Source organism: Pseudomonas sp. MF6747 (assembly GCF_963890955.1).
Classification (GTDB): Bacteria; Pseudomonadota; Gammaproteobacteria; order Pseudomonadales; family Pseudomonadaceae; genus Aquipseudomonas.
In genome coordinates this window covers 56,925-172,267 of the sequence record NZ_CAWPSZ010000006.1, presented here as the reverse complement: position 1 = coordinate 172,267, position 115,343 = coordinate 56,925, and the positions used below count along the sequence as shown (strand labels likewise).

Annotated in this window: 89 protein-coding genes and 7 pseudogenes (2 of these 96 cut by a window edge); 48 read left to right on the top strand and 48 right to left on the bottom strand. The window is 60.0% G+C overall.

Annotation, left to right across the window (positions count from 1 at the left end; all coding sequences use genetic code 11):
* From AACW30_RS08215 to AACW30_RS08190, 7 genes and pseudogenes are all read left to right on the top strand, one after another.
* Positions 1–2,479: the 3' portion of an SDR family oxidoreductase gene (locus tag AACW30_RS08215; RefSeq protein WP_200624710.1), read on the top strand. It extends 1,598 nt beyond the left edge of the window; the window shows 2,479 of its 4,077 coding nt (coding positions 1,599–4,077); its start codon lies off the left edge, out of view; it ends in the stop codon at positions 2,477–2,479.
* Positions 2,404–2,886, top strand: a pseudogene (locus AACW30_RS31500) (alcohol dehydrogenase catalytic domain-containing protein); the annotation flags it as partial. The gene AACW30_RS08215 and the pseudogene AACW30_RS31500, both read left to right, overlap by 76 nt.
* 60 nt (positions 2,887–2,946) lie before the next feature.
* Entirely contained in the window at positions 2,947–3,483 is a 537-nt protein-coding gene (locus tag AACW30_RS08210; RefSeq protein WP_237266721.1) for a zinc-binding dehydrogenase, read from the top strand.
* A gap of 27 nt (positions 3,484–3,510) precedes the next feature.
* On the top strand, positions 3,511–4,143 hold the full coding sequence (cysC, locus tag AACW30_RS08205; RefSeq protein WP_256680509.1) for an adenylyl-sulfate kinase: 633 nt from the start codon (positions 3,511–3,513) through the stop codon (positions 4,141–4,143).
* 28 nt (positions 4,144–4,171) lie between these two features.
* Positions 4,172–5,632, top strand: coding sequence for an FAD/NAD(P)-binding protein (locus AACW30_RS08200; RefSeq protein ID WP_200624709.1), 1,461 nt, complete (start codon positions 4,172–4,174; stop codon positions 5,630–5,632).
* A gap of 363 nt (positions 5,633–5,995) precedes the next feature.
* A pseudogene (locus AACW30_RS08195) lies at positions 5,996–6,436 on the top strand (Arm DNA-binding domain-containing protein); the annotation flags it as partial.
* Positions 6,437–6,660: 224 nt separating this feature from the next.
* Positions 6,661–7,437, top strand: coding sequence for a hypothetical protein (locus AACW30_RS08190; RefSeq protein ID WP_234452641.1), 777 nt, complete (start codon positions 6,661–6,663; stop codon positions 7,435–7,437).
* Positions 7,438–7,489: 52 nt separating this feature from the next.
* Here the strand turns inward: AACW30_RS08190 and AACW30_RS08185 are convergent, their stop codons facing one another.
* From AACW30_RS08185 to AACW30_RS08055, 27 genes are all read right to left on the bottom strand, one after another.
* A complete protein-coding gene (locus AACW30_RS08185; protein ID WP_200624707.1) occupies positions 7,490–8,194 on the bottom strand; it encodes a sigma-70 family RNA polymerase sigma factor in 705 nt (234 codons plus the stop codon).
* 18 nt (positions 8,195–8,212) lie between these two features.
* On the bottom strand, positions 8,213–8,938 hold the full coding sequence (gene fliP, locus AACW30_RS08180) for a flagellar type III secretion system pore protein FliP (RefSeq protein WP_442793521.1): 726 nt from the start codon (positions 8,936–8,938) through the stop codon (positions 8,213–8,215).
* Complete coding sequence (locus AACW30_RS08175; RefSeq protein WP_325167571.1) at positions 8,935–9,276, bottom strand: hypothetical protein; 342 nt, start codon at positions 9,274–9,276, stop codon at positions 8,935–8,937. The genes fliP and AACW30_RS08175 overlap by 4 nt, the downstream gene beginning before the upstream one ends.
* The gene (locus AACW30_RS08170) at positions 9,273–9,578 is read right to left on the bottom strand and encodes a FliM/FliN family flagellar motor switch protein (RefSeq protein ID WP_200624706.1); all 306 of its coding nucleotides are present in this window, start codon (positions 9,576–9,578) and stop codon (positions 9,273–9,275) included. The genes AACW30_RS08175 and AACW30_RS08170 overlap by 4 nt, the downstream gene beginning before the upstream one ends.
* A gap of 16 nt (positions 9,579–9,594) precedes the next feature.
* Positions 9,595–10,335, bottom strand: coding sequence for a FliM/FliN family flagellar motor switch protein (locus AACW30_RS08165; RefSeq protein ID WP_200624705.1), 741 nt, complete (start codon positions 10,333–10,335; stop codon positions 9,595–9,597).
* A gap of 3 nt (positions 10,336–10,338) precedes the next feature.
* Complete coding sequence (gene flgF, locus AACW30_RS08160; protein WP_200624704.1) at positions 10,339–11,520, bottom strand: flagellar basal-body rod protein FlgF; 1,182 nt, start codon at positions 11,518–11,520, stop codon at positions 10,339–10,341.
* A complete protein-coding gene (locus tag AACW30_RS08155) occupies positions 11,517–11,939 on the bottom strand; it encodes a flagellar hook assembly protein FlgD (protein WP_200624703.1) in 423 nt (140 codons plus the stop codon). The genes flgF and AACW30_RS08155 overlap by 4 nt, the downstream gene beginning before the upstream one ends.
* Entirely contained in the window at positions 11,929–12,660 is a 732-nt protein-coding gene (locus AACW30_RS08150) for a hypothetical protein (RefSeq protein WP_200624702.1), read from the bottom strand. Before AACW30_RS08150 ends, AACW30_RS08155 begins: the two co-directional genes overlap by 11 nt.
* Complete coding sequence (locus AACW30_RS08145) at positions 12,650–13,111, bottom strand: hypothetical protein (protein WP_200624701.1); 462 nt, start codon at positions 13,109–13,111, stop codon at positions 12,650–12,652. The genes AACW30_RS08150 and AACW30_RS08145 overlap by 11 nt, the downstream gene beginning before the upstream one ends.
* A 5-nt stretch (positions 13,112–13,116) precedes the next feature.
* Entirely contained in the window at positions 13,117–14,463 is a 1,347-nt protein-coding gene (locus tag AACW30_RS08140) for a FliI/YscN family ATPase (RefSeq protein WP_200624700.1), read from the bottom strand.
* Positions 14,447–15,157, bottom strand: a complete 711-nt coding sequence (locus tag AACW30_RS08135) for a FliH/SctL family protein (protein ID WP_200624699.1) — start codon at positions 15,155–15,157, stop codon at positions 14,447–14,449. Before AACW30_RS08135 ends, AACW30_RS08140 begins: the two co-directional genes overlap by 17 nt.
* A complete protein-coding gene (locus AACW30_RS08130; protein WP_200624698.1) occupies positions 15,147–15,593 on the bottom strand; it encodes a hypothetical protein in 447 nt (148 codons plus the stop codon). Before AACW30_RS08130 ends, AACW30_RS08135 begins: the two co-directional genes overlap by 11 nt.
* Before the next feature lie 3 nt (positions 15,594–15,596).
* Positions 15,597–16,973 carry a flagellar basal-body MS-ring/collar protein FliF gene (fliF, locus tag AACW30_RS08125; protein ID WP_200624697.1) on the bottom strand — a complete coding sequence of 459 codons (1,377 nt, stop codon included), beginning with the start codon at positions 16,971–16,973 and terminating at the stop codon, positions 15,597–15,599.
* A 3-nt stretch (positions 16,974–16,976) separates the two neighbouring features.
* Positions 16,977–17,282, bottom strand: a complete 306-nt coding sequence (gene fliE, locus AACW30_RS08120) for a flagellar hook-basal body complex protein FliE (protein ID WP_200624696.1) — start codon at positions 17,280–17,282, stop codon at positions 16,977–16,979.
* 1 nt (position 17,283) lies between these two features.
* Positions 17,284–17,679, bottom strand: a complete 396-nt coding sequence (locus AACW30_RS08115) for a flagellar basal body rod protein FlgC (protein WP_200624695.1) — start codon at positions 17,677–17,679, stop codon at positions 17,284–17,286.
* Positions 17,680–17,681: 2 nt separating this feature from the next.
* Positions 17,682–18,059: a hypothetical protein gene (locus AACW30_RS08110; RefSeq protein ID WP_200624694.1), complete on the bottom strand. Its 378-nt coding sequence runs from the start codon at positions 18,057–18,059 to the stop codon at positions 17,682–17,684.
* 9 nt (positions 18,060–18,068) lie between these two features.
* On the bottom strand, positions 18,069–19,178 hold the full coding sequence (locus AACW30_RS08105) for a flagellar basal body P-ring protein FlgI (protein WP_234452640.1): 1,110 nt from the start codon (positions 19,176–19,178) through the stop codon (positions 18,069–18,071).
* Positions 19,175–19,744: a flagellar basal body L-ring protein FlgH gene (locus tag AACW30_RS08100; RefSeq protein ID WP_200624692.1), complete on the bottom strand. Its 570-nt coding sequence runs from the start codon at positions 19,742–19,744 to the stop codon at positions 19,175–19,177. The genes AACW30_RS08105 and AACW30_RS08100 overlap by 4 nt, the downstream gene beginning before the upstream one ends.
* On the bottom strand, positions 19,731–20,429 hold the full coding sequence (gene flgA / locus AACW30_RS08095; RefSeq protein WP_200624691.1) for a flagellar basal body P-ring formation chaperone FlgA: 699 nt from the start codon (positions 20,427–20,429) through the stop codon (positions 19,731–19,733). The genes AACW30_RS08100 and flgA overlap by 14 nt, the downstream gene beginning before the upstream one ends.
* Positions 20,429–21,202, bottom strand: coding sequence for a flagellar hook-basal body protein (locus AACW30_RS08090; RefSeq protein ID WP_200624690.1), 774 nt, complete (start codon positions 21,200–21,202; stop codon positions 20,429–20,431). The genes flgA and AACW30_RS08090 overlap by 1 nt, the downstream gene beginning before the upstream one ends.
* A gap of 15 nt (positions 21,203–21,217) precedes the next feature.
* Positions 21,218–21,928, bottom strand: a complete 711-nt coding sequence (locus AACW30_RS08085) for a flagellar hook-basal body protein (protein WP_200624689.1) — start codon at positions 21,926–21,928, stop codon at positions 21,218–21,220.
* Positions 21,925–24,006 (bottom strand): flagellar biosynthesis protein FlhA, encoded by a 2,082-nt coding sequence (locus AACW30_RS08080; protein ID WP_200624688.1) that lies wholly within the window; start codon positions 24,004–24,006, stop codon positions 21,925–21,927. Before AACW30_RS08080 ends, AACW30_RS08085 begins: the two co-directional genes overlap by 4 nt.
* A complete protein-coding gene (locus AACW30_RS08075; protein WP_200624687.1) occupies positions 24,003–25,076 on the bottom strand; it encodes an EscU/YscU/HrcU family type III secretion system export apparatus switch protein in 1,074 nt (357 codons plus the stop codon). Before AACW30_RS08075 ends, AACW30_RS08080 begins: the two co-directional genes overlap by 4 nt.
* Positions 25,073–25,816 (bottom strand): flagellar biosynthetic protein FliR, encoded by a 744-nt coding sequence (locus AACW30_RS08070; protein ID WP_200624686.1) that lies wholly within the window; start codon positions 25,814–25,816, stop codon positions 25,073–25,075. The genes AACW30_RS08075 and AACW30_RS08070 overlap by 4 nt, the downstream gene beginning before the upstream one ends.
* A gap of 2 nt (positions 25,817–25,818) precedes the next feature.
* Positions 25,819–26,082, bottom strand: a complete 264-nt coding sequence (locus AACW30_RS08065) for a flagellar biosynthetic protein FliQ (protein ID WP_200624685.1) — start codon at positions 26,080–26,082, stop codon at positions 25,819–25,821.
* A gap of 298 nt (positions 26,083–26,380) precedes the next feature.
* Positions 26,381–26,815 (bottom strand): tetratricopeptide repeat protein, encoded by a 435-nt coding sequence (locus tag AACW30_RS08060; protein WP_200624684.1) that lies wholly within the window; start codon positions 26,813–26,815, stop codon positions 26,381–26,383.
* A 5-nt stretch (positions 26,816–26,820) separates the two neighbouring features.
* Entirely contained in the window at positions 26,821–37,803 is a 10,983-nt protein-coding gene (locus tag AACW30_RS08055) for a LysM peptidoglycan-binding domain-containing protein (protein WP_200624683.1), read from the bottom strand.
* Positions 37,804–38,041: 238 nt separating this feature from the next.
* Between AACW30_RS08055 and AACW30_RS08050 the strand changes: the two genes are divergently transcribed.
* Genes AACW30_RS08050 through AACW30_RS08040 form a run of 3 tightly spaced genes read left to right on the top strand, consistent with a single transcriptional unit; the run spans position 38,042 to position 40,172 of the window.
* Positions 38,042–39,226 carry a tetratricopeptide repeat protein gene (locus AACW30_RS08050; protein WP_200624682.1) on the top strand — a complete coding sequence of 395 codons (1,185 nt, stop codon included), beginning with the start codon at positions 38,042–38,044 and terminating at the stop codon, positions 39,224–39,226.
* Between the two features lie 26 nt (positions 39,227–39,252).
* Positions 39,253–39,798 carry a tetratricopeptide repeat protein gene (locus tag AACW30_RS08045; protein WP_200624681.1) on the top strand — a complete coding sequence of 182 codons (546 nt, stop codon included), beginning with the start codon at positions 39,253–39,255 and terminating at the stop codon, positions 39,796–39,798.
* A gap of 2 nt (positions 39,799–39,800) precedes the next feature.
* Positions 39,801–40,172, top strand: a complete 372-nt coding sequence (locus AACW30_RS08040) for a hypothetical protein (protein WP_200624680.1) — start codon at positions 39,801–39,803, stop codon at positions 40,170–40,172.
* 22 nt (positions 40,173–40,194) lie between these two features.
* Here AACW30_RS08040 and AACW30_RS08035 read toward each other — a convergent pair.
* Positions 40,195–40,305 (bottom strand): annotated as a pseudogene (locus AACW30_RS08035) (DUF4113 domain-containing protein); the annotation flags it as partial.
* A 34-nt stretch (positions 40,306–40,339) separates the two neighbouring features.
* Between AACW30_RS08035 and AACW30_RS08030 the strand changes: the two are divergent.
* Together AACW30_RS08030 and AACW30_RS08025 are read left to right on the top strand one after the other, a co-directional pair.
* Positions 40,340–40,915, top strand: a pseudogene (locus tag AACW30_RS08030) (aminotransferase class I/II-fold pyridoxal phosphate-dependent enzyme); the annotation flags it as partial.
* A 929-nt stretch (positions 40,916–41,844) separates the two neighbouring features.
* Positions 41,845–42,095, top strand: a pseudogene (locus AACW30_RS08025) (transposase); the annotation flags it as partial.
* Positions 42,096–42,187: 92 nt separating this feature from the next.
* Here the strand turns inward: AACW30_RS08025 and AACW30_RS08020 are convergent.
* The 5 genes from AACW30_RS08020 to AACW30_RS08000 are packed head-to-tail and all read right to left on the bottom strand — an operon-like array spanning position 42,188 to position 54,293.
* Positions 42,188–43,630 carry a multidrug DMT transporter permease gene (locus AACW30_RS08020; protein ID WP_234452639.1) on the bottom strand — a complete coding sequence of 481 codons (1,443 nt, stop codon included), beginning with the start codon at positions 43,628–43,630 and terminating at the stop codon, positions 42,188–42,190.
* Positions 43,630–48,123, bottom strand: a complete 4,494-nt coding sequence (locus AACW30_RS08015; RefSeq protein WP_200624679.1) for an ATP-binding protein — start codon at positions 48,121–48,123, stop codon at positions 43,630–43,632. Before AACW30_RS08015 ends, AACW30_RS08020 begins: the two co-directional genes overlap by 1 nt.
* Positions 48,116–51,316, bottom strand: a complete 3,201-nt coding sequence (locus AACW30_RS08010; RefSeq protein WP_200624678.1) for a helicase-related protein — start codon at positions 51,314–51,316, stop codon at positions 48,116–48,118. The genes AACW30_RS08015 and AACW30_RS08010 overlap by 8 nt, the downstream gene beginning before the upstream one ends.
* Positions 51,313–53,088, bottom strand: a complete 1,776-nt coding sequence (locus AACW30_RS08005; RefSeq protein ID WP_120448541.1) for a phospholipase D family protein — start codon at positions 53,086–53,088, stop codon at positions 51,313–51,315. The genes AACW30_RS08010 and AACW30_RS08005 overlap by 4 nt, the downstream gene beginning before the upstream one ends.
* A complete protein-coding gene (locus AACW30_RS08000; protein WP_200624677.1) occupies positions 53,082–54,293 on the bottom strand; it encodes a DUF6361 family protein in 1,212 nt (403 codons plus the stop codon). The genes AACW30_RS08005 and AACW30_RS08000 overlap by 7 nt, the downstream gene beginning before the upstream one ends.
* 186 nt (positions 54,294–54,479) lie before the next feature.
* Between AACW30_RS08000 and AACW30_RS07995 the strand changes: the two genes are divergently transcribed.
* Together AACW30_RS07995 and AACW30_RS07990 are read left to right on the top strand one after the other, a co-directional pair.
* Positions 54,480–54,872 (top strand): hypothetical protein, encoded by a 393-nt coding sequence (locus AACW30_RS07995; protein ID WP_200624676.1) that lies wholly within the window; start codon positions 54,480–54,482, stop codon positions 54,870–54,872.
* 338 nt (positions 54,873–55,210) lie between these two features.
* Positions 55,211–55,731, top strand: a pseudogene (locus AACW30_RS07990) (IS630 family transposase); the annotation flags it as partial.
* A 38-nt stretch (positions 55,732–55,769) separates the two neighbouring features.
* Here the strand turns inward: AACW30_RS07990 and AACW30_RS07985 are convergent.
* A complete protein-coding gene (locus AACW30_RS07985; protein ID WP_200624675.1) occupies positions 55,770–56,546 on the bottom strand; it encodes a hypothetical protein in 777 nt (258 codons plus the stop codon).
* A 224-nt stretch (positions 56,547–56,770) separates the two neighbouring features.
* Here AACW30_RS07985 and AACW30_RS07980 point away from each other — a divergent pair.
* A protein-coding gene (locus AACW30_RS07980; RefSeq protein WP_200624674.1) for an IS5 family transposase occupies positions 56,771–57,621 on the top strand; the annotation gives its coding sequence in 2 pieces (ribosomal slippage) (positions 56,771–57,109 and positions 57,112–57,621; 849 coding nt in all).
* A gap of 238 nt (positions 57,622–57,859) precedes the next feature.
* Here the strand turns inward: AACW30_RS07980 and AACW30_RS07975 are convergent.
* Positions 57,860–59,578 carry a hydrogenase maturation protein gene (locus tag AACW30_RS07975; protein ID WP_200624673.1) on the bottom strand — a complete coding sequence of 573 codons (1,719 nt, stop codon included), beginning with the start codon at positions 59,576–59,578 and terminating at the stop codon, positions 57,860–57,862.
* Between the two features lie 161 nt (positions 59,579–59,739).
* Positions 59,740–60,651: a LysR family transcriptional regulator gene (locus AACW30_RS07970; RefSeq protein WP_200624672.1), complete on the bottom strand. Its 912-nt coding sequence runs from the start codon at positions 60,649–60,651 to the stop codon at positions 59,740–59,742.
* 141 nt (positions 60,652–60,792) lie between these two features.
* Here AACW30_RS07970 and AACW30_RS07965 point away from each other — a divergent pair, with 141 nt between their 5' ends.
* The 3 genes from AACW30_RS07965 (at position 60,793) to AACW30_RS07955 (ending at position 63,576) form a co-directional block, all read left to right on the top strand.
* Positions 60,793–61,998 carry an MFS transporter gene (locus AACW30_RS07965; RefSeq protein WP_200624671.1) on the top strand — a complete coding sequence of 402 codons (1,206 nt, stop codon included), beginning with the start codon at positions 60,793–60,795 and terminating at the stop codon, positions 61,996–61,998.
* A gap of 101 nt (positions 61,999–62,099) precedes the next feature.
* Positions 62,100–62,738 (top strand): YbhB/YbcL family Raf kinase inhibitor-like protein, encoded by a 639-nt coding sequence (locus AACW30_RS07960; RefSeq protein ID WP_169366639.1) that lies wholly within the window; start codon positions 62,100–62,102, stop codon positions 62,736–62,738.
* Positions 62,731–63,576, top strand: coding sequence for a helix-turn-helix transcriptional regulator (locus AACW30_RS07955; RefSeq protein WP_119740636.1), 846 nt, complete (start codon positions 62,731–62,733; stop codon positions 63,574–63,576). Before AACW30_RS07960 ends, AACW30_RS07955 begins: the two co-directional genes overlap by 8 nt.
* A gap of 23 nt (positions 63,577–63,599) precedes the next feature.
* Here the strand turns inward: AACW30_RS07955 and AACW30_RS07950 are convergent, their stop codons facing one another.
* Positions 63,600–63,776, bottom strand: a complete 177-nt coding sequence (locus tag AACW30_RS07950) for a hypothetical protein (protein WP_178125283.1) — start codon at positions 63,774–63,776, stop codon at positions 63,600–63,602.
* A 40-nt stretch (positions 63,777–63,816) separates the two neighbouring features.
* Here AACW30_RS07950 and AACW30_RS31495 point away from each other — a divergent pair.
* The 16 genes and pseudogenes from AACW30_RS31495 to AACW30_RS07875 form a co-directional block, all read left to right on the top strand.
* A pseudogene (locus AACW30_RS31495) lies at positions 63,817–63,921 on the top strand (hypothetical protein); the annotation flags it as partial.
* Between the two features lie 84 nt (positions 63,922–64,005).
* Entirely contained in the window at positions 64,006–64,734 is a 729-nt protein-coding gene (locus AACW30_RS07945; protein ID WP_200624670.1) for a helix-turn-helix domain-containing protein, read from the top strand.
* A 182-nt stretch (positions 64,735–64,916) separates the two neighbouring features.
* A complete protein-coding gene (locus AACW30_RS07940) occupies positions 64,917–65,981 on the top strand; it encodes an SDR family oxidoreductase (RefSeq protein WP_200624669.1) in 1,065 nt (354 codons plus the stop codon).
* Positions 65,978–67,243, top strand: a complete 1,266-nt coding sequence (locus tag AACW30_RS07935) for an aspartate aminotransferase family protein (protein WP_200624668.1) — start codon at positions 65,978–65,980, stop codon at positions 67,241–67,243. Before AACW30_RS07940 ends, AACW30_RS07935 begins: the two co-directional genes overlap by 4 nt.
* Positions 67,244–67,259: 16 nt before the next feature.
* Complete coding sequence (locus AACW30_RS07930; protein ID WP_145160499.1) at positions 67,260–67,703, top strand: type II toxin-antitoxin system RatA family toxin; 444 nt, start codon at positions 67,260–67,262, stop codon at positions 67,701–67,703.
* A gap of 3 nt (positions 67,704–67,706) precedes the next feature.
* Positions 67,707–68,849 carry an acyl-CoA dehydrogenase gene (locus AACW30_RS07925; RefSeq protein WP_200624667.1) on the top strand — a complete coding sequence of 381 codons (1,143 nt, stop codon included), beginning with the start codon at positions 67,707–67,709 and terminating at the stop codon, positions 68,847–68,849.
* Entirely contained in the window at positions 68,846–69,673 is an 828-nt protein-coding gene (locus AACW30_RS07920) for an SDR family NAD(P)-dependent oxidoreductase (RefSeq protein ID WP_200624666.1), read from the top strand. The genes AACW30_RS07925 and AACW30_RS07920 overlap by 4 nt, the downstream gene beginning before the upstream one ends.
* 10 nt (positions 69,674–69,683) lie before the next feature.
* Complete coding sequence (locus AACW30_RS07915; protein WP_124417398.1) at positions 69,684–70,634, top strand: fatty acid desaturase family protein; 951 nt, start codon at positions 69,684–69,686, stop codon at positions 70,632–70,634.
* 61 nt (positions 70,635–70,695) lie between these two features.
* A complete protein-coding gene (locus AACW30_RS07910; RefSeq protein WP_124417397.1) occupies positions 70,696–71,502 on the top strand; it encodes a DUF3050 domain-containing protein in 807 nt (268 codons plus the stop codon).
* A gap of 27 nt (positions 71,503–71,529) precedes the next feature.
* Positions 71,530–72,597 (top strand): HlyD family secretion protein, encoded by a 1,068-nt coding sequence (locus AACW30_RS07905; RefSeq protein ID WP_200624665.1) that lies wholly within the window; start codon positions 71,530–71,532, stop codon positions 72,595–72,597.
* Entirely contained in the window at positions 72,594–74,111 is a 1,518-nt protein-coding gene (locus AACW30_RS07900; RefSeq protein WP_200624664.1) for a DHA2 family efflux MFS transporter permease subunit, read from the top strand. The genes AACW30_RS07905 and AACW30_RS07900 overlap by 4 nt, the downstream gene beginning before the upstream one ends.
* Positions 74,112–74,132: 21 nt before the next feature.
* Entirely contained in the window at positions 74,133–75,476 is a 1,344-nt protein-coding gene (locus AACW30_RS07895; protein ID WP_169366631.1) for a TolC family outer membrane protein, read from the top strand.
* 207 nt (positions 75,477–75,683) lie between these two features.
* Positions 75,684–76,925: a multidrug efflux RND transporter periplasmic adaptor subunit MexE gene (gene mexE, locus AACW30_RS07890; RefSeq protein WP_106578163.1), complete on the top strand. Its 1,242-nt coding sequence runs from the start codon at positions 75,684–75,686 to the stop codon at positions 76,923–76,925.
* Positions 76,926–76,940: 15 nt separating this feature from the next.
* Entirely contained in the window at positions 76,941–80,120 is a 3,180-nt protein-coding gene (locus tag AACW30_RS07885) for an efflux RND transporter permease subunit (RefSeq protein WP_106578074.1), read from the top strand.
* Positions 80,117–81,532: an efflux transporter outer membrane subunit gene (locus AACW30_RS07880; protein WP_200624663.1), complete on the top strand. Its 1,416-nt coding sequence runs from the start codon at positions 80,117–80,119 to the stop codon at positions 81,530–81,532. The genes AACW30_RS07885 and AACW30_RS07880 overlap by 4 nt, the downstream gene beginning before the upstream one ends.
* Before the next feature lie 369 nt (positions 81,533–81,901).
* Positions 81,902–83,161, top strand: coding sequence for a hypothetical protein (locus tag AACW30_RS07875; protein WP_200624662.1), 1,260 nt, complete (start codon positions 81,902–81,904; stop codon positions 83,159–83,161).
* A 104-nt stretch (positions 83,162–83,265) separates the two neighbouring features.
* On the opposite strand, the gene AACW30_RS07870 is transcribed toward AACW30_RS07875, so the two are convergent.
* Positions 83,266–84,276, bottom strand: a complete 1,011-nt coding sequence (locus AACW30_RS07870; protein WP_200624661.1) for an AraC family transcriptional regulator — start codon at positions 84,274–84,276, stop codon at positions 83,266–83,268.
* A 168-nt stretch (positions 84,277–84,444) separates the two neighbouring features.
* Between AACW30_RS07870 and efeU the strand changes: the two genes are divergently transcribed.
* From efeU to efeO (AACW30_RS07850), 4 genes are read left to right on the top strand one after another with little or no spacing between them, the layout of a single operon-like run.
* Entirely contained in the window at positions 84,445–85,290 is an 846-nt protein-coding gene (gene efeU, locus AACW30_RS07865; RefSeq protein WP_106578070.1) for an iron uptake transporter permease EfeU, read from the top strand.
* A 10-nt stretch (positions 85,291–85,300) separates the two neighbouring features.
* The gene (gene efeO, locus AACW30_RS07860) at positions 85,301–86,503 is read left to right on the top strand and encodes an iron uptake system protein EfeO (protein WP_200624660.1); all 1,203 of its coding nucleotides are present in this window, start codon (positions 85,301–85,303) and stop codon (positions 86,501–86,503) included.
* Positions 86,504–86,517: 14 nt separating this feature from the next.
* Positions 86,518–87,825 carry an iron uptake transporter deferrochelatase/peroxidase subunit gene (gene efeB / locus AACW30_RS07855; protein WP_200624659.1) on the top strand — a complete coding sequence of 436 codons (1,308 nt, stop codon included), beginning with the start codon at positions 86,518–86,520 and terminating at the stop codon, positions 87,823–87,825.
* Between the two features lie 26 nt (positions 87,826–87,851).
* Positions 87,852–88,670 carry an iron uptake system protein EfeO gene (efeO, locus tag AACW30_RS07850; protein ID WP_106578068.1) on the top strand — a complete coding sequence of 273 codons (819 nt, stop codon included), beginning with the start codon at positions 87,852–87,854 and terminating at the stop codon, positions 88,668–88,670.
* An 84-nt stretch (positions 88,671–88,754) separates the two neighbouring features.
* Here efeO (AACW30_RS07850) and AACW30_RS07845 read toward each other — a convergent pair whose 3' ends face one another.
* On the bottom strand, positions 88,755–93,509 hold the full coding sequence (locus AACW30_RS07845; RefSeq protein ID WP_200624658.1) for a hypothetical protein: 4,755 nt from the start codon (positions 93,507–93,509) through the stop codon (positions 88,755–88,757).
* Between the two features lie 335 nt (positions 93,510–93,844).
* Complete coding sequence (gene pssA, locus AACW30_RS07840) at positions 93,845–95,188, bottom strand: CDP-diacylglycerol--serine O-phosphatidyltransferase (protein WP_106578066.1); 1,344 nt, start codon at positions 95,186–95,188, stop codon at positions 93,845–93,847.
* A gap of 125 nt (positions 95,189–95,313) precedes the next feature.
* Here pssA and AACW30_RS07835 point away from each other — a divergent pair, with 125 nt between their 5' ends.
* Both AACW30_RS07835 and AACW30_RS07830 read left to right on the top strand, forming a co-directional pair.
* Positions 95,314–95,877, top strand: coding sequence for a TetR/AcrR family transcriptional regulator (locus tag AACW30_RS07835; protein ID WP_119740671.1), 564 nt, complete (start codon positions 95,314–95,316; stop codon positions 95,875–95,877).
* 52 nt (positions 95,878–95,929) lie between these two features.
* On the top strand, positions 95,930–96,424 hold the full coding sequence (locus AACW30_RS07830; RefSeq protein ID WP_200624657.1) for a nuclear transport factor 2 family protein: 495 nt from the start codon (positions 95,930–95,932) through the stop codon (positions 96,422–96,424).
* A 47-nt stretch (positions 96,425–96,471) separates the two neighbouring features.
* Here AACW30_RS07830 and AACW30_RS07825 read toward each other — a convergent pair whose 3' ends face one another.
* Together AACW30_RS07825 and AACW30_RS07820 are read right to left on the bottom strand one after the other, a co-directional pair.
* Complete coding sequence (locus AACW30_RS07825; RefSeq protein ID WP_106578063.1) at positions 96,472–97,629, bottom strand: PQQ-dependent sugar dehydrogenase; 1,158 nt, start codon at positions 97,627–97,629, stop codon at positions 96,472–96,474.
* Positions 97,630–97,641: 12 nt separating this feature from the next.
* Positions 97,642–97,956, bottom strand: coding sequence for a hypothetical protein (locus AACW30_RS07820; RefSeq protein WP_200624656.1), 315 nt, complete (start codon positions 97,954–97,956; stop codon positions 97,642–97,644).
* Positions 97,957–98,140: 184 nt separating this feature from the next.
* On the opposite strand from AACW30_RS07820, the gene ku reads away from it, so the two are divergent.
* A complete protein-coding gene (gene ku, locus AACW30_RS07815) occupies positions 98,141–98,992 on the top strand; it encodes a non-homologous end joining protein Ku (RefSeq protein ID WP_119740677.1) in 852 nt (283 codons plus the stop codon).
* A gap of 24 nt (positions 98,993–99,016) precedes the next feature.
* Positions 99,017–101,527 carry a DNA ligase D gene (ligD, locus tag AACW30_RS07810; RefSeq protein WP_200624655.1) on the top strand — a complete coding sequence of 837 codons (2,511 nt, stop codon included), beginning with the start codon at positions 99,017–99,019 and terminating at the stop codon, positions 101,525–101,527.
* 18 nt (positions 101,528–101,545) lie between these two features.
* Here ligD and lpxO read toward each other — a convergent pair whose 3' ends face one another.
* Positions 101,546–102,445: a lipid A hydroxylase LpxO gene (gene lpxO, locus AACW30_RS07805; protein ID WP_106578059.1), complete on the bottom strand. Its 900-nt coding sequence runs from the start codon at positions 102,443–102,445 to the stop codon at positions 101,546–101,548.
* Positions 102,446–102,700: 255 nt separating this feature from the next.
* The gene (locus tag AACW30_RS07800) at positions 102,701–104,044 is read right to left on the bottom strand and encodes an LPS O-antigen chain length determinant protein WzzB (protein ID WP_200624654.1); all 1,344 of its coding nucleotides are present in this window, start codon (positions 104,042–104,044) and stop codon (positions 102,701–102,703) included.
* A gap of 367 nt (positions 104,045–104,411) precedes the next feature.
* Here AACW30_RS07800 and AACW30_RS07795 point away from each other — a divergent pair, with 367 nt between their 5' ends.
* Positions 104,412–104,798 (top strand): TIGR03067 domain-containing protein, encoded by a 387-nt coding sequence (locus AACW30_RS07795; protein ID WP_106578057.1) that lies wholly within the window; start codon positions 104,412–104,414, stop codon positions 104,796–104,798.
* Between the two features lie 137 nt (positions 104,799–104,935).
* Here AACW30_RS07795 and AACW30_RS07790 read toward each other — a convergent pair whose 3' ends face one another.
* Positions 104,936–105,748, bottom strand: coding sequence for a class I SAM-dependent methyltransferase (locus AACW30_RS07790; RefSeq protein WP_200624653.1), 813 nt, complete (start codon positions 105,746–105,748; stop codon positions 104,936–104,938).
* Between the two features lie 155 nt (positions 105,749–105,903).
* Here AACW30_RS07790 and AACW30_RS07785 point away from each other — a divergent pair, with 155 nt between their 5' ends.
* The 3 genes from AACW30_RS07785 (at position 105,904) to AACW30_RS07775 (ending at position 110,340) form a co-directional block, all read left to right on the top strand.
* Entirely contained in the window at positions 105,904–107,142 is a 1,239-nt protein-coding gene (locus AACW30_RS07785) for an MFS transporter (RefSeq protein WP_200624755.1), read from the top strand.
* A gap of 142 nt (positions 107,143–107,284) precedes the next feature.
* On the top strand, positions 107,285–108,871 hold the full coding sequence (locus AACW30_RS07780) for an ABC-F family ATPase (protein WP_106577981.1): 1,587 nt from the start codon (positions 107,285–107,287) through the stop codon (positions 108,869–108,871).
* Positions 108,872–109,164: 293 nt separating this feature from the next.
* Positions 109,165–110,340: an MFS transporter gene (locus tag AACW30_RS07775; RefSeq protein ID WP_119739643.1), complete on the top strand. Its 1,176-nt coding sequence runs from the start codon at positions 109,165–109,167 to the stop codon at positions 110,338–110,340.
* Here AACW30_RS07775 and AACW30_RS07770 read toward each other — a convergent pair.
* Together AACW30_RS07770 and AACW30_RS07765 are read right to left on the bottom strand one after the other, a co-directional pair.
* Positions 110,334–111,371 (bottom strand): alpha/beta hydrolase family protein, encoded by a 1,038-nt coding sequence (locus AACW30_RS07770; protein ID WP_200624652.1) that lies wholly within the window; start codon positions 111,369–111,371, stop codon positions 110,334–110,336. The genes AACW30_RS07775 and AACW30_RS07770 overlap by 7 nt on opposite strands.
* A gap of 241 nt (positions 111,372–111,612) precedes the next feature.
* Entirely contained in the window at positions 111,613–112,224 is a 612-nt protein-coding gene (locus tag AACW30_RS07765; protein ID WP_200624651.1) for an FMN-dependent NADH-azoreductase, read from the bottom strand.
* Positions 112,225–112,457: 233 nt separating this feature from the next.
* On the opposite strand from AACW30_RS07765, the gene AACW30_RS07760 reads away from it, so the two are divergent.
* The gene (locus tag AACW30_RS07760) at positions 112,458–113,648 is read left to right on the top strand and encodes an MFS transporter (RefSeq protein ID WP_200624650.1); all 1,191 of its coding nucleotides are present in this window, start codon (positions 112,458–112,460) and stop codon (positions 113,646–113,648) included.
* Here AACW30_RS07760 and AACW30_RS07755 read toward each other — a convergent pair.
* Positions 113,614–114,540: an AraC family transcriptional regulator gene (locus AACW30_RS07755; protein WP_169366618.1), complete on the bottom strand. Its 927-nt coding sequence runs from the start codon at positions 114,538–114,540 to the stop codon at positions 113,614–113,616. The two genes, AACW30_RS07760 and AACW30_RS07755, sit on opposite strands and share 35 nt — an antisense overlap.
* 158 nt (positions 114,541–114,698) lie before the next feature.
* On the opposite strand from AACW30_RS07755, the gene AACW30_RS07750 reads away from it, so the two are divergent.
* Positions 114,699–115,343 carry the 5' end (the start) of an NAD-dependent succinate-semialdehyde dehydrogenase gene (locus AACW30_RS07750; RefSeq protein ID WP_200624649.1) on the top strand. It continues 735 nt past the right edge of the window, so only the first 645 of its 1,380 coding nucleotides appear in the window; it begins with the start codon at positions 114,699–114,701; its stop codon lies off the right edge, out of view.

Genomic DNA, 115,343 nt, shown 5'->3' with positions numbered 1-115,343 from the left:
AGGTCGTTATCGCACGCTGCTGCTGGACCACCTGCCGGAGCGCTGCGACGCTGTACCAGAGCTTCGGCCGCAGCCATTCGGTGATGTGGCCTATGGCTTGCTGACCTCGGGTACGACGGGTATGGCAAAGGTCGTCACAATTGGCGAACACGGTCGCCTCGATTCACTCGCCTTCTGGCGTCAGCATATCCGCCGCGGTGATCGCATCGGCCTCAATGCCTGGATGACCGGCTATGTCTACTACCCCATCTTCAGCGGCGCGGTGGCCTGCTTGATTCCGGACGCCATGGTGCTGGATCCCCACGCCCTCACAAGTTTTATCCAGGACAGTCGTCTCTCTCAATTGATGATCACCCCTAGTCTGGTGGCAGGCCTGCTGCAAAACGAACAGGCATTCCAGCAGGCGTTTGCGAACGTGCATACCCTGTGGCTGAGCGGCGAGCCGCTACCTGACGCAATTCGCGAACAGCTCAGGCATTGCCTGCCCGACTGCCAGGTGCTCGATCTGTATGGCTCAAACGAAGCCGGGGACGTTGCCCTGGTCGGCCCGGAAGGCCGCCTGCACTTCACCCCCGGCACCGAAGCCTTCGTGCTGGACTCGACACTACAGTGCGTTCGCCTGGGCAGCCCTGGCGAACTCTACGTGTACACCCAGGGACTCACGCCGGGTTATCTGAAGGACGATACGGCCGACCAGTCGGCCTTCGTATCCAACCCGCTGGCGCCGACACGGTCGGACCTGGCCCCGCAGCTGCTGCGCACCGGTGATAGGGTGCGACTCAGCGAAAGCGGAAATATCCACCTGCTGGGCCGCAGCAGCACGCATCTAAAATTGCGCGGGTTCAAGGTATTCAGCACCGATGTGGAACGCATCCTGGTTGCTCATCCCGAAGTACACATGGCCTTAGTCACCACGCGCGGCCGCGGGCTGGACCTGCAACTGGTAGCCTTTGTCGCTCCAGCGGATGCCGAGCACCCACCCCATGCCAACACGCTGCGGCAATGGGCGAGTCAGCACTTGCCGGCCTTCAGCGTTCCGGTGGCCTATTTCCTGACCCCATCGATCCCGGCCGGCGCCAGTCAGAAGCGCCTGAGTGCGAACATACTGCTGCAACTGCCTCTGGTTCCTCTGCCGGATGACGAACCGCCACTCACGCCCCTGCAATCTCGGGTCGCAGCCTTATGGGGCGATTGCCTGAACCTTCAGGGTGTGACTCTGGGCCCCGACAGTGACTTCCTCGACATGGGCGGCAGCCTGTTGCTGTTGGAATTGATAAACCTGATCAACCGGACTTTCCGTTTCGAGCTATCCGTTGCCGATGTCACCCGCGACGCTACCCTGGCGGGCATTACGCAGCTGATCGCGCTTGAACTTCAAGGCGAGCCCGTCCTGGAGGTCCCCTTCTCTGTCGAAACCGAAACCGAGCGTTACCTGTCCAGGCTGCAAGCGCCTGTTTCGCATGTGCCTCCACGCGAGGCACGGCGGACAATACTGGTTACAGGGGCCACGGGGTACCTGGGACGGATGATCGTGCGTCAGCTGCAACAGGCCGCGGGGGTGGAACGCATTCTGTGCCTGGTGCGGGCCGAAGACACGGCCCACGCACAGCAACGGGTTGCGGATCTTGGACCAGTGGAGGCTGTGGTTGCGAACCTGAGCCAGCCCGGGCTAGGCCTGTCGCCCGAGGATTACCGTCGCTTGTCTTCGGAGGTCGACTGCATCATTCATTGCGGTGCCGAGGTCAACTGGCTCAAGCGTTATGAACGCCTGGCCGAGACTAACGTAGGCGGAGTCCTGGAAGTGCTGCGTCTGGCTGCCATGGGCGGTGCTGGCGTTGTCATCGCCTCGACCTTGCCTGAAAAGGTCCCGACCACCGGCTACAACCGTGCCAAGCTGGTTGCCGAAAGCGTGGCGACAAGGTTCCGTGAGCAGACCGGCATAGATCTGGACATCCTGAGATGCGGGGACATCAGCGCCCCCATCCGGGCCAATGCCTGCGACCGCATCAACCCCGACGACTATGTCGGACTGATGATTCGTAGCTGTCTTGCCCTCAAGGCCTGGCCGGCGGAAAGCGACTGGTCGCTGAATCTCACGCCGGTGGATCATGTCGCACGGATCTTCGTGCACTGTGCCCTCGGCGAATCGACGACCCACTCGACGTCAATCCACCACCTTTACAACCCAGAGAGCACCCGCTGGGAACAGATCTGCAGTTGGGTCCAGACACTCTTGGGGACGGACCGGTTCACCGCACTCCCCCTCGCACAATGGCGCGTCAGACTCGAAGCCCAGGCACCCGGCAACGCAGTGCTGCAACGCACGTTGCTGATCCTTCCAATGATCATCGAAGACTTCAAACACTTCAGTCATCCGGCCCCGTTGCAAATCGCGCAGCTGAAATGCCCGGTGATCGATGCCGAATGGACGCAGCAGTACCTCACGGCACTCAACCTGCACACAGGAGAGACCCCATGACACAGACTACCACCGGATGGGCGGCCCATAGCCCAGGCTCGCCATTGGAGCCCTTTACGTACCCCCGCCCGGATCCGGGCCCCAATGAAGTCGAGATCCGGGTCACCCATTGCGGCGCCTGCACGAGCGACCTGCATTTGATCGAAGGAAACTGGGGAGAAGCCTCTCAATACCCGCAGGTGTGTGGTCATGAGGTGGTCGGAAAAGTAGTCCGCAGCGGGGCCTCGGTAACGGGGCTCGTCCCGGGGCAACGGGTTGGTGTCGGCTGGTACAAGGGGGCATGCCTCGCATGCGAGTGGTGCCTAAAGGGTGAAGAGCAGCATTGCCCAAAGGTGGTGCCTACCTGCAGCGATGGGCACCGAGGAGGTTTCGCGGACTTTTTGACCTGCGACGCACGGTTCGTATTCCCCATCCCCGATGCCATGCCCTCGGCCATGGCGGCACCATTGTTTTGCGCGGGACAGACGGTGTTCACCGCACTGCTGCGTGGCACTCGTCCGGACATGCAGGTCGGCGTGCTGGGCATCGGGGGGCTGGGTCACCTGGCCATTCAGTTCGCCGCCAAGTTCGGGTGCACCGTGACCGCGCTGTCTAGCTCCGAAGACAAGAAATCCCAAGCCATGGAATTGGGCGCTAGCCACTTCTACACCCTGGATCCGGACACGCTGAAAGCCCAGGCAAACACCTTGGACTTCCTGTTGGTGACGGCTTCCAACGATCAGGACTGGGAGAGCGCCATCGCCTTGCTGCGCCCGCGCGGCACCCTGTGCTTTGCAGGCATGCCCAACCCCGTCACCCTAGATATCGCGGCGATGACCTACAAAACTCTGACGGTCTCCACCGCCAACGTTGGCGGGCGCCACGACATGCTGCAGATGCTGGCGTTTGCCAGCGTGCACCGTGTCTGGCCCCTGGTCGAAACATTCCCGGCGACAGGAATCAACCAGGCCCTGGATGCACTGCGCAACAACCAAGTGCGTTATCGCGCCGTCGTCGAGTTCTGACCCACACAAGCTCCACGGAGATACCTCATGCCTTCTTCGCTGGCACTACCGCCAACCGTCCCGGTGCATTCGGACCTGGTCTCCCACCCCTTCGAGATCGGGCGTCAGGAGCATTCCGATTTGAAGGGCCACCGTTCGCTCCTGTTGTGGTTCACCGGCATGTCCGGCGCAGGCAAGTCGTGCATCGCAAACCGGGTCCAGGCCAACCTGCACGAGCGTCAACTGCATACGTGCCTGTTAGACGGTGACCGGCTTCGTCAGGGCCTGACCGCCGACCTGGGCTTTGCCGATGAAGATCGCAAGGAAAACATCAGGCGCACCGCTGAGGTGGGCAGACTGATGGTGGATGGGGGCGTGATCACCTTGGTGTGCCTGATCTCACCGTTCGAACAAGAGCGTCGCATGGCCAGAGCGCTCTTCGCCCCCGACGATTTCATCGAAATATTCATTGATGCGCCGCTGGCAGTCCTGGAGCGACGCGACCCCAAAGGGTTGTATGCCAAGGCGCGTAAGGGCCTGATCAAGAATTTCACCGGTATCGACTCCCCCTATGAACGGCCTCTATCCCCCGACATCTTGATCGATAGCGCAACGACCTCTGTCGAGCAGGCCGCGCACACCATCGAAGCATTCCTGCACAACCGTCGGTTCTGGAATTGACCGTTACGTTCATCACGGGGCAACCATTATGAAGACGCTGGTTATCGTTGGTGCTGGCTTCAGCGGTGTGGCCACTGCGGCACAGATTCTGCGCAGCGCAGGTACCAAACTGCGCATAATATTGGTCAATCGCACGCGGGCCATGGCGCGAGGGCTGGCCTACGGCACCAACAGCCCTCTCCACCTATTGAACGCCAACGTTGGAAAAATGAGTGCGCTGGATGATGATTCCGAAGACTTTTTGAGGTTCTGCAAAAGCCGGCATCTCAACGTCGAGTCTACCTCGTACGTCAGTCGCAGCCTGTATGGCAACTACTTGAACGATGTCCTCAACCGCGCTGAACGATTAAATCCTGGCGTGCAGTTGTCACGGATTGTCGCGGAGGTCATACAGGTGCAACCCTGCGGCGACGGCGCCCGGCTCAAGCTGTCGGATGGGTGTACCCTCGAGGCGGATCATGTGGTCCTCGCCTTTGGCAACTTCCCTCCCGCCGACTGCTGCAACTTGAACAAGACCCTACGTCCGCAGACCTACGCGCATGATCCCTGGAATCCTCCCCTATGTCTGGCGTCCGATCCAGACACCGCGGTGCTGTTGATCGGCTCCGGCTTGACAGCGGTCGACATGGCGCTGCAGCTGGTTCAAAAAGGCCATAGCGGCCCAATCCATTTACTCTCTCGGCGCGGGCTCTTGCCCCTGGGCCACTCACCGGAGGCCATTGCCCCCCTTAGCGCCCCTGTGCACCTGGGACGAGGCTCACCTCGACAGCTGATGGCGACACTGCGCAAGCGGGTCAAGGAACACCAGCGCAGAGGAGGCGATTGGCGAGCCGTGGTCGACAGCTTGCGTCCGTGGGTACAAAAACTCTGGTGCGCGATGGATACCCCGCAGCAGCGACAATTTCTACGACATGTCCAACCTTGGTGGGACGTCCACCGTCATCGTTTGGCACCCGCCACTTTCGAACATTTTCAACGTCTTCTGGAAAGTGGACAACTGGCCGTTCATGCCGGCAGGTTGAGCAATGTGGCGCTGCTGGGCAAAAGCTTGATTGTGGACTTTAAACGGCGCAGCGGTCAGGCAACTGAATCGCTCAAGGTCAGCAGCATCATCAATTGCACCGGCCCCAACCTTGACATCCGGCGAGTCGATACCCCCTTGGTCAACAACTTGCTGGAGCAAGGGCTTCTTAGCGCCGCCCCGTGTGGCTTCGGGATACTTGTGGACGAGCAATTGCGCGTGTTGGATCAGCTGCATCAACCGATACCTTGGCTTAGCTATGTGGGGCCCATGCTCAAGGCGCAGTATTGGGAAGCCACCGCCGTCCCTGAGCTTCGGCGCTTTTCGTTCAAATTAGCCACGCGCATGGCCACCCTGCTGACAGATTTACCGGTTAGCAGTGGGCAAGATTCCCGGTTGCGCGTGACGCCTCAAGGTGGACCCGGCGTTGCCACTGACCTAAAAAGCACTCCGCATGCTGGAGGGTGAACGTAGCCCTGTCGGCAACTGCCGTAGAGGCAGTCCGGCTACCGGCCATCCCCGCGCGAAAGTACATTGAAGACCACCCCGTACGGCCTCGATATCGTCAGCGCGTCATTCGTGAACGCTCATATACGCCACACGAATTGGGGCAAAACCGGGGGCATATCTGAAATTTTGCTGCTTGAAAGCAGTGCTCTAGAGCCAAGTCAAAATGTTTTTTGGCGACCCCGATAGCTTGTAACTGAATTCCACAACGGTCCAAAAAACTTTTATTAACAGTTGGTTACCACGAGCTTTAGTCCACTGCCATCCGTCTAAATCCAATGGATTCCAGGGTGCTTGGGGGGAAAATTTTGGTTTTAAAAAATTATGCCCCCACCGATCGCAACCGCTAGTGCTGCTGTTTTCGGACGAAAACTCAGCGATGCTTTCATCCGCACCTTGGCCGAACCCGGTAAGCACGCCGACGGCGAAGTCCCTGGCCTCTACTTGGAGGTAAGGGCGTCGAGCAAGGCCGGCAAATCCCCTTCAAAGGTTTGGCGATTGAAGTACCGGCTGCATGGCAAGGAAAATCGATTTTCCATCGGCGCTTACCCCCACATTGGTCTCAAGGAGGCGCGCGACATTGCCCGCGGTGCACGCCGCGACGTGGCTAACCACACCGCTCCGCTCAAGGCCAAGACCGCCAAGATCGAGGCGCAGTTGCTCAATGAAGAGCGCACCTTCGCGTACGTAGCCGAGCAATGGTTGGCATTTAAGTCTGCCGAATTGGTGACCAAATCCATCTCGGGCTTTATCGGAGCGCTGAACATCAAACCTGAATCTCCAGCAGCCCCTCGAAAAAAGAGTGACGACAAACCACGAACACTGTATATACATACAGTCACTACCTGTAATGGCCGCTGAAGTCGCATTCGATCCGAATCAAATGAAGCGACGTTACGCTGTAGTGAAGTGGCTGTATGACGGCAGTCATATGCCTAGGGTTATTTCGACCCGCACTCAAGCACGAATTTTACTTAAGGATGAGTATTATGAACGATGATTTGAAGCACTCAGGATCTACCACAACTTCGCAACCCACCACCTCACTGGAGCAGGTCAAAACAGGACGGGTCCTGGATTTCTCTTGGTTACCCAACCTCAACACCACGAGCACCGTCGTCTCGGCAGATTTTGTCGATTACAAGGTCGATACGTCGCTGGCCAATCCGACAGGTGACAGCCACTCAATTGCACGGTTTACCTATGCACAGGGCAAAGGTGGAGGTCAGATCAGTGCGCTGTTTCTGGAAGAGATGCGTGCAGGTGTACGCGACAACACCCAGATCGGGCTGATGATCGGACGCAAATGGGTACTGGATCCTGGCTCTGAAGTCTCCGGTAGCGTCGGTACCTTCGTGGTGGAGCAATTCGATGACATGCGCACCAGTGTCAACTATGTCGCCGCTTTCGCCCGTGTCTTCGCCGACCCCAGGATGGTCACTTACCACGCCGGCGGTCATGTGCACACCAATGTGTCGATCACGGCCAGCAGGCCCTTGACCATGGCGGATTCAGGTAAGTCGATTCTCGTCATCAGCAACACTGACGTCACACTTACGCTGGGTGACGATGTGGTTGAGGGTTTCAAGGTCACTCTGATCCAGGCAGCCGCCGGCAGGATCAACATCGCAACATCGAGCAGCCATACGATCTACAGCAACGCTGGAGGCCGGACGCGCACGCTTAACCCGCTGGATGAGCTGGAAGTCAGCACCTTCCCGGCCGGTCCGGTGTTCCTGGCCTTCCGGGTCAGACCTACCGCCTGACGATGTACAGCGCGCTGGCCAGGGAGGCTCTCAAGGCCAGCGCCATTTATGCCTACCACCGGACACCGCTCATGAAATGCTCATGATTTTGCCGCACACGTTTCAGCGCTTGAGCATGCAACTGTGAAATCCTTCCTTTTGAAAGGCCCATCAGCTCACTGATCTCCGTGAAGCTCAAGTGTTGATAGTAATGAGCAACGATTACCCGCTGTTCGTTGGGCGGCAGCTGTTTCACGCATTCATTCAGGTGGTCATGGTTTTGCTCCGCCTCATACACATTCAAAGGGTTACTGGCCTCAGGCTCATGATCAATGATGCCTGACTCCAAGAACAGTCCAAACGCCAATCCTATCGCTACGTTGGCAACGCGCTCCAGATCGCTCGCGTCTTCGTCCTCACTACCAGACAGGCTCACAAGACGGTCCTGGTACATTTTTCGGCTATCACGTACGTAACACGCCAGGCCTTTGAGTACGCTGCCTTTCACATAGGGTTCGGCATAGGCCTGAAAGCGGGTCTTCAATATCGGGTTAAATCGGTCGATGGCTTGCAGCAAGCCGATAGACGCCAGATTAACGTAGTCGTGCCATTCGGCGAGCGGGTGGGGATATCGCACGTAAAGCAAGCGCGTAATCATGCGCAACCACTGCCCGTAAAAGAAAAACAGATGGCTGCGGGCATCGCTGGATTTTTCGCTCAGCCAAGCCTGCCAGAGCGAAAGTTCATCGGTTTTGTCAGCATCTTTTTCCGGTTCCATGGAGTGGGTCGACTCTGGCTAACCCAAACCACGCATCAACGTCTGGGCGATCAATCCCCAACCATCGATGAGCAGGAACAACATGATTTTCAGCGGCAGTGAAATGGTGATAGGCGGCACCATGATCATGCCAAGGGACATCAGGATGGACGCCACCACCAAGTCAATGATCAGAAAAGGCAGAAAAATCATGAAGCCAATCTGAAAGGCCACCTTCAGCTCGCTGAGCATGAAGGCCGGCACCAGTTTGACTGGAGACAGGCCATCCGGGCTTGTGGGCAGCGGCGCCTTGGCCAGCTCGTAGACCAGCCGCAGATCCGATTCTTGGGTCTGGCGCACCATAAAATCACGAATCGGCACCCAGCCCTGCTGCGCGGCGCCCTCCAACCCCAGCTTGCTGGCCAGAAACGGACGCACACCCACGTCGTAGGTTTTTTCCAGGGTCGGCGCCATGGCAAACAAAGTCAGAAACATCGACAGCACGATCAACACAATGTTGGGTGGTGTTTGCTGCAGGCCAAGCGCCTGGCGCGTCAGTGACAGCACCACGATATTTCGCGTGAAGGTCGTGAGGGCAATCACCATAAAGGGCACAAACGAGAGTGCCGTCAGCAGTACCACAATACTGGTCGGCGACTGGATCTGATTGATGTGCAGGCTGCCCCACTCAGAAAAGTCATCGACAGCCAGCGCCTTCAGAGGCAATAACCCCAGAAGCACGAGCGCCAGGCCGCGGCCCTTCACGATTGAACATCCGCAGCGGGTGCAGAGGCCGATTGGCCAAGCACGGTCACTGTTGCCCCGTTGGAGGACTCCGTGACCAATACCTGGGCGCCCTCGGCGCTCAGCAGGTAGACCTTGGTTTTGCTCGACAGCCGCAACGCGCGGGTGCAGTTCAATGGCGCGCAGGCAACACTGGCATTGCCTGGGGCCTGGCGCTTGGAGTACCAACGCATGACCACGTACACGATGGCCAATAACAACGCCGTGACCAACAGCACCTTGATCATGAGCACAAACGACAGCGGGTCGTCCTGGCGCAGCGGCAGCCCTAAAGGCTGGCTAGTGATTGGCGTGGTCACAGTATGTGCGTCAACTGAATGCCAAAATTATCGTCGACCGCCACCAGATTGCCGCGCGCCACGGCCTTGCCATCCAGGCACAACGACGCGGGTTCATGTACTTGCTGCAACAGCTTGACGATATCGCCACTTTTGAGCGCAAACAGTTCGTCGACACTCATCGACGCATTGCCCAGTTCAACCACCAGTTCCACCACCACGTGCTTGATCAGGTTCATATCCCGCTTGATCAGCGTTGGCATGCCTTCATTGGCGACGCTTTTTGCCTCTTCCAACTCGATTGAATCGACTGTCACTGTCATGCGTAAACTCCTTGGGCTATTGGCCGGAAATCAGTTGTACGGCGAGATGGTCCTGCTGCCGGGCCAGATACCCCGACGCCACTACCCTCTGGCCCACCCGCAATTGCAGGGCTTGGGAAAGCAGGGCCTGGGCGCGCAAGGTGTCTCCCGGCTGCAGGTCGTTCATCTCACCAATAGACAGGCAGGCCAGCGGTAACTGCAGCGAAAGCCTGACCTTGGCATTGCCCAACGCTTGCTCACGGGCAAACAGCGGCGGTTTCACCTCGTGCGGCCCCAGCGCGCTGTTCAACAACGCAGCGTCCAGCACCACATAAGCCCAAAACGACTCGACACGCACACGCACTACTATGTCGCTGCTGAGCGGTTTGCCCAGCGCATGTGCAGCGGTCGCGACCAACCCTGTGGAGGGCACGTGGCCGATGGACGCCAATACGCCGTTGACCAGCGCTTGCCGGGCTTCGTGCAGCAAATAATTCGCGGTCTCGCCTGCGGGCAACTCCTGGGCGAACGCACCAAACACCAACGACACCCAGTTGCCTGCCACATACACCCCTGCGCCTGCGGCATCGGCCTTGAACCACTCCAAGCCTTGTGCACGCGCCGGGTCATCTGCCTCGACAAGCGCCAGGCATTCGACCACCCAGGGTTTTGCCACTGGGTTCAAGCACCATTGCTCGCGCCATGCCTGCACCGCCGCTGGCAGTTTTTGCGCCGCCTCGTGCCAGCGACGCTTACCCACAACCCCCAACGCTCTCATCGATTAACCACCCCGAGTGCCGTTGTAGAGTTGCTCCAGCATCTCGTTGGAGACCGTCATGACCCGGGAACTGGCCTGATAACCGCGCTGGATAATGAGGATGTCACCGAACTCCTGCGCCAGGTCGACGTTGGACAACTCAAGGTAACCGCCCTGGATGCGTCCGAACTGCGCCTGCCCTGCCCGGCCAAACTCGGCACGCAGGGTGGACGGCGTTTTGTACTGCGAGTTGGCGCCTGCAATCAGCGCGGTCTCGTCGGCAAAATCGGCCAGGGCCAACTGGTCGCCGCTGCGCTTCTCACCGTTGGCATACGTAAATTGCACCACGCCTTTTTCATCGAAGGCGTAACTGCTCAACCCCGCAATCGCACTGCCGTCGACCACCCGCGCGCCCAGGGTATGGCTCGGACCGCTGGCCACCTGTGAGGCCAGGTTGAAACTGCCGGGCGTACCAAAATCCAGCTGAATACTCTGGGCCGCGCCGTTGGCCGTGAGGGTGAAGTTGAGTGTATTGGAGCCTGCCACAGGGCTGCCGTCGGGGCCGAAGGCAATGGTGCCGCTTTGCAGCAACGCACCACTGGCCTCGGATACGCTGACTTTCCAACTATTGGGCGGTGTGGCTTGCGGCTCGAACTTGACGCTCAGGGTGTGGCTGGCACCCGTCGCATCAAACACCTGGATCGAATTGATCTGGTGTGTGGAGTCCGTAGGGCCGCTGCGCGCCAAGGCGCCGACCATTTCGATGCGCGTCGTCGCCTGGGGCGGCAAGGTGCGCTGGCCCTTGATGTTGATATCGCGCAGGTTGCCCGCCGAGTCGATGCCGGCCACTTTCAGCTGGGTCACGGTGTCTACCAGATAGCCGTCCTGGTCCACCTGGAACTGCCCGGCGCGGGTGTAGGACAGTTCACCGTGCGCGTCGCGCAGCACGAAGTAACCTGCACCGTTGACGGCCACGTTGGTGTTGTTGCCGGTCTGGCGGTTTTCGCCGGGTTTGATCCGCACCTCGGTACCGGCGATACCGGCGCCGAAACTCTGCCCGTTCTGGCCGTTGACGCTGCGGTAAAACGTGTCGCTACCGCGGTACCCAGGGGTGTTCATGTTGGAGACGTTATTGGAAACGTTGTCCAACCCCTTAGAAAAGGAAAACAGGCCACTCATTCCGTTATAGAAAGCTTGCAGCATCATGCCCCCTGCCTGACCAGTTTGATTTGCGATATACGCACGTCCGTCAACACGGAGCCGTCGGCTTTTTTGATCGAGAGCACCGGTCCCGTCGAGGAAAACGCAATCGCCGATACCGCGCCGATGACGCTGCCGCCGGTGGTCATGTTGATTTCCACCTGACGCCCCAGCAGCCCAAGCGACTGTGACGTGGCGCTCATGGACACCAGGTTGTTGGTGTTTTCATTGGTGACGCGGGTTTGCTCAAGGTTGGCGAACTGCGCCATCTGCGCCAGAAATTCCCGGTTGTTGATCGGCTCCAGAGGGTCCTGGAAGGTCAACTCGGTGAGGAACAGCTTGATGAAGTCCTCCTGCCCCAGGCGGCTCTGCGCCAACTCCGAAGTGGTGGTACTCAGTTCATTGCCAATCGCTTCAATGGCCATGGGCGTCGCCTGTTGAATGCCGCGAGAGAGAGGGGGCCTGCCACACGGGCCGGCCATTGATCCAGATGCTTTGCGGGCACAGCGCCTGGCGCGTCAGGTCTTGCACCAGGGCCTGCTGTTCCTCCTGGCCCAGGTGGTAGTCGCGGATGATCACCTCGATGCCTTTACCGCGTGGCAGCACATGCAGATGCCGCTCGGGCCACTTGCGCATCAGGTAGGCCGACACCTGCGCACTACCAGGAAGCTCAGGGTTGCCCTCAGCCAACTCATCACTGGCAACCCGCAAGGCGGTACGTTCAGGGGCATTGTTGCCATCAACTGAGGGCAGCGGCGTTTGGATCTGCATGCGACCTGCGGTTTGATACAGCGCGGGGGCGTTGCCCGCCACAGGTGTCCAGCGTTCAGCGAGTGTCGTCGCCGCAAAAGCTGACGGCACATACGACAAATGGTTTCCGGCGTGAAGCCCCAGACCATAGAGCGACAGCACGCCGCGCTCAGGCGCCTCCACACTCGTCTGCAGCAGGCGCTGGGTGCCAAGCAGGTCCGCCGTGCGAGCCGAAGACTCATCGGTGGTGAGCAACGCTTGCTCCGCCCTGGCCGCCTGCGGCTCAACTCCCGCCCTTTGCGCGAACGTCTGCCCCTTGGGAGGATTGTCACGCGGCACTGGCGCCTGCGCATCCGGCGGCGCAACCCACAGCGACACTCCCACGTTAAGCCCCATGCCCCGCTCCCTGCGCCTGCTGCGCATCAAAGATGTCGATGAATTCCTGAGCCCTCAGGGACTGCTGCACGTCGCGCAGCACCGCGTTGAAGGCCTTTTCAGTCACCTGCACTTCCAGCGTGCGGCGCCCTAACAGCGCTCGGCATGCGCGCTCCTCTTGCTGCACTGCGTCCAAGGCCTGCACCCGCGCCTGCAAAGAGGTAAAACTGTGTGACTGGGCCAGCAGGCGCTGCTCGTATTGCGCCGGATCCAACACCGCACCTGGGCGGCCTTGTTGTGCAAACGCCGATTGCAGTTGCCCATAGCGCTGCTGTTCTGCTTCCAACAGACGTTCGGCCGCACCCACTTCGCGTAAACAGGCGGCGTGACTTAATGCAACTTTTTCGCGCTGCAACGCCCGCAAGCGCGTCGCGGCGGCCAGTTGCCGCAGCTTGCGCTGTTCATCCTGCATGCTGTTCACCCTGCATAGGCGGTTCCGGTGGTCAGTTGCTGCGCCAAACGCCCCACGGTGTTCCAGGCGTCTGCCATGGGTACGGACTCGCTCGAGCGCTGTTGGAGCAGCTCATCGAACTGCGGCTTCATCCTGATCATGGTGTCCAGCACGGGGCTGGAGCCCTTTTCATAGGCGCCCAACTCAATCAGGTCCGCACTGTTCTGGTACGCCCCCAGCCCCGCACGCAGCGACTCGACCTGGGCTTTTTGCGTGTCGGTGCGCAAGGCATTGGCGAGGCGGCTGACGCTGTGCAGCACATCGATTGCCGGCCAATGCTCGCGAGCGGCGATGCTGCGACTCAAGACAATATGCCCGTCGAGAATTGCGCGCATATTGTCGGCCACTGGCTCATTCATATCGTCACCTTCCACCAGCACGGTATAGACGCCGGTAATCGAACCTTGGCCATTTAGCCCACCGGCGCGCTCCATCAACGGCGGCAGCAGCGCGAATACCGAGGGCGTGTAGCCGCGACTGCCCATCGGTTCGCCGGTGGCCAAACCAATTTCACGCTGCGCCAGGGCAAAACGGGTGATCGAGTCCATGATCAACAATACGTGCTGGCCCTGGGCGCGGAACCACTCGGCGATGGTGGTCGCCGTGTAGGCCGCCTGACGTCGCAGCACGGCAGGTTGTTCAGCGGCGGCGGCAATCACCACCGCCCTTTTCAACCCCTCGGAGCCAAGGCTCTCGCGAATGAAATCACCCACTTCACGGCCACGCTCACCAATCAGGGCGATGACAATCACCTCAGCGTCGGCGTACTGGCTCATCATCCCCAGCAAGGTGCTTTTACCCACGCCACTCCCCGCAAAAATGCCCACGCGTTGCCCACGCCCCAGTGGCATAAACACATCGACTGCCTTGACGCCGGTGACCAACACCTGGCTAATCGGCGAGCGGTGCAACGGGTTGATCGGCGTGACAAACCGCGGCATCAGCACCAGGCCCACCGGCGCGGGTTTATCGTCCAAAGGCCGGCACGTGGCGTCCAGTACGCGCCCCAGCAAGCCCTGCCCGACCGGCACCCGATAAGCCTCGCCACGCGCGACCACTTCACTCGCCAGGCACAGCCCGTCCACCGGCCCATAGGGCATGAGCAACACACATTCACGGCGTAAGCCAACCACTTCAGCTACCAGCGCAGCGCCCTCGGCAGCCGGCACTATGTCCACCAGCTCGCCCAGTTTCACTTCCAACCCGGTCGCTTGCAGCACCAAGCCCTGGATTGAAATCAAGCGCCCCACACGCCGACACAGCGTGGCCCGCGCCAGCTGCGCGAGTTGTTGCTGCTCATACGCCTGCCACATGGGCGTCACCTCCGGTGTCGGCGGCCAATAGCGCTTTAAGGGCTGCCAGCTGGGTGTCCAGACTCGCGTCCAGTTGGCCTATGCCGTGGTCGATCAGGCAACTGCCCGGCGTGGCTGCCGGGTCGGATTGAAACAGCGCCAGCAGCGGATCAGCCGGCATGCGCGCCTGTAGCGTGGCGTAGTCGGCAGCCGCCACGCGAATGCGCAGCGGCGTCTGCAATTGGTACGCTTCAATCGCTTGCCCGGCCATGTCCGCCACCAGCGAGCGGCTGGGTGCATGCTGGCCCAACAGACGCACGACCACTGCCAATGCCAACCGGCCAATCACCGGGGTCATCGAGGCCGTCATTTGCACGCGTTGCTGCTCCAGCTGGCTGGCCAGTTCCACCAGTTGCGCTCGTTGTGACGCCAAGGCCTCGCGCAACGCCGCTTCTTGCTTGAGCCAGGCCTGCTGCTGCTGTGCCAGTTCCGCAGCGGCCTGCTTGGCGAATGCCTCGCGCGCTTGAGCCAAGCCTTGCGCATGGGCTTGCTGATGCAACTCGGCCAGTTCCTGCGCAAAGGTCACGCGCAGAACGTCCAGTGCTGGTGCCGGTGGCGTGGGAGCCACGTTGCTACCCACCGGCAGACGCCGCCCACCGTTGCCCTGCTCAGGCTGGCGCAGCACCGTGGTTTGCCCGGGCGCCTTAGTGCTCATCCGTGCCTCCCGAGCGCTCCAGATAACCACGCAAGCTGGTGACCAGAGCCGGCGGCAAGGTGTACTTGGCAAACGCCGCGTCCCAGCGCCTGATGGATGCACTATTGGCCAAGGTGCTCAACGCGTCGCGCCGCTGCGCAGGCGTTTCCAATTGCAAAGCCAGGCCGGCCCAAAACGGGTGGTCGGCCTGGAGCAAGCGCGCATGTACACCCTGGCTGTGGGCACTGGCCTGGGCTTGGGGCTGGGCGGCCAGTTCGTTGATCAAGCCAGCCAACACCGAGGGCTCGCTGGCCAGCCCCAACTCGTGGATTTCCCCCAGCAGTGCGTCGATTTTTCGGCGTTCGTCAGCCGCGAGATTGGCCAGGATCCATTGACGATCATCAGCGTGCAGGCAGGCCAGGCGCACCGCCGCCTTGCGCAGTGGGGAAATGTGCATGGTTCAGCGCCCCTCCACCAGCCAGCGACGCAAGTCGCCGAGCAATTGTTCACGCTCCATCGAAGACAGGCGCGGCAGGCTATTGGCTGTGCGGGCCTCGCGCTTGCGAGTGCCCATCCACAGCAGCAACAACAGGATCGACAGCGCCGCGGCCAGGGCAGCAATACCCCAGCGCATCCAGGGGATTGAAGCCTCTGGCGCGCCCTGCGGATCGGAAGAGACCACTGCCGGGATTGTGCTGGAGGTGGCGGCGACTTTCGCCGCCGACGTCACCGCCAGCGGCGGTATATAGGCAATCACCAACCGATCACCACGCGCCATATCCAGCCCCAGGGCCGCCTCCAGTAAGTTCTGGATTTCCTTGAGCTGGGCATTGGCCGCCGGCGTGTTGAGCACGATGCCGACGGTGATCCGTTCGATCTTGCCGGCGGCGTGTTCGGTTTCGGCGCGCTCCTTACCCACCTCGTAGTCCACCTCACGGTTGTTTTGCGCGCGTTTGGAATTGCTCTCACCCGTCGAGTTGTCGGTGGACGCCGTGGTCTTTTCACGGCGGATGGAGCGCTTGTCCGCCAGCGGCTGTTCGCTGATGGACTTGACCCGGTCAAAATTCATCTGCACCCGCACCGATACATCAGCGCCATTGCTGCCTAATGGGCGCAACAGCAGTTGTTCGGCTTTTTGCTTGAGCGCCTGCTCGACCTGCGCCGTCAGTTGCTGATGCTCGGGCGCCGCCGCTGCGCCGTCTGAACTGCTCAACACCAGGCCGTCTTCATTGAGCACGGCAACGCGCTCCACGGCCATGCCCTCCACCGCCGAGGCCACCACTTGTTGAATGCCGCGCACGCGCTGGGGGTTCAAGGCGCCTTGCGCCCGTGGGCGCACAATCACCGAGGCCTTGGGCGGCTCTTCGGCTTGCTGGTACAGGCTGGTTTTCTTGAAAGTCAGATGCACACGGGCGTACTCGACCTCCGACATGCTCATGATCGAGCGCGCCAGCTCGCCTTCCATCGCCCGTTGGTAGTTGATCTTCTGGCTGAACTCCGACATGCCATAGTCGGCCTTGTCGAACAGCTCGAACCCGCTGCTGCTGCGGCTCGGTATGCCCGCCTGCGCAAGGTACATGCGCGCGGTGGCGGCTTCTTCGGCGGCCACCTCGATCACGCCTTCCTTGGCGTTGATGCGATACGGCACCTGGCGCTGGCTCAGAATCGCCAGGATCTCGGCTTGCGAAGCTTCGCTGGCGTCCTTGTAGAGCGCCACATAGCTGGGCCGCAACACCCACCAGGCAGACACGGCCAACAGCGCGATGATCACCACCACGCCAGCGAGAAATACGCTGGAACGACCACTGAAAAGCTTCGACACGGGTTTGTCTTCCATGGGTTAAATCTGCAACCGCGCCAATTCCTGGTAGGCATCCACCAGACGATTACGCACCTCGACCGCCAATTGCAGTGACAACTTTGCCTGTTCCATGGCCATCACCAAGTCATGGGGCGCCACGTTTTCTCCCACGGCATAGGAGGACAGCAAGGCGGTGGCCTGGTCGGTCTGCTCGTTGAGTTGCACGGCGCCGGATTTCAATTGGCCAAGAAAGTCAGTGCCCGTCACGTTATTTGTCTCAAAGGCCAGCGCATTTGCCGACGACAACGGTGAGTTCAGCCCAATAGGTGTAATCGCTGTGGTCATGTCACTTCCCGATTTCGAAGGCTTTGAGCGTCATGGCGCGCAAGCTGTTGTAGGAACGGATATTCGCCTCGTAGGCGCGGGTTGCCGAAACCAGTGTGGCCATCTCTCGGGCGGCTTCGATATTGGGGTAATGGACCATGCCGTCCTGATCGGCCATGGGGTGCCCTGGGTCGTGTACCACACGGGTTTCGTTGCCCTGATAAGCCTGCACCCGTGGCGCATGCAAACCCACCTGGCTGGCAAAACTGCCGGGCGGCGCGACGCGCAGCAGCGGTGAATCCTGGCCTGGGCTGAGTGCCACATTGGCAATCGCCAGGTTGTAGCTGGCGACCTCGACCCGTGTGCGCTCGTAGGCCATGCTGCCGCGAATCACCTCACTGATATTGTCCAACGGCATACTCAGCGGCCTCCCTTGATCGCCAATTGCATCAAGCCGAACTGGCGCGAAACACCATCGGCCAACGCCTGGTAGCGACCGCTGGCAGCGGACAACTCGGCTACCCCGGCGTCAGGTGACAGCGGCGTAATCGGCGTGTAGTGCTGCAGATAAGGCGCCAGCTCACTGTCTTGCAGGGCGCGCAACGACTGCGCGAACAGTTGCGCGTCACCCTGGGCACCGCGCAACGCTGCCAGCGGCTCATGGCTGTTGACGCGCATGGCCTGGCCGCCGGGCACGCTGGCCATGGCAATATTGTGCGCTGCGACCTTGGCCCGCAGATGCTCCAGGCTCATGGCAAAACGTACGGTCTCAACCGCCAGACTCATATCCGCAGACATCAACGCTCCTTATTGAACAATCAGCTCGGCGTGCAAGGCGCCGGCTTGTTTGATGGCTTGCAACACGGTGATCACTTCACGGGTGCTCAGGCGCACCTGATTGAGCGCCTGCACCAGGTCGCCCACGGTCGCGCCCTCTGCCAGCTTGACCGGGCCATGCTGCTCCTCGTTTACATTCAGCTCGGTATCCGGCACCACCACCGTGCCCACGCTCGGGCCGGTGCGCCTAATCCAGGACGGCTGGGACACCTGGTACTTGGTGCTGATCACCACACTGAGCGAGCCTTGGGAAATGCTCACCTCACCCAACCGCACATGCGCGCCCGCCACCACCGTGCCGGTGCGCTCGTTAACCACCACGCGGGCGGAATAATCCGGCGCTACGGAGACGTTTTCGATGCGCGAGATCAGCCGCGGCAAGCCTGCCGCGCTGCTCAAGGGCACTTCAACTTTTGCTGCATGCACCACGCGCACGCCGGGCAAGCCCAGCTCACGGGTCAACGCATCGGCAATGCGCTGCGCCGTGGTGTAGTCCGGCTCGTTGAGCACCAGCACCAGGTTGCGTGCGGCGGCATCATTTTCGGTGAAGGCCGAGCGCTCGACGCTGGCGCCACGTGGAATGCGGCCGACCGTAGGATGGTTTTTCTGCACCGAGTTCTGGTTGGCTTCGAACACATACCCACCCACCGACATCGGGCCTTGGGCCAAGGCGTAGAGTTTTTCATCGGGGCCATACAGCGGTGTCATCAGCAAGGTGCCGCCCAACAGGCTGCGTGCATCGCCCAGGGACGAAACCTCGACGTCCACCTTGTCACCCGTCTCGCTGAACGAGCGCAAGTTGCCGGTGACCATCACCGCCGCCGTGTTGCGGGCATTGAGGTCGGTGTCCGCCACGTTCACGTTGAAGTTTTTCAGGGTATTGACCAGCGACTGGCGCGTGGCCCGGTTGCGGTCGGTGTCCCCGGTGCCAGCCAGGCCCACCACCAGCCCGTAGCCGATCATGGCGTAGTCACGCACGCCCTGGATGCGTGTCAGCTCCTTGATGCGTACATCGGCCCATGCCCCTGGCAGCCAGAGGCTGAGCAACAGGCCGACTAATCCCACCGTCAACCGCTTCATAGGATGCGCAGCCATTTGAGGGTTCGGAACACGATATTTTGCTTTTGCGCATCGGTGATAACCCCATCGCCCACGATGTCGATTTGCGCATCGGCCAGGCGGTAGGACAGCACGGTGTTGTTGTAGGCAATATCATCGGGGCGCACCAAACCGCTGATACGCACCTGCTGCTTCTCATCATTGACGGTCACCAGTTGCTCACCGCTGACGCGCAGCAAGCCTTCAGGCAACTGGTCAATGATGCGCACCGACACATTGGTGCGGATCTGCCCGCTGCGGTTGGTCTGGCCTTTGCCGCTGGTATCACCTTGCAGGCCGAGGCGGCCTTGATGGCTGTCGCGGTCCCAGCCCAGGCGCGCGGAAATATCAGTGCTGCTGTCGGCACCGGTGCCGGCAGCGCTTTGCGCGGTGGTGGACTCCACCACCAGGATCGTCAAGGTATCGCCCACGTGGTAGCCACGCCGATCACCGGTGAGCGAGCGGTAGCCATCGGGGTTGATCAGGCTTTGCGCACTGGCGCACAGGGGCAGCAATGCAACCAGCCACAGCGCCTTAACGTTGTACATGCACTTCCCCTTTACCGGCCACCACCGCCAACAGGCTCGACTGCGCGCCGTTGACCAATACCGGCACCTGTTCGCCCATTACGCCGGGGCGCATCGCCTTGCCTTCGGTACGTAGCATCAAGCCTGGGCCAAAGACCACCACCGTCACGGTGGCATCACGCAGCACCAGCGGTTCGGCTTTCAAGTGCCGGGTAAGGACCGGCATGCCCGCGTTGACCCTTTGCCCTAACCACGCACCCTCCAGGTGACTGGCCAAATCGTCCGGCGAGACTTGCGCGGCGGCCAGGTCCAGGCGCTCACGACGTGGCTGGGTATCGCCCAGCGCCTGGTCTGTGCGCCCATTGCGGCCATACACCCACACCTCGCCCCAGGCTTGAACCTTGAACCATACCGTGACCTGGCTGGCGTGTGCCTGCCCACACAACGTGCCTTTAAGCTCAACCGCCACGCGGCTGCGCAATTGGGTCGACAACAGTCGCACCTGGGGTGAGGCCATGGCCGGCAGTTCACCGATGGGCGTTAGCTGGATATCCAATTGATCGTTGGCCAAGGCCGGGCGCACGCGCTCGGCAATGGTGCGGGCCAACTGGCTGGGCGTTGGCGCTGCGGCACACTCAAGCGCACTCGCCTGGGCGCAACAAACGCCGCTGACAAGCAGGCCGACACAAGCGCTCTTGATATTCATCAGCGGCGCAGGTTATTGATGGTTTCAAGGATCTGATCGCCAGCTTGCAGCAAGCGCGCGTTCATTTGGTAGGCGCGCTGGGCCAGTACCAGGTTGCTCATCTCATCGATCAGGTTGACGTTGGACATCTCGACATACCCCTGCAACAGCACGCCCTGGCCATCCCGGCCGGGTTCGGCATAGATCGCTTCACCGCTGTCCTGGGACGGCCGGTACAGGCCATCACTGAGTTTTTTCAGGCCCTCGGCGCTGGCAAACTTGGCTAGTTGCACCTGGCCGACCGTGATGACTTCGCCGGTCTCGACGATCTTGGCCTGCACTGAGCCATCCTGTTTGATCACCAGATTGCGCGCATCCGGCGGCACGCGAAGATCGGCGGTCAGCACCTGGCCCGTGCTCATCGCCAACTGGCCGTCGGTGTTCAAATGAAAGCGCCCGGCGCGGCTATAGGCCAACTCGCCGGTGGGCAACTCAACCTCAAAAAAGCCGTCGCCCTGGATTGCCAGGTCCAGCTCATTGCCGGTCTCACGCACCGTGCCTGGGCTGAACACCTGAGTCGGCTCGGACGCCTGGATGCCCGCACCGGAAAGCAGCCTTTCGGTCATGCCGCCGCCATCATCGCGCGTGCCGACATCACGCACCTGGTCGTGAAAATTGACCTGGCTGCGCTTGTAGCCGATGGTCTGCATATTGGCCACGTTATTGGAAATGCTGTCGATCCAGGCCTGGTTCGCGGATAAGCCGGAACTGGCAATACTCAATGCATCAATCACACCCGCACTCCCTGGTCAGTCCTTGCCCAATTGATTGATCCCGCTGTTCAGCAACCCGTCGTAGGCCGACAAGGCGCGCTGCAGGGTTTCGACGTGTCGCGACACTTCCATCATCTTCACCATATCGGTGCCCATGGCCGCGTTGGAACGCTCCAGCGAGCCTTGGTGCACCACATACTGCGTGGCCGGTTGCCAGGCGCCGTCTGCCGAATAGAGCCCGGCGCCACGCGAAACCAGATCACCCGCGCGCGCAATATGCACCAGGTTGAGCTGCCCTACCGGCGCGTCATCCACGCTCACTTCACCCTGGCTGCTCACCTTGATCACGCCGCCGCCCACCTGGATGGGGCCGCCCTGGCCGAGCACCGGGAAGCCCGCATTGCTCACCAGCAAGCCCTGGTTATCCACGCGAAAACGGCCGTCACGCGTGAGCGCCGCGCCTTGCGGCGTATGCACGGCGAACCAGGCGTCGCCCGACAACGCCAGGTCCGTGACCCGCCCGGTGTACTGCAACGCACCACCGTCGGTGTTGATCGAGGTTTGGGTGTGCAGGCCATCCAGCCCGACGGCCACACCCGAGGCCGGTTGTTCCAAGGCCTGCACGCTGAACGCGCGCCCGGCCTTGTAGCCGGTGGTATTGGCATTGGCGACGTTTTGCGACACCTCTTTCAAGGTATCGATATCGCGCTGGATCACTCCAGCCAGTTGCATGATCATGTCGCTCATGCCGTCTCCAGGCTGGGGAACCCAGGCAAATCAATCATTCCGGCCGAGGTCACACGCGCATGCTGGCCGACTTCATTTACCGACAGCACCGCCATATGCGGCACCGCCCGTGACATGAAGGCGCGCAACACGCGTCGTAATGGCGCGGCACACAGCAACACCGGCTGCTGGTTGTCGCTCAGTTGGCGCTCGGCTTCGCGGGCTACCGTGGTCACAAAGCGCTCCAGTTCCTGGGCCGGCAGCAATGCGCTCTGCTGGCCCTCACGCGGGCGGGAGGCGGCAAGCATATAGCCTTCCAGTTGCGGGGCGATCGTGAGCACATTGAGCTCGCCATTCTTATCCACCAACCGCTCGTACAACGCAGCGCCCAGTCGCTCACGGACGCGCTCGGCCAAGTCTTCGGCGTTTTTTTGCGTGCGCCCGGCGTCCACCAGCACCTCAAGGATGGTTTCCAGGTTGCGCACCGGCACTTGCTCGCGCAGGAGCAACTGCAGCACGCGCTGAATATCGGAGTAACTGAGCACTTGGGGAATCAACTCATCCACCAGGCTGCCCAGCCCGGCACGCTTGCTCTCGACCAACCGTTCGGTCTCCGCGCGGGTCAGGAAGTCCGGCGCGTAACGACGGGCCAGTTCGGAGAGGTGGGTGAGCAACACAGTGTCCGGCTCAACCAGGGTGTAGCCGCCCATGCGCGCCGGGTTGCGCAAGGCTTGATCGATCCAGAGCGCCTTGAGGCCATAGGTCGGCTCTTTGGTCTCACGCCCTTCAAGCGTCACCGCCCCACCGCCGGGGTTGATGGCCAGTAACTTGTCAAACTCCAGCTCGCCGTTGGCCACCACCGCGCCTTGGACGCACACCTGATAAGTGCCGGCTGAAAGTTTTTTGTCTGCGTGTACACTGAGTTGCGGCAAGGCAAAACCGTAATCGCGGGCGAACTGTTTGCGCAGGTTGTCGATCCGCAGGCTCAAGGTGCTGGTGGCGGCCAACACCTGCGCGGCCAAGTCATTGCTCAGGCGCAGTTCAAAGGCGTCATTGTTCATCAATGCGTAGATATCATCCGAGGCCGTCTCGGCTTTGGCCGGCGTGTCACCAGACACTGATTCGCCCTTGGCTTTGCGCTGCAACTGGCGAAACGAATAGGCGGCCGCGGCGGCAAAGGCCAGAAACAGCATCAACAACGGCACCAGGGGCAAGCCCGGCAGCATGGCCAGCAGCAACGTTACGAGCGCCACCACCACCAGCGTCTTGGGGTAAGCCGAGACTTGCCGGCCCAGCTCCGGCCCCAGGCGCGCATCAGTGGCCGCGCGGGTAATGATGATGCCGGCGGCCACCGCAATGATCAGCGACGGGATCTGCGTGACGATACCGTCGCCCACGGTCAGCAAGGTGTAGTGATGCAGTGCATCGCCCCAGCTCTGGCCCTTTTGCAAAATGCCCACCGACAGGCCGCCGATGATGTTGATCGCAATGATCACAATCCCGGCAATCGCATCGCCTTTGACGAATTTGGAGGCGCCGTCCATGGCGCCGTAAAAATTTGATTCGCGCTCCAATTGGCTGCGCCGGCGCTTGGCCTCGTCCTGATCGATAATGCCCATGTTCAGGTCGGCATCAATGCTCATCTGCTTGCCCGGCAGCGAGTCCAGGGTAAAGCGCGCGGCCACCTCCGCGACCCGTTGCGCACCGCTGGTGACCACCACGTATTGCACCACCACCAGAATCAGGAACACCACAAAACCGATTACATAATTGCCGCCCACCACATGCGTGCCGATCGCGGCGATCACCTGGCCGGCATCGCCGTCCGCCAGAATCAGGCGTGTCGCGGAGATGTTCAGCGCCAGGCGAAACAACGTGGTCATCAGCAGCAGCGAAGGGAACGTCGAGAAGCTCAAGGGCTTGTCGATATCAAAGGTCACCAGCAACACCAACAGTGCGACGGCAAAGTTGGTCAGCAGCAACAGGTCGAGCAACCAGGTTGGAATAGGCGTGAACAGCACCAGCAAAACGCCGATGACGGCGACGGCCAACAACAGGTCGCTGCTTTCCGCCAAGGCGCGCGTGAAGAACGGCTTCATGGGTTCAGCACCTTGTTGCCGGGCAGCGCAATCACCCAACGATAGACCCGCGCCACATCGGTTTGCGTGCTGTCCGGAATCGCCGAGTCAACCCGCGCCAGTGCGTGCAGGGTACGCGCCAGTGGCGGCCGGCGCAGAATCGGCACCCGGTGCTTGCGCGCCATCTGGCAGATGCGCCAGGCATGCAAGCCGCGCCCGATGGCCAACACCTTGGGCGCCAGCATGCTTGCCGGACGGTACTGCAGGGCCACGGCGTAGTGCGTCGGGTTGGTGATGATCACATCGGCGTCCTGGACCTGCCCCAGGGCAGAGGCCTTTTTCAGCAGCGCCTGCTGAATGCCTTTGCGCTTGGCACGCACCTCGGGGTCGCCTTCGCGACGCTTGTGCTCATCCTTGGTTTCACGCTTGCTCATGCGCATTTGCCGGCCAAACTCGCGCCGCGAATACCACACATCAAACAGCGCGGCGGCGGCCATGATCGACAGCACGGTAAAGCCCAGCTGCATCAGCAATTGCTTGCCGGCCAGGGGCAGCTCCATCGGTGAAACGCTGGCCATACTCAACAGGCGCGGCAGCAGGCTCTGGAACAGGTAATACAGCACCAGCGCAAACAGCCCGCCCTTGACCAGCACCTTGAGCAGTTCTACAAACATACGCCGCGAAAAAATGCGCTTGAGCCCCTGGATAGGGTTAAGCCGCTTGAAGTCGGGTTTGATCGCAAACGCCGAAAACACTGGCCCGCTGAACAACAGGTTGGTCAACACCGCCACCAGCAACAGCGCGCCGATCAGTGGCAAAAAGGCGTACAGCACTTGCCGCACGCTGTAGCCACCCTGCTCGCCCAGGTAACCAAAGCTTGTGCCCATCTGCCCGGCGTTGCCCAGCCACCAATGGGTGTGGGCCGCAATCACGCCGGCAAGCGGCGCGGCGATGGCCGAGAACACCATCAGAAAGGTGATGATCATGGCAAACGACAACAGGTCGGGGCTGCGCGGCACCTGGCCTTTCTTGCGCGCCTCTTCGAGTTTGTAGGGCGTGGCCTCTTCACTCTTGTCCTGTTGATCGCTCATGGCGCACCTGCGGGTGACAGCGCAAAGCGCAAGGCGTTTTCGATCAACAACGGCACGCGCTGAACAATGATCGGCAAGGTCAGGATCAGGATAAAAATGCCGACGCCAAGTTTGATCGGCAGCGACAGGAAATACACATTCGCCTGCGGCATAGAACGTGAGAGCAGCGCAAACGCCATGTCGATCAACCACAACCCAAGGATCACGGGCACCACAATCATGAACGCCAGTAAAAATTGCTGGGTGAGCACGCCCATCACCGGGCCGGAAAAATTCAACAGCGAGACACTGCCCGGTGGCACCGCGACCAGGATCAGGCTGAACACCCGCAGCAAGTCGTGATGCAGGTTCAAGGTCACAAACAGAATGCCCAGGGTCCACACCAACACTTCGGCGACCAGGCCGGTCATGTTCGAAGTACCCGGGTCGAAGACGCCGGCGGCGTTCAAGCCGATCTGCGTGTCGATAAGCTTGCCGGCCATGTCCAGCCCGGCATGGGCCGCGTGAAAAGCAAAGGCCATCAACGCGCCCAGCATCAACTCACCCAGCACTGACGACAGGCTCAGAAGCGGCATGCCCACCCCATTCAAGGAAATGGCCAGGACGGCTGACAACACCAATGCGAGCAGCACCCGAACCGTCATGGGCAAGCGTGAGAAAAAGATAATCGGGGCGACAACCACCAACGGCGCCAGCCTCATGGAGATGAGGAACAGGCTGGCCAGGTACGGCGTCAACACAGCTAGAAACCAGCGGCTTGAGTAAGGGCACTGAGCGCGAACTGCTTGAGCATCGTCAGCATCCAACTGCCCAGCACCAACAGCATCACCACGGTGATGATCAGTTTAGGAATAAAGGTGAGGGTCATTTCCTGGATCTGCGTGGCCACCTGAAGAATGCTGACCAACAGGCCAACGATCAGGATCGCCAAGAGCAAGGGCGCGGCAACCATGGCTGCAGTGAGCAGCGCTTCCTTGAGCGCGTACAGCATGAAGTCCTGTGTCATCCATGTCCCCAGGCAGGCGTTTGGCTTGGCCGGAGCGAGTGTGTCACTCGTAGATCCGTGGCGATTGGCCATTATTTATCGGTAGATAATAGCCAGATCAGAAATGGGACGACAAGGGGGGCGAAGAATAAAAATCAACAATATTTAAAAAGAACAGGTGAGTCTTTGATGGACGAGGACGCCAGCTTGACTCCGACGGGCGTTACAGATGCACTCGTGTTCGCTTCAAGCTTTGCTCAGGCCACGTGCAAAACCGCACCTGAGCTAATGCTGAGTCGTCGCTGATCATTACTCTGTATCAGAGTATGGCACGCGTTTTCAAAAAGCTCAGGTAGTGCGAGCTTTCATTCGCGAAAATCTCTGGTCCCGCCCCCATGTAAGCGCGCATCAGCTCGTCCGCTGCGCGATCCTCTTGTCCTTCATCGAGATAAACCTGCCCAAGCCGCAGGTGCAAAAATGGGTTACCGACGCCTCCGGGACAAGTCATTGCATACTCCAATGCATCACGCGCAGAACCTTTGTAACCAGATAAAAAACATGCATCGGCTATCGCGGCCAAAATCCAGGTAGAGGCCTCCCAGTCATTTTTGGGTTCGGGAATTAACTGCCAGGCGTTATTGTACTGAGCTACTGCCTCCTCATATTTTTCTTCTTCAGCCAATGCATCACCAACACGTGAATAGTCTTTTATTTTTTCGTGTAAATCTGCATCAAGCTCCAGACTCGTACTCATAACGATTACCTTCTAAGCAGTGTGAATTCTGGGGTGTTAGGTGGTAGGTACATTTGGCGTAATAAAGCACCTTCAGAACGGTTCTGAGAGCTCGGCTGCAGCACATAATTTTTCGAATCGAGCATAAACTTTCGAACCTCTGGCGCTTTGGCTCCATAACTTCTACCTGTGCTGTTCCACCAGGAGACGGCATCAACAACATGCGCCATATCTACTTTGGAGTCTATCCGAACCAGCTGGCCCCCCTCCAGTACCAGTTGTAAATTGTTAGGGTTTCCGCGTAAGAGAGGCCCTTCACCTACGATCAAGCCGTCCGCCCGCATGCGTTCCACTACCTCTCGACCTGTTCGGGAATATTTATCCGGAGTCGCCCCCATATATAAAAACCTGGCACTCGCGGCCTTTGCTCCTGAAACGGAAAGCTCTGTGGCACCCATGACCGGCGATGAAATGGGGACGTCCAAATCACCTAAGACGACTCTGTCGATTTGCAGCGCACGTGGCAGTAAAGCGTCGACCTTGTCAACCATTGTAATCGCTGCGGGCGTTAACATGCGCCCACCCATAGCGCCCATAGGTCCAAACTGTGCACCGAGCACCATCAGATCGGTACTGGCTTGTTCGAAACTTCGATTACTGATCGCCGCCCAAGCAATCGGTGTGACGTTTGCCCCAGCCCACAATGCGTTTAAGCCCTTAGCCCCAATATTGTAAACGCTAGCGCCTGCAGCATTTGCCAAATCCAAGGGGAGGAAACCAGAGTCCTTCAATTGATCATTAGTACTTAAAAGGTCTGTATCGCTATTAACCGAAGCTGAAAACCATGGGCGAATGCCTGATTTTTCACCAAAAACAGATTCATATAAACCGCTTTCAAGAACCCCCCCGTTTGCACGAGCTCTCCTAGACAAATATTTCAGATCGTCACTGGTTAACGTATCAGGATACTGCCCACTATCAAGTATCCTCTGGAATTGGTTGTCCGCTAGAGAGGCTGTAAGTTGTTCAATTGAGTCCGTGCTGCGTTGAATTTGGTGCAACATATAGTCACCTAGCGTATTCCCAAACGCGTCGGCTGCCACTTGCCCGAAATCAGGTTGAGCACCTCCAAACCACTTATCTTTCAAAACCGCTGAAGCATAAGCACTGACTTGCCCACGCACCGTTGAACTCACTACTCCCGGGCCGTTACCACCGACGTACCCGGCAACGGCAGCTCCGACCGCAGACGCCGCAACATTGCGCCAACTGAACGAGTTATCCAGCCCCACCACCCGGCTGGCGATCTGGCTGTTGGCATAGTTGAAAGTTCCCAGTGCCGCGTAGCCGGTGCCGTAGGTACCTCCAGACTTCATGGCTTCTGCCGCAGTGCTTGCCCATGAGCCCAGAGTGCCAGCCTGCGCCAAGGTGCCAAAACCAGAACTAATTCCTGCTGTCAGCCCGCCGAGCGCTACTTGCTTCCACGAAAAATCATCCACGACTCCCATGGCCCTGCCAGCCAACTGTGATGCCGCGCTTCCAACGACACCACCCAGTACCGCAGCCCCTAAACCAGCCCATCCGGCTGCGCCCGACAGTACTGCTGCTCCCGTCAACGCGAGACTGCCGACAGCGGTTGAGCTTGCAACAGCAGCGGCCACTGGGGCGGCCGCTCCGGCAGTCAGAACCGTGGCAACCACTGCCACTACCACCATGACGACAGTGGCAAGACCGCTGCTTTTCTTTTTCTTCGGTTTGGGTGGCGGGGGGGGAGGCAGCGGAGTAGGTGTTGTATCGCCTATAATTTCATCGGCGCTATAAGGTTTAAAGGTAGTGGCGTCATTGTGAGTACTTCCAACTATATTAGGGATGCGCAACGTGGTACCCGGAACAAGATTACTGCCAGGATCAATCGCATTGGCATCTGCAATGAGGTACCACATAGCCGAATCGCCCCACACCAACTGGGCAATACTTTTGAGCGTGTCACCTTGACTAATAATGTAACTACTCGACGTCCTGGCAGGATAGTCAGGTGAGATTGGTTTCAGGGTATCTGTAATTTCAGGAACACTGGCACTCCCCACATTCGCGACAGCCCCACCTTGAGAGTAAATATAGTTCTGATACGCCCCATTCCCATCTTTCCAAGCAATAATCTGACCTTCCGCATTTGTGGCGAATCCTCGCACCTCGCCTGCTTGCGTAAAAATAAAAAGAAGATCTCCTCTACCAGAATATATCAGAGACGTTTTTCCGGGTTGACTAGCTTGCGTCGATACAACTGTTGTACCACCCTCTTTATAGCTATCGAACAACGCATATCGCTTACTGTATGAGTTTTGAAAGCCCACCGTAAAACCATCACTATTATAAACAACAGTTCTATACGCAACTTGATTCCCAACTGAGTCAAACATCCCGCTCTCGCCAAAATAACTGGCTTGAGACAGGCGTTGATTACCCCCACTTACAACATATGAGGTCTGACTTATAAGCTGGCCATCACCCCGATAACTGTATGCGTTCCCCCCCGTTGCCACCCCGCCCGAATAATTAGTCTGCGAATCTTGCTGCCCTAGAAAATTGTAGGTATTCGCAAACTTCAGCACGGCAATACCTGCCGCCTGAACAGGTGCTGTACTACCACCACCTAACGCACGAACCAACTCCCGAGTTCCGAGGCCCAGCACCTGCCCCAGGTCATTATAACCATACTCAACGCGCTGATATATATCCGTTTGCCCAGAGGTTCTATCCCATACTTCTGAAGTATATCTGCGGCCATTGACGTCATAGGTGATAGCTTGCCCCTTTGCCTTAGCGCCTTGCTTCCCTGCTATTATGGCACCCTCTGCCAGCATGCCATTGTCAATGGTCACCCTACCTTCCAAGTCATACTTGTACCACTTATCAATAATACTTCTTGCATTACCAGCGGCCGTCGTATCCATGTATGCGCGACGCCGATTCCCCAATTCGTCGTAACTATAAGAAAGTACATCAATGCGTGCAGAGTTATCCCCGCCCGGATTGGTCGCACTCTTCAAGCGCGAGGCCTCATCAAACGAAAAGCGATTATCTGAAGTCCCTACAGCTTTAAATGCCCCCCAAAGCGGGACGTCTATCCAATTACTATTTACTTCCCTAACCTTTGCTGAGGACAAATCATAATGGTAAGACGTTACACGCCCGTCCGCCCCAAACTCACTACTCCAATAAAACTTATACTCCGCCCCTTTAACCAAACCATTTGCATAATAACTGTATGTGAGTTTATCGGGAGCTATTTCATAGTCCGGCACATCTTCCCAGTACCCTACCCCAGTACTGGTTTCGGATGCCACCTGACCAAAACTTGTATAGGTATACGTAAACACTCGCCCCTTAAGATCTTTATGCCCTACGAGTCGACCATAAACCCCCTCATCAAAAGTCCAACTAAGATAGTTACCTAACCCATCAGCATCCTTAACTTTTCGACCAAATTCATTATATTCAGTTATTTTCTCTACCCTAGACTCGCTCCGCGTCCTTACAATATTCCCTCGTTCGTCGAAAAGGGTGTAACGCACATTACCAGCCACACCTGAAACAGTACTGGACCCGTTTGTGTTTGCAGTACTGACCAATGTCTCTTCAACCGCACTGCTCCCACTGATCTCCCCGACCAACCGCCCCGCCTGGTCATACTGATTTGTCAACAACGTCACGGCGGCGCCATTGCGCACAACCCCATGGCTGACCTGACGATTCATCGCGTCATAACCGTCCACCAGCACCACGCCCAGTGCATCCTGGGTGGCCACACGGTTGCCGTGTACGTCCATCAGGTAGGTGCGCATGTACCCCAGTGCGTCGAAATCGCGCAGCAACTCGCCGACTTGGTTGTACTGATGCTGGCGTGTGCGCAAGACGGTGCTGGCAGGCACACCGGCATAAGGCCCCACCAAGTCCACCTCCTGGATCAACAGCCCCTGCACGTCGTAGCGCTTTTCATGGATCAGACTGGCGCGGTAGCTGGTGCCGTTTTCACGCAGGATGTCGGTGACCGGCAAGGTTTCCGTCAGTTGCTTGTTGTTGTGATCGTAGGTGTAGGTGGTGACGTAGCCGCGCGCGTCGGTGCGGGTCAGCAGGTTGCCCCAGCGGTCGTAGCTCTGGCGGATGATCGGCGTGGCCAGTGTGAGGTTGATGTTGTTGAGGGTGTCGGCGTTGATGTTGGCTTCAAACGCCGGCAGATGCTGCTCCAGTGCTCGCCCGAGCACGTCGTAGCGGGTGTAGGTGATGCGATCATCGGCGGCGGTATTGACGTCGCCGAGTTGGTTGCTGCGGCTGGCCTTGGCATTGAGGTCGTAGTCGACTTGGGTGATGCCCTGGGCATTTTGCTGCTGGGTCACGCGCCCGGCCTGGTCGTAGTAATAGGCCGCTTGCAGGTAGCCATTCAACAACTGGCTGGTAACCTCGCCAAAACGGTTGTACACCGCTGAGTTGTTGGTGGTTTTCTGGGTGTTGTCGGCGGCGGTGTACCAGTCGGTGGTGGACAGTTGCTGGCCCAGCGCATCGTAGGTGTAGCCACGTCGAATGGTCTGGATGCGCGTGACGGCCGCGCCGCCCACCGTCCAGCCACTGAGTGTGATGTTGATCTGGCGGCTTTCTTCCACGCGCCGGCCCGCCGCGTCGACCTTGTAGGACTGCGCCGAGCCGCTGGCATCGATGTTTTGCACCTCGTAACCCGCCGCGTCAAAGCGTGTGCGGGTGACACGGGTGGCACCGGCTTGCTGGTTGCCCGTCGAATCCACACCGGCACTTTCGGTTTCGCTCACGACCTGGCCGAACGCATTGAGGGCGTAGGTGGTGGTGGGTGACGCATAGACGATCCCGGCCGCAAAAGGGTCCACTGCGCCGTTTTTCGCCGTGGCGCGGGCGGGTTCGACCAGCCGCACGGTTTGCCCCAGGGCGTTGTATTCCGTGGAAGTGACGTTGCCTGCCGCGTCCACCACTGCACGTACGTTGCCCACGCCGTCGTAGTGCATCTGGCTGACCATCAGGTTGCCCACCACCGCCACGGCCGACGCCGCGCCGGACTGGCCATTGATGATCTGCTGCCAGTACCGCACGCCTTCCTGGGTCACTTGGTTCAAGCGGCCCATGGCGTCGTATTCAAAACGTGTGCTGCGGTCGTTGGCGCTGGCCGGCGGCGGGCTTGGCGGATTGCTGTCTTCCCAGCCGCTCAGGCCGTTGGCGTACTCGACCTGCCGGCTGACCTTGCCCAGGATGTTGTATTCCAGGCGGGTGTAGTTGCCTTGACCATCGATGCTGCCGATGCGTTGGCCGGCCTGGTCGTAGTAGTACACATTGCTGGCGCCGATCTGTACGGTCACGCCGTTGGCGTTGCGCGCGATCAGGGTTTCACGCACCAATTGGCCCAGGGCGTTGTAGCTGTACAGCGTGGTGGGCGATGCGGTGATCAGGCTCGACGTGGCACTGTTGCCGGTGAAGGTGTAAATGCCTACCGCATCCTGCTGCACCGCTGTTTTGCGCCCCAAGGCGTCGTAGGTGGTGGTCAGCGTGCGGTCTTGTGCGGGGCTGGCTGTCAAGGTGGCGCTGGTGAGGTCGCTGGCCGTGTAAAACCCGACCGCCGGCTCCGCGGCTGCCAGGGCGTTGGCATAGCGTTTAGTGGTCAGGCGATTGCCTTGGGCATCGTAGGTGTAGGCCATCACGCCCTTGAGTGGATCAACGTCATGGGTCAGCCGCCCGAGGCTGTCGTAGACCTTGTAGCTGTCCACAAAGTCAGTGCCCGGCGCGCCGGTGTTGTTGACCCGTACGCGATTGCGCACGGCATTGCCCAAGGCATCGTAGGTCACGTCCGTGGTGACCTGCAGTGTATTGCCGGTGCCGTCCCAGGCTTGCTGATAGGCTCCGGTGACTTTGTTGTACCAGCCCGGCGCGGTGACCTGCACCTGGTGGCCGACCGCGTCGTAGGCATATCCGGTGGTCCTGGCCTGGCTCAGGTCATCCGCCGCCGGGTCGGCCGCCAATGCACCGCGCAAGCGCCCTAGGGTGCGACTGGTGACATTACTCAACGCGTCATAGGTGATACGCGTGACTTGCAGTACCGAGCGGGTGCTGACCACTCCGTTGATATCGATGCTCGACACCGCAACGGCCGGGGTTATTTCCTCGACCAGACGGTTTACGCTGTCGTAGCGATAGTTCCATACCGCGCCGTTCTTGTTGGTCAAGGTGGCGCGATTGCCCACGGCATCGTAGGTGTAGGACTCGGTCTTGCCGGTCACATCGGTCACGCTGCTCAGTTGCCCGGCGGCGTCGTAGACCGAGCGTGTCGCATACGCCAGCGCCCCCAGGTTGGTCAGCGCCGCCGTCACGCCGTCAAAGGTGCGGGGTGTACCAGCGGGCATGGCCTTGTCGTAAAGGCGGCTTTCGGTGACACGCCCCTGTTGGTCATACAGGGTTTCGGTGACCTGGTTGAGTGCGTCGATAGTCACCCGCACCCGGCCCATCTGATCATAGAGATAGCTGGTGACCTGGTCCTTGGCACTGGCGCCGATTGGAATACTGGCCGGCGCGTTGCCCAAGGCGGCCAAGGTGGCAGGGCTCAGCGCGGTAGCGAAGCGGGTGGTGCTGGCCAGCCTGCCATCGGGGTCATAAGTGTTGCGGGTGACGCCGCCAAGGGCATCCACGGTGTCTGTCAAATGCCCGGCGCTGTCATACACATACCAGGTGCTGTTGCCACCGGCATCCAGCTTGCGCGTGACTTGGTCATTGGCGTTGTAAAGGTATTGCGTGGTGAGGTTGTAGCCGTTGGGATCGATGCGCTCGGCCGTGCGGCGACCGAGGTTATCGAACACATACAGGATGACTTGCTGGTACGGATTGGCAGTGGTGCCGCGTGCCACCTGGACCTGCCGACCAAAGCCGTCATAGGTATAGGTGGTGGTCAGTTTGAGGCCGTTGGGGTCTTGCACCACCGTCAGCAACTGCCCCTTGCGGTCGTAGGCATAGTCGGTGACGCGTTGACCGGCCTCGGTCATGCGCACTTTGCGCCCCTGGCCATCAAACACATACTGCGTCGCCACCCCAGCGGCATCGGTGCGGCTGATCATGCGGTTCGCCGCGTCGTAGCCGTAGGACGTCACCCGGCCCGCCGCATCCGTCACGCTCAACAAATGCCCGACACCATCGTAAGCACTGCTGGTGGTACGACCGAGGCCGTCGGTACTGGTGAGCTGTTGGCCGTTTTTGTCGTAGCTGAAGGCCTGGGTGATGCCTTGGCTGTCGGTGACGGTCAGGGTTTGGCCGTGACGATTGCGCACGGTGGTCATGGCCAGGCCGTCCGGCGTGGTCACCACCAGTGTGCGGGTGCTGTCGTTGTAGCTGTAAGTGGTGATCAGCCCGCGCGCGTCCTGCTCGCGCAGCACTCGCCCAAAGGCGTCATATTCACGGCCCTGGGTCTGGCCGAGGGGGTCGCGTTCAACGATCACACGGCCATTGTCGAGGTAGTCGGTGCTGCTGATCTGCCCTCGCGCATCCATGCGGTGGATGACGTGCCCAAAGGCGTCGTAGACGCTGCCGGTGCCGCGCGATAAGCCGTCGACATCTTCTGCGCGCCAGATCAGTTCACCGCGCTTGTTGTAAGAGCGGTTTTCAACGATCGTCGCGCCGCTGGCGCTGATGCGCAGGCTGCCAGTCTGTTCGCCAAACAGGTTATAGCCATAACCGACGGCATTGCCCAGCGCATCGATGCTGCCTGCCAGCAAACCGGAGGTGGTGTAGGCGTAAAAGCTGCGGTTATCGTTGTTGGCATCGCGAATGGCCTGCACCAGTGCATTCACTTGCAGCGTCAACAAGCCTCCCGACAGTGACGCAGTGGTGGCCGCACTGAGCCGGTTGGTGAGGGTCGAGCGTTCGCTGGCATCGCCGAAGGCGGTGTAGCGGGTTTCACTGACTTCGCCCAAAGCGTTGATCACGTGGGTCAGGCGCCCCGCCGCGTCGTAATAGGACAGCGTGCGGTTGCCCAATGCATCACTGGCGCTGGCCACCCGGCCGGCAGCGTCATAGCGATAGGTCAGGCCGTATTGCGCGTAAACCGCAGCCACTTGGGCATCGGTCATGCCGACGGTGATACGGCCAGACGCCTCGCCCAGCAGCTTGCCAAGGGTTTGCCCGAAGGCGTCATAGCGCGTGAGCGTGCTGCGCGCTTCGGGTGTACCTTGCGCCTGGGTTTCGCGCACCAGCCGTCCGGCGGCGTCATACTCGTAGGCCGTTACCGTGCCGTCGGTGGCCGTGCGCTGGGCCACGCGCCCCTGGCCGTCAAACGCGGTGGTAGTGGTTTGCCGCGCGCTGCCGGACACGGCGGCCTTGAGCGTGGAAAACCCGGTGTTGCCGGTGACCGTCGCGGTATAGGCGGCCGCATAACGGACGGTTTGCTGGGTATTGGCGGCTTCGTCGAAGACTGTTTCGGTGACGAACTGCTGTTCATCGAGGCTGCCAATCTGCCGGCCGGCCGCATCATAGAAATACCAGCTCGACAGACCGCCGCCGTCACCCGGCCTTAGTTGGTCGAGCGTGCCGGTGTCGCGGCTGGCGGCAGCGGTAGCGGTGGCGTAACGAACGGTCTGAACCAGCCGGCCAGCGGCGTCATAGCGGTTCTCCCGCAGGTAGCCTTCGGCATCCAACTGCCCGGTCTGGCGCCCGCCGGCATCATAGAAAAACCGCGTGATGCGATCCGCGCGCTGCTGCTTCACCAACTGGCCAAGGCCGTCGTAGCTCAGGGTTGTCACCAACCCCGACGGCGCGGTGGTCGTACTCAAACGCCCGGCGGAGTCATAGGTGAACGTGGTGACGCGATCATCACCATGGGCCGGAGGCCGCACCTGCGCCACCAGGGTCACAAAGACGTACGTACCGTCGTACCCGCCGGTGGTGTCGATCAAAGTAGCGTAGCGTTTTTCCTGAACCCGCTGCCCGGCTTCGTTGTAGACAAACTCTGTGACGGCACCCAGACCGTTGATCTGTGCGCTAACCCGTCCGGCTTCGTCGTACAGCACATAGGACCGTACGCCCGTGGCGTCCTGGACCATGGTTTGCCGGCCTGCTGCGTCGTACACATACAGCGTCGAACGCGGCGTCGCATCGGCGGCGGTTTCGCTTTGGGTGATCAACCGGCCCAGGGTGTCGTAGGACTGGCTGACGGTTAGCCCTGCACTGTTGGTGGTGGTGACCGTGCGATTGAGGCCGTTATACACCGTGGTACGCGTACCGGCTGCATCGGTCTGGCTGAGCAAACGGCCCATGCCGTCATAAACCAGGGAGGTGAGCAGCGCCTTGGCGTTTCGATCCGTCCCACGCACCGCCAGCGTCTGCAGCAATTGGCCGTGTTCGCTGTAAATGAACTCGGTCACGTTCGCGGCACCGTCGAGCAGGCCTGCGCCGTTGGCGGCGACAGCGGCATATACTGCGCGGCGGCTGAGGTTGCCACGATAGTCGTAACTGAGCTCAGTCAGCGTCGAACGGGTTTTATCGCGTGCCGCCGCCCAGGTGTTCAACGCAGACTCGGAAAGCCCATCGGTGGGCGCCAGCCCCGACAGCACGAACGACGCATCCGCGTAGCTGATTTCCTGCGTACGCAGACCATTGGCGTTATAGCGATACTCCACCACCTGGCCCGCGCCATCCACGGTAAAGCGCAGGCGGTTGCTGCTGTCATAGGCGTAACGCGTGACCTGGGCGCTGCTCGCTGGCGGTTCGGTCCAGCCGCTGCCATTCCAGGTGGCCGGCACGCGATAGCGCACCTCGTTGAGCAGTTGGTTGTCGGCGCTGTAGCTGCGCGTGAGGGTGTTGCCTGCGCTGTCGCGCTCCAGGATCCGGTTGCCATTGGCGTCGTAGCCATAGCTCACCGAGTTGCCACGCCCATCGACGACTTGGGTGACATTGCCGTCGGCGTCGTAGCTGTAGCGCGTGGACAGACGCTGGCCATTGATGGCCGGCGTGCGTACCTCGATCAGTTGGTCCTCAGAGTCGTAGTAATAGCTCCACTGCTGCCCCAGCCCGTTGAGCACATCGGTGCGACGATTGGCCGTGTCATAGCTGAAACGTGTAATGCCGGAAGCGTCACTGACGATGCTGACGCGGTAATCAGAACCCACTTGTTCATAGCCGAAGTTAACAGTGGTTCCATCGCTCTGTGTGATACCAGCAATGTAGAAACTCGACTCAAAGTACGTATACGACGTGGTATAGACATTGCCATCGGCGATGCTGTTGTCTTGCGGGCTCAGGTCGGTGCTGACACTGGTCAGGCGGCCCAGGCCGTCATAGGTGTAATACACCTGGCGCGTCAGCGCCTCACCGGCCGAACGCCGCGTGTCCAGGCGCTCCAGCTTGCCGGCGGCGTTATAGTTGAGCACCAGCTCCTGACCGGAGCTGTCCTTGACGTTGTTCAAACGTCCCAGGGGGTCATAGCTGTAACTGATGCGGGTACCATTTGCATCGGTGGTGGATACCAGCTGGCCGTTCCAGTTGTAACGTTCAGTGGTGCGCCGTGAACCATCGGTCCATACCACTTGCCCTGCTGGGTCGTCCCACGTGAGGGTGTCATGCGCACCATCACCCTCGCTCGACTGATAGCGCGTCCCGTCCCAGCGATAGAGCGTTTTGTGGCCATCGCCGGTGACGCGGACCATTTGACTGCCGGCCGTGTTCAACGCACCCACCAACGTCACGCTGCGCTCGGCATCCCACCGCCAGCCATCGCCATCTCCGTCGCTGAAATCACCTCGAGTGTTGTAGGTTCGGGTATGCAGCAGATCCTGGCCAAGGCCGGATAATTGCTCATCGGTAAATCGCAGGACCAGATTACCGTTGCTGATATTGACCAGTGCCTGTCCACTCGACTGACCGAGGCTGCCCTGACCCTGCGAACCGCCGCCCAGCGAGTTGAGCGAGGTATTGAACAGACCCAATCCATTGCCGGCAACGATCGCTACCATTTCCCTGACTCCCCGACCCAACTGAACCGACGTGGCGGTTCCAAGACAATTTGGCTGTCCGCGAACGCGGTAAATCAGCCCCTCTGTCGGTACTTATGCGTCGATTTCGAGAAATGTTTAGGGCTAATGGAATTATTTTTGTTTCAATCAAAAATCGCCTTTTAACCCATGACATTGAGTAAACGCTGAGGCAATAATCCCGGGCAATGCCACGTATGCTCCAGGGAAAAATTGATTGATGAGCACAGACAGCGCACTCGCCGAGCAACAACGCTTGGTACGTCTATTGACGTTTCTGGGACATGACCCAGGCAACCTGACCTTGCTCATCGATGCCATGGGCCTGACCATCGCGTTGGGCGACCAGGTTTCGGGGCGAAAGTTGATCGAGCATGTGAACAACTACCGTATCGAAGACCCGAGAGTCTTCGCCCATGGCGCCCACCTATTACTCCAGGCAGGCGACTATTCGGCAGCAGGCGCCTTTGGAGATAAGGCCATAACGGCGGGAATAAGCGATCCCGCAGTGATGTACAACACCGCGCTCGCTCACTTCTATAGCGCTGATTTCGAAGCTGCGAGCACCCTACTGACGCATCTGACCCAGCACGACGATTGCCCCGCCGCAACGCTGCTGACGCACGCTCGTGCCTTGCACCAACTGGAGCAGACTGAAGAAGCAGAAGCCCTGGTTATTCGTGCTCAACAGCTCGAACCCGACAACCTCGACATTCGCGGCCTGCTGGCACTTTTACGCTATGAAAACGACAACCTTCCTCAGGCGTTGAGCACGGCGCATGACACCCTGGCCATTGACCCGGACCAGAGGGATGCACTGATTGCATGCGCTTCGGTTCAGTTTGAACAGCACAACGTAGCTGCCGCCCGCGAAGCGTGGCATCACACCCTCAAGGTCTATCCGGACTGCGGTCGAGCGTGGTCGGGACTGGGCCTGTTAGAGTTCAGCGAACTCGAATTCGAATTGGCAGAAAATCATCTGAAGACGGCCGTCCAATGGATGCCCAACCATATCGGGACCTGGCATCTGTTGGCCTGGATTTACATCTTGCGCAAAGACAGCGCTCAAGCACGTGCTGCGCTGTATAAATCCTACGCGTTGGACCGCAGTTTTGGAGATACCCATGGTGGGTTGGCGGTTATCGATATCATGGAGGGGCATTCAGACCTGGCTCGCAAGGGTATCCGTCGAGCGCTCATGCTCAAGCCAGACAGCTTGGCCGCTCATTACGCACAAGCACTACTACTGCAACAGGCCGGTCGAGCCGAGGAAGCTCAGCGCCTGATCAGCGGGCTTTTGGAGAACAATCGTCCGGGCACCAACATCACCGGGCGCATGCTGGTCAATCAATGGCTACAGCTTCACCAGCAAGGTACCGCGCCTCCCATCCCTGGCCAACATTGAAGTCATAGCCCCAGGAGACCCACACTATGCTGGATGCAACTGAATACCTGCACTTGGCAATTCACGCCAGCCAGGACGGTAATCACCACGCCGCCCTGAACTATCTCAATACCGCATTGGAACAACAGCCGGACAATGCGGCCGTTCGCTACTTCCTGGCAGCCGAACACGCCGAACTTGGATTAATGGATCGTGCCCATGCAGGTATGACCCAAGCATTAGAGCTGGATCCGCGCATGGATATCGCTCGCTTCCAACTGGGCCTCTTGAACCTGCAACTGCAAAAAGTCGAAGAGGCTCGCGCTGCGTTCGACCAACTGCAGAGCCATGCACAAGACCCTGGCCTCAAATGGTTTGCCACCGCCTACCTGGACTTGCTCAATGAACAGCCTGAGGGCGCCATTGATAAGCTGTCACGTGGCCTGGCCGAATGCGTGAATCCTGCCTTGAAGGCCGACATGACTCGCGTGCTGGCCAGTCTGACGAATACAGCCGTTCCCGCAAAAGACGATACCATCACCAAGCCCAGCGTATTTCTTGGCGCCTACCGTGACAATCTCGAGACTCCGTAACAATGAGCAAGATCGATCCCACTCGCCTCTCCCACGTCCTGGCTGCTTTGGCCAAACCCAAAGAGCGAGTGACATCGAGCGCAAGCAACCCAGCGTCTCCCAGCAAAAACCAAAAGTCCGGCAAAAACATGGAGACGCTGCGCACCCGCCTGCACAGCCGCCTGAATAGTTTGAATCAACACGCAGAAGGCTTTCGTGACGCTGCGCCTGTCGTCACAGTTCAGGAGATTCTTTGCTGGGAGTTTGGGGATGGGATTCTTGAGCATGGCGAATTCAAGCACATTGCGCAGAAGGTAACAGAGACAATGATGGGTGACCCAAAAGTGGAAAAAGCGATTCATGCCATTGTTGATCAGGCCCTATCTGAAAAATAAGACCGTTTTTTGAAGTGACCGACTACTCGCAAGACACCGTCCACAGTTCATTCAGTCTGGTCGTATAGCTTTGACTCATCATCTCCCGTCGCATGCCCCAGTCCAGGTTCAGTGGGACAGCCCAGCGTCCCCAGCCCTTACAGCACCAGGCTTCCCAGCAGCAATGGGCGCCGTCCAACCCGACCTGCGCGGTGTACAGCCAGGAAGAACTGCACGCCCTGGCCGAGATGTTGTTGGCTCACCCTCACGTGCTGATTCTGACCGATGACATCTACGAGCATCTGATTTTTGATGATCAAGCGTTCCATACCCTGCCCCAGGTTGAACCACGACTGGCACCGCGCACCCTGACCACGAACTGGGTGTCCAAGGCCTATGCCATGACCGGCTGGCGAATCGGTTTCGCCACAGGGCCGCGCTGGTTGCTGGACGCCATGGAAAAACTGCAAGGTCAGCAAACCTCTGGCGCCATCGCTGCGTCGCAACAGGCCGCGCTCGCGGCACTTGAAGGTCCCAAGGGTTTCATCCGTGAAAGCCGGGTAGCATTCCAGAGTCGTCGCGATTTGATGGTGGCGCTGCTGAACGACACCCCAGGCCTTGAATGAGTCAGTCCAGCCGGGGCGTTCTACGCGTTTGCGTCCTGTGCCGGATTGATCGGGCGTACCTCAGCGGGTGGCCGGGTACTGCACACCGACGAAGATGTCGCGCATGCACTGCTCGAAGAAGCGGATTTGGCCGTAGTGCAGTTGCACTTGCCTGATGACTGATCAGCGATTCAGGACACAGACATGACTGGCCAGGAATAACGTAGGACAGACGCTCCCTCTAGCCCCCAACGCTGCCAGCCGAAGCACGAGGTTTTAGGCCCGACTGGACTATCGAGATCCACGACCACCACGATGCTCAACTTTGCCCCGCACTTTTAACGCCGATTGCGTATCTAGACGCCTGGCATTGGGCCTCAACTTCCGATGGGCACGTGGATTGACCCCTCTGGCGACCAGCGCCGTTGCAACATCGCGCAGAGCATGAGTATTTGGCGATGCCAATTTCAGGACAGGCGCTGAAAGACATCCCGGACAACTCCGATTAAGGATATCGACTCATCGAACCACCAAGGATTTGCCGGATTCGAATTGGTCATCGAGTATACAGGGGAGCATTGAATACCAGCCACGACCATCCAGATCCGCGTCAGAAATCGCCATTCACGATCGCTCGCGCACCCGGTGTAAATGGGGGCAAAATTGGGGGCAAAATTAGTTTTTTTTGGGCTGTAAACACCGTCCTAGAGCCAAGTCAAAATGTTTTTTGGCGACCCTGAGAGTCTTTAGGGGCTTCGCGCATGCTTGATTAGTTGATCATTTCTGCCTTTTTCTAGCCTCGAATAGCCATTTGCTTCCAGTTAATTGCTAAATTTGGGGCATATTTGAGGGCATGCTTTGGATGGTTTGAAAAGGATGCCCCCAACCGAAAATGCTCAGCGCTTTCGGTAATCTGCCGACCACGCTGTTCATCTTGGGTGCCAAAACTGTCTTCGCGGTGATTTTTCGCTTTCCAGAGTGCTCCCGAGAGTAAGACCGCCGCTTAAGCTCACCACCTTCGAAAACCAAGCTGCTCCAACAGACGTGGCGCGGAGGATTATCGGCACTGACCAACGGCCAGAGGTTACCGCGCCATGAAACGCAAGCCGAAACGCGGCCTCCTACGGCTATTCGACAAACCAAGTACTGGGAGCGGGATGTCATCGAGCGTCTATTTGGCTGGCTGAAAGAGCACCGCCGGCTGGCCACGCGTTACTGCAAGCTCACAATAAGTTATCTCACCATGGTCACGTTGGCCTGCTGCCGGATCTCTCTTCGTACAGTGCTTAGAAAAAAGCTACAACAGTATCGATGCCGCTCGTTCGCTTGGACTGGTTGAGTCAACCTTGCGCTGGGTGGTCACCCAGCTCAAGGGCGTCACGTTCCGGTACAAGCGCCGCCCTACCCCGTCAGCGTGGAAGCGACAGTTGATTAGACAAAGAAGACCCCGCCCTTCAAGACCTCATCGAACGCTTCCTGCGTGCTGTTCCGCTGAAGTATCCGAACTTGCCAGAGATAGAATGACCGAACCACTTGGCCTTCAGAGACAGGCACTTCGCGGTAGGCCGTTCCGCGCGACACTAAGGCTGCACCACAGGCCCCACTCAGCTGCGTCGGCCGCACCGGCCCCCAGCCCGAGTTCCAATGGGAATAATCCGCCACCACTTGTTCACCCTCTAGGACCTCAAGCATACCGCCTTCTTGGCGCACCTCGATTTGATCAGTATGCACGACAGTAGGCACAAATAATCTAGATGGATAGAGGTGCAGCTGCAGGTATCCCATGCGATCAAAGTCAACCCGTCCCGCCAAAGGCAAAGACGCCGACGGGTCGTCCAAAAGCTCATCGATAGGCATTCTACGCAGCCATATCTTTCCGTCGAGTGGCTTCGTAGGAGCGCTCGACAGCGTAGGCATGTCGTGCCAGTAGGTGTCGAGATGTACTGCCAAGTCCTGATCCGCCACCTCACTGTCACCGACCTGCAACCAACGCACCAGCGATACCTCAACACAACGCCCCATCGTCATCTCTACGGGAGAGCTGAGCGCAACTAACTCATCACCGGGCCGCTCGGCTGCAACGCGGTCGACGACACCTCGCAGGATTTCCTCAATCACCTTTGAGCCCCCGCTGAAGTCCCCCCGAATCAGCCCCCATGCCGGACGTGACGGACTCAGCGCAGCCAGCGCTGGATGAACGGGCAGTGCTTTAAGCGCGTAATGGCGAACGACGCCGGCCGGCAGCCCCCACAACTGTTCTGCTACCACCAAGGTACGCAGATAGGCAGAAATCCCACGAAGGGCGGCACGACTCGAGTACGGCCCCACGAATCCTTCGCCCAGCGACCGCGCAAAGTGCCAGAAGTCCCCCTGTATGGGCGACTCAGGATAAGCCGTCTGGTTCTGAGTCCATTCGAACGCCATCTGGCGGATTAGCGGGAGCGAGGTCCGATTCTCTAGCCGGCTCAGATTCGTTCGTAAGTTCCTGGCCAGTTGCAGCCCCTGCATGCCATCGAAGTCAGCAGGGATCTCGAAGTCTGGCGGCGCCACTTTAAGGTCGACATCGAGCGCCTGCGCCTCAAAACCGAGGGCCTGTAAGAACAGGTTGGACAGCAGGGACGGTTTGGGTGTGCGCTTCAACAAGTCCAGATTGGCAACGTATCCCTCCACCGCCGCAGCAATCCAGAAAATGCAAAGCGCCTCGACGACTTCCGCCTCAAGCTTGCACGAGTTCAGCAATCTCAGGAGCGCAGCCTCGGTTTCTGACGCTGTGGCAGGGGCGCCCAGTCGTTTTGCCAACTCCTGCATTGTCCACCATCGGCCTGCAGGTATTGGCCATCCGAGACGAGCAATGAGAATTCGAAGATCGTCCATCACTCCTCCTGAAGGTCTGCTGTCGCCAGTTCGACTCCCCAGCACGGTATAGTCAGGGGTAGCGTTCGAGTATCTTCGAGCACGCAATCGACCATCACCTGCGCAAATGCGACCGCTTCATCAATGCGCTTTTGCTTCGCATAGAAATAGACCATGGCTTCGCCCGGAGCCAATCTGGGCCGCTCCGGCTCACCGAACATGGAATAGGTCGTTTCACTTACGAATTCGTCGCACCGCTTCGGGTAATGCTTCGCCACAAGGTCCAACCGTGCCAGCGTCTTCTCTTCGCCCTCCATGAAGTTCATCCACCCGCCACTGTTGATCTGTGCCTCCACGAGATACTTCCAAGCCGCCCTCAGACCACTCATTTTGCGTCTGGTGTGGAAGGCGTGACCGGACATATGAAGTAAACCACGGCCCAGCCCCCGGGCCGACAACAACGGAACATCGAGCGCCTCTAGAAGCCGCTTCCCTTGACCGTTACCCTCCCAATACCGATACCAGTCCTGTAGCACCGCTTCGTCGTCGTAGCCACGACCCGAGAGACGATCCAGCAAAGCCTCCAGTTGTTCGGGTTCGAAGGCTGAGACGTCACCATCAAAAGGTTTTCGATCGGTGTTAGAACGAGGATGTTCCTCGCGATCCAGCACACCGATATCCCATCCTCCGTGAGCGATGAGTTCCTGCAGTCGCTCAGCGGCACCCGGAATACCCTCCTTGGAAAGGCGCTGCAGCACGTTGCCAACATTCGGATGCAGCCCTGTGCGCATCAGCGCGTCAAGCTGCCAGCCAGACTTCACTCCCTGCTCAATGTAGGCACTCAGACTATTCTCAGCCGCAGTCCACTGCCCCGCGCTCAGATGCTCCTCATACTTGGTCACTAATGCGGCAGGAGCCAGCTTGGCCAGCAACACGTCTGCCTCGGCCAACACATGTCGGGTACCACTGCCGTCCGTGTAGTCGAGCACCGAGTGGACTTGAGAAGCCACCTGCGCCAGCAGTTGGCGTGCAGCCTCTGGCGCGTGGTCGACCAGGAAGCCTATCGCATCAAGAGTCTTGCTCAACGTCGGGTCTTTGCGATGCGAAAAGCCAGTTGCCAGCTCCCAGGTCTGTCGACATAGTTTACGCGCGGGGTCCTCCAAACCATGCGCAACGGCGATTCCACACAGTTGCAGCGGCGTCTGCAAATGCACGCTGGTCTCCTGACGAACTTCCGCATCAAAAAGCTCGTGTTGGGATCTCACAAAGGTTGCGGCGGCCTCATGAGACATCTGCGTCAAACGTCCAGAGGCATACTGCTCACGGAAGGACACGGCATCGAACCATTTGAAGGTCCGTGAGGCGGACAACGTAGCTTCGGTCAGATCAGCTTCGACGTCATGGCCTAACAGGATGCTGCCGAGTCGGACATCACAGGCCACGCGATGCAGCGCTGCCCGAAAATCATCAGCCGACGATTGCCAGTCGTAGCTTTGTCGAAAATGTCGGTACTCGAGCGGCTCCAGTAACTCATAGAGGTCGTGGAAATCCACAAACTCTCCTCGCCACCAGCGATTCGCAACCTGTGTCGCGACGCCCGAGAGGGCATTCAGGAAGTCTGTAATGTTTTCTCGGTCCGCATAGATTGGTGCGCGTACAATGCTGAATTCAGTTTGCGCCTCTGCGGCCATGCAAAAACTCAAATGCACGGTACTGAAAAACCAGTGGTGTACCAACCTCGCCACCCCCACCCTCCGTTTACGGTAGTCCAGCTCCAGCCAATCAATCGGGATATCCGCGCTCAAGGGCGTCACAGACCGTGTGCAGCCAGCCCTGATAGCAGCAACAAAGGGTGTCGTCGAGAGCTCATTGAAGTCGGGACGCTCGACAATGCTGACATTGACTTGAGCCGCAGCTCGGAGGCAGGCATCGCTGACCACATGCTTGCGCCAGCCGTCACCCATCGACGCTGCGAGTGACATCAATTCGTCCAGTTGCCCCTCTGCGGCCATCAACCGTACGCACGGCAACCACCATTCCGGATGAGCCCGTGTTGCAAGCTGCGTGAGCCACTCCGGGGTGGTCCCTACTGCACCCAACTGCGCAAACGCAGCAGCCAGGAATCTGAAAGCATCCAAACCGCTCCCCGTCGCATACTGGCTCGAGAACCGACTCGCACCTCGGAAGCGTCGCAGCGTTTCTTCACCACACATCTCAGCCACGGTATGGTCGCCGCGCGATTGCAGCGCAAGTCCCAACGCCGCTACAAGTTCTATTTCCGCCTCGTGCCTGGAAGCAACGTTTTCTTGGATCACTCCATCGTCCGGCGCCAGCGTCCACGTATAGGAAGCCAGTCGAGCCATGTCCTCGTCCGGCATCTGGTATTTGCTGCCCTCAATCATGCGGTCCTTCAAGTGCTGAAGGCGATAGGCCTGCGCGAACTCAGCCCGGTCAAGCGCTGCAGTTACGGCGTCGGTGATCAATGTGTCGAATAGCGACTGCGGATAACCCTCTTCCAGGCGCTGTAGCACCCAGTCACGGGTCAAACCGGCGATAAGATTGCCTGGATCACCGAGCTGCGCCTGGATCGTCCAGAGCCAGTTCACCCTCAACGCGTCGGGCGCCAAAGTCTCTAGCCAATGCGCAACCTGCGGCCTCAGTTCAGCGATACGATCGGAGTATCCATCGGTCGAGCGCACGTATACGGCCAGACTCTCGTGAAAGACCTTCAGCCCAGCGGCCGACGAATGAAGCAGATGTGCCACCTTCTCGATTTCCGGCGCAGCCAGCCCCATCGCGGTAGCGATCTCAGCGAATGCGGTTCGCGGCCAGAAGAACGGAAAGGTGCATACCAATCGCAGGGCATCCTTCGAGCTAGGAGAAAGACGCTCCCACAGTGATCCGTAATAGAACTTCGCTTCTTGGCTCAGATCACCAGTGAGTTGTTCGACGTCCCATCGCGTAACCTTGCCACCAGCAAGCACCAGTGCAGAGGTTGCGTAAATGACATGCAGCGGATGCCCATTGGTCCTGGCGCGGAGCGCGGCAGCAGCACTTTGCAACTCCTGCTCGATAGCTGCCTCATGTATTGCGGAAGCTCTAGACGTTTCAGCCTTACTCTCCTCACCATGAGGTTCCGGTTCCTCAAGCTCTACGGGCTCAAGACGCGTGCTCAACCGACCGGTCTGCACTGCCTGTTGCAGGTATGAAAGGACGGCGTCGCCGGACATGGGCGGGAGCATCTTCCAATTTGCCCTGGGCGCCGCTACCAAAAGGTCGGCAGGCAATTGAGTGTCGTCCACTGGCTGTGTACCGACCAGCAGCACCAAGTTCTCAGGGCAAGGCACCAACTGAGAAAACAAGTCCTCAAGCGGTTGTTTGTCTGCAGCATGGATGCGCCATACGTGGTCAAGACCGTCCAAGATCAGCACGAACGGTTTGTCGAGCGACTTGTAGTGGGATGCAGCGGCTTCCAATAATGCTCGTAGGCTGCCTGAGGTAGAAGGAACGTTCGGATGAAATCGTTTGATCTGCGACCGGATGGACTCCTCGACAACGTAGCTGTGTACGCGATCCCGACCACGCTCCGTCGTGGACAAAAAGTAGTGGTGGCGTACAGTAGGAATATCTTTTTCGGCAAACGTGTCGCACAGAGCGCTGAGGTAGGTGCTCTTGCCACGGCCTGGCGGCCCAGTCAAGACAATCGCCTTACCGGCCGAGCGCATGGCTTCCTCGACGAATTCGCGATGGAAGACTGCATCGGGCACCTCATACCCTTTGGGGACTGCAAAATCCTCGGGCAGCGGTGCAGGCGGCGTCGCTTGAAGGATCGCGCGAAGCTCTGGCAACGTAATCCAGCCGGACGGCGGCGGAGAGTCCTTCTGAGTAGCCCAGTTCAACGCAAGGGTTTTGAGTATGGCGATGCCCTCCGGCGTGCCATGCGCGCGTAACCTTGCGTCAATCTCGTGCTCAAGGGTTTCGTAACCCTTATCGCTGTGCGTGATCTGCAACTGGTCGAGAAACTTCTTGCAGTCGTTCTCGTCGCCAAGCTCGGCGATAAGCGCCGCGCGCCTCGGACCAGCAACTTTGGAAAAATCAATCTTGCCGTTCGATAGGCAGACTTCGATCTCGGCATCTGGTCGGCGATTGGTCAGCAGAGAGATCTCGCCGATCCGCGCGGGATCCAGCGACCTGTATGCGTCGTACCATTTTTTCAACATCGACCGGGACCGCTCTGTCTTACCAGACTTTTCAAGCAACCAATCCCAGGACAGCGGATGTGCATCAGGGTTTGGCGTGAACTTTACCTGCTTGAGATCCTGCAGACCGTCTGAACGCTCCACCACGATGTCATCCAGCCCCATCGGTGCATCCGCCTCGACGTCACATTCGAACTTGACCTTTGCGTAGCGACTTGGCGCATCTAGCCAGTCGCACAACACCCTCAACCCCTGCCTATTCTGATAGATGTAGCCGGCAGCGGTGATCGCCGTGTTCTTAATATTCTCAGTCATCGTTTACGGTCCTTTGCACCGCGATTAAATGTCGGCCCACATCCGTGCGGTACAAAACCGGCGCCAATCGGATCATCAACTGACGTTTCAGATAGGCAAGCGCATCGCTGTCGAGGTTCAGGCTTTTCAAATGTTCGAGCAACTCGCTTTGCCCAGGTTGGCCGAAGGCCAAGCGATAGAGAGACAGCACCTTCTGCATATTCGGATAACGCCGTGCCTCCTCGCTGAAGGCTAGGCTTGGGATCAGGCGACGAATCTTCGCGTCGCCCTGCGGATAGTGCCAGTACGGCACCAGGTCGGTGCCCCAGGCCGGGCTCTCGGCAGACTTGAACAGGTGCTCCCAACTGGTCGAAGGCTTCTCCGGCCCAGCCACTGCCTGTACCACACGCCGCCTGACCACCAGCGACTGGTAGCGATTGACCCGCCCTTCGCGTTGTTCCAAGTCGATGGGGTTGCTGGGCAGGTTCCAATGCACCACCTCACTGCAGTACCAGTGAAAGTCCAGTCCCTCCTGGCCGATGGAGGTTGATGCCAGGACGAAGGGGCGAAACGGCGAATTGAAGCTTTCCCGGATGCTAACGATGCGAACTTGGCCAGCATCGTCCGTGGACTTCTGCGCGCCCAGCGGCACCGCGTAATGGCAGCGCAGGTGGGTGTCGTCCTGGTCGCGGTCGAGCCTCCATACCTTCACGCTCGAAGGCGAAGTGCGCAGCACGCTTTCCAGGGTCGACACGACGCCCTCGAGCGAGCGGTTGGGGGCCAGCAGATAGAGGTATTCCTCCAGCATCGCCTGGATACCGCCCTCGGCGCAGTAGCGGACAATGCCGCGCCAGGGGTGCTCGGCGTCCAGCCGCTTGGCGATCGCGCTGCCGGCCACCCCGTTGAACAGGCTGACGAACCCCAGTGCCACCCGGCTGACAGGCCCATGCAGGCAGTCCTGCTCCGGATAGTGCTGCTTGAGGGCGCGGTGCGCACAGACCGCCGGCGACCCCAGCGCCAGCTTGGCAAGGTGTTCCGCCAAGTCGGCCGGCATGGCGCCCAGCTCGTCCAGTTTGCCGATGCGATCGGCAATTTCACCCGCGCGTTGCTGCACGCCCCCGGGCACCAGATTCGACAGGACTTTGAACCAATCGCTCGTCCAGCTCCCATGAACCTCGTCCAGCAACATCGGCGCGAACAGATACCAATAATGGCTGTTGTGCCCTCCCCTATACCTGCGCTTGAATGGCGCCAGCTGCTGCTTGAAGTGCCCGGTCAGTTCGGCGATTCGCTGCCGCAGGGTGGCTGGTGAACGCTGGACTGGGATGTCAATCAGACAGCGCGCGGGGTAGATCAATGACCAGTTGGCCAGGTCGCCACTGTCGAGTTTGATCACGGCGCGACGCTGCTGCGCATGGGTGTCTTGCGCGTCCTGACTCAAGCCCGCGCGGCGCCTACTGAAGTACTCGGTCTTGTCACCGATGTGCTGCTGCACGCGCCGCTCCGCCTCGTAGCTGACCAGGCCGCTGACCATCCGCGGCACCATAGCCCAGGAGGAGAACAACAGGGTTTTGCTGAACTGTTCATGGCCGGCGAAAAACCCATCGAGCGGATAGTGCGGCCAGCTGGGCGGCAGCCACAGCAACATTTCCGGGCCGGCTTTGCGCCCCTGTGCAAACAGGTGGTTGGTCAGCCAGCGAACCTGAGGGTTGGGTGCTTCGCGGGCAACGTCGAGAATGAACTTGTGCACCCTCTCACGGGGCAGCCAAAGCTGCTTGCTGGCGTTAATGCGCTTGAGCGTCTGAGGCGAGCGCTGGTAATGGCGTTGCAACAGGTACTGAATGTTGTAACCGGTGCTGAACGACAACGGCCAGGCCGCCGACTTGAAAAAGCTCATGAGCTGGCTAGCCAGCTGCCGCGCGTTGTCGTTTTCCAGCAGCACGGCGAGTTGGTCGAGTTCGACGTAGGCGCGGATATCGTCAGCCCGCAGTTCTGGCCCTGGCCGCAAGGGTTTGGCATCGATCAGGCCATCGACATCCTGCGCTATCTGGCCGCGCTCCGTGCGGCAGATCAGCGGGCGCAACAAGCCTTCAACTGCCCGCCTGGGCGCGTCATCCAGGGTCCTGGCATTGACGCTATCGCTTCCCAGACGCAGCAGCTCGGCCTGCAATGCCTTGCGCGCCGGCTCGTAGTCCTGCAGTGGCGACAGGCTCAGAAACGCCAGAATCTGCTTGAGTTTGCCCAAGTGGCTGTCATCGTTCTCGTCGTCCGCCACCGTGCTCATGGCCTTGAACGGCGTGGCCGAGAGCAGTAGCACCTTGCAGTCGCGCTCGCGGCTAAAGATCTCTCGGGCGATCAGCGAGTGCTCATTGTCCTCGGCCTGGTTCAGCAGGCTTTCAAAGCGCTGGAACTCGTCAAGGATGAATAGGTCGGCACGCAACTGCGTGGCGCAGCATTGTGCGAACAGCACCCGCAGCGCGCGCATCATCTCGCGCCTGCTGGCACGGTGGCGTTCGGCACGCAGGTCGGCGACGCTGCGCAGTTGCTCCAGCAGTGTCGGCCCCTGGTCTGGCTGTGCACGGTCGATCTGCGCAAGGAAGCGGGTCACGATCGGCTCGAACAAACCTTGTCGCTCGATCTGGCGCAGCTCCTCCTCCCATCCCCCGGCATCCTTCACCCGGTCCTGAAACAGCACCGTTAAACTTCGCCGCGAGCCTTTCAACTGCGGGTGGCACAGCAGCGCCGCCAGGATGATGCCCCGTTCACGACGATTGCCAGTGCCCATCGTCAGCGCAAACGACGTGGCGGGGGTGAGCGTGCAGATTTCCAGCACCGCGCCCTCCTGCTCGGGCTGACGAAGGGCGACGTGCGCCAAGCGTTCATAGGAAGGCTGGCGAACCCAGTTGCTGCCGCTGGGGAACACGGCCAGCTTGGTCAGGTTCTCGGCGGCCAGGCTCAGGTTGGAACAGATATAGGTGACGCGCATGGGCTCGCGCTTGCGCCAGTCGCGCAACATCGACACGATCAGACCCTTGGCGACGATTGTCTTGCCAAGCCCCACCTCATCGGCGACCAGCACTCGCCCGCCATGCTGCGGATCATTGAATTGCGCACTGATGCGCTCGACGGTTGCGCGCTGAAAATCCTTGAGCTTGCACCAGGTGCGCTGCAGGGCCAGCTCGATGCTTTCGCGGTCCGATACACACCCGGTCATGCTTTGCTCCTCGAAAACGCTTGGTACTGTGCCCACAAACTGTGGAGTTCTGGGGGAATCAGATTCTCGGTTTCGGCCAGTTTCGTCAGGATATCGTCGATGCGTTGCAGCTTTTGCGGTTGGCGAGCCGCACATCGCAGTAGCGCTTCATGCAGGGGGCCGTTGAGCATCTGGCCGATGAGCGTGTCGGCATCGCCGTCGTTGCCTCCCCCATCCCTCGCGCGGGTGTCGACCCGGTGGACATGGGTGGGGCTCAGCAGCATGTGAAGGTAGGCCAACAGCTTGTGCGGGCTGTCGATCAGGGTGGTGGTGATGTGCTGCTCCCGGGTGTCATCGCCTTCGATCTCCAGGCGCAGCTTGATCACCAGTTCACTCGCCACCTCGGCCCCCGCGCCTACCCGCAATATCAGGAAGGCGCTGAGCTGGGCGAGACCCACCCCCTCCCACACCAGGCGCGGGGCCAATACCTGAGGCTGCCCACTGACCAGCGGCTGCGCCTCGATCACCCATTTGTGATCGGGCACCAGTACTTCTGGCTGGCACTCGATGACGCAGGTGTAGGTGCCACTGGCATCGGCCACTGCGCGCATGCACCAGTCGGCCTGGATCAACCGGTACAACAGCCTGCGCAGACATTCTTCGGTTGGCTGCTCGGGCTGCAACGACAATGCACCAAAGCGGTGGGGCAGGAAGATTCCATTGGGCTCCTGCTCGCTGCCCACTAGCTCGGCACGCAGTTGCTGCGCCGACTGCCGGGCATTGCCGCTCGATAGGCGCAACATGAACTCGGTATTGCGCGGCTGCGCACCGCTGCCACCCAGTGCCGCCTTGGTGGCATTGGCCGACCCCACATGCCAGTGGCTGATCGGCCCCTCCTGCAGCAGCACCATCTTCGCGTGCAGATCCTGCGGGCGGGCGTGGCTGAGCTCATCCTCGCCGTCGATCAACCGGGGGTTGAGCGCGAAGCACTCCCAGCCTTGTAGCCTTTCCTGGCCCAGGTGCTCGAGCTCTTGCGCGCGGCTGAACAGCCAACGGCGGGCGCGGCCCTGCTTGAGCTGGTCAAGGGCATCGGGGTGAAGAAACGGAGACATGACCATCACGGTGTCAGCGTTCGGGCACGACAGCAGCGGCGACTGCCCGGGTTTCTCGGGCAAGGTGCTCAAGGCACTGAAGCCATCTGGCCTGTCCCAGATGACCCGCGGCAGTTCCTTGGCCAGCAACGCCAGCTCGCTGCGAAAGTCCTCGGTGCCAGGCATCAATGACTTGAGCAGCGCCACCAACCCTTGGTTGTCGTCACTGCGGGTACCGGCCAGCTCGCCTTCCAGGGCGATCGCAAGGTCCCAGCTGCGGTCGAAGGTCAGGTTGCGCGACATCACCAGCAATCGGTAGCGCACCTTTTTGGCCTGATCGGTGAAGCGCAGCAGCCACAGCTTGGGGTGGAACGCACTGAAGACTTGCGTCGGCACCTGAGGCACCAACAAGGGTTCGAGCAGCGAGAAAAGCAAGTTGAACTGGCGCGGCGCCTTGATGCAGCCTTGCTGGAAGAACACTTTGACCTTGCCCTTGAGCTGGCTGATCGCCTCGAGCAGCGCCAGCTTGTCGGCCTTCAGGTCGCCTTCAGGCGTGCAATTGAAGGACAGCGCCAATGGAAGGCACAGCAAAGTTTCAAGATCCAGCGAGTAGGTCGTCGCCACCGCGTGGCTCAAGGTAAAACCTTCAGGCGCGGTGAGCTTGTCGCCGTAGTCGATACGGTTGGAATGCGGATTCAGCATGCCAAGCCCTCCTGTACATCCCGCAGCACGTTGCGCACCTGTGCCCAGCGGTAGTCCAGCCGCGACATGCCATGCCATTCGAAGTCTTCGGGCAGGCGCCTGTTGAGGATGCTGCGCTGGTTCTTGTGGGCCCTGGCCTGCTCTTCGATCAACCTGTCCAGCTTGTCCCCCTGAGCATTACCAGCGAGCCCCCGAGCCCAGTTTTCGAGAAATGCCCTGGTATGGCCGGGTAGCGAAACCTGGGTATGCGCCAGCCATCGACCGACCTCCTGCGGCTGGGCATGGGCCTGCGAACGCCAGGCGTCCCAGTATTCGCTGTAGATATCCACCAGAGCCCGGTGCTCGACGCCGTGACGCACCAGCAACATGTTCAAACGCAGATGAGCACCGTAAATCAGCTCACTGAACGCCTGCGCCATGGCGACGGTGTCGCGGGTCTGAGGAGACAACCGCCCTTGATCGCTAACCCAGGCTGACAGCGCCGGGAACCCGGACTTGCCCTTGACCAGTGCCTGCTCACGCAAACCGGATCGTTCAAGTTGAGTGACGAGGTTGTTTCCAGGCCCGGCCTTGAGTTTTTCGCTCAAGAAGCGCGCCTCAGAATCGTTCAGTTCGATGCTGACATCCTCAAGCCAGGCCGGATCATGGCGATCCAGATGGACGAGCATCGACGGGCTGTGCGCGTCGCTGTCATCCCCCGCCTCTTCCTGCAGGAAGCTCCAGGGCTCGTCTCCCGAGCTAATGGCCTGCGCGAACTGGCGCAGCGACCCTTGGGTATCGATCAGATTCCAGGTGCGCAAGCCAACCCAATAAATGGACGACGGCTGTCGGGAAACCCGTTCACCTTTTTGCAGAGAGAACCCAGAGATGCCGGTCTGGCCAGAATCACGGTGCTTCTGCCTGAGCAACTCCGAAAGATGCGCTTCCTGTTCTTCCAAGTAGTGGGCAAGTGGCTGCTTGCGCTGGCGCTTGCAACTGAGCTCCAAGTAATCGCGGATGATCCGCGGCACGGTGATGAAATACTTGGCCCGGGTCTGGAGGGTGGAAAACCCCGGAAACATCAGGTCGGCGAATGCATCGCGCAAGCCTCCGATGCCCAATTCGTCCAGCGTGCCAGGCTGCGCCAGCTGGCTGAGCGCATGCTTGACCCGCTCACGATCTTCGTTGGAAAAGTCCACCCATCCGAGTTGGCTACGGTTTGACACCCTGTCTCGCTCCTTGTCCTCTTCTCGCAGGTGCTACAGAATATAGCCTTTAGCTATCATCTGCTAAGCTCGTTCGCTTTGACGGACAAAAAAGTCTGCAAATGGTCAAGACCGTCCAATAACCTGCATCGTTTGACGACGAGACATAAACTTTAGACAAAATATAGAAGTCGGAATGGCAAAACCATGACAGACGGAACCCCCAAAAAAATAGACTACCACTACTCACTGATAGCAAATATTATCAACCGAGATAGTCGCGCAAAAATAAAAGACATAAAAGATTATAGAGTACTCATTAACAAAACATTGCAACCCCTAAACGAAAAATACACGAATCGCTACAAAGCCGAAGAAAATGATGACGCTGAAACGATAGCTCTTCTAAACAACATCACGCGAAGAATCCACTACAGCAGACATAACGAAATTCTGATAAAGACTTTAGTCCTGAGCATTTTCAGCGTCTTCGAATCGATATTCGTTGCCGCAAGCACATTCATTATTGCGATAAACGAACAAACTGAAGACTTTAAAAAAGAAATTAACACAAATAGATATCGCTTCAAAAAAACATAACACGCCACAAGCTATATCTAAAAAAATTCGGCATCGAGCTGAATCAGAAGCATTGGCAGGCACTCGAGATGCTCAGCAACCTAAGAAACATGATTGCACATGCTGACTGCCAAATAACAGACGAATACAAAAGTACAGCTAAAAATCTTGCAAACTCATCCCCATATATACATAGCAACAAATACTGGCTAGATATTGACCCTGACTATATAGATGAAATAATCCCAATAGTGGAGTCGACGCTATTCCTCCTCCAAGATCAGATTATCAAACTACCACCATTACGTGCCAACATTAAATGAGTGCCTCCTATATTGGCGGGCACTCGGCTACCATCTAATCGCACACAGCCGGGCTTACACCTTTCTCCAGGTAACCCTGCAACCCGCACACATGATTACAAACGGCGCGGGACAACCTCTCTGTTTGCTGCCCTGGATGTGGCTACCGGTGAGGTGATCGGCCGACTCAAACGCCAAATCACAGCATTGAGTTCCTCGCCTTTCCGAGAGAGATCGATGTGTCAGTTCCTGCCGATATGCCGATTCGTCTGATCATGGACAATTATGCGACTCACAAGACTGACAAGGTCAGGGCGTGACTTGCGGCGCGACCTCGCTACAACATCCACTTCACGCCCACCTCAGCATCCTGGCTGATTGTGGTTGAGCCATTTTTCTCAACGCTGAGCGAGAAGTGGATCAAGCGGCAGGCACATATCAGCGCTAAGGATCTGGAGGCGTCGATCGAGCACTACCTGGAAACCTACAACCTGAACCCGAAGCCATTTCGGTAGCACAAGAAGGCCGAGGACATCCTTGCCTCAGTCGCTCGCGCGGCGCGAGCGCTGGGCAAATGATTTTCAGCGGTATTTCTGAAAGACCACATTAGAAGTCCTCAGTCATCCTTCTGAGTCAGGTCGGTGATTGGCATCTCAGGCCCGTCACGTAGCCCAACCACACCGAGATAGAGGCAAATAGGGACAGTCTTACGGTAAGCCGGGCCTTGCACGTCAAAAGCAAGCCAAGCCGCAGATAACGCCCACATCCAAGGGCCTAGAGCATTAAGCCACGGATTGCGTTTTACCATCTCTTGGACGAGAGCCTTAGCCGCTTCACGACCGATAATCTGAGCAATGATGCTGATAATGATGACTTCAATAATTCCCAAAGCGACCTTAGGGCCGAGAATCTGGAAAATAATTGGAAGGATAGCGACCTTACCATTACTTTTCAGATGCTCCATCACCTTTTCGCGGTCAATATCTTCGACACCCATCTCCTTAAATGCTTTGGCAAGTTCTTCAGGCGACTTACTCAGAAGCTCTTTTTCAACGACCGCTGTGACGAGTTTCTCCAGTCGTGACTCAACTGAGCCGCCCAGTTTAATCTTGACTTTAGATTTGGCGCACACATCAGCAATCAGCTCGTTCGCTGAAACACCGCCATCGCTATTGAAAAGCGATCGTGCAAAATAGGCCAGATCCGATGAGCCAAAATAGCGAATTTGTTTATCCAGCAGCTCGATCAATTCTTCTTTCGCGGCAGTACTATCCTGAACTTGGAGGAGCAATTCTTTGCGTCGCGAATCATTAGTCAGAGACACATAGTTATCCAGAACACGAGAGACGTAATTAAAGTCTTCTGATTTGCACTTTCGCAGTATCGCTTTCATCGACCATTCATCCAATAAGCCAAAGGGCCAGCCAGTCTAAATTATCGGCTGTCAGCAGCTAATCTTTAGTCCGAAGCAATTGCGAACTCAAGGTCACGTTACGAGACTTCCGCTCGGGGTACCGCCGGTGCTAGGCTCTGTATGAAAACCATTGAAATTCCACCAACGCCCCAGCCCGCCTGAGTTTCCGTAGAGTTCTGGCTTTTCCAGCGCGGAACTCTGCCATGCCCAAACAGCGATACGAAATCTCCGACTGGGAGCTGGTCGCGGACCTCTTCAATACGCCGCGCCGCACAGGACGCCCACGAGCCGATGACCGGTTGATGCTTAACGGCGTGCTCTGGGTGCTTTGCTCCGGCGCGACCTGGCGAGACATGCCTGAGCGTTGTGGCCCATGGTCCACTGTTTACCAGCGATTTCAGGATTGGCGAAATCAGGGCACGTTCAACAAGATGCTCAAGAGAATGCACGTCAAACTCAATGAGCAAGGGCTGATCGATCTGGATAATTGGTGCATTTACTCGATGGCAGTCAAAGCGACCCGGGCCTCTTCTGGAGCAGGCCAAAAAGGGGGGCGGAAGAATCAGCGGACCACGCGCTTGGTCGAAGTCGGGCAGGGCTAACGACGAAAATTCATATGGCCTGTGACGCCCGAGGTGTGCCTCTGCACTTCACTCTGTCCGGTGGGCAAGCCAGCGACATCTCACATGCTCAACCGCTCCTCGATGGCGTCCAGATTTCTACCGGCTGGGGCAGACCTCGCAAGCGGTGCCGCAAATTGGTAGCTGACAAGGGTTACGATGCTGAGTCGCTCAGGAAGTACTGCGATCGCTATCGCATGCAGCCGGTCATCCGTTACCGAGTCATGAAGCGCAAGCCGAAGCCCGGCCTACCGCGGCTATTCGACAAACCCAAATACCGTGAGCGCAACGTCATCGAGCGTCTATTTGGCTGGCTGAAAGAGCATCGCCGGCTGGCCACGCGTTACTGCACGCTCGCAACAAGTTATACAGCCATGGTCACATTGGCCTGCTGCCGGCGGTATTTACGACATCTCATTTCGTACAGTGCCTAGGCGACCAATCATCCAGGCATCCCCCGTGCAAGCCGAGTCTGACGTACATTGAAAGCCATCGACGACCACCCTGCTCCGCCTCAGAAATCGCCAATCTCGATCGCCCGCATATCCCGCGCTAGTGGGGGCAAAACTGGGGGCACATTTGAATTTTCTGCGCCTGAAAACACCGTGCTAGAGCCAAGTCAAAATGTTTTTTGGCGATCCCGACAGCCTCTGACCACCACCTGCAACCCCCTCACTCAACCAACGCCACCTTGCGCGCCACAGCCCATGGCGCCATCAGGCGTTGCGGGGTCTGGCACGTCTTGCGTTTGAACACGAAGTTGCGGCACTTCTCGGCGAACTGTTGGCGGTTGTGCACCATGTCTTGCTGCATGTGTGCCAGTTCGTGTTCGCGACAGCGTTCAACCTGATCCAGGTCCATCGTTGCCTTGCGTGCGCGCGCCAGCACGTAGTGCTCATCGTCGAGCGCGCGGGTGGCCTGTTGCATAAGCCATAGGCCAAATGCCTGTGGGCACCGTGGGCCGATGGCCTGAACCATGCCGTAGTGCTGGGCCTGGTGGGCACTGATCGGCAGGCATTCTTGCGTGAGCCGGTGCGCCACTTCTCTGCCGACGGCACGTGGCAGGCTGTAGGTCCAGTATTCGGAGCCATACAACCCCATGGTTTTGTAATGCGGGTTGAGCACCACGCCCTCACGGGCAAAAACGATGTCGGCCGCCAGCGCCAGCATGACGCCGCCGGCTCCGGCACTGCCGGTCAGGCCGCTGATCACCAGTTGCCGGGCCGTGAGCAACTCCTTGCACACATCGTCGATGGCCTGGATGTTGGCCCAGGCTTCCAGCCCAGGCACCGCGGCGGCTTGGATCACATTGAGGTGCACGCCGTTGGAAAAGCTGCCACGCCCGCCCTTGATCAACAACACGTGGGTGTCCCGCGCCTTGGCCCAACGCAGTGCAGCCACCAGACGCTGGCATTGCTCGGTACTCATGGCGCCGTTGTAGAACTCAAACGTCAGTTCGCCGACAGGCCCTGACTCTCGGTAGCGGATCGGTTGATAGGCCTGTTCATTCCACGTGTGGCTGGCGAGGGTGCTGTCCAGCACGGGAATACCTGCGAGTTTCTCGGCCAGCACGTGGCGGGCCGGCAACTTGAAGGTCTCCTCACCGGGCTGGGCTTTGCGCTTGAGCGAGCCGATCCACAGGCTGTGATCGCCGGCCGCCACCAGCACCGCGTCGTCCTGTACCGCAAGAATGTCTCCCGGAATGCCGTGGCGTGAGTCCAGGTGCGCGTCGTACACGTAATACTGCTCGCCCCTGATGCTCGCCAGCACACCGGGCTGGCCATCGGCGGCGTCAATGCTGCGTTTGATGAAGCGTGCGCAATCGAACCAACTGAAGCTGCGGTCGGCCTGGGTCATGTTTGGCTGCAATCGCCCGATGACATCGGGCTGCGTGTCATCAAGCGGCGTCGGGACGAAGCCCCGGGCGAATTTTGCCACCACGTCGCGGATGCAATCGATGGCTGCGTCACTCACCCGCCCGTTGTACAGCTCGGATTTGCGCACATCAGCCGGCATATCGAATTCACGGGTCGACCAGATCGGCCCGGCGTCCATTTCCTCCACCGCCTGCAGGGCGGTCACGCCCCAGCGGTCGACCTGCCGGGTGATGGCCCAGTCCAGCGCGCTGGCGCCCCGGTCGCCGACGATTCCCGGATGGATGATCGCGACCGGGCGTTCCGGGTTGCTCCACAGCTGCTGTGGCACACGGTCCTTCAGAAACGGGCAAATCACCACATCGGCGCCTGACGCCTCGACCTGCTCGCACACCGTGGCGGCATCGGTGAACAGCACCACGCTGGGCGCGTGACCTGCCTGGCGCAAGTCCAGCCAGGCGCGTTGGGTCAACCCGTTGAACGCCGACGATAACAACAGGATCTTCAATGACCGCATAGCTGACTCTTCCTTGAGATACGCGACCCGAGGCACTCATTGAGCCCTCCCTGGCCTTTGATGGAAGCATAAGGTTAGAGGCGCTGCCAGGCGGGGCACCTGATCAGGATCAATCTTGTGTCAGCCAATCGCGCATTCGTGGCCAGCCGCAAAGCCACTGATTATTCGAGTGAACTCAAACCGGCAATCAGCGCCTCCAGCACCACGCGAACCTTGGGCTGGTCTTGCCGGCTTTTGACCCAGGCCAGGTTGACCTCAAACCCCGGCGTCGCCAGTTGCGGCAGTACCTCGACCAACGCGCCGTCCTGCAACTGTTGCTTGACCAGCCAGGATGGCAACTCGACGATACCGCAGCCCGCCAACGCGGCCATCACCAGCCCTTCGCCATTGCCTACCACCAGTTGCGGCGTGAGTGGCCTGTGCAGTGTCGTGCCCTCCTCGCCGGTGTAGCGCCAAGGGCTGATGCGTCCATCCACCCAGCCATAGGCAATGCACTGGTGCTGCTCCAGGTCGCGGTCGGACAACGGCGTGCCATGGCGAGCCAGGTATGCCGGCGATGCACAAAACACATGCCACTCGCGTGTCAGCAGCCGGTGCTCCACCGTGTGCGGCCAGGCGTGGCCGTCACCAATGCGCAGTGCAATGTCCACGCCCTCCTTGAACGGGTCGATATGGCCGTCAGAAAAGGAAATATGCGGCACCACCAACGGGTGCGCCTGCAGCCACGGCAGAAGAATCGGGAGTACCTGCACGCGCCCGTATGGGCCTGGCAAGTCGATGCGCACGCGCCCGCGAGGCTCGGTGTTTTCGGCTTGCAGCGACAGCTCGGCGTCTTCCAGATCGGCGAGCACCCCCGTACAGGTACGCAGAAACGCGGCACCGGCATCGGTCAACGCCAACGTGCGCGTCGTGCGTTGGAACAGTCGCGCGCCCAGGCGCTTTTCCAGCCTGGCGATGCCTTTACTCACGGCAGACGCCGTCAGGTTCATTTTCTCGGCGGCCGCCGTGAAGCTGCCGTACTGCGCGACGCAGACGAACACATCGATACCCTTCAAGCGCTCGGAGGAAAACATACGCGGCCCTTATTCATGAATTCAGTTCGTGGCTTTTGATAAAAAGCATCCTAAATCAGAATTCAGATCAACAGTAAGCTGCGTCGATCCGGACGAGCGACTTGCGACGCTTGCACCTTATAAATGGACGATGAGGCTCGAATGCTCGCCACGCTGAAAAAATATCCCGCCACCCTCAATCTGCTGCTCTGCGCTTCATTGGTGCTAACCCTCGCCCGGGCCATCACGCTGCCCTACCTGGTGATTTATGTGTCCGGCCACTTTGGCTTGAGCATTGCCGAGGTCGGCCTGGTGATCGGCAGCACGCTGATCATCGGCTCACTGCTGAGCCTGTATGGCGGTTTCCTGGTCGATAGCCTCTCCAGTTACCGGCTCATCCTTACGGCCTGCGCCGTCTTTACGGCAGGTTTTCTCGGCGCCTTCTTCGCGTCTGGTCTCGGGCTGTTTTATGCGTGCCTGGTGGCAATCAACCTGGCCTATGCCGTCATTGATATCGCGGTGAAAGCCGGGTTTGGCAGCCTGCTTCCCCTTGACCAGCGCAGTGAAGTGTTTTCGATCAAGTACACGCTGACCAATATTGGCTACGCCGTCGGGCCGTTCCTCGGTGCCGGCGTGGCCGCGCTGGACACCAGCCTGCCGTTCCTGCTGTCGGCGGGACTGGGAGCCGGCTATTTTTTTGTCTACTTCGTGTGGGGCGACACAGGCCTGGCAACAGCCGAGGCAAACCGGCAAACCACGCCATTTTTGGCCGTCGGCAAAGTGCTGCTGCGCGATTACCGCCTGGTGTGCTTTACCTTGGGCGGGGTGCTGAGCGCGGTGGTGTTCGGCCAGTTCACCGCTTACCTCTCGCAGTACCTGATAGTCACCAGCAACCCCCAGACGGCCTACCGCATTATCAGCAGCGTTGTCGCGACCAACGCCCTGATGGTTATCTGCCTGCAATACAGCCTCGGCAAACGGATCACCCACAAACACCTGAACCTGTGGCTCGCCGCTGGGCTTAGCCTGTTCATCGTCGGGCTGGGCGGTTTTGCGCTGTCGACCACGCTGACGGTGTGGGTGATCGCCATGGCCATCTTCACCGTGGGTGAAATCATCGTATTCCCGGCTGAATACATGTTTATCGACACCATCGCGCCGGACCCTCTGCGGGGCATGTATTACGCCGCGCAGAACCTCAGCAACATCGGCGCAGCGTTAGGCCCGGTGCTGTGTGGCGTGATGCTGGCGACGCAACCGGCCCACCACATGTTTTACATGCTGGCGCTCTTCATCATCGCCGGCGCAGTGCTCTACGGTTTAGGCGTGCGCCTGTCAGCTGAGGCAAAGCCTGAAGCGGTGACGTGAGCGCACATTGAGCGCCTGGGCAGACTATTTGATCGGCTGGGTCAAAAGCGGTCCTGGCTGTCTGCCTAGAATGAGTGCTCCTTTCCCAGGCAGACTTGAACATGAAACTGACCAGCAATGCCTTCGCTGACAACACCGCCATCCCCGGCGAATACGCCTTCGCCATTCCCGAGCCGATCCACCACTATGCGCTGTCCAGCAACCGCAACCCGCACCTGGCGTGGACGGATGCGCCGGCGGGTACCCAATCCTTCGTCCTGGTGTGCCACGACCCGGATGTGCCCAGCGTCGGCGATGACGTCAACCAGGCCGGCAAACGCGTGGCGGCGGACTTGCCCCGCGTGGACTTTTATCACTGGTTGCTGCTCGACATTCCTGCCGACACCCGCCAAATCAGCGCCGGCAGCCACAGTGACGGCGTCACGGCCAAGGGCAAAACCGGCCCGCAAGCCGCGGACGGCCTGCGCCATGGCTTGAATGACTACAGCGTGTGGTTCGCCGCCGACCCACAAATGGCCGGCGATTACTTTGGCTATGACGGCCCTTGCCCACCGTGGAATGATGAACGCCTGCACCACTACATTTTTACCCTGTACGCACTGGACGTTGCGCGTCTGGAGGTACAAGGTGCACTGAACGGCGCCGCTGTGCTGGCTGCGCTGCAAGGCCATGTCCTTGCCCAAGCCAGCCTGACCGGCACTTATACCCTGGCCCCCAAAGAGCTGCTGCGCGTTGACTGAACCGCTCACTGCATTGCCCGCCCAATGGCTGTTGCCATCGGGCGAACGGCTGCCATCCCAAGGCGTTTGCAGCGTCGCCCGCCCTCAGCTGACGCGCAGCCACCATGCGCGCGACTTTCGCTTTTTCGAAGCGACGCTGCTGCTGGTTACTGCCGGCACGCTGCTGATGGAGAATGCCCACGGTCGTTGGGCACTGGACGACAGCGCGAGCCTCATGGCCGTGGCCAAGAACACCCAGCTCAATGTCAGCAAGGCGCCGCCCGCCTACGGCTCGCCTTATACCGCGCTATTGCTGACCTTCAGCCCGGCACTGATCACCGAATTCCATCAACGCTATGGGCACGTACTCGCCGCCACCCAGACCGTCGGCAGTTGCACGCTGGCCGCGCTGGATGAACACCTGAACGACTCGCTGCAATTTTGCCTGCGCGGGATCGAGTCGCCCCAGGTCGGCGGCGTGCAGCAAAGCCATCGCGCGTTGGGCTTGCTGCTCGCCCTGTACGAGCGCGGTATTGTCTACCCGCGCCCCGCGGCTGCCGGGCTGGCCGAACGGTTGACGCAACTGCTGACCAAAGCCCCCGAGCACGCCTGGACCGCCGCGCTCGCCGGCCGTGAATTGGCGGTGAGTGAAGCCACCTTGCGCCGCCGGCTGGCGGATGAGGGCGTCAACTTCAGCACCTTGCTGACCGATATCCGCATGCACCACGCGATGATGCTGTTACAGACCACACACCTGGGCGTGTCGCAGATTGCCGACGCGTGCGGGTATCGGTCGCTGTCGAGGTTTTCGATGCGGTTCAAGCATCGGTTCGGGTTTTCGGTGCAGGCCATTCGGTAGCGACCAACACTCAACCCACAGCTTCAACCCGCAACGCTTTCGCGCCTTCCCTGGCGCGACACGTTCAACGCCACCAGCAGCGCCAGCGCCTTCGGCCGCTTGATAAACCGCCACAGCGAAGCATGCGCCACGTCCGGCTGTGTGTCCCTGGCGGGGGCCACGTGCAACCAGCCGACGCACACCAGGCTCAGTAACGGCATCGTCGGCCTGCGCAGCGCCCTGTAGAAGGGCAACCAGGCTCGCCTGTTTGCAGGGTGCGCGATCGTGGCGCACTCCGACCCTGCCTGCGAATACGACGAAACCTGCATCAAACTGGCCGGCATGCGTGCGGCGCTGCAGCGCTGACTGCGCGCCCGGTGCTTGAATCAAGACCTGTGCAGGCCTACCCTGCACACGGAAAACTCACCCTCCGAGTCAGGAAGACCTTACATGTGGGACGGCAGCGTTACTTTTGGCGATTCATGGGCCGGTTACATCGGTCGCGCGGATCAGAACTCTGCCCATTCCCATGTCGCCATCCAGCTGTGCATCGGCGTGCACCAACCGGTCACCCTGGAACTGCCCGGTCAGTTGATCCGCGCGGCCGGGGTGATCATCGGCCCCAACGTCGAACACCGCGCCGTGGCCGACAGTCATCCGGTGGCGTTTGTGTACGTCAATCCGGACACGCCACTGGGCCGTGCACTCAACGCATTGCTGCAAGACGACGGCATCGCCCTGGCCAGTGACGAACTGCTGGAGTGTTTTCGCCGTACCACGTCCCTGCCCCAGTTTGTCGACGCGCTCGCGCGTTTATTGGCGATTACGCCGCCCATCGACCAACGCCTCTATAAAGCCTTGAACATCCTGCGCCTGGACCGCGACGGTCCCGGTTCCGTCAGCCGCGCCGCCAATGCGGTCGGCCTGTCCAGCCCGCGCCTGCGGTGTGTGGCGACGCATCAGATGGGCGTTTCCCTGTCCCAGTGGATCATCTGGAACAAACTTGAGCGCGCCTCCAAATCCCTGGCCGGCGGCGCCAGCTTGTCGGACGCGGCCGCCGATGGCGGGTTCTCCGACCAGGCGCACCTGGCGCGCATGATGCGCCGCATGATCGGCATGACCCCGCGCACGGCGGCCAAGGTTTTGCGCAAGACAAGCGTTTCGTTCAAGACGCGGTGATATCAAAAGGCCAATATCGATCGCATCTTATTCGCGAAAACGTTAAGCGCTGACTGCCTTCCCCCAAAGCACGTCAGCGCCACCGAAAGTGAATACAAGAGTGTTCGCCAGGGGCACGTGTGCCTGGGATTCGGCGGAACGCACCGTTAATTCTTTCGATGAGTCCGCAGGAAGCGTCCTACATGTCAGAACAGCAAAAATTAACCGTCCTTCTCACAGGAGGCTCGGGCGTACTCGGCGAGTCACTGATCGACTGCCTGGCAGAGGACTTCAACCTGATCTGCCTGGCGCGCAAAAGCCGCATCCGCCACCCGCAGGTGCAAGTGTTCAGCGGTGATATCTGCCGCCCCCGGCTGGGGCTGGCCGCCGAGGACTATGAAGCACTGCTGCAGCGCGTCGACTGGGTCATTCACGCCGCAGCGATTACCCGCATGGATGGCGACATCGACCAGATCTTTTCGGTCAATTACCTGGGTACCGAGAACGTCGTGCGCTTTGTGCAGCAAGCCAAGGTGCCGCTCTACCACATCAGCACCGCTTTCACCCACCCGTGCGATTACTACGACGGCGTGCAGGCCGAGACGCCGTACGAAGTCGCCAAGCGCCAGGCCGAGACGCTGGTGCGTTCTTCCGGTATCGACGTGTCGATTTTTCGCCCGTCAATCATCATCGGCAATTCCGACACCGGGCACATGCCCAACTTCCAGGGTTTTCACATGACCATGGGGCTGATGATGTCCGGCGTGCTGCCCATCGTGCCCTGCCCGCCTGCCGGCTACATCGACCTGATTGCCCGCGACGTGGCGGCGCAGGCGATTGCCAACGCCTTGCACCGGCGCTTGATCGGCGCGGACTACTTCCTCACCAGCGGCCCACAGGCGCTGGACCTCACCGGCCTGCTGGACCTGATGTGCGAGTCCATGCAAGCCCAGGCGCAACCATTCACACGGCCTCGCTGCATGGCGCCGGACATCTATGAGCGCCTGATCCGCCCGGTGTTTCTGCCTGCACTGACCGGCGCCGTCCAGGCCGCACTGGGCCGCGCCAACCAACTGTGCCGCTATGCCTGCCTGCGCACGCCGCTGCCCACTTCGTTGCCCGAGTTGCTCGGCGAGCCGGCCTTCAGTGCGCGCGACGTCAGCCGCGAATTGCTGCTGTCACTCAATCACCTGGCCCCCAAGCTCGGTGCCTTGACGCGGATGCTTAAACAGCCGGTCCCACCTGTTGCAGAGGCATCCGTTGCATGAACTCGCACCTGACAGAACTGGAACCCGCCGCCGACGCCGAACAGATTGACCAGTATTTTCGCCAGCATGTGAATTCGGGCTATGCACGCCTCGCGTCCTTGATGAACCTGCCGATCGAACACGCCAGCCGGGGCGTCTACATCTATGACAGCCAAGGGCGCCAGTACCTGGATGCCGGCGGCTATGGGGTGTTTTTCCTCGGCCACGGCCATCCGGTTGTCGTGGAGGCCGTAACCCGCCAACTGCAGCAAAACGCGCTGGCCAGCAAGCTGTTGCTCAACCCGCAACAAGCGTTGGCCGCGCAGGCGCTGGCAGCGCGCTGCCCGGGTAACCTGGACTATGTGTTCTTTTGCAACTCGGGCGCCGAAGCCACCGAAGCCGGCCTGAAACTCGCCCGGCTTAACGGCTGCCGTCGCACGCTGTCGACGCTCGGCGGCTTCCACGGCAAGACCCTCGGCGCACTGGCCGTCACCGGCCGCGAAAGCTACCGCGAACCGTTCAGTGGCCTGCTCAGTGAAAGCGTATTCGTGCCGTTCGGCGACAGCGCCGCACTGGAACAGCAACTGCTCGCCTCGCCGGAAAAAGCCTGCGTGATTCTCGAGCCGATCCAGGCCGAAGCCGGCGTGATCCTGCCGCCACCGGGTTACCTGACGCGGGTACGCGAGCTGTGTGACCAGTACAGCGCCGTGCTGATCATCGACGAAATCCAGTCCGGCCTGGGCCGCACCGGCCATTGGTGGGCGTGCGATCAGGAACAGGTGGTGCCCGACATCATGCTGGTCGGCAAAAGCCTGTCCGGCGGCTGCGTGCCGGTCAGCGCCATGGTCGCCAGCGCGGCCATTTATGCGCCGTTCAACCGCAACCCCACGGTGCACACCTCGACCTTTGGCGCCAACCCGCTGGCCATGGCGGCCGTGCAGGCCACGCTGCAGGTGATGGTGCAAGAGGACCTGGTGGCGCGGGCACGGCTGATGGGCCAGGACCTGCACGCACGTTTCAGCGCGCTGTTGCAGCGCATGGGCCTGGCCGAGCGCGTCACGTTGCGCAGTGCCGGCTTGCTGCTGGGCTTTGAGTTCAGCGACGCCTCGATCGCCGCGAACATGGTCATGGCCCTGATCGAGCAGCACATCATCGTGTGCCACTCGCTCAATGACCACCGCGTCGTGCGGCTTACACCGTCGCCGCTGCTCACCGCCCAGGACTGCAACTGGTTGATCGAGGGATTCGCCCAGGCGCTCACCACCTCTGTCTCACCCCTTTGATCTTTGGAGTTACCCCATGCAGGAAGTCAATGTCCAGGCACATATCCCCCATGCCTGCGCTGATGAAGTCTTCGCCGTGATCAGCGACTTCAGCCACTACGTCGAGCTGTGCGACTCGGTACGCAATATCACCATCAACAAGGTCAGCGACGACGTGTCGTTCACCTCCTGGGAGGTCAACTTCCACAGCGGCATTCTCAAGTGGCAGGAGCGCGACACGTTCAACGCTCAGACCCGCGAGATCCACTTCGAGCAAATGGCCGGCGATGTCGATCACTTCTCGGGCACCTGGCAAGTCCTGCCCGATGGCAAGGACGCAATTATCACCTTCACCTCGCGCTTTGACCTGGGCCTGCCGATGCTCGCCGACATGCTCGACCCCGTCGCGCAGAAGGCCATTCGCGAAAACATCCACTCGATCATCACCGGCCTGTTCCCGGCGAGCTACCTGAAGGCCTGAGCCATGTCACTGTCATTGTTAAACCGCTCGCGCGCCTTGCTTGACCGCTACGCCCCGGAGTTTGACGCGCGCCTGGCCGCCCTCGCCCTCGCCGAACGCGAAGCCCCCGAGAGCAGCGTCATCGCCCTGTTCAAGCAACACGGTCCGGTCGGGCTGCTGGTCAACCGCGCCGCCGGTTGGCTGGGTGCAGGCATCCTCGATGCCGTGCATGTGCAGATCGCCCTGGGCGCGCGGTCGCCCTCGCTGGCGGTGGCCAGCACCATGCACCAGTTTTCGGTGGCGAGCCTGTTGGCACTCACCCAAAACGGGGGCGGCGCCGAAGGTCTGTTGCTGGCGGCCGTTGCACAGAATCGTTTGTTGCTGTCCTCGGGGTTTGCCGAGGGCAACTCGGGCGCGGGCATCCTCGACTCGAACATGCAGGCCGTGCACACCCCCGAGGGCGTCTTGCTCAGTGGCAGCAAAAAACCCTGCTGCCTCGGCCGGTCGATGGACCTGCTCACCGCCAGCTATACCCGCCAGACCCCACAGGGCGAAGAGCTGATGGTGGCGTTGATTCCCGCCAACGCGCCAGGCATCAGCCGCGCGCCGTTCTGGCAGAACAACGCACTGGCCGCTGCCGAAAGCATCGAGGTACGCCTCAATGAAGTGCTGGTGCCCGAACGCATGCTGTTTTCCGCCGGCTACAAGCACCTGTTGGGCGACGTGCAAACCGTCGGTTTTATCTGGTTCGAACTGTTGATCTGCGCGTCCTACGTGGGTGCCTGCGCCGGCCTGATCGAGACGGTGACCGACGCAGGCCGCTGGACCGCGCATCACCGCGTGGACCTGGCGGCCAACCTGCAATTGGCAATCAGCGCGCTGGAAGGCGCGGCGCTGGATATCGAGCGCAATCCCCAGGACCTGCCGAACGTGCTGGCCCGTCTGCTGCTGGTGCGTTATGGCATCGAGCAGCTGCTGACCGAGCTGTCGGACCAGGCCCACGCGATGCTCGGCGGCATGGCATTTATCACCAGCAACCAGAGTTCGAACGGGTTGATGGCCTGCCGCGGCCTGCAATTTCACCCGCCGGCGAAGATCTCGATGGCGAGCAACCTCGACACCTATTTGTCCCACTCAACCTTCAGCATCGCCGGAGCGCACCCATGAACCTGCTCGGAAAAATCATCGTCATCAGCGGCTGCGCGCGTGGCCTGGGCCATGCCGCCGCCCGCAAACTCAAACAACAAGGCGCCACGGTGATTGGCCTGGACATTCTGGCGCCGCAGGAACCGGAACTGCTGGACGGGTTTTATCAGGTCGACCTGTGCGACCGCAGCGCGCTGGCGTCGGTGATCGGCGCTATCTCAACCGATTTCGGCGACATCGACATCCTAGTCAATAACGCCGGCACGCTGACCCTGGAACGCGGTGAAACCGGCGTCACCGACGAAGTCATCCGCGCAGTGGATGTAAACCTGTTTGCACCATGGCAATTGGTGGCCGGGTTCTTGCCGGGGCTGCTGCGCAAACGCGGCAAAGTGGTCAACGTATCCTCCCTCTTCGCCCTGGTGAATGCGCCTTATGTGGCCGCGTACGCCGCCAGCAAACGCGCGCTGAGCGCCTATTCGGACGTGCTGCGCATGCAGTATCGCGGGCAGCTGGATGTGGTCACGGTGTACCCGGGGTTCATCGATACGGCGATCCACTTGCAGGCTCAGCGGGTGGGGCTGTCGGTCAAGCGCCTGGTGACCTTCAAGCGGGGTGACAAGACGCTGCTGTCTCTGGAAGAAAAACTCGATGCAGCCTCTGACGGCCTGGTGCGCGCCTGCCGCACACACGGCTTGCGCAATCGCGGGCTGACCTTCATGGGCACGCTGGCCATGTACACCGCGCGCATCGCGCCAAGTGTGGTCGACGCCTTTATCGCCTTGCGCCTGCGCACGCTCACACGTGGCGGGCACCTGGCGCTCAAACCTGAACTGATCGAGTAACGCCTCGCCAATGGCCAGACAACTGCACCCCAAGCCCCAGGTCCGTCTCGACCGCGCCTTGTTCAAGGCGCGCACGGGCGAGTCGCTGCTGATCATCGCTTACGCCGTGTGCCTGTACCTGCTGCCCCTTGCCCTGTTTGTGTGGGTGGCAAACACGGCGCCCACCGTGTGGGTGCTGCTGTGTTCGCCCTTGCTGGTCGTGGCCGGATACGGATTGTTTCTGCAAGCGATCCTTGGGCATGAAGGCTTCCACTTCAACCTGAGCGGTAACCCGATGCACAGCTGCTACCTGGGCATTCTTACCAGTTCGCTGCTGCCGGGGTTCTGTGTGACCGGTTACTTCGTCGACCATTGGCAACATCATCGCTACAGCAACAGCGCCAAAGACCCGGACTACCGGCACTTCTCGCGCTATCGCACGCTGGCAAGCCGCATCGCGCTGTCGCGTTTGCTCGCGACCTCGAACTACCTGCAAGCCACCGTGCGCCTGGCGTTCGGCCCACTGAGCAGCCCTTCGCCGCTGCCCTTGAGCGCGGCGCAGGTGCAACGGCTGGCGCGCTGCAACATCGCCTGCCAGGTGGGCTGGTTGTGCGTGTACGCCGTGGCGCTGTGGCAGATCGATGGGTTGCTGCTGGGGTTTTGCGCGAGCCTTGCGGTGGCGTTCCTGGTCTCGGCCTTCAATGCCTATCAGGAACATGCGTTCAGCGAAGGCGATGAAGCACCGCCAGCGCGCTCGCGCACCTCGCGGCTGTGCACCTGGCTGCACGCCGGCGCGAACTTTCACCTGGAGCATCACTTTTATCCCGCGGTGCCGTGCTGGCGCCTGCCAAAAGTGCACCGCCAACTGTTGGACGCGGGCTGGTACACAGACCGGCAGTACTTACTGGAAAAGCACTTCGTCGCGTCCTTCAAGTACGCCACCCGCCGCCACCCCTACCGTGGAGACACGGTAAACGACTGAACACTCACCCAAACATTCCGAATGGATTTCCCGCCTGAAGACTCAGGCTGCAGGAGCATGTATGCCTTTTGATATCGACAGCCACATCGAAACCGAACGCAAGCAGTTATTCAGCCACCCGCTGTTCGCCACTATCCGCACGGTTGAAGACGTGCGCACGCTGATGGAATTTCACGTGTTCGCCGTGTGGGATTTCATGACCTTGCTCAAGCGCATCCAGCGCGATCTGACCTGCGTCGAGTTGCCGTGGGTGCCGCCGGTGCACATCACCGCCGCGCGCTTGATCAATGAAATCGTGGTGGGCGAAGAAACCGACGAACACCCGGACGGCGGCTTTATCAGCCACCTGGACCTGTACCTCACGGCAATGGATGAAATCGGCGCCGACAGTTCGGTGTTCCGGCGCTTCCTCGCTGCCATCCAGGCCAAGGTGCCGCTGGCCAAGGCCCTCAACGACCGCGACATCCCACTGGCCGCCAAAGTGTTCATGTGCCAGACCCTCGATGTGGCGCAGCACGGCTCGACCGAAGCGGTACTGGCGTACTTCTTCTTTGGCCGTGAAGACATCATCCCCGACATGTTCGGCCGCCTGCTGTCGCAATGGTCGGTGCGTGAAACCGATGTGCCGATGCTCACGTATTACCTCAAGCGCCACATCGAAATGGACGGCGACGATCACGGCCCGGCGGCCAAGCGCATCATCGCCGAAATCGTCACCACGCCCGCGCAACACCAACACATGATCGAAAGCGCCAAGACCGCGATCAACTCGCGCATCGACCTGTGGGATGGCGTGCATCACTTCCTCCAGGAAAAAGCGCAACACGCCGCCGACCGCCCTGTGCGTCAGGTTGAACACAGCGTCTGAGCCTCGCATGAACACAGGGAGTAGGACATGACCAAAGGCAAGCTTATAAAAATGACACTGTGCGTCGCCGTGGTGGGTGGGTTGCTGCTGCTCGGCTGGCAGCGCTGGCAGTATTCCAGCGCCTACGTGAGCACCGACAACGCCGAACTCGACGGCGTGATCATCCCGGTGCGGGCCAAGCTCTCGGGTGTGGTGATGAGCGTGCCGGTGATGGATAACGTCACCGTGGAAAGCGGCGACCTGCTGTTTCAGATACGCGACAGCGAATATCAATACCAGGTGCAGCAGCGCGAAGCACAGTGGCAAGCCTTGCTCGCCGCCGCCGGACGCAGCGGCAGCCCGGGTGCGCTGGACAGTCAGATTCTCGGCGCAGTCGCCATGCGCCAGGCCGCGCAAGCGGCGCTGGCACAGTCCAGTGCCAACCTGGAGCAGGCGCGCAACGACTACCAACGTGCCCGGCGCCTGGGCGCCCAGGGTGTGCTGAGCACTCAGGACCTGGAGCTGGCCAAGGCGCGTTTCGACGCGTTGAGCCATGCCCAGGAAGCGGCCCGCAGCAATGCCCAGGCCGCCGCGCAAAGCACGCTGGCCAACAAGGCCGAACTCAAGGTGCAGGACTATCGGATCGCGGCGGCGCAAGCCGAACTCGAGCAAGCCCGCATCAAATTGCATGACGCCCGCCAGACTGCGCCGGTGCGCAGTATTGTCTCGAAAAAAGAGGTCGAACCCGGCCAGTTCGTGGTTGCCGGCCAGAAGCTCTTGAGCCTGATCGCCACCGACCCGCTGTGGATCACCGCCAACTTCAAGGAAACCCAGGTTGGCCGCGTGCGCGTCGGCCAACACGCCAAGGTCACGGTGGATGCGTTTCCCGGCCACGCCTTCGACGGCGTGGTCGAAAGCCTGGCACCGGCGACCGGGGCGAAGTTCTCGCTGCTGCCCCAGGAAAACGCCACGGGCAACTTCACCAAGGTGGTGCAGCGCGTCCAGGTGCGGATCGCGCTCAAAGACGTGCCGGATGACTACAAGGCCGTGTTGAGCCCCGGCATGAGCGCCTTCGTCGAAGTCGCCACGCCAAACAACGCCAGCCAAACGCTATGAGGTCGCCGTACCTGATTGCGCTCACCGTGACGCTGGTGTCGATGATGGAGTTGCTGGACGTCACCATCGTCAACGTGGCGATTCCCAGCCTGATGGGCACCTATGGGGCGTCGGTCGATGAAATCTCGTGGGTCTCCACCGGCTACGTGGTGGCCAACGTGGTGATTCTGCCGGTCAGCGGCTGGCTGTCTGCCTGGTTCGGGCGGCGCCGGTATTACCTGGTCTCCACGGCCGTGTTTGTGCTGGCGTCGGTAGGCTGCGCGTTCTCCGCTGAGCTGTGGCAACTGGTGGCATTTCGGGTGCTGCAGGGGTTGGCGGGCGGCGGCTTGCTGGGGATTTCCCAGGCGATCATCTACGACGTGTTCCCCAAAGAAAAGGTCAGCAGCGGCATGGCGCTGTACGGCGTCGGCGTAATGATGGGGCCGACCCTTGGGCCGACAGTCGGTGGCTATCTGATCGACACCTTGTCATGGCACTGGATCTTCCTGATCAACGTGCCCATCGGCGCCGTGGCCCTGTTGCTGTGCTGGCTGTGCATCGGCGATTCGGCCAACGAGCAAAAACCCAGCAGTGTTGACTACAGCGGTTTCTGCCTGTTGGCGCTGGGGGTCGGCAGTTTGCAGATCCTGCTCGAGCGCGGCGAGCATTGGGACTGGCTGGAATCCAACTGGACCGTGGCCTGCCTGTTGCTCAGCAGCTTTAGCCTGGTGGGGTTTTTCTGGTGGGAACGGCGCGCGGCCAACCCGATCGTCAACGTCGCGCTGTTTCAGAACCGCGAGTTCCTGATGGGCTGCATCTGCGCATTTTGCGTGGGCTTCGGGCTGTACAGCACCTTGTTCATGGTGCCGCTGTTTTTGCAGACGTTGCTGGCGCAAAGCGCGTACCAGAGCGGGCTGGTGATTTTTCCCGGGGCGGTGGCCAGCGCCATCAGTACCTTGGTGATCGGCAAGCTGTCCCAGGAAAACAAGATCGACGAACGCGTGTTCGTGACCTTGGGCATCGTCATGTACTGCTACGCGATGTTCCTGCACACCCAGTTCACCCTCGACAGCAACCCGGACACGCTGTACTGGCCGCTGGTGATCCGCGGGCTGGGCCTGGGCATGATCTTCGTGCCGCTGACCAACCTGGCGATGCGCCGCCTGCCGCTGACGTTGATCTCCGGCGCCTCGGGCGTATTGAACCTGATGCGCCAACTGGGCGGCAGCGTCGGCATCGCCATCGCTGCAACGCTGCTCACACGGTTTTCGTGGGAGCGCTATCGCCTGCTCTCCGAGCACGTGACCGAGTCCAGCCTGATCGCCAATGGCTGGGGCGGCGTGGAATCCAACCCGCTGTTCCTCTCGCTCAGCCTTGCCAGCCATCAACAAGCCCTGGCCTTGATGCCTTACCTGCAAGCGCGTGAACAAGCGCAAATGCTGGCCTTCAGCATGCTGTTCGGCACCTTGGGCGCCGTTATGGCCATTGGCATTCCCATGGTGCTGATGATGCGCAGAAGCACCCTCAGCCGATAATTTTTTGTGGAGCACCTAACCTTGCGTATTCCAGGGCTGCATCTAAAACACCTCACCCTGCTCACCTGCCTGGGCGGGCTTGCCCTCGCCTGCTGCCCGACCTGCGCGTCGGCAGAGGACTTGTACCAGCTGTATCAAAAAGCGCTGAGCCACGACATGAAGTTCGCCGCCGCCCAGGCCCAGCAACTGGCCACGGCGGAAAAAGAACCGCAAAGCCGCGCCAACCTGCTGCCGGACCTGTCCGTCACGGGCGGCGCCGCCTGGGTCGATGCCGAGGATTCCAACGATTACCACCGCAACCGCAACAACACCAATGCTTACGCGGTGGTGCTCACTCAGCCGCTGTTGCGCTGGCAGAACGTAATCGCCCACGACCAAAGCAAATTGCTGATCAGCGCCAGCGAAGTGCAGACCGAACAGGCGCGCCAGGACCTGATGCTGCGCGTGGCCCGCGCCTATTTTGAGGTGTTGCTCAACCAGGAGCTGTTGAACACCCGCACACAACAACTGCAAACCTTGCAGGAGAGCCAGGACCGCACACGGCGTTTACTGGCTGACGGCGCCGCTACCGCCAATGCGCTCGAACAAGTGCAGGCCAAGTACGACCAGGCCTTCGCCGAGCAGATTGCCGCACGCGGCGCGCTGGACATCGCCACTGAAACGCTGACCCAATTGACCGCCGCTCAGGCGCGGCCGTGGTCGGGCAAGGAGCCGCAATTCAGCGCCCCGGTGCCTGCGGCCATCGGCGAATGGGCAAGCACCGCGCAACAAGGCAACCTGGCCGTGCAGCGTGCGCAGATCACCCAGCGCCTGGCCGAAATGGACATCGACAAGGAACAGGCCGGCCACTTGCCGACCCTCGACCTGATCGCCGCCCACGGCCGCTTTGCCTCGGTGGGTGGCGATGTGTACGACGTCACGCTGCCGGAAAACCGCTATAACCAGACCGTGGTCGGGGTCAAGTTGAGCGTGCCGCTTTACGGCGGTGGCCGCACCAGCAGCCGCGTGCGCGAAGCCCATGCGCTGCAAAGCAAGGCCCTGGATGAGGTTGAAGACGCGCGCCGCAACGCCGGGTTGATGGCGCGCCAGGCGTACCTGCAAGTCACCAGCGGCATGAGCCAATACCAGGCGCTCAAGCAGGCGCTCAAGTCCAGCCAGGTTAACCTGGCGTCGGTCACCCACGGCTTTGAAGCCGGCTCACGCATCAACACCGACGTGCTGGATGCGCAGCAGAAAGTCACCGACACCCAGCAGCGTTTGGCCCAGCAGCGCTACAGCATCTTGCTGGCCCAATTGAACCTGCTGGCCTCCACCGGCAACCTGAGCGAGGTGCGTTTGCGCGAAGTCAGCCGCCTGCTGGACTGAAAAACCGCGCGGGCGTTCCTTGCAGCCCGCGCAACAGTCTTTTGTCATCACTCCTATTGATAGCTCCCTAACGAAACCCGCATCCTAGAGGGCTAATCTCGCGCTTATATCATTCCGAATGATAGTTACCTTTGCTTCATTCGATTCGTGACATAGCACCTCGCCGCGCATGATCCGCCCATCTCAATACATTGGCGGATGCACTTCATGGAACAGTCACTCAAACATTTGCGCTTCCCCTTGGCGATTTTGGCCGTGGTGGTGATGAGCGCATGCGGCAAGACCCCGGAACAAGCGGCCGCCATGCCTCCTGCGAAAGTCAGTGTGGCCAAGGTGCTCGAACAACCGGTCAACGAGTGGGACGAATTCACCGGTCGCCTGGAAGCTCCGGAAACCGTGCAGATTCGTCCGCGCGTGTCCGGCCAGATCGATCAAGTGGCCTTCACTGAAGGCGCCCTGGTGAAAAAGGGCGACTTGCTGTTCCAGATCGACCCGCGTCCGTTCCAGGCTGAAGTGCGCCGCCTCGAAGCCCAGCTTGCCCAAACCAAAGCCGCCGCCACCCGTAGCGATAACGAAGCGCAACGTGGCGACCGCCTGCGTCAGAGCAATGCGATCTCCGCCGAACTGGCCGACTCGCGCACCACCGCCGCCCAGGAAGCCCGCGCCGCAGTGGCCGGGATTCAGGCGCAGCTGGACCTGGCCAAGTTGAACCTGAGCTTTACCCGCGTGACCGCACCGATCAGCGGCCGTGTCAGCCGTGCCGAAATCACCGCCGGCAACCTGGTGACCGCCGACGTCACCGCGCTGACCAGTGTGGTCTCCACCGACAAGGTCTACGCCTACTTCGACGCCGATGAGCGCGTGTACCTCAAGTACACCCAGCTGGCGCGCGAAGGCCGTCGCGGTGCAACCACTCCGGTGTACCTGGGCCTGTCCAACGAAACCGGCAACCCGCACCTGGGCCAGATGAACTTCGTCGACAACCAGGTCAACCCGGCCACCGGCACCATCCGTGGTCGCGCCGTGTTCGATAACAGCAAGGGCGAATACACCCCAGGCCTGTATGCACGCTTGAAGCTGGTCGGCAGCGGCACTTACTCCGCCGTGCTGATCAACGATGAAGCCGTCGGCACTGACCTTGGCAAGAAGTTCGTGCTGGTGATGGACGGCGACAAGCCTGCGTATCGCTCGGTGGAACTGGGGCCGAAGATCGAAGGCCTGCGCATCGTGCGCAGCGGTTTGAACAAGGACGACACCATCGTCGTGAAGGGCTTGCAGCGTATTCGCCCGGGGTCGCCGGTTGCACCGGAAACGATCCCGATGGCCAGCAAGGAAACCCTCGCCGCCTTGGCACAACAACGACAAGCGCTTGAAGCCAGCAACCTGGAACAAGTGGCGCCGGATAAAGCCGCGCCCAAAGTTGCCAGCGTCGCGACTCCACGCGGTTAAGGGATACAACTCAAGATGAATTTTTCCAAGTTCTTCATTTCGCGGCCGATCTTCGCAGCGGTGCTGTCGCTGTTGATCCTGATTGCCGGCGCGATCTCGCTGTTCCAGCTGCCGATCAGCGAATACCCGGAAGTGGTACCGCCGACCGTCGTGGTACGCGCCAACTTCCCGGGCGCCAACCCTAAAGTCATCGGTGAAACCGTGGCCGCTCCGCTGGAGCAAGCCATCACCGGCGTCGAGAACATGCTGTACATGTCCTCGCAGTCGACCGCCGACGGCAAACTGACCCTGACCATCACCTTCGCCCTGGGCACCGACCTGGACAACGCGCAGGTACAGGTGCAGAACCGTGTGACACGGACTCAGCCAAAACTGCCTGAGGAAGTGACGCGCATCGGTATCACCGTAGACAAGGCGTCTCCCGACCTGACCATGGTGGTGCACATCACCTCCCCGGATCAGCGCTACAACATGCTCTACCTGTCCAACTACGCGATCCTCAACATCAAGGATGAGTTGGCGCGGCTGGGCGGCGTGGGCGACGTGCAGTTGTTCGGCATGGGCGACTACTCCCTGCGTGTGTGGCTGGACCCGAACAAGACCGCCTCGCGCAACCTGACCGCAACGGATGTGGTTACGGCCATTCGCGAGCAGAACCGCCAGGTGGCGGCCGGTGCATTGGGCGCGCAACCTGCACCCAATGACACCAGCTTCCAACTGTCGGTCAACACTCAGGGCCGCCTGGTCACTGAGGAAGAGTTCGAAAATATCGTGATTCGTGCCGGTGCTAACGGCGAAATCACGCGGTTGAAAGACATCGCGCGGGTTGAGCTGGGTTCCAGCCAGTACGCCCTGCGTTCGTTGATCGACAACCAGCCGGCTGTGGCGATCCCGATCTTCCAGCGCCCCGGCTCCAACGCCATCGACATCTCCAATGAAGTGCGCGCCAAGATGGCGGAGCTGAAACAGAGCTTCCCGGAAGGCATGGATTACCGCATCGCCTATGACCCGACGGTCTTCGTGCGCGGTTCCATCGAAGCCGTGGTTCATACCCTGTTTGAAGCACTGATCCTGGTAGTGCTGGTGGTGATCCTGTTCCTGCAGACCTGGCGCGCGTCGATCATTCCGCTGGTGGCAGTGCCGGTTTCGTTGATCGGTACCTTTGCGGTGATGCACCTGTTTGGCTTCTCGCTCAATGCGCTGTCGCTGTTCGGACTGGTGTTGGCGATTGGTATCGTGGTGGACGACGCCATCGTGGTGGTGGAGAACGTCGAACGTAACATCGAGTTGGGACTGGAACCGTTCCCGGCCACTGAAAAAGCCATGAGCGAAGTGACCGGCCCGATCATCGCCACTGCGTTGGTGCTGTGTGCGGTGTTCATTCCGGCAGCGTTTATCAGCGGCTTGACCGGGCAGTTTTACAAGCAGTTCGCCTTGACCATTGCGATTTCGACGGTGATCTCGGCGTTCAACTCGCTGACCTTGTCCCCGGCCCTGGCTGCCGTCTTGCTCAAGGGTCATAACGCCCCCAAGGACCGTTTTTCCAAGGCACTCGACAAGGTGTTCGGCGGCTGGTTGTTCCGTCCGTTCAACCGATTCTTCGAGAAGGCCAGCCATGGTTACGTCGGCACCGTACGCCGGGTGATTCGCGGCAGCGGCATCGCACTGTTCCTGTACGCCGGGCTGATGGTGCTGACCTGGTTGGGTTTCGCCCATACCCCCACCGGTTTCGTACCGGCCCAGGACAAGCAGTACCTGGTGGCCTTCGCGCAATTGCCGGACGCCGCGAGCCTGGACCGCACCGAAGATGTGATCAAGCGCATGTCGGACATCGCCATGAAGCAGCCGGGCGTGGAAAGCGCGATCGCCTTCCCCGGCCTGTCGATCAACGGTTTTACCAACAGCCCGAACAACGGCATCGTGTTCGTGACCTTGAAGCCGTTCGATGAACGTAAAGACCCGAGCCTGTCGGCCGGCGCGATTGCCGGTGCACTGAACGGCAAGTACAGCAGCATCGAAGAAGCCTACATGGCGATCTTCCCGCCGCCGCCGGTACAGGGCCTGGGCACGATTGGCGGGTTCCGCCTGCAGATCGAGGACCGTGGCAACCTGGGTTACGACGAGCTGTACAAAGAAGTGCAGAACGTCATCACCAAAAGCCGTGGCGTGCCTGAATTGTTCGGCCTGTTCACCAGCTACACGGTCAACGTGCCGCAGGTTGATGCGGCCATCGACCGTGAAAAAGCCAAGACCCACGGCGTGGCCGTCAGCGACATCTTCGACACCCTGCAGATCTACCTGGGTTCGTTGTATGCCAACGACTTCAACCGCTTCGGGCGTACCTATCAGGTCAACGTGCAGGCCGAGCAACAGTTCCGCCAGGATGAAGACCAGATCGGCCAGCTGAAAGTGCGTAACAACAAGGGCGAGATGATCCCGCTGGCGACCTTTATCAAGGTCAGCGACACCTCGGGCCCGGACCGCGTGATGCACTACAACGGTTTTATCACCGCTGAAATCAACGGCAACGCCGCACCGGGCTACAGCTCCGGCCAGGCCCAGGCCGCGATTGAGAAGCTGCTGAAAGAGGAACTGCCCAACGGCATGACCTACGAGTGGACTGACCTGACTTATCAGCAAATCCTCTCGGGCAACACCGCGCTGTTCGTGTTCCCGCTCTGCGTACTGCTGGCGTTCCTGGTACTGGCCGCCCAATACGAAAGCTGGAGCCTGCCACTGGCGGTGATCCTGATCGTACCGATGACGCTGCTGTCGGCCATTACCGGGGTAATCATCTCGGGCGGCGACAACAACATCTTCACCCAGATCGGCTTGATCGTACTGGTGGGCCTGGCGTGCAAGAACGCGATTCTGATCGTCGAATTCGCCAAGGATAAACAGGCCGAGGGGCTCGATCCACTGGCCGCGGTACTGGAAGCCTGCCGCTTGCGTCTGCGGCCGATTCTGATGACCTCGTTCGCGTTCATCATGGGCGTGGTGCCCCTGGTGTTGTCCAGCGGTGCCGGTGCCGAGATGCGTCATGCCATGGGTGTGGCGGTGTTCTCCGGGATGATCGGCGTGACCTTCTTCGGTCTGTTGCTGACGCCAGTGTTCTACGTACTGATCCGTCGCTATGTGGAGCGCCAGGAAGCGCGCAAAGCGGCCAAGGCCTTGAAGCTGGAGACACAGCAATGAGCGTGAAAGTATTCCTGCCGAGCTTGCTGGTATTGGCGCTGAGCGCTTGTGCCGTGGGTCCGGATTACAAAACCGAGAAACTGGAGGCGGCCAACATCACGGCCGCCGCCGACACCAAAAGTTATGACCACGCCAAGTACGAAGGCATCTGGTGGCAGCAGTTCGACGACCCGACCCTCGACCAACTGGTGACCCAGTCGTTGAACGGTAACCGCGACTTGCGCGTAGCCTTTGCCCGTCTGCGAGCGGCGCGCGCGATTCGCGATGACGCGGCCAACGACATCATGCCGGTGGTCACCAGCCGTGCCAGCAGCGACGTGGGCAAAGGCCAGATCCCGGGCCAGACCACCAAGCGCGTCAACAGCGAGCGCTACGACCTGGGCCTGGACATGGCCTGGGAAGTGGATTTGTTCGGCCGCATCCGCCGCAACCTGGAAGCCAGCGATGCTGACCAACAGGTTGCCGAAGCCGACCTGTACCAACTGCAAGTCACCATGATTGCCGAGCTGGTGGACGCCTACGGTCAACTGCGCGGTGCGCAATTGCGTGAACGCATCGCCCTGGACAACCTGAAGAACCAGCAGGAATCGCGCACCATTACCGTCAGCCTGCGCGATGCCGGCGTCGGTGATCAGCTCGATGTGGAACGCGCCGACGCACGCCTGGCCGCGGTTGAAGCCAGCGTGCCGCAACTGCAGGCCGAGCAAGTGCGCGAGCGTAACCGCATCGCCACCCTCCTCGGCCAGCGCCCCGACAAGCTGACTGTGGACCTGAGCCCCAAAGACCTGCCGGCGATTGCCAAGGCGTTGCCCATTGGCGACCCGGGGCAGCTGCTGCAGCGTCGTCCGGACATCCTCAGTGCCGAACGCAAACTGGCGGCCGCCACCGCGCGTATCGGCGTGGCCAAGGCCGACCTGTTCCCACGGGTCAGCCTCAGCGGCTTCCTCGGCTTTACGGCCGGACGCGGTTCGCAGATCGGGTCTGCCGCAGCGAATGCCTGGTCCCTCGGCCCAAGCATCACCTGGGCGGCGTTTGACCTGGGCAGCGTGCGAGCGCGGTTGCGCGGCGCGAACGCCGAGGCCGATGGCGCCCTGGCAACCTATGAGCAACAAGTGCTGCTGGCGTTGGAAGAATCGGAAAATGCTTTCAGTGATTACGGCAAACGCCAGCAGCGCCTGGTCTCGCTGATCCGTCAGAGTGAATCAAGTCGCGCGGCGGCCGACCTTGCGGCGATCCGCTACCGCGAAGGCACGGTGGATTTCCTGGTGCTGCTTGACGCGCAACGTGAGCGTCTGGCCGCTGAAGACTCCCAGGCCCAGGCCGAAGTGGACTTGTATCGCGGGATTGTCGCGATCTACAAGGCCCTCGGTGGTGGCTGGCAGCCGGACACGGTGGTCGCCAGCAGTAAATGATGTAAAGCGCTCCTTTGGTTGGTCGCATCCAGCCAATTTTTAGCCCCACGCCCCCTTCGGTCGTGGGGCTTTTTTTGACTACTCCGCTGCTAAAAGCGTTATCGCATAGGCTACACAGGACATGCCAACGACAACACAACCAATAAATTCATCGGTTTAACGATGTTACCAAGGATCTATTGGGTACTGTCTATGACTCTCATCCTTTCACGCCAGCAGGTGTTGAGGTAGAAAAAGCAGGTGAGGTACCTAAGTACTTGAACAGAAAGCCGGATCAAACAGTTGAAATATTTTTGCTCCCCTCTTGGTAACAATCCAAAACTCTGTTGAAATCACAGGCTCGTTGAAATATTTAACAATGGATGGTTTATGGCGCTTTTTAAAAATGAAGCAGCAATGCAGAGCTGGATGGAGAAACAGCTAAAGTGCGTTGATGGCTTTTCAGAGCTACTCATTTCAAGTGATGTTCCACCGCCCACAACAACGGAAGAGGAGTCTATAACGAAGAGCTATGAGTTCTGCTTAAAAGCGCTCAACCAAAATATAGTCATTTCCGCCAACGAAAATATATCCCTTGATCCCTCAGACATACTAAAGCCAGATTTCATTCTTTACTCCACCGAGAGTGAAGCCGTAGTAATTATTGAACTGAAAAACTTGGCTGGCCCCTCGCGACAAGCAGGCACCGAGCTAGGCGCCTATACTGCTGAAATCAAACAATACCTCCCTCTTATTGCTGGCTCTGACGTACTCAGCATTGTCGTATCCACGCATTGGCCAGCTTTACTCAAACATCATATATTTAATGAAATAGTGTGGGGGGACAAGTGTGCTTTATGCCTAAGACCGATCGAGCAAAACAAAAAAATCATGTTGGAGTTAGTCCCGCCTAATGAAATGATAGAGGGAAGTCTCGCTGTCTCTTTAAGCGAGGAGCATTTAGGAGGATTCCATGTATCACTATATGATATGAACCTCTACTCCGGTGGCGCGAGAAACCGTATTGACATCTACATTGAGCAAATGAAAACAGCAGCTAAGTATGTCGCTGCCAAAGGGCGAGAACAGGGCAATAACGGCTTTGCTTTTTTATGGAAAAATGAACGCAAAGATACGCTAGCACCATACTTTATCACGATCGTCAATATCGCCCCCTTTAAAATGCTCGAACGTTTTGCTCATACTATTGACATTCTAAACAACTCAATTTTAGATAGAATTATAAAAAACGTCGTCATCGAATACTCTCCCGATGGGCACGGCGCATCAATCGGCGCTCAATCTGAGGATGCAATCCAGTTTCTTAGTACATTTTGTTCCGCGCAACCAGAAGGTTTTCTAAGCTGGCCGGACCTCAAAGCCTTCATGATGGAGTCTTCAAATTTAATTTCTTTCGAGGCTTGGGGTATATTTGAGAAAACGTTATTTAGCGAACTTGAAAAAGAGTATGCAGGGGGCAATATAACACTTAGGTCCAACGACCCCAACCTGGGATTAAAAGCGTTAAGCAAAGTCATTGATAGTAATTATAATTACACTGATTTACGATATTTCTATACCGACTCACTCGAGGACGAGGACGAGGATTGCTTTCTTCGTTGCAATGACAGCACAGATGAAAAATTTTAATCATTTGCCCCCCTCTGCGTGATAATGCATCCGGGCGATGCGTCCGCAAACAAGCTAACTTCCGCAGAAGAACACACCTGTAGTGTCTCATTTTCCTCGCACCTTCAACTCGCCTCATTCAGGATCAAACTACGGTAATGCCCGGGATTGGATCCCGACCACTTGCGAAATGCCTTGTAGAACGAACTGGCATCGGCAAACCCCAGCCGCGCAGCAATCTCGGCAAAGCTGATATTCGCTTCGGCCAGCCAGACGATCGCCAGTTCCTTGCGCACGCTGTCCTTGAGCCCTTGATAAGTCTGGCCCTCATCTGCCAGACGGCGGCGCAGGGTCGAGGCGGAAATACACAGACTGGCCGCTAGGCCGTCGGTTTCCGGCCACAGGTCGGGCGACATCTGGCGTAGATCGTGCTTGATCCGCGTGGCGAGGCTATCCGGGTCGCGGTACTTGACCAATATGTTGGCCGGCGCATGGGCAAGAAAGCGCTTGAGTTCTTCCGGGCTGCGCTTGATCGGCAGGTCCAGGCAGTCTGCAGAAAAGATCATGCGTGTGCGCGGCCGATCAAAACGCAGGTTGTCAGAGAACATCACCCGGTAATCGTCGTAAAAGTCCGGCTGCGCACAGCGCAGCTCAATCGCAAGGATCGGGATGCGCCGGCCGGCCAGCCAACAGGCGACGCCGTGCACAATCATCCAATAGGTGAAGTAGGTAAACGCGCGTTTGGGCGCAGGTTCCGCCAACACGATTTCCGCCAGGCTCTGTTGGTGCACCAACTGCGCGGGCATTTGCTCAAGCATCAGGGACAGAAACCCCAGGCCGGTTTGCAGGGCCGCGCCCAGATTGGGTTGCGCCATGGCGGCGCGGCACAGGAACGCCAGGCTGCCGGACTTGAGCTTGCGCGGGTCCATCCCAAAAAATTCATCATCCGTGCGCCGCGCCAGCAACCGCCACAAGCGCGCGTAAGCGGTGGCCGGCACGCGGGCACCGGGCTGCTCGAGCCAGGCCGGATCAATCCCGACCTTGCTCAACGCTTCAACCGTCGCCGCCCCCGGCGCGCAGCTCTGCGACAGGGCTTCGCGCACGAGGTGGATGGAAATGCTGTCTTTTTCCGACATGGGAAATGGGCTTATCGGCTGTACATGAAGATGGGGTGCATCATAAGGGCGGTTGCGATTCGCCACCACCGTTCAGCCGCAGTTCAGCAAAGCGCAACATTCCCTGTTTAGTAATGAGTATCATTATGTTACAAATTAGCATCCTATCCAGTCATGATGCGGTGCCGAATGCTCGTTCCCTTTCTAATCATGCTACGCGAAGGCATTGAAGCAGCATTGATCGTTGGCATCATCGCCAGTTACCTGCAACAAACCGGCCGCGGCCAGTGGATGCCCGCAGTATGGATCGGCGTGTTCCTCGCCGCTGCCCTGGCCCTGCTGGTAGGCGGTGGCCTGGAGCTGGTCAGCGCCGAATTCCCGCAAAAACAACAGGAATTGTTCGAAGGTGTGGTCGGCCTGGTGGCCGTCGGCATTCTCAGCTCGATGGTGTTCTGGATGCGCAAAGTAGCGCGCTCCATCAAGCATTCCCTGCACGAATCCCTGGACCACGCGCTGGCCGGCTCCAAGCATCAGGTGATCGCGCTGATCGCCATGGTGTTTTTCGCCGTGGCCCGTGAAGGCCTGGAGACGGTGTTCTTCCTGCTCGCGGTGTTCCAGCAGAGCGAAGGCCCGGGCGCGCCGATTGGCGCCCTGCTCGGCCTGATCCTGGCGATCGTCGTCGGTTTCCTGATCTACACCGGCAGCATGCGCTTGAACCTGGGTGCGTTCTTTCGCTGGACCGGCTTGTTCATCCTGGTGGTGGCCGCCGGCATCCTCGCCAACTCGGTACAAGCCCTGCACGAAGCCGGGGTGTGGAACCACCTGCAAACCGTCTTGTTCGACTTCAGCGCGACACTGCCGATGGATGGCCCATTGGGCTCGGTGCTGGCCGGGATGTTCGGCTATCAGGATGCACCGACCATCAGCACCCTGGGCGCGTATCTGATTTACCTGGTGGTGGCGCTGGTGATGTTCTTCCTGCCGTCCGCCCCACCCAAGCCTGTCGCTAACACCTCTTCCGTTTCCAGCCAGTAAGGACCGTCTCTTGTCCAACCCAACCCCTCAACCGGCTCTGCCTTCCCGCGCCTTGCGCTGGGCGGTGGCCGGCTCGGTGGTCGTGATGATCGGCGCCGGTGCGCTGTTCTATTACGCCTCGCAATTGGCCGCCGCCAAACGTCAGACCAACCACAATGAAATCGCAGTGACCATCCATGGCCACGCCTGCGAACCCAACGCGTTGACCGTGCCCGCCGGGCACGCGAGCTTTCGCATCATCAACCGCTCCGACCGCGCAGTGGAGTGGGAAATCCTCGACGGCGTGCTGGTGATCGAGGAGCGCGAAAATATCGCCCCCGGCCTGAGCCAGGTGATCAACGCCAACCTGCTGCCCGGCGACTATGCAATCACCTGCGGGCTGTTGAGCAACCCGCGCGGCACGTTGCACGTGACGCCGACGGCTGAGTCCGACGCCCAGGCCAAGGCCAAGCCGTCGATGGTGGCGTTTATCGGCCCGCTGTCGGAGTTCCGCGTGTACCTGAGCGGCCAGGGCAGTGCGCTGGTCAAGGCCGTTACGGCGCTGGCGCAGGCCATTGAAGCCGGCGACCTGGCTCAGGCGCAGGCGCTCTACGTGCCAGCCCGTGAGGCCTACCAGCGCCTGGCGCCGGCTTCGCAACGCCTGGCCGAGCTGGATAACGCCATCAACGCACGCGCCGACTACTTTGAAAAACGCGAGCAAGACCCGGCGTTCAGCGGCTTCCATCGCCTCGAATACAGCCTGTTCCAGCAGCACAGCCTGGAGGGCCTGGCCCCGATCGCGCAACGCCTGGTCGCCGACGTCACCACGCTCAAGCAACAACTGCTGGCCCAATCGCTGCCGCCGGAACAACTGGTGAGCATTGTGGTGCGCAACCTCAACAGCCTGGCGGATGTACGCGCCGCCAGCGGTGAAGAGGAACGCTACAGCCACATCGACCTGAATGGCTTTGCCGCCAACCTGGAAGCCGCCCACAAGGTGGTCGAGCTGATGCGCCCGTTGCTGACCAAATCCGCAGCTGACCTGCTGCCGAAAATCGACAGCGCCCTCGCCGCCTTCGATACCGCGCTCAATGCGTTGAAAGTCGACGGCCAGTACAGCCGCTACGACAGCGTTACGGCCGATCAGCGCAAGCAGATCGCCGACAAGGCCAAGGCTCTGGCCGTTGCACTCGATGGAATCGACCCCGCCCTTGGCCTTTCCGGCCTGCAGTGAAGACGACCTACTACATGAGTGATTCAGAACAGTTTTCCCCGCAACGTCGCCGTGTCCTGTTGGGCATGGCGGCCACCGGCGCCGCGATTGCCGGCAGCAGCTTGAGCTGCCCGGCCATGGCGGCTGCGGCGGCCGAGCAAGTCACCACTGCACCGCGCAGTGACAAGACGCAGGACCACCAGGATTTTTTCGGCAAGCACCAGAGCGGCATCGTCACCCCACGCCCGGCCTGCGGCATGCTGGTGGCATTCGACGTACTGGCCACTGATCGCGAAGACCTGGAGCGTCTGTTTCGCACATTGAACGAGCGCATCAGCTTCCTGATGACCGGCGGCACCGTGCCGCAGGTCGACCCGAAACTGCCGCCTACCGATTCCGGCATTCTGGGCCCGGTGGTCACGCCGGATAACCTGACCATCACCGTGTCCGTCGGCGAGTCGCTGTTCGATGAGCGCTTCGGCCTCACCGCCGTCAAACCCAAGCGCCTGAGCCGCATGGTCGGCTTCCCCAACGACGCATTGGAGCCGGCGCAGTGCCACGGCGACCTGAGCCTGCAGTTCAGCTCAAACACCCCGGACACCAATATCCACGCCCTGCGCGACATCGTCAAAAACTTGCCGGACCTGTTGCTGGTGCGCTGGAAACAGGAAGGCAGCGTGCCGCCGCAGGCGCCAGCCAAACCCGGCGAGCCTGCGCAGAGCGCGCGTAATTTTCTCGGTTTTCGTGACGGTTCGGCCAACCCGAACTCCAACGACGACAAGGCCATGGACCAGATTGTCTGGGTGCAGCCCGGCAGCGACGAACCCGCCTGGGCCGCCAACGGCAGCTACCAGGCCGTGCGCATCATTCGCAATTTCGTCGAGCGCTGGGACCGTACCCCGCTGCAAGAGCAGGAAAGCATTATCGGGCGCATCAAACCCACCGGCGCGCCCATGGATGGCGACAAGGAAACCCAGGTTCCCGACTACAGCAAGGACCCGGAAGGCAAGCTGACCAAGCTCGATGCTCACATCCGCCTGGCCAACCCGCGCACCCCGCAGACTCAGGCCAACCTGATCCTGCGTCGGCCGTTCAACTACTCCAACGGCGTCAACAAAAACGGTCAGCTGGACATGGGGCTGTTGTTCATCTGCTACCAGGCTGACCTGGAGAAAGGCTTTATCAGCGTGCAAACCCGGCTCAACGGCGAGCCTCTGGAGGAGTACCTCAAGCCAGTCGGCGGCGGGTATTTCTTCACCTTGCCAGGGGTCACCGGGCCTGCGGATTTCATCGGGCGCACGCTGCTCGCTGCAACGCACCCTCAAACCACTGCCAACACCTAAAACAAACCAGAGCGGAAAAACGTCCCATGAAGAAGTCGACTATCGCGTTGTCGTTGTTAATGACCCTCTCGCCGCTGGCAGCATTCGCCGCTACCGCGCCTCTGGACCTGGTAGGCCCGGTGTCGGACTACAAGATCTACGTCACAGAAGAAATCGGTGAGCTGGTCACCCAGACCAAGGCGTTCACCGACGCCATCAACAAGGGCGACCTGGCCACCGCCCAGAAGCTCTATGCCCCGACCCGTGTTCACTATGAGTCCATCGAGCCGATCGCCGAGCTGTTCAGCGACCTCGACGCCTCGATTGACTCGCGCGTTGACGACCACGAAAAAGGCGTGACCGCTGAAGACTTCACCGGCTTCCACCGCATCGAGTACGTGCTGTTCTCCGAGAAGACCACCAAAGGCCTCGAAGCGCTGACCGCCAAACTCAACACTGACGTCAACGACCTGAAAACCCGGGTTGACGGCCTGACCTTCCCACCTGAGAAAGTGGTCGGCGGTGCCGCTGCCCTGCTGGAAGAAGTGGCGGCCACCAAGATCTCCGGTGAGGAAGACCGTTACAGCCACACTGACCTGTATGACTTCCAGGGCAACATCGACGGCGCGAAGAAAATCGTCGACCTGTTCCGTGGTCAGCTCGAGAAGCAAGACAAGGTCTTCCTGACCAAAGTCGACAAGAACTTCGCTGCCGTGGACAAAATCCTGGCCAAGTACAAAACCAAGGACGGCGGCTTTGAGACCTACGACAAAGTGAAGGAAAACGACCGCAAGGCCCTGGTAGGCCCGGTCAACACCTTGGCTGAAGACCTGTCGACCCTGCGCGGCAAGCTCGGCCTGAACTGATAAAAAGCCCCAGGCCCTGCACTTGAGCCAGTGCAGAGTCTGGGGCTTATTCAGCGTAGCGCCGGGTTTGCCCTCTTAGACGGCCTACGGGGTTGTCGATTTGAAGTCTGGCAACGGCGTGGCATCCGCCCTCCCCGTTTTTGGATTGATCGCATACCAGAAGCCATTGACCCTGGACGCGACCACGGCGACGCCCTGGCTGGTTCCAGCCACGCCCGTCGGCGCAGGCGCGGGTGCAGGATCCCACCCTCCCGCCAACCAGTAAGCCCTCAACTTCTCCTCAACCGTGAGCAAGTGTGGCGCGGCCTTGCCCAGCATCGAAGCACTGGGGGCCAGATGCGACAGTTTGAACAGGCCCTTGATAGCGGCATTTACCAATTGCGCATACCCGTCCGCCGGATTCATCACCGCACTGGAGAACAACGCCGATTCCTTGACGAAATTGAAGGCCCTGTCGCCAAAGCTCGCCACCGGCTTTGTCCAGGCAATTTTGGGCCTGGCCGGCGCCACAGTGCCGCCCAGCCGGCGAACCAGACCGCCTACCGGGTTGGGCGTGAGCGTCTTGGCCGTGCGCAGCAATGAGCGGGCCTGGCCTCCCGCGCCGATAACCAGCCCGCCCACGTCCAACGACAAGGCAAACAGGCCCTTGCCGATATTCCCGTCCGCAAACTCCTGATAAGCCCCCACGAACGGCACAAGCCCCTTCAAGATGGCCTTGTCACGACCCAGGACTTCCCGCTTCTTTTCCAGCGGCAGTGTGCCCTCGGCCCGTTGCAGCAGCGCGTCGTCGCTTTCATATAAATTACGCTCGGCAATCAGCGTCACGATGCGTTGCGTCTTCGCCGATGCAAAGGTGTCCGTGATGACACTTCCCACTGCACCACCGGCCGCGGGCGTGTCGCCGACAATCGGATTGCCGATGCTTTCAACGATGACTCTGGATGAGACATTCGGCCGGGGCACGGTGCCTTTCAAGTAGGCGTCAAAGTCCACATTCAGCTCGAAACCTGCGGTGAAGGCGGTCGTGTAGATGCCGCTCAACCCCAAGGGATTGGGTTTGCCGGCAAGCACATCGCCCAGCCGCAGGTTATTGGGGAGGTCGGTGCGCTTGGTGATCTTGCCATTGGCAAACACTTCGAAGTAACACACCGCCTTGCCCAGTTCGACCCTCATCAATGTCCCTTGCCGCCCCCGGACCGCCTCTCTATCCGCATCGGTCTGCTTGACCGGAGGCAGCCCCGTCTCCCCTCGCACGGTGAACAACCTGACCACGCTTTCAGGGTTGCTCAGAAGCTGACGATCGGGCAGCGGGAGCTTGGCAAACATGAGTTTGAGCTGGGTTGCGTAAGCTTTTTTGAGCGTCGCGGTGTGCGCATCGACTGCGGTTTTCAGCAGGGCCTTCAAATCGGGCAGCCTGCGAATTCGTTCATCAAGTTCGGCGCGTTTGTCGGCGGGCGCCTCGACGTCCAGGTTGAGTTGATAGGGGCTGGATCGGGGCCGGACCAACCTTTGCGGCATGTCGCTTCTGAGTACCCACTTGCCAGGTATCAAGTCGCCGGTCATGTACGTTTCTACAAGCGAGCGTGTACGCGGTTCGGAAATGGGCAGGTTGCGTCGGGCGCTTACATCGGCAATCAATACCTTCATGCCCTCCAGCTGGCTGGGCGTGCTTGGCGCAAACACCTTGAGCAACTCCCGGAGTGCAATCGCCTTGCGCGCCGGTACTTCTGCCACGGCGTTCATTGCATCGTTGACCTCCTGGCGCTGTTTGAAGAACGCCTGGCTGGCTTTGTTGATCGCCGACCGCGGGTGTTCTCCTCCAGCGGCTGCGGGAATCACACCATTGAGCACCGCCCAATCCAGCAAAATCTTCATGGCGCCCAATTGCATCAAGGTGGCCTGTGCTTCGCTGGTAGGGGCCAGCGCAGCCAGATCGCTGATGTGTGCCTCGTTCATCATGCGGCTGGTCCCTGGCGCCTTGAGCTCCGCCATCTCGCAGCCCAGGCGCAGTTCCATCCAGGCAGGCGTGCCGATCCGTATTTCCTTGGGCACCTCCTGGACGAGAAACTCCGGCGCCACCTGAGCCAGACGGATCTGGGCCGCCAACACCGCAAGTTTTGGCTCAAGCCCTCGTTCAAGCTGCAGGTGTTTCTCCAGGTCCCGACGTACCGCAGTCAACGTGCGGCCCATATTGCCCGGTTGGTAAAGGCTATAGCCGCCAATGTAGCCCGGCGCTGCAGGGCCATCCGGCTCTGCGTGCAAGGTAAGTGCGGCCACGGCCAACTGTTGGCGCACCGTCTGGGGCGTTGGCGATTCCCGCCACTTCAGAACATAAGCCAGGTCATCACCAAAGTTCAGCGCATCGGGGCTGCCGAGAAATTTTTCCAGGTGTTCAGCCGGATGCTGTTGCAGCGCCTCAAGAGTGGTCTGACCAAGGTAATTGAAACGGCTCACGGCCGAGCCACTCAGACGCTCGCCAGCCTGGGCCTTGAGGATGGCTTTGTCGCTCGGGGTCAATTGGCCGGGGGACCACGGGGCCTGCAAAAGCCCGGAGTAATCACCGAGCGCCGGCGCGGGCGGCAAGGCGCTGCGCAGCCACCGCACCATGTTGCGCGTCTCGCCAGCGGTCCGGGGTGAGCCCAATCCCTTGTGGTCCAGCATCTGGCGGATGTCGTAATAAGACACCGAGTACAGGGCGTTTCCACGCGACTGGCTCATGTTGACCAAGTGGCGCAGTTCAAGGTCGATGCCGCGCTCGCCAGTGAGGCGGCTGCTCAGGTCTATCCACTTCCCCTGCGGGAGCCGGTGTTCGAATTTGCCTTCGGAAACCCGGAACGGCTGCCCTGGCCAAAACAGGCCCTGGCGTTGCAGAGGCGTGCGCACGGCAGGCAACTCGGTGAACCTCTGCAGGCTCGCCCGCGCCGCATGATCGCCCATCACCATCGGTGAGCTCGCCGACGGTAGCACCGGCTCTTCTGACCAGTCCCACGGCGTATCGTCAGGCGCGTTCTTGACCTGGTTTTCCAGATAGTCGGCCAGGTAGGCACGTTCATCCAGGTCACCGATCGCTTGTCGCACGCCCTCCACGCGCGTGCTGATGAGCCGATACTGGTCGGCGGGCATCACCAGCCCGGTGGTCTGCAGCTGCGTCATCAACCGCTCCCGGTCCCCAGTCCAGACCGACTCGGGCAAACCGTAAGCCTGCAGGACAACGGAAGTGGGCACCCACGACTCACCCTCCGCCAGGTAATAAATACCCTTGTCGGCCGGGTCCATCACCTCCCTGATCAAGCGCAGCTTCGCGCTGACTTGCCACCATCCGGAATCGTCCGCGGTGCTGAATGTAACCGCGGTGCGCACGCCGTCGCGGTTGATGAAACCGCTGATACTGTCCTTGTGCAGCCTGAGCCCCTGGGTTTCCAACCCCTTGCTTTTGAACCACGACTGCAGCTCCGGCTGGGCCAGGACGTGCCGATAAACGTCCAACGCCGCCGCCATGGACGTCCCCTGCGGGACCTCAACAATGGAATAACCCGTGTGCATCGAGCTGAGCAGGTCGTTACCAAACGCGGCGTCAACAGACACACGGTCCGGGTTTTCGGGGCGTGAGGAAGGCAGAGTCCAGTGGGGAGGCGATGGTGGCAGGTTGTTGCTCAGGCCGGTGATGGCCGAGTAAATGTGCGCAAGCGTACTGGGTGACCCCAGCCCGGAAAACGCCAGGAACTGACGCGCATCATAAACAGGCTGCGAGTACAGGGTGTTGCCGATCGGCCCGGTCATCTCGACGAGTTGCTTGAAGTCGCCCTCAAGAGCACGGATAGCGGCTTTTTCGGCCGGGTTGCCGCCTGCGCCGACCTTGCTGATCTCATCCTGCAGCATACGGCCCAACGAAAACCATTGAGTATCACGCTGGCGTATTTCCAGGTCGCCCTCGAAAACCCGGTAGATGTTGTCGCCGCCGCCGAAGCCGATCTTCTCGATAAATGTCTTGAACGATGGCGACGCCAGCCATGCGATAAAGCGTTCGCGAGGCAGCCGGCTGTTTTGCGCCAATGTCGACTCAGGCTGAACCATTGCAGGCTGGTCGCCCAGATTGAGTGTGCCCTCCTCCTTCGCGTCCCTGATCAGGTTCTGCAGTTGAGACGCCAGGTTCATCCGTGCGTCAATGTCAGCGCTTTTTTGCTGAAGCTCACCGAACTGCTGGCGCCAGAACAGGCGTTTTTCGTCGGCTATCACCGGCCAGCCCGCGCTCTTGAGCAGCTCGCCCAACGGCTGTCTTTCTTTGTCGGAATGGGGGGGTTCTACGCCGTAGAAATGAAAAACCGCGTCCAAATCACGGAACGGTGCTTTTTTCCTGCCGGGCAGCAATACCCCGAAAGGGTCAGGCGACAACTTGTCGGCCGCCTCGGTCACTTTCGCCCCGACCTCGCCCCAGCCTGATCCGTCTGCAGCGGTAAACCTGCGCCTGACCTTTACACCGTTGACCGACACGGTGCCTTCCACGCCATCACTGAATACACGCACCGTGGCCACGTCCACGCCATTGGCCTTGAACCAGGCCTGCACCTGTGGCGCCCATGCGGCTTTGCTGAGCGCGTCAATAAATGGCCGGATCGATGCGTTACGCGCAAAGGGCTGGTCTTTGATGTCGCCAGTCATCAACCAGTGAATGAGGGTTTGTTGCAGTTTTTCATCCGCCCTGCGTGCGTCGACGTCCTGCGGAAAGCTTCTGCCTGCACGCTCAGCTTCGGCCGACTGGCCGGTACTTGCCGATGAGTTTTCGCGCTTGTAGCGCAGTGCGGCCTGTTCAAACCTGGCTTGTGTCAGTTGCCCGTCCAACCGGCGTGGCGCGCCTGCCAATGACGCATGTTCAGCGTTGCGGGAACTGTCCTGAGGGGTGGGCGCGGCCGGGGAAGCACGCGGTTCAGTTTCACCGTGTAGGCCTGATGGGACAAATGAAGGCGTGGGCGTACGAATCAAGGAAATGGTCGACATTTCAAGCTCTCTTCACGTTTGACCGCAAGAGTTCTAGTCCTTAAGAACCGTCGACAAAAAGACTACGAGAGAACCCGAAGGCCAGGTGTAGGAGAGTTCTCAATCTGTCGCTGAACCAAGCCTGCCGGGCGAGCAGCCGGGCTTGATCAGGCCCGGCTGCTGCTCTATGCCACGAGGGCTTACAAGATGCGGTACAGCAGCCGCTCGATGCGCACCCGGCTGACCCGTCGCAGGAACTTGCCGACAGCCGGCGGATAGTCCACCAGGGTCTGCAACTGCTGATACCCTTCGATGCGCGTGGTGTGCTGGAAAATCTGCGCCAGTTCGGTACGCCGCGGCTCCAGCCATTGGCCGCGCGGGTCATCGATGAGCAACGCGTTTTCCAGGTCGAGTCGGAACGCTCGTGGGTTCAGATTGTTGCCGGTGAGCAAGGTGTAGCGCTGGTCAACCCACATGCCCTTGAGGTGATAGGTGTTGTCGCCGTCGCGCCACAGGTGCAGGTTCAACTGGCCGCTGTCGATCATCGGCTGATGGCGCTTGGCGAAACGGCGCAGGCTGATTTCATACAAATAAGGCAACGCCGCGATCACCTTGAACGGCTCGCTGGGCGGGATGTAAAAGTCGTTGGCGGTTTTGTCGCCAACAATGATGTCGATCTTGACCCCGCGCGCCAGGGCGCGATTGATTTCACGAGTCACCGGCAGTGGCAGGTTGAAATACGGCGTGCAGACCGTCAGCTGATGCTGAGCACTGGCGATCAACTCAAGGATCACGCGGTTCAGAGGGTTGTTCTTGCCGACGCCGAGCAGTGGGCTTACCAACAGGTGGCCGTTGGGCAACAGCCCCGCAGTGGTGTCATACGCCGCATGCTTGAGGCGGCTGCGCAAATCGCCGATATCGTTGCGCAGGCTGCGGGTAGTAGGCGGGTTCGGCAGGTCCAGGCGATGCACGGCCTTGGAGGCAATCAAGCCGTGCTCCAGCAAATGCTGCATCGAGTCGGCCAGCGCCTGGCTGTGGATCAGGTGGTAGCGGTCAAAACGGTACTTGTCGAACTTGTGCAGGTACACGTTATTCAAGCTGGCGCCGCTGTACAGCACGCTGTCGTCGATCACAAAACCCTTGAGGTGCAACACGCCGAACAGTTCGCGGGTCTGCACCGGCACGCCGTACACCGGCACTTCGCTGGCGTGGCGTTGGGTCATGGCCTGGTACCAGGCACTGTTGCCGGGTTGCTTGCCTGCGCCAATCAGGCCGCGCTGGGCGCGCAGCGAGTCAACCACCACGACGATGTCCAGCGCTGGCCGTGCAGCCTTGGCGGCGTGCAAGGCATCGTAGATCTCCTGGCCGGCTTCATCCTGCTGCAAGTAGAGCGCAACGATGTAGATGCGCCGCGTGGCCTGGGGGATTTTCTCCAGCAGGCAACGGCGAAACGCATCGGCGCCGGACAGCACGTCGATCGACTCGGGAGACAGTGGGAAACCACGCAGTTTTGGCAACAGGGAGCGTTTGAAGAACGACGGCATAAGGCTCGCAATGGGTCGAATCCGAAGAGGCCCCGAGCTTACACCATGGGGCAGCTCAGGTCTCGTCGCCCGCGATGGAAAAAAGTTAATTGACCATGGAGAACGTTCGTTCTACTGTGCGAAGCATGAATGAATTAATCAGCAACGACACCCGCGATATTATCCTCGATGTCACCGAAAAGTTGATCTATCGCCATGGCATCGCCGCCACCGGCATGGACTTGCTGGTGAAAACCGCGGGCGTCTCGCGCAAAAGTATTTACCGGTACTTCGCCAATAAAGATGAGTTGGTGATTGCCGCCCTGCACCGCCGCGATGAGCGCTGGATGCAATGGCTGCGCAGCGAAGTCGAACGCAGTGAAGGCAGTGGAGAACGCCTGCTGGCGCTGTTTGACGCCCTCAAGACATGGTTTGGCTCGGCAGACTTTCGCGGGTGCGCCTTCATCAACACCAGCGGTGAAACCGGCGACCCGCACGACCCGGTACGCCTGCTGGCCAAGGCGCATAAACAAAAACTGTTCGATTACGCACTGCAACTGTGCAAAGCACATGGCACCCCCGACCCTGAACAGCAGGCCGCGCAACTGCTGATCTTGATCGACGGCGCCATTACCGTTGCCCTGGTGATGGGTGATTCAACAGCTGCTGATAATGCGCGCTGCATGGCGCGAACGTTATTGCAACTTTGAACGCATCAACTGAGCAACTTTCGATACACCTAATTGTTTTCAGGAGCTGCCCATGTCATCCAAGGCACCGTCATCCGACGCAGACGTTCGCCCGCCGCTGCCACCGTTCACCCGCGAGTCGGCCATCGAAAAGGTTCGCCTGGCCGAAGACGGTTGGAATTCCCGCGACCCGCTCCGCGTATCGCTGGCCTACACACTGGACACGCAATGGCGCAATCGCGCTGAATTTGCGCACAACCGCGAAGAGGCCAAGGGTTTTCTGACCCGCAAGTGGGCTAAAGAGCTGGACTATCGGCTGATCAAGGAATTGTGGGCCTTCACCGGTAACCGTATCGCCGTGCGCTATGCCTACGAATGGCACGACGATTCCGGTAACTGGTTCCGCTCCTACGGCAATGAAAACTGGGAATTCGACGAAAACGGTCTGATGGCCAACCGCTTTGCCTGCATCAATGACCTGCCGATCAAGGCGAGCGACCGCAAGTTTCACTGGCCGCTGGGTCGGCGACCGGATGATCACCCGGGGTTGTCCGACCTCGGGCTTTAAGCCGGTTGCGACGCGAAATGTGGGAGCGGGCAAGCCCGCTCCCACAGTTAGTCCTGATTCAGGCCGACCCGATACAGCACACCATTATCCTCATCAGTCAGCACATACAGAAACCCATCCGGCCCCTGCCGCACATCGCGGATGCGCGCTTTCAAACCTGCGAGCAAACGCTCTTCATGGATCACCTTGTCGCCGTCGAACTGCAAGCGGATCAACTCCTGGCTGGCCAGTGCGCCAATGAACAGGTTGTGCTGCCACGCCTTGAAGCGGTCGGCGTCATAAAATGCCATACCACTGATCGCCGGTGATTTTTCCCAGACGTGATGAGGCGCCACGGTGCCTTCCACTGTCTTGCCCTTGGCCTCGGGAATCGGTGTCAGCGAATAATTGATGCCGTGGGTCGCCAATGGCCAACCGTAATTCTTGCCGCGCTCGATGATGTTGATTTCATCACCACCGCGTGGGCCGTGTTCGTTTTCCCAGATGGTGCCACTCCAGGGGTTCAACGCCAGGCCTTGCGGGTTGCGCTGGCCGTAGGACCAGATCTCGGGGCGTACACCCTGTTGGCCAACGAACGGGTTGTCCTCTGGCACGCGGCCGTCCGGGAAGATCCGCACCACCTTGCCTTGCAACTTGTCCAGGTCCTGGGCGGTCGGGCGATCATTGTTTTCACCCAGGGTCACGAACAGGTAGCCATCGCGGTCGAAGGCCAACCGCGAGCCAAAGTGATTGCCGGTGGACAGCTTGGGCTCCTGGCGCAGGATCACTTTGAAGTCCTTCAGGCCGCTCAGGTCATCCGCCAAGCGCCCGCGTCCAACGGCGGTGCCGGCCTTGCCACCCTCGCCGCCGCCTTCGGCGTACGACAGGTAGACCATGCGGTCCTGCTTGAAGTCCGGCGACAGCACCACATCCAGCAAACCGCCCTGCCCTTTGGCCCACACTTGGGGCACACCGGTCAACGGTGCAGAAAGCTTGCCGTCGGGGCTGACAAAACGCAGATGACCTGGGCGTTCGGTCACCAGAAAGCCTTGCTTGTCCGGCAGAAACGCCACTGCCCAGGGATGGTCGAGGCCTTTGACGATTGGAGTCGCGGTGATGCTGCCTTGTTCGCTCGGGAATTGCTGGGCATCGGCGGCGTAAACCGCCGCCAGTGGCAGCAGCGTGGTTGCGCAAATAGCGGCTAGAAGGGTTTTGCGTAGCAACATAAGACGGAGTCCTTACCGGCGATTGCCGTTGGCATCATAGGTGGGAGCTTTGGTTTCGGTTGTGGGACGGCTCGGGGCGGCCTCACGTTTGGGATAGCGATTGCCAATGCCGCCGTTTTCCACGGTGGGTGCGGGGCTGGTCGGCGCGGTCTGAATTCCCCGTGTTGCCGGCGCATTGGGCTGGGTGCCCTGCATGCTGTTGGGGTTGGCCCGATGAATAGGGCTGTTGTTGGAGTCGTAGCTGCCAGGCAGGTTTTGCGCCTGGGCCAATGGCGTGAGCGCCAGGCCCAACGCCAGTACTGCAAGGTGACGCACACAGCTGTTCATGACAAAGCCTCTCTTGGGCGAGTGGTACGTGCTTTCGATAACACGCTACGCCTTGGGTTCGGCTTTCGACACTAAATTGTTTCTCATCAGGTGTAACACAATCTGTCCGCGCATCTGCTCGCCGAAACTTTTCCCGGCGCCTGTGAGTCACCAGAACACAGTCTCTTCTCAAGGAATTGCAGGCATGCCAAGGGCAATCTGGAAAGGCGCGATCAGCTTCGGCTTGGTCCACATCCCGGTATCACTGGTCTCAGCCACGTCTTCCCAAGGCGTTGATTTTGACTGGCTGGACAAACGCAGCATGGACCCGGTCGGCTACAAGCGCATCAACAAGACCACCGGCAAGGAAGTCACCAAAGAGAACATCGTCAAGGGCGTTGCGTTCGAGAAAGGCCGCTACGTGGTGCTCAGCGAGGACGAAATTCGCTCGGCGCACCCCAAGTCGACCCAGACCATCGAAATCATCGCCTTTGTCGCCAGCGACCAGATCCCGCTGCAAAACATCGACACGCCCTACTTCCTGGCCCCGGATAAACGCGGCGGCAAGGTCTACGCACTGCTGCGCGAAACCCTGAAAAAAACCGGCAAGGTGGCCCTGGCCAATGTGGTGCTGCACACCAAGCAGCACCTGGCGGCGTTAATGCCGCTGGAGTCGGCGCTGGTGCTGGTGATGCTGCGCTGGCCTGCCGAAGTGCGCAGCCTGGACGAACTGGAACTGGGCAGCGACGTCACCCAGCCGAGCCTGGCCAAAGGTGAGCTGGACATGGCCAAACGCCTGGTGGAGGACATGAGCGCCGACTGGCAGCCCGACGAATACCGCGACAGTTTCCAGGACAAAATCATGGCGCTGGTGGCCAAGAAGGCCAAGGCCGGCAAGATCGAAGATGTGGAAAGCCAGGAAGGCAGCGAAGAGCGCAAATCGGCGGATGTCATTGACCTCACCGAATTGCTCAAGCGCAGCCTGGCCGGCAAGCCCGCCGCCAAGCGCGCGACGAAAAAGCCTGCCGCGAAGAAATCCGCCAAAAAGGCCTCTTGAGCCCGCCATTTGCTGGAGAACGACATGGCAAAGCCCCTGAGCGAATACAACCGCAAACGTGATTTCGGGATTACCGCCGAGCCCGCCGGCAGTGCGCCCGCGGGCAAACGCAAAGCCTCGGCGCTGTCGTTCGTGATTCAAAAACACGACGCGCGAAACCTGCATTATGACTTTCGCCTGGAGCTCGACGGCGTGCTCAAAAGCTGGGCGGTGCCCAAGGGCCCCAGCCTGGATCCCACCCAGAAACGCCTGGCGGTCCACGTTGAAGATCACCCGCTCAGCTATGGCAATTTCGAGGGCAGCATCCCGGCGGGGCAATATGGCGCGGGCGATGTGATCGTGTGGGATCGCGGTGTCTGGCAGCCCCATGAAGACCCGCACAAGGCCTACGCGGCCGGCAAGCTCAAGTTCACCTTGGTTGGCGAAAAACTCTCCGGCGACTGGGCCTTGGTGCGCACCCGCCTCAAAGGCAGCGGCGACAAGGAGCAGTGGCTGCTGATCAAGGAAAAGGACCAGCAGGCGCGCCCTTCCGATGACTACGACATCGTCGAGGCCGAGCCCAAAAGCGTGCTCAGCGACGCCTCGGTCGGCAAACCCAAAGCGCCGGCCAAACGCCAAAAGGCCGCGGCCGCCAAAAAAGCACCCGTCGCCAAACGCGCCGATGCCCTGCCCGAGCAATTGGCCCCGCAGCTGGCGACCCTGGTCGATCGCGCACCCGAAGGTGACTGGCAATACGAAATCAAGTTCGACGGCTACCGCATGCTGGCGCGCATTCGCGACGGTGACGTGCGTCTGTTCACCCGTAATGGCAATGACTGGACCGACCGTCTGCCGCGTCAGGTCAAAGCCCTGCAAACCCTCAAACTCAAGGACAGCTGGCTCGACGGTGAAGTGGTCAGCCTCAATGGCGAGGGGTTGCCGGACTTCCAGGCGCTGCAAAATGCCTTTGACATTGGCCGCAGCCTGGACATCGTGTATTACCTGTTCGACGCGCCATTTCTCGACGGCCAGGATCAGCGCAGCGCACCGGTGCAAGAGCGCCGCGCTGCGCTCAAATCCGCGCTGTCCGCGAGCCGCAGCAAACTGCTGCGGTTCTCCGAAGCCTTCGCCGCCAACCAGCGCGACATTTTCGAGAGCGCCTGCGACCTGGCGCTCGAGGGCGTGATCGGCAAGCGCGTCGGCAGCCCATACGTGTCGAGCCGCAATGCCGACTGGATCAAACTCAAATGTCGCTTGCGCCAGGAGTTCGTGATCATTGGCTACACGCGGCCTCAGGGCTCGCGCAGCGGCTTTGGCGCGCTGTTGCTGGCTGTCAATGACGATTCCGGGCTGGTCTATGCCGGGCGCGTCGGTACCGGGTTTGATCAGGCATCGTTGAAAGCCATCTATGCGCAGCTCACGCCCCTGGAACGCAAGACCTCGCCGCTGCACAAACCGCTGACCAGCGCCCAGGCGCGCGGCGTGCATTGGGTGGAACCTCAGTTGGTTGGCGAGGTGAATTTCGCCGAGTGGACCCGCGAAGGCGTGGTGCGCCAGGCATCATTTGTTGCGTTGCGCACCGACAAGCCGGTGGCGCAGATCATTCACGAGTTGCCGCGCAAGGCCACATCCGTCACCAAGGCGGCCCCGAAGGCAAAAAAGGTCAGCAGCGGCGTGAACATCACTCACCCTGACCGCGTGATCGACAAGCAGAGTGGTACGCAAAAACAGCAATTGGCCGACTTCTATCAAGGCATCAGCGCATGGATTCTGCCGTTTCTGCAGCACCGACCGGTATCGCTGCTGCGCGCGCCCGAAGGGATTGAGGGCGAGCAGTTCTTCCAGAAGCATTCCGAGCGCCTGGCCATTCCGAACATCAAGCAGTTGGACCCGGCACTGGATCCCGGTCATGCGCGCCTGCTGGAGATCGACACCACCGACGCCCTGATCGGCGCCGTGCAGATGGGCACCGTCGAGTTGCACACCTGGGGCGCGACTGTCGACAAAATCGAAACCCCTGACCTGTTTGTGCTCGACCTTGACCCGGACCCGGCGCTGCCGTGGAAAGCCATGCTGGAGGCGGCGCAACTCACGTTGTCGGTTCTGGATGAGATTGGGCTGCAAGCGTTTGTCAAAACCAGCGGCGGTAAAGGCTTGCACCTGGTGGTGCCGCTGGCGCGCCGGGATGGCTGGGACAGCGTCAAAGCCTTCGCCAAGGCCATCGCGCAGTTCATGGCCGCGCAGTTGCCAGAACGGTTTACCGCGACGTCAGGGCCGAAAAACCGCATCGGCAAGATCTTTATCGACTACCTGCGCAATGCGCGCGGCGCAAGTACGGTGGCCGCCTATTCGGTGCGCGCACGGCCCGGCCTGCCGGTATCGGTACCGGTGAGTCGAGAGGAGTTGAACGGTTTGCGCGGCGCCCAGCAGTGGACGGTGGCAAACCTGCATGAACGGTTGGATAAACTCAAAGCCGACCCGTGGGCCGGCTACGCCAATCGGCAGAAGATCACCAAGAAGATGTGGGACAAACTGAGCGCGAAACCACCCGCGTGATGCGCGCCTGGGCGGGTGTCAGATAAGGATAAAGATCAGCGCCAGGCCTGCGAAGATCGCCCACTTTTCCAGGTAGTAGCGCGCGCGATTGCGCTTTTTCAGCTCTTTGCCGCGCAGGCGGATCTTGTACAGGCGGGTGAACGCGCGGTTCAGGCCGCCGGTCTTGTCGCCCTCATCATTGGGTGAACCGGCGGCCGCCATCACGTTACGGCTGAACCAGCGGTTGAACGCCGCTGCCCAGCGGTATTTCATTGGCCGCTCAATGTCGCAGAACAAGATGATGCGGTTCTGCTGGGTGGTGTTTTCCGCGTAATGAATGTAGGTCTCATCAAACATCACCGGCTCGCCGTCGCGCCAGTAATAGCTCTCGCCGTCCACATTGATGTAGCAGCCAGGATCGTTGGGCGTGTCCAGGCCCAAGTGATAGCGGTAGGAGCCGGCGTACGGGTCGCGGTGGCGCACCAGCTTGGAGCCTGGTGGCAGCTCGGCGAACATTGCCGCCTTGATCGAGCCAATGCTCTGCACCAGCTCGGTGGTGCGCGGGCACAGCTTCATCGCCGACGGGTGGCTGTCGCCGTACCACTTGAGGTAGAAACGCTTCCAGCCCGACTTGAAGAACGAGTTGAAACCCACATCGTTGTACTGCTCGGAACGCTTGATCTCGCCCATGCGCATCAGGTTCTGGCCTTCCTGGCGGATTTCTTGCCAATGCTCTTGCAACGGGCTCAGGTCGGGAAAATCGCCGGGCGACAAAAAGGGACGGCTTGGCTGCTTGGAAAACAGGTAAAGGAAGCAGTTGATCGGCGCAAGGAACGTCGAGTGGTCGCTAAGCTGGCGGCCCAGCTTGTGTCGCACCCGGCCACGCAGGTGAACATACGCAATGGAGGCAACGTAGAGAGCAACAATGATGAGTTTCAAGGGATTCGTCACACGTCAGAAGAGAACAGGCTGCTCCTGCGTGCCCACAACGGCCGAGGATATATAAGCAGCACCTGAAATCACGATTACACATAGGCGACTGGACGGGTTGCTTACAATCCGGACCAAGGCCATTGGCCGTTATTTAGCCACAGTTTGTAACCAAAGGTTAACTAAGAATTGTGAAAAGCTGTCCACAGACCGGCTCGGAGCCATCGTGGGCCAGCATTGACGCTGGCCCATTGACAGTCGCGCTTACGGCAGCGGCCGATCGTCCGTAGGCTCACGGCGTGGGCGGCGGTCGGCCTCTTGGGTCGCGTACAGTTCAGCCTTGCGATGCGTCAGCACGAAGTGACGGATCAATGCAGCCAATACGCCCAGGAACAAGCCGACGACCAGGCTCACCGCGACAATCAGCAGCTTTTTCGGCTTGATCGAGGTCAGCGGCTCCTGAGCGCGACGGTCGATGGACACCAGCTTCAGGTTGCTCATGTCGATATTGAGGCCTTTCAAGCGCGCGATTTCGGCCCGCAGCGGCTCAACGTCTTGCAGGAAGATGTCCTCATTCCCACGCTTTTGCAGGACTTCAACCTCACGGTTGGTTTCAAGCAATTGCAGTTCTTTGCCAATTTCGGCGATGCGGCTATTGGTGAAGTCATCGCTGGTGCGCTGTTGCAATGCGGTTCGCTCGGCTTCCAGCGCCTCGGTGCCGAGGAAATACAAAGGAATCTTCTGGTTGCTGATCTCGGTGCGTACCACCTGGTTGGAACCGGCCCGTGTGGTGTCGGCCATGGACGACGGCGTTGTAGGCTTTTTGATGCCCATGGATTTGGCAATCGAGATCGCTTCGGCCAATTCTGCCAAGCGGTCGGTGCGCTCCATTTTCATCTGCAGGCGCAGCCCGCTAAGTTCATCCTGCAAGCGGGCGCGCTTGACCCGGTCAGCTTCAAGCAGCGTGGCGATCTTCGATTCCTTCTCGGTATCGTAGTTGGCGCGGGCCGCGTCAATCTTGCCTATGAGCTCGGTCAAACGGTTATTGACGATGACCTTGAGGTCGGCGCCAACCTGCTCACGCTCCGCCGCGACGGCATAGTCGACAAACCCGTTGAGGATCGCCACGCCGTCTACGTCCGCTGGGTATTGCATCTCCAGACGCACATAACTGCTCAACGAATCGGACTTCTTCGGGTCTGGCAGAATCAGGTTGATCGAGTTGCGGTTGAAGTCTTCAAAGCTCTGCTCAAGGCTTCGCCCTGGCTTCTGAAAGGCCTTGAACAGTTCTTCGTGGCTTTTGAAAAAACCCAGGCGAGCCCCATAGGAATCCAGCTGGGCGCCGACTTTGTCCAGCGCATCGGCGGGCGGCAACTTATAAACCTCGGAGCGATTCAACGCATCCAGTTCATTGATGGCCGCCGGGCGCAGCACACTGCTGACCTCATATGTCTTGGGAGCAAGCAGTGCGTAACCCGTCCCCAGTATCCCCGCCAGAATCGTACAACCCACTATCAGTTTTTTTTGCCGCCAGATGGCTTGGAACAATTCAAACAGATCAATTTCATCTGGCGTTGCAGGTGAATTGAGCGGAGAAGTTCGATTCAAAATGAGAACACCTTAGAATGACATTAAAAAGCCACCACCCCATTCGAACTCGAGCACAGGTTCAAAGACGGAGAGACCAGGGACAACGCCCTGGCACAGTGACCAACGGCACTCAGACCACACGCTAATGCGAAAAATCCGACGCAATTAGAGATTGTTTCTATTTCATGTCGATGACGACGCAGGGCCATCGTGAATGTATGCCCGAGAGTGTCATAAGCGTAGTCAATAGTTCAGGGAATCTCTGCCCGCTAACGCATAAAGCCCTTTTCGGTAAATTTTGGTCAGCGCGGTTACAATTTGCCCTGTTCAACTTTCGGCACTTAGGTCCTCACCCTCAATCCAGCCCCTGCAACAAGGAATGTGCATGCACTCTTTCTCAGATCCGGACTATCAATTTCTTCAAGGCGCTTGGGAGCAGACCGCCCTCGAAGACAGTGGCGTGCTCAACCCTGCCGACGCGCATAGCGCGCCAGGGGCAATCACGACCATTGCCGGGGACACGTTCGAGGTGAAAACGACCCAGGGCGAAGTACTGCTCGCAGGCCGGTTTACGCTGGACAGCAGCACGGCGCCCAAAAGCATCACCTGGGTGGACGCCATCGGCGAAGATGCCGGCAAGCCACTGCCCGCCAGCTATCGCCTGGAAGGTAATGATTTTGTGTTTATCGCCGCCGATGCGGGCATGCCAAGGCCAACGGTATTCAGCACGGGACCAGGACAAACCATGCGCACTTTTGTGCGCAAAGGTTGATCCGCCCCCATCCGAACTTGCGACATGGTTTTCACACGGCCTTCACTTTCCGGCCTATAGGGTGAAGCCTACCTACTCCAGTGAATCACTTGGCCCGCCTCTCCTCGCGGGCCTTTTTTTGCGCGTGGGAAAACCGCTCAGGCGCAACGCTTGGTGGCGGTCAAGGTGAAACACAGCGGCAATTGGGCCGGCTGATGCGCGTACTGCTCGTAAAGTTCTTCGCGGTTGCAATGCGGGTATTCCTGCAGGTGCTCGATCTGCAGTTGCGCGGCAATTGCGCCACTCACCATGCTTCCCAGGGTATGCACGTACCAATAGGACGTCGGACCGGCAACCTCGCCCTGCCCTTCGTAGACAATCGACTGCTGCAGCACGAACGGATCGCGCTGAAAATATGAACTCGCCGGCAGCAAAGGGTTGGCAGCTCTCGGGTCAAATACCTCCAGGAAGGGATGAGTTTCGTAGACCACCAGCGTGCCGCCGGGTTTAAGGGCACTCGCCACATGGCGCATGAACAGCGCCACATCGGGCATCCAGTTGAGTACGCCAATGGTCACCAGGGCGACGTCGAAACGCCCCAGCAGAGGTTCCGGCAGGTGATGGATATCGGCTTCAATGAACTCGGGGTTATGCGGCGACACCTCGGCCAATTCCCGCGCTTGTTGAAGAAACGCCCGGGATTGATCGACGCCCACCACACGGCGGGCACCCAGGCCGAGCAGCGACAGGCTTTCACGCCCGTTGTTGCAGCCCAGCTGCACCACGTCTTTGCCGGCAACGCCGACGTCTTGCAGCAACGCAGTGATCGTTGGATCCAGGCACGAAAAATCCGCCTGTGCGACCGATTCCAGCAGCGTCTTCCAAGTGGCGGTGTCTTTGTGCAGCCTGGCGGAGGCGTCCCAGGCGTCCTTGTTATGAGCAATCGCCTGTTGGGCTGAGGGCATCTCCATGTGCTTCTCCAGATCGTTACTACAACGGGCTTCGGAAATTAAGCCAATTGCCTGTCAGATGAAACCCTCTGAGGCGGCGAAACTTCTATTAGAGCCCGTAGGTCACTAGCCCAATGAGTCTCCAGCCCCTGAACACTCTTAGCGAAGACAGCGCCGTGGCCAATCACTCCGACCTGCGTAATACCCTGTCCCTGGATAGCCTGAATTTCTTTCTGGCCGATGTCCGTGACGGGCTCGGGCCTTACCTGGCGATTTACTTGCTGGCGGTGCACAAATGGGAGCCCGCCAGCATCGGCGTGGTCATGACCCTGGCCGGCATTGCGGCCTTGATCACCCAGGGTCCGGCGGGTGCACTGATCGACCGGACCCGCAGCAAGCGCGCGGTGATCGCAGTGGCCGCCCTCCTTGTCACGGGCAGCTGCCTGCTGCTGCCTTTCGTCAGCGCGTTCAGCTGGGTGGCATTGACTCAGGCGGCCAGTGCCGTAGCCGCCTCCGTGTTCGCGCCGGCGATTTCGGCGATTTCCTTGGGCATTACCGGGCCGCGTGCCTTTACCCGCCGCACCGGGCGCAATGAAACCTTCAACCACGCCGGCAATGCCGTGGCGGCCCTGCTGGCGGGCGGTCTGGCGTATCGGTTCGGCCCGGTGGTGGTGTTTTACTTGATGGCCTTTATGGCCGTGGCCAGTGTCGTGGCGGTCAGCTCTGTCTCGGCGTCGGCGATTGACCACGAAGTCGCCCGGGGCTTTGATCCCGCGCACCGCAGCGATCATGAACAACCTTCCGACGTGAAGGTGCTGCTAAGCAATCGCCCGCTGCTGCTGTTTGCCATCTGCTGCGCGCTGTTTCACCTGGCGAATGCCGCGATGCTGCCGCTGGTCAGCCAGAAGCTGTCGCAGATCAACCTGCAAATGGCCACGCCGCTGACTTCGGCCTGCATCGTCGCCGCGCAGTTGGTCATGGTGCCGATGGCCTGGCTGGTGGGCATAAAAGCTGACGTGTGGGGGCGTAAACCGTTGTTGCTGGCCGGTTTTCTGATTTTGCCGCTGCGTGGCGTGCTGTATACCCTGTCCAGCGACCCGTACTGGCTGGTGGCCGTGCAGATGCTCGACGGCATCGGCGCAGGGATTTTCGGCGCGCTGTTCCCGGTGATCGTCAAGGACCTGACCCAGGGCACGGGTCGTTTCAACGTCAGCCTTGGCGCGCTGTCCACCGTGTTTGGCCTGGGCGCGGCGCTGAGCAGCAGCCTGGCCGGTTTCGTGGTGCAACAGGCCGGTTATAACGCGGCCTTCCTGACGCTGGCGGGGGTTGCGGCGGCAGCGCTGGCATTGTTATGGCTGGCGATGCCAGAGACATTGGCGAAACCATCGCTCGCGCGCATTACAACTGTCGCCTGACATATGCGACAATGCGCGCCAAATTCCAACACACATCCAAAATTTTCTGCTCAGCGACCGGGTTTCGCGCCTTGATGTCGCTGTTGACGCATGCCTGAAGGCTCCTGCCGCCACGCTCGCAACCCATTGATAGGTAAAGTAATTGATCTCCACAGCTAACATCACCATGCAGTTCGGCGCCAAGCCGCTCTTCGAGAATGTCTCGGTCAAATTCGGCGCCGGCAACCGTTATGGTTTGATCGGTGCCAACGGTTGCGGCAAGTCGACCTTCATGAAAATCCTTGGCGGCGACCTTGATCCGTCCGGCGGCCAGGTCATGCTCGAGCCGAACGTACGCCTGGGTAAACTGCGTCAGGACCAGTTCGCCTACGAAGAATTCACCGTGCTCGACACCGTGATCATGGGCCACGAAGAGCTGTGGAAGGTCAAGGCTGAGCGCGACCGCATCTACTCGCTGCCGGAAATGAGCGAAGACGACGGCATGGCCGTGGCCGAGCTGGAAACCGAATTCGCCGAAATGGACGGCTACACCGCCGAATCCCGCGCCGGCGAGCTGCTGCTGGGCCTGGGTATTCCGCTGGAGCAACACTTCGGCCCGATGAGCGAAGTGTCCCCAGGCTGGAAACTGCGCGTATTGCTGGCGCAGGCGCTGTTCTCCGATCCTGAAGTGCTGTTGCTCGACGAACCGACCAACCACTTGGACATCAACACCATCCGCTGGCTGGAAAACATCCTGACCCAGCGCTCCAGCCTGATGATCATCATCTCTCACGACCGTCACTTCCTGAACAGCGTGTGCACCCACATGGCTGACCTGGACTACGGCGAGCTGCGCCTGTTCCCGGGCAACTACGACGAGTACATGACCGTGGCGACCCAGTCCCGCGAGCAACTGCTGTCGGACAACGCCAAGAAGAAAGCCCAGATCTCCGAGCTGCAATCGTTCGTCAGCCGCTTCTCGGCCAATGCCTCCAAAGCCAAACAGGCCACTTCGCGTGCCAAAGCGATCGACAAGATCCAGCTGGCCGAGGTCAAGCCTTCGAGCCGCGTGAGCCCGTTCATCCGTTTCGATCAGAACAAGAAGCTGCACCGCCAGGCCGTGATGGTCGAAAAAATGGCCAAGGGTTTCGACGGCAAGCCGTTGTTCAAAGACTTCAGCTTCCAGGTTGAAGCAGGCGAGCGTGTTGCGATCATCGGCCCGAACGGTATCGGCAAGACCACCCTGCTGCGCACCCTGGTCAATGAATTGACCCCGGACGCCGGCAGCATCAAGTGGACCGACGCTGCCGAACTGGGCTACTACGCTCAGGACCACGCGCACGACTTCGAAGACGACGTCACCCTGTTCGACTGGATGGGTCAGTGGACGCAAGGCGAACAAATGATTCGCGGCACTTTGGGCCGCATGCTGTTCTCCAACGACGAGATCCTCAAGTCGGTCAAGGTGATTTCCGGTGGTGAGCAAGGCCGCATGTTGTTCGGCAAGCTGATCCTGCAAAAGCCGAACGTGCTGATCATGGACGAACCGACCAACCACTTGGACATGGAATCCATCGAAGCGCTGAACCTGGCGCTGGAAAACTACCCGGGCACGCTGATCTTCGTCAGCCACGACCGTGAGTTCGTATCGTCCCTGGCCACCCGCATCATCGAGTTGAGCGCCAACGGCGTGATCGACTTCAGCGGCACCTATGACGACTACCTGCGCAGCCAAGGCGTGGTGTTCTAAGTAACGCCACTGTAGTGAGCTGGCTTGCCCTGTGAGCTGGCTTGTTGTGGCGAGCAGGCTTGCCCTGCGTTGGGCTGCGAAGCGGCCCTAAAATCAGACACCGCGTTCTGCCTGGCAGAACGCGGTGTTTTTTATTGGGGCTGCTGCGCAGCCCAACGCAGGGCAAGCCTGCTCGCCACAAGCAGCCCGCTCACCATAATAAACCCAGCCATCAAACAAACTAGTTAGCCTGCTTCCTTTTCCCCCACACCCTTGCCATCATGCCGTCACCGCCCGCCCGCGAACGAGTGACCATGCCTGCCACTGCCCCCACTTCACTGTCGATCACCCTGCAGATCGTCTCCATCGTCTTCTACACCTTCATCGCCTTTATCTGCATCGGCCTGCCGATCGCGGTAATCCCGGGCTATGTGCATGAAAACCTGGGTTTCAGCGCGGTGGTGGCCGGGATCACCATCGGTTCGCAGTACCTGGCCACCCTGCTCAGTCGGCCCATGGCTGGGCGCATGTCCGATAACGTCGGCACCAAGCGGGCAATTGTGCTGGGCCTGGCCGGTATTCTGGTCAGCGGTGTGCTGACGTTTTTCGCGACGCTGGTCGAGAGCCTGCCTGCGCTGAGCCTGGGCATCCTGATCGTCGGCCGGCTGTTGCTTGGCGTAGCTCAAGGGCTGATAGGCGTGGGCACCATCAGTTGGTGCATGGGCGCGGTGGGCGCTGAACACACCGCGCGCTCGATTTCGTGGAATGGCATTGCCTCCTACGGCGCCATTGCGATTGGCGCGCCGCTGGGCGTGGTGATGGTGGCGGATTATGGCTACACCAGCCTTGGCATCGCCTTGACGGTGCTGGCGGCGTTGGGCCTGGTGCTGATCCGCAATAAGCCTTCGGTGCCCGTGGTACGCGGCGAACGACTGCCCTTTTGGGCGGTGTTCGGGCGCATTGCGCCGTTTGGCACCAGCCTGTGCCTGGCGTCGATTGGCTATGGCACGCTGACCACCTTTATTACCCTGTATTACCTCAATCGCGGCTGGGCCGGGGCAGCGTATTGCCTGACGGTATTTGGCGTGTGTTTTATCCTGTCGCGCCTGGTGTTCATCTCTGCCATCAGCCGTTTTGGCGGGTTCAGTGCAGCGATTGCCTGCATGACCATTGAAACCCTGGGCCTGACGCTGCTGTGGCTGGCGCCCTCAACCGGGGTTGCGTTGATCGGTGCCGGGCTCACGGGTTTTGGCTTGTCGCTGGTGTACCCGGCGTTGGGCGTCGAAGCCATCAAGCAAGTGCCCAATAGCAGCCGTGGCGCCGGCTTGAGTGCGTATGCGGTGTTTTTTGATCTGGCCCTGGCGATTGCCGGGCCATTGATGGGCGCCGTGGCCCTGAACCTGGGCTACGGCTGGATATTCTTTTGCGCCGCGCTGCTATCGGTCACGGCGCTGGGGCTGACCGTGCTGCTCAAACGCCGCGCTTACTGATCAGCGGTCTGCATACCGGCGCGGGTCGCTTGGCCCAGCGTGTGGGAGAAGAAGCGCCCCGCTTCTGAAATCAGGTCGCGGTGGATGCCTTCGCGGTCGACGCCATCGGCATCGGTGCAGATCGCCGGCATCGCCACCAATTGGTCGCTGTCACACGGCGCCATGAACACGAAATGCCCGGCGCCCGCCAACAGTTTGAAATTCGGCGGCTCCGGCAGTTTGCGCGCCAGCGCAGCGGCGTTCTTGTCCACCGCCACCAGTTTGTCGCCATCGCCGCTGTAAAGCAGCACGGGCACATGCACATCCGCCAGGGTATGGCGGCCAAACATCAGGCTCAACGGCGCCATCAGCATCAAGGCATGAATGCGCGGGTCGGCCTGTGGCTGCAAGTCGTCGCGATCCACCACCAGTTCGCCTTTGGTGGTACATGCGTCGCGGTCTTCCGGGCGCTCCTGGCAATAACGGCGCAGGCGGTCGAAATCCGGCTTGGCGCCGGCCAGGATCAACGCGGTTTCGCCGCCGGCGGAGTAACCGATCACGCCCACCTGATCGACGTTGACGAACGGCGACAGCATCGGGTCGCCGAGGGTGGCGGTGATCGCTTCGGAGATCTGAATCGGCCGGCCGTACAGGTTACTCACGGTGCCCAGGCGGCTGTGATCCTTGTAGTTGTCGCCAGGGTGCAACACGGCCACCACGACAAACCCCTTGCGTGCCAAAGACGTGGCCAGGTCGTGCAGGGCCAGTGGCGTACCGGTGTTGCCGTGGGACAGCATCAGCATCGGAAAGCGGCCGATGGCGACCTTGGAGTCTTCGGTGGCGGCGACGTGATAGGCGCCCAACGCAGTGCTGTGCTCATCGTCGGTCGACGGATAAAACGCGATGGCTTTCATCGGCTGCAGGTCCAGCGGGTCGAGAAAGGTCATGCGATGGAAGCCCACACTCCAATGCGGGTGCGGCGCTGGGGCGGCGTGCACTGAAATCAGGCCACCGAGCAGGGAGAGAACCAAAACAGCACAAAGACGCATCATGGGGATGTCCACCTTTGCTGCGCGACCACGTTCAACACCCGCGGCAGATCTATATGAAAAGTCCATGGTTCAAGGCGCTCACACCGGGTGATAAACCCATGCGTGCATAACCTGGGCCAAAGTAGTGACAGCGGGTAAACGAAAAAACTCCGTATTCCGGTCGTTTTGAAGCGATCAGAATACAGAGTTTAGGCGCCCGGCTTCGGATTGGAACCGAGCAGACGCGAAATTTACACAAGCCTTACGCGGCGGCGAACAATTGTTCGTTGATGACAGCGTTGGCGTCGCTCAGGGCTTTGCTGCGTACTTCTTCACCGTAGGCCAGGCCTTGGGCGCGGACGAACTCGATGTCGGTGATGCCAAGGAAGCCAAACACCAGTTTCAAATAGTCTTCGTGGCCGACGTTGCTTGCCTGACCGGCGTGCAGACCGCCCGCAGTCGAGACGATGATCAGCTTCTTGCCACCGCACAGGCCTTCAGGGCCGGCTTCGGTGTAACGGAACGTCTGGCCGGCGATGGCGATGCGGTCGATCCAGGCCTTGAGCTGGGACGGCACCGAGAAGTTGTACATCGGCGCGCCGATCACCACAGCGTCGGCAGCGATGAATTCAGCCAGCGACGACGCGCTCAGCTCAGCCTCGTGCTGTTGTACCGCGTCGCGCAGTTCAGCCGCGGTGCCCAGGGCGCCCAGGGTCAGGCCCGAAAAGTGGCTGATGCCTTCGCTTGCCAGGTCACGGTAAGTCACTTCCACACCCGGCTCAGCCGCTTGCCAGGCCTTGACCACACCAGCGCTGAGCTGACGCGAAGCCGAGTTGTCGCCGAGGATGCTGGAATCGATATGCAACAGTTTCATGCGGGATCTCCAAGTGAGGATCGCGGCTAGGCGATCGAATGAGGTTGATCCTACACATGAACCCAATAAACGATTAGACAGCTTAAATGCGATTGTTCGTCCTGCCAGCAGGACAATCGATTAAACGCCAACATTCAATCCAACAAGGTTATTGCCTGATGCGCTGACGCACTGGATTTCGCCCGAGCTTGGCTTCATTCTCGCCGGCAGATCCGACAGCCACCGGCCACGCCATGCACCCACCCTCTCCCGTCCTGACCAAGAGCCTGACCCTGATCCTAGCCATCTGCTGCGGGTTTTCGGTCGCCACGATTTACTACAACCAGGCCATGCTGCCGCTGATTGCCGACACCTTTGCGGTGTCGACCGCGCACGTCGGGCAGATCGCGATGCTCACGCAGCTCGGTTATGCCTGTGGCCTGCTGCTGTTCGTGCCGCTGGGCGACCGGATCAGCCGACGCACCCTGATCCTGGCCGTGCTGTGCCTGAACTTCATCAGCCTGCTGGCCTCGGCCACGGCGCCGTCTTACACCTGGCTGCTGGTGGCGAGCGGGCTGCTGGGGCTGTCGGGGATCAGCGCGCAGGTGATCATTCCCGCCGCTTCCGACCTCAGTACCCTCGAACAGAAAGGCGCGGTGCTGGGCCTGATGGTCAGCGGCTTGTCGGCCGGTGGCTTGCTGGCCAGGACAGTCAGCGGCGTGGTCAGCGGCTGGCTGGGCTGGCGCGGCATGTTTGCCGTGGCCGCGGCGCTGGATGTACTGCTGTTTATGGCAATTCTGACGCGCATGCCGGTGTCGATCTCCACCAGCAAACTCGCGTATGGCGCCTTGCTCAAATCCCTCTGGGGTTTGGCCAGGCAATATCCGCCCCTGCGCCAGTCGGCGCTCAAGGGCGCCCTGGTATTTGGTGCATTGAATGTGTTCTGGGGCTCGATGGCCGCCTTGCTGGCCTTGCCGCCGTATGGCTTTTCGAGTGCCCAGGCAGGCCTGGTGGGGCTCTCGGCCATTGTCGGCATTCTCTGCGCCTCGACCATCGGCCAACAAACCCGGCGCCATGGGCGCTTGCTCGAACGCGCCGGCATCACCACGGTGCTGGTGGCGTTTATCCTGATCTACAGCCTTGGGCTGAGCGGCTGGTGGTGGCCCATCCTGATCGCGGCCACCTTCCTCGACCTGGGTAACCGGACCAACCAACTGGCCAACCAGACCCGCGTATTGGCGCTGGAACCCTCAGCCACCAGCCGCCTGAACACCGTGTTCATGGTGGTCTACTTTATCGGCGGCGCCCTGGGCTCGGCGGCCGGCGCTTTTGCCTCGCAGCACTACGGCTGGCAGGGTCAGGCCCTCACCGGCGCGGCCTTTGCCGGGCTGGCCTTGCTGATGACCCTGTTCAGTGGGACGACACATAAAGCGACGCCGACGTAGGCGCCGGCAACGCGTAGGTGCGCTTCATCCACTGGATCTCTGCCTGCGGCGTGCGCCCGAAAAAGCGTTTGAACTCGCGGCTGAACTGCGAAGCGCTCTCATAGCCGACCCTGGCACACGCCGTGGCGGCGGTGATGTCGTTGCGCAACATCAATAAGCGCGCCTGGTGCAGGCGCGTGGACTTGAGGTATTGCATCGGTGAGGTGCCCGTGACCGTGCGAAAGTGCGCATGAAAACTCGGCACGCTCATCACGGCTTCCGCCGCCAGGGCTTCCACGTCCAGGTGCTGGTGGTAGCAGCCGTGAATCTTGCGGATCGCCCGCGCGACCTTGCCGAACTGGCCCTGCTGGTTAAGCGCGGCGCGCATCGAGCCGCCCTGCGCACCCGTGAGGATGCGGTAGTAGATTTCGCGCACCAGCGACGGGCCGAGGAGTTGCGCGTCCATCGGCACACGCATCACTTCGAGAAAACGCAGCAACGACTCGCTGAGCGGCTCATCCATGGGCGATGAATACATGCCGCGGGGCTTGGCCTCAACCAGGTCAGGGAAGTCATCCAGCGCCACCATCCATTCGGCGGCGAGGGTAAAATCCAGCCGCAGGTACACCGCCAGCATGGGCTCCTCTTCGCTGGCCTCGGTTTCCATGGTGAACGGCACAGGTACCGAGACCACCAGGTAATGCTGCGCGTCATACAGGTAAATGTCTTCCCCCAGAAAGCCACGCTTGCACCCCTGGCAGACAATCACAATGCCGGGATCGTAGAGCACTGGTACTCGATGCAAGGGCCGGTTGGAACGCAAAAAGCGCACATCATCCAACGCGGTCAGGTTATAGCCTTCGACAGGCGCCAGGGTGCCCATCAGCTCGATGATTCGTTGGGTACGGCCCATGGTGCAAGGCTCCTGGCGAAAACCGCACGCTACTGCGCAATCGTCGCCGTGGCTATGCACTCATAGGAATAGGCAATCAGCAGATTGGTTTGGATATTCGCTCAAACCGCCCGTTTCCGTAGCCTGAAACACCACGTTCAGCCCTCGGAGATGCCCTCATGCTTATCGTCTACAACCCCGCCACCGGTGAAGAAATCGGCCGCGTTGCCAAGAACACCTCGGCTGAGGTCAAAGCGGCGGTCGACCGCACCTGCGCGGCGTTCCCTGAATGGTCTTCGACGCTCGCCAAGGAGCGCAGCGAGATCCTGCGCCGCTGGCACGACGCCGTTAAGGCTGACAAGGAAGCCTTTGCCGAACTGCTGTGCCGCGAAAACGGCAAGTGCCTCACCGAAGCCCGGGGCGAAATCGATTACGGCCTGGGTTTTATCGAGTGGTACGCCGAAGAAGCCAAGCGCGTGTACGGCGACACCCTGCCCACCCACGACCGCAACGCCAACGTGCTGGTGACCAAGGAAGCCATTGGCCCTGTCGCGGCAATTACCCCGTGGAATTTCCCGTTCATGATGATCACGCGCAAAGTCGCCACAGCCTTGGCGGCGGGTTGCACCATGGTCATCAAGCCTGCCGAAGACACGCCGCTCACCGCCTTCAAGCTGCTGGAATACGCGCGCAAGGCCGGTATCGAACCCGGCGTGCTGGAAGTGGTGGTCGGCGATCCCAGGGAGATCGGCCTGATCTTCACCGGCGACCCGCGTATTCGCAAAATCACCTTTACCGGCTCCACCGCTGTCGGCAAATTGCTT

Bases quoted from the DNA above. Each gene is read 5' to 3' on its own strand.
- cysC (WP_256680509.1), top strand. From the start codon at position 3,511: ATGCCTTCTTCGCTGGCACTACCGCCAACCGTCCCGGTGCATTCGGAC.
- AACW30_RS08200 (WP_200624709.1), top strand. From the start codon at position 4,172: ATGAAGACGCTGGTTATCGTTGGTGCTGGCTTCAGCGGTGTGGCCACT.
- AACW30_RS08190 (WP_234452641.1), top strand. From the start codon at position 6,661: ATGAACGATGATTTGAAGCACTCAGGATCTACCACAACTTCGCAACCC.
- AACW30_RS08185 (WP_200624707.1), bottom strand. From the start codon at position 8,194: ATGGAACCGGAAAAAGATGCTGACAAAACCGATGAACTTTCGCTCTGG.
- AACW30_RS08170 (WP_200624706.1), bottom strand. From the start codon at position 9,578: ATGACAGTGACAGTCGATTCAATCGAGTTGGAAGAGGCAAAAAGCGTC.
- AACW30_RS08165 (WP_200624705.1), bottom strand. From the start codon at position 10,335: ATGAGAGCGTTGGGGGTTGTGGGTAAGCGTCGCTGGCACGAGGCGGCG.
- flgF (WP_200624704.1), bottom strand. From the start codon at position 11,520: ATGATGCTGCAAGCTTTCTATAACGGAATGAGTGGCCTGTTTTCCTTT.
- AACW30_RS08155 (WP_200624703.1), bottom strand. From the start codon at position 11,939: ATGGCCATTGAAGCGATTGGCAATGAACTGAGTACCACCACTTCGGAG.
- AACW30_RS08150 (WP_200624702.1), bottom strand. From the start codon at position 12,660: ATGGGGCTTAACGTGGGAGTGTCGCTGTGGGTTGCGCCGCCGGATGCG.
- AACW30_RS08145 (WP_200624701.1), bottom strand. From the start codon at position 13,111: ATGCAGGATGAACAGCGCAAGCTGCGGCAACTGGCCGCCGCGACGCGC.
- AACW30_RS08140 (WP_200624700.1), bottom strand. From the start codon at position 14,463: ATGTGGCAGGCGTATGAGCAGCAACAACTCGCGCAGCTGGCGCGGGCC.
- AACW30_RS08135 (WP_200624699.1), bottom strand. From the start codon at position 15,157: ATGAGCACTAAGGCGCCCGGGCAAACCACGGTGCTGCGCCAGCCTGAG.
- AACW30_RS08130 (WP_200624698.1), bottom strand. From the start codon at position 15,593: ATGCACATTTCCCCACTGCGCAAGGCGGCGGTGCGCCTGGCCTGCCTG.
- fliF (WP_200624697.1), bottom strand. From the start codon at position 16,973: ATGGAAGACAAACCCGTGTCGAAGCTTTTCAGTGGTCGTTCCAGCGTA.
- fliE (WP_200624696.1), bottom strand. From the start codon at position 17,282: ATGACCACAGCGATTACACCTATTGGGCTGAACTCACCGTTGTCGTCG.
- AACW30_RS08115 (WP_200624695.1), bottom strand. From the start codon at position 17,679: ATGCCGTTGGACAATATCAGTGAGGTGATTCGCGGCAGCATGGCCTAC.
- AACW30_RS08110 (WP_200624694.1), bottom strand. From the start codon at position 18,059: ATGTCTGCGGATATGAGTCTGGCGGTTGAGACCGTACGTTTTGCCATG.
- AACW30_RS08105 (WP_234452640.1), bottom strand. From the start codon at position 19,178: ATGAAGCGGTTGACGGTGGGATTAGTCGGCCTGTTGCTCAGCCTCTGG.
- AACW30_RS08100 (WP_200624692.1), bottom strand. From the start codon at position 19,744: ATGTACAACGTTAAGGCGCTGTGGCTGGTTGCATTGCTGCCCCTGTGC.
- flgA (WP_200624691.1), bottom strand. From the start codon at position 20,429: ATGAATATCAAGAGCGCTTGTGTCGGCCTGCTTGTCAGCGGCGTTTGT.
- AACW30_RS08085 (WP_200624689.1), bottom strand. From the start codon at position 21,928: ATGAGCGACATGATCATGCAACTGGCTGGAGTGATCCAGCGCGATATC.
- AACW30_RS08080 (WP_200624688.1), bottom strand. From the start codon at position 24,006: ATGAAGCCGTTCTTCACGCGCGCCTTGGCGGAAAGCAGCGACCTGTTG.
- AACW30_RS08075 (WP_200624687.1), bottom strand. From the start codon at position 25,076: ATGAGCGATCAACAGGACAAGAGTGAAGAGGCCACGCCCTACAAACTC.
- AACW30_RS08065 (WP_200624685.1), bottom strand. From the start codon at position 26,082: ATGACACAGGACTTCATGCTGTACGCGCTCAAGGAAGCGCTGCTCACT.
- AACW30_RS08060 (WP_200624684.1), bottom strand. From the start codon at position 26,815: ATGAGTACGAGTCTGGAGCTTGATGCAGATTTACACGAAAAAATAAAA.
- AACW30_RS08055 (WP_200624683.1), bottom strand. From the start codon at position 37,803: ATGGTAGCGATCGTTGCCGGCAATGGATTGGGTCTGTTCAATACCTCG.
- AACW30_RS08050 (WP_200624682.1), top strand. From the start codon at position 38,042: ATGAGCACAGACAGCGCACTCGCCGAGCAACAACGCTTGGTACGTCTA.
- AACW30_RS08045 (WP_200624681.1), top strand. From the start codon at position 39,253: ATGCTGGATGCAACTGAATACCTGCACTTGGCAATTCACGCCAGCCAG.
- AACW30_RS08040 (WP_200624680.1), top strand. From the start codon at position 39,801: ATGAGCAAGATCGATCCCACTCGCCTCTCCCACGTCCTGGCTGCTTTG.
- AACW30_RS08020 (WP_234452639.1), bottom strand. From the start codon at position 43,630: ATGGACGATCTTCGAATTCTCATTGCTCGTCTCGGATGGCCAATACCT.
- AACW30_RS08015 (WP_200624679.1), bottom strand. From the start codon at position 48,123: ATGACTGAGAATATTAAGAACACGGCGATCACCGCTGCCGGCTACATC.
- AACW30_RS08010 (WP_200624678.1), bottom strand. From the start codon at position 51,316: ATGACCGGGTGTGTATCGGACCGCGAAAGCATCGAGCTGGCCCTGCAG.
- AACW30_RS08005 (WP_120448541.1), bottom strand. From the start codon at position 53,088: ATGCTGAATCCGCATTCCAACCGTATCGACTACGGCGACAAGCTCACC.
- AACW30_RS07995 (WP_200624676.1), top strand. From the start codon at position 54,480: ATGACAGACGGAACCCCCAAAAAAATAGACTACCACTACTCACTGATA.
- AACW30_RS07985 (WP_200624675.1), bottom strand. From the start codon at position 56,546: ATGAAAGCGATACTGCGAAAGTGCAAATCAGAAGACTTTAATTACGTC.
- AACW30_RS07975 (WP_200624673.1), bottom strand. From the start codon at position 59,578: ATGCGGTCATTGAAGATCCTGTTGTTATCGTCGGCGTTCAACGGGTTG.
- AACW30_RS07970 (WP_200624672.1), bottom strand. From the start codon at position 60,651: ATGTTTTCCTCCGAGCGCTTGAAGGGTATCGATGTGTTCGTCTGCGTC.
- AACW30_RS07965 (WP_200624671.1), top strand. From the start codon at position 60,793: ATGCTCGCCACGCTGAAAAAATATCCCGCCACCCTCAATCTGCTGCTC.
- AACW30_RS07960 (WP_169366639.1), top strand. From the start codon at position 62,100: ATGAAACTGACCAGCAATGCCTTCGCTGACAACACCGCCATCCCCGGC.
- AACW30_RS07950 (WP_178125283.1), bottom strand. From the start codon at position 63,776: ATGCCGTTACTGAGCCTGGTGTGCGTCGGCTGGTTGCACGTGGCCCCC.
- AACW30_RS07945 (WP_200624670.1), top strand. From the start codon at position 64,006: ATGTGGGACGGCAGCGTTACTTTTGGCGATTCATGGGCCGGTTACATC.
- AACW30_RS07940 (WP_200624669.1), top strand. From the start codon at position 64,917: ATGTCAGAACAGCAAAAATTAACCGTCCTTCTCACAGGAGGCTCGGGC.
- AACW30_RS07935 (WP_200624668.1), top strand. From the start codon at position 65,978: ATGAACTCGCACCTGACAGAACTGGAACCCGCCGCCGACGCCGAACAG.
- AACW30_RS07930 (WP_145160499.1), top strand. From the start codon at position 67,260: ATGCAGGAAGTCAATGTCCAGGCACATATCCCCCATGCCTGCGCTGAT.
- AACW30_RS07925 (WP_200624667.1), top strand. From the start codon at position 67,707: ATGTCACTGTCATTGTTAAACCGCTCGCGCGCCTTGCTTGACCGCTAC.
- AACW30_RS07920 (WP_200624666.1), top strand. From the start codon at position 68,846: ATGAACCTGCTCGGAAAAATCATCGTCATCAGCGGCTGCGCGCGTGGC.
- AACW30_RS07915 (WP_124417398.1), top strand. From the start codon at position 69,684: ATGGCCAGACAACTGCACCCCAAGCCCCAGGTCCGTCTCGACCGCGCC.
- AACW30_RS07910 (WP_124417397.1), top strand. From the start codon at position 70,696: ATGCCTTTTGATATCGACAGCCACATCGAAACCGAACGCAAGCAGTTA.
- AACW30_RS07905 (WP_200624665.1), top strand. From the start codon at position 71,530: ATGACCAAAGGCAAGCTTATAAAAATGACACTGTGCGTCGCCGTGGTG.
- AACW30_RS07900 (WP_200624664.1), top strand. From the start codon at position 72,594: ATGAGGTCGCCGTACCTGATTGCGCTCACCGTGACGCTGGTGTCGATG.
- mexE (WP_106578163.1), top strand. From the start codon at position 75,684: ATGGAACAGTCACTCAAACATTTGCGCTTCCCCTTGGCGATTTTGGCC.
- AACW30_RS07885 (WP_106578074.1), top strand. From the start codon at position 76,941: ATGAATTTTTCCAAGTTCTTCATTTCGCGGCCGATCTTCGCAGCGGTG.
- AACW30_RS07880 (WP_200624663.1), top strand. From the start codon at position 80,117: ATGAGCGTGAAAGTATTCCTGCCGAGCTTGCTGGTATTGGCGCTGAGC.
- AACW30_RS07875 (WP_200624662.1), top strand. From the start codon at position 81,902: ATGGCGCTTTTTAAAAATGAAGCAGCAATGCAGAGCTGGATGGAGAAA.
- AACW30_RS07870 (WP_200624661.1), bottom strand. From the start codon at position 84,276: ATGTCGGAAAAAGACAGCATTTCCATCCACCTCGTGCGCGAAGCCCTG.
- efeU (WP_106578070.1), top strand. From the start codon at position 84,445: ATGCTCGTTCCCTTTCTAATCATGCTACGCGAAGGCATTGAAGCAGCA.
- efeB (WP_200624659.1), top strand. From the start codon at position 86,518: ATGAGTGATTCAGAACAGTTTTCCCCGCAACGTCGCCGTGTCCTGTTG.
- efeO (WP_106578068.1), top strand. From the start codon at position 87,852: ATGAAGAAGTCGACTATCGCGTTGTCGTTGTTAATGACCCTCTCGCCG.
- pssA (WP_106578066.1), bottom strand. From the start codon at position 95,188: ATGCCGTCGTTCTTCAAACGCTCCCTGTTGCCAAAACTGCGTGGTTTC.
- AACW30_RS07835 (WP_119740671.1), top strand. From the start codon at position 95,314: ATGAATGAATTAATCAGCAACGACACCCGCGATATTATCCTCGATGTC.
- AACW30_RS07830 (WP_200624657.1), top strand. From the start codon at position 95,930: ATGTCATCCAAGGCACCGTCATCCGACGCAGACGTTCGCCCGCCGCTG.
- AACW30_RS07825 (WP_106578063.1), bottom strand. From the start codon at position 97,629: ATGTTGCTACGCAAAACCCTTCTAGCCGCTATTTGCGCAACCACGCTG.
- AACW30_RS07820 (WP_200624656.1), bottom strand. From the start codon at position 97,956: ATGAACAGCTGTGTGCGTCACCTTGCAGTACTGGCGTTGGGCCTGGCG.
- ku (WP_119740677.1), top strand. From the start codon at position 98,141: ATGCCAAGGGCAATCTGGAAAGGCGCGATCAGCTTCGGCTTGGTCCAC.
- ligD (WP_200624655.1), top strand. From the start codon at position 99,017: ATGGCAAAGCCCCTGAGCGAATACAACCGCAAACGTGATTTCGGGATT.
- AACW30_RS07795 (WP_106578057.1), top strand. From the start codon at position 104,412: ATGCACTCTTTCTCAGATCCGGACTATCAATTTCTTCAAGGCGCTTGG.
- AACW30_RS07790 (WP_200624653.1), bottom strand. From the start codon at position 105,748: ATGGAGATGCCCTCAGCCCAACAGGCGATTGCTCATAACAAGGACGCC.
- AACW30_RS07775 (WP_119739643.1), top strand. From the start codon at position 109,165: ATGCCTGCCACTGCCCCCACTTCACTGTCGATCACCCTGCAGATCGTC.
- AACW30_RS07770 (WP_200624652.1), bottom strand. From the start codon at position 111,371: ATGATGCGTCTTTGTGCTGTTTTGGTTCTCTCCCTGCTCGGTGGCCTG.
- AACW30_RS07765 (WP_200624651.1), bottom strand. From the start codon at position 112,224: ATGAAACTGTTGCATATCGATTCCAGCATCCTCGGCGACAACTCGGCT.
- AACW30_RS07760 (WP_200624650.1), top strand. From the start codon at position 112,458: ATGCACCCACCCTCTCCCGTCCTGACCAAGAGCCTGACCCTGATCCTA.
- AACW30_RS07755 (WP_169366618.1), bottom strand. From the start codon at position 114,540: ATGGGCCGTACCCAACGAATCATCGAGCTGATGGGCACCCTGGCGCCT.